The following is a 112555-nucleotide window of genomic DNA, read 5'->3' as shown; positions in this document are numbered from 1 at the left end:
TAGCCCGGGGCGCCGTCGAGTCGATGGCCGAGAACGCCTCCGACGCCGCAGTCGCATCGCTCTGGTGGGGCGCGGTCGCCGGGTTGCCTGGGCTGCTCGTCCACCGCGGGGCCAACACCCTTGACGCCATGATCGGCCACCATAACGACCGCTACGAGCACTTCGGCAAGGTGGCCGCTTACCTCGACGACGTTGTCAACTGGGTGCCAGCTCGGTTCACCGGAGCCTTGGCCGCTGGGTGTGCCTCAACGGTCGGAGGCGATCGGAAAACTACATGGCGAGTGGTGCGGGCCGAGCATGGCCACCATCCCAGTCCCAACGGTGGCTGGTGCGAGTCGGCCTGGGCAGCGGCCCTCGGTGTTCAACTCGGCGGACGTAACGTCTACTACGGCAACCGGGTGGAGTTCCGCCCCTTACTGGGGTCCGGGACCCGTCCCGATGCTGACAAGACGGCCGACGCGGCGCGCCTGGTCACCACGGTCACCACGGCAGCCACCTGGTGTGCTGTCGCAGGGCTGGCCAGTGTGGCCCATGTGCTGTTCTACGGCGGCCTGATTCCGCGCGGTCTTCTGCCGCACAGCACAAGGCGTTGATGACAAGGAGACTCACCATGACCGGAATCCTCGTTGCCGGAACATCGTCGGACGCGGGTAAATCCCTCGTCGTTACCGCCTTGTGCCGGGTCGCCCGACGTCGCGGCGTCGACGTGGTGCCTTTCAAAGCCCAGAACATGTCAAACAACTCGATGGTGTGCGCAGACGGTTCCGAAATCGGCCGAGCCCAGTACCTCCAGGCCACTGCAGCCGGGGTCACACCAACATCTGCCATGAATCCGGTGTTGCTTAAACCGGGCACTGATCGGCGCTCCTTCGTCGTGTTGCGGGGAAAGCCCGGTGGAGTGTTGGAGGCGGGGGAATACACCACCGGACGGCGATACCTGGCCGAGGCCGCATGGGCTGCCTATGACGAGCTTGCCGCGTCCCACGACATGGTGATCTGTGAGGGAGCTGGGTCTCCGGCCGAGATCAACCTGCGCCGAGGCGACTACACGAATATGGGGTTGGCTCGGGCCAAGAACCTGCCGGTCGTGCTTGTCGGTGACATTGACCGCGGCGGGGTTCTGGCAAGTCTCTTTGGCACCTGGGCACTTCTCGACGATGACGACCGGGCTCTGTTGGCCGGTTACATCGTCAACAAGTTCCGTGGTGACGATGCCATCCTCGCTCCCGGGCTTGAGGAGATCACCGATCGTACCGGGATGCCGAGTTTCGGGGTGTTGCCCTGGGTCCCGGGGGTGTGGCTCGATGGCGAGGACGCCTTGGAAGTGGGGCGGTGGCGTCACGAGGGAGACGCCGTCGGCCCGTCATCCTTACGGGTTGCGGTGGTGCGGTTCCCGCGCATCTCCAACGCCACCGACGTCGACGCCATGGCTGGCGAGACGGGGGTGGACGTCCAGGTGACGACAAACCCGGATACGTGTCAGGCCGCTGACGTTCTCGTTCTGCCGGGGTCGCGGTCCACAGTGTCCGACTTGGAATGGTTGCGACGCTCGGGCATCGCTGACGTCGTGGCTCGCCGTGCCGAGCAGGGGCGCACCGTGGTGGGCATTTGTGGCGGGTACCAGATGCTGTGCCGGACTATCCTCGACCCCGATGGTCAGGAGACGACTCCAGGAAGTGTCGTCGAAGGGCTTGGACTGCTGCCGGTCGAGGTGGACTTCGCCGCCACGAAGACCCTTGCCTTGTCGCACGGGACATGGCGGGGGATCGAGGTTGGTGGCTATGAAATCCATCACGGCGTCTGTCGTTCGCTTGAGGACGCTGAAGCCTTCCTCGACGGCGTACACGTCGGTCCGGTATGGGGGACGATGTGGCACGGGGCATTCGAGCACGACGAATTCCGTCGCACGTGGCTGGCTGACGCGGCCCGTCACGCTGGTTCATCCTGGCGTCCGCACTCTGACGAGCTGGGTTATCAGGCTCGACGCGAGGCGATGATCGAAACCCTTGCCGACGCGTTAGAGGCTCACGTCGATGTCGATCGGATACTGCACCTGGTGCGTTGATCTGGCGGTTGAGGATTTTCCTACTCGGCGATGAACTCGGCCACCTTGTTCTCAGATGACCTGGTTCAGGCTGTGAGTGTGCAAGAACACCACGGCGGCGACAGAGAACCCGTTATGCGGTGCGGTGATGTGTTCCTCGCTACCGCAGCATTAGGTGTGTGTGGTGTCTCGTCTCGGCTATGCTCGATATGCGATCGAGCGATGAGCAATCCGGTGAGATTCCGGAGCGGTCCCGCCACTGTGAGACACCCCATGCGGTGCAGCCAGACGCTCTGCCCGGTTCCTGCCGAACAAACCGTCAGGCGAGGGTACCTGAGGAGAACCACATGAACGATGCCACGTCACGCACGCTTTTCGGAGTGGGAGTCGGCCCGGGCGACCCGGAACTGGTCACCGTGAAAACCGTACGCATCTTGCGCGAGGCAGACGTGATCCTCGTTCCCTACACCGAGGCCACCACTGATGGTCCGGGGCGTGCCGAGAGCATCATCACAGCTGTCGCCCCCGAGATCGCCGGGCGTATCAGACGCATCCCCTTCTCAATGCGGGAGAGGTCCGGTGTCGGTGAAAAGCGCAAGGCCTCCTGGCAGGTCTCCTCCGACGCCGTGGTTACAGCTTTTGATGAGGGAGCCCGTACCGTCGCCCTTGCCACCGTCGGTGATCCGACTGTTTTCTCTACCTTCACCTATCTGCGTGCCAACGTTGAGGAGAGGCTGCCCGACGTCACCGTCGAGTTGAGCCCTGGCATTACCGCCATGCAGGCCCTGTCGGCTGCATCCGGGCGTCCACTCGTCGAGGGCAAGGAGATCCTGGCCCTCGTCCCGGCTACCGTCGGCATCAGCAAACTTGGGCAGGTCCTCGACCTCGTTGACTCGGTTGCGATCTACAAGGGCGGACGTAAACTCCCCGACGTCGTCGAGCAGTTGCGCAGCCGGGACCGTCAGGCTGTCATCGGCACCGACGTCACCTTGGAATCCGAGCAGATCATCACCCTTGACGAAGTGGCTGACGCGCAGACTCTGCCGTATTTCTCGACCGTCTTGACCACTCCGGAGCGCACCACCACAGGAGGGAAACTGTGAGCGAACCTCAGGCCGCACGGCCCACCCAGCATGTGTCTGAGAAGGCTCTGGAGGATTTAGACCACAACGTCATCGAGCCGCCGCCGGTGCCCCGTCGTGACATCCCCGAAGGAGCCGGCAAGGTCGTTTTCGTTGGAGCCGGACCGGGTGCCCCAGACTTGGTGAGTGTGCGCGGCGCTCGGGTCATTGAAACCGCCGACATCATCATCTGGGCCTCCAGCCTGGTACATCCCGACATGGTTGCCCGTCACAAGGAGGGCGCTGAGCTCATCGACTCCGCCTCTATCCCCTTGGAGGACCTTGAACCTCTCTACACCCGCGCCCGCGACGAGGGCCTGATGGTGGCCAGGGTCCACACCGGTGACCCGTCCATCTACGGGGCTACCGCAGAACAGCGTGACCTGTGTCGTCGTATTGGTATTGACTTCGAGACCATTCCTGGCATCTCTGCTTTCTCGGCTGCCGCTGCACGGATGGACGTCGAGATCACTGTCCCGGAAGTCTCTCAGTCACTCATCCTCACCCGGCTCGAGGGCGGGCGCACACCCATGCCCGACGGTGAGACCGTTGCCTCCTTCGCCCGTCATGGGGCGACTATGGCAATCTACCTGTCAGCGGCCCGTAACAAGGCGCTTCAGGAGGCCTTACTGGAGGGCGGATATCTGCCGGAGACCCCCTGCATCATCGGGTATGCGGTGACCTGGCCCGAGGAGATGATGTTCCGCTGCGACCTGGCTCACCTGTCGGAGACGATGCGTAACCACAAGCTGTGGAAGCATGCGGTCGTCCTCGTGGGCCCGGCGCTGGCAGAGGGGCCGATCTCCACCCGCAGCCACCTCTATCATCCCGGTTTTCGTCACGAGTATCGCGCAGCCGACGCTCAGGCCCACGCTGACCTCAAGGCTCACGGTACCTGCGGCGTCTACCACCGGAACTCCACGAACCCCGACACGAAGGGCAATTCATGATTCGCGTCCACGGATATCTCGGCACTATTAGCGACGCCCTGCGCGAGGAAGTTACCCAGGCTGATCTCGTCGTCGGTGGTCAGCGTCACCTTGATGCCCTCGCTGTCCCCGACGATAAGCGTCAGAAACTTGGACTTATCGGGCCTGCCATTGAGCGGATCCAGTCGCTGCCTGACGACGCCAACGTCGTTGTTATCGCCTCCGGTGACCCGCTGTTTTTCGGTGTGGTTCGCCGGATCCGACAGGCCGGTTTGCGTGTCGAGGTGGTGACGGCTCCGACCTCTTTGCAGGCAGCGTTCGCCGCGGTCGCCCTGCCGTGGGATGACGCCCAGTTTGTCTCCTCCCACTCCAAGGACATCGAAACGGCCGTTCGGCTTGCGAAGATCCATCCCAAGGTTGGCGTGCTGACGGCGCCCAATCGAGGTCTCGCTGAGCTGGTTGATGGGCTTGCAGGTCGCGGCAAGACCTTCGTGCTGGCCGAGAAGATCGGTGAAGAGGGTCAGCGAGTACGCGTTCTGGACGAGGACGCTGCCAAAGCCGTTATCGCCGATGAGGACATCCTTAGCCCCAACGTCGTGCTGGTGCTTGAGCACCATCCGGATTCTCCGGAGGCCCTCGGCGTCAACCCCGAGCTCGCTGGTGATGTCAACGTCAACGGTCCCGACGCCCCGCAGCCAGGTTCCGACACCAACCCCGACGGTTCCGATCGTGACCCGATCATCGGACAGATCATCAACTCCGACGCTGCCGTAGCCCACGCCGAGGCCATTGACCACGCTCTCAAGCGTGAGACGAAGAAGTATGTCGGGCCATCGCGCACCGGTCTGGCCGCAGCATGGGGGGAGTGCGATCTCATCATTTCCCACTTGGCCCTGGGCGCTACTACGCGGATCATTGCCCCACTACTGGAGTCCAAGAAGACCGACCCGGGAGTGGTCGTCGTTGACGAGGCTGGACGCTTTGCCATCCCGTTGGTGGGTGGTCACGTCGGTGGAGCCAACGAACTCTCCCGCACCGTTGCCGAGGCCCTCAGCGGTACCGCGGTTGTCTCCACCGCTACCGACTCCCTCGGTGTACCGGCCCTCGACCAGCTTGGCTGGGCCTACGAGGGCGATGTCGCGGGTGTAACCGGATCGATCATCGCCGGACATCCGGTGCTCGTCGTCCGCGAGCAGCCTTGGCCGTTGCCCCCGCTACCCAAGAACGTCACCGAGGACGCCGAGACCCCGGCTGCTCGGGTTATCGTTTCCGAGCGGGTTGCAGAGCGCGTCTTCGCCGATCATGGTGACGACCTGCCTACCGTTGTCTTGCATCCGAGCTGTCTAGTCGTCGGGATGGGATGCAACAAGGGCACCGAGGTCGAGTCACTGCGTCAACTCCTCGTTAAGACTTTGGAGGATAACGGCCTGGCTCTCGGTTCGGTGACCCGCTTGGTGTCCCACGAGGTTAAGGCCGGCGAGCTTGGTTTGGTGAAGCTGGCTAACCAACTCGGTGTGGAATATCGCACTGAGTCCGCCGAGGCTCTGGCCGCCCACGATGTCCCGACACCTTCCGACGTCGTCGCCCGGGAGGTCGGGACACCGAGCGTCAGTGAGGCCGCGGTGTTGTGTCAGGGGGCCGAGTTGCTGGTACATAAGACCAAAACCTCGGACGCTACCTGCGCCATCGGCCGCATCCCGGCACATGGCCATCTGTCGGTGGTTGGGCTCGGACCGGGCTCCCGTGATCTGCTGACTCCGCGCGCCGTCGAGGCCATCCGCAATGCTACGTTCGTCGCTGGTTACGCCCCTTATGTCCGCCAGATACGGGATCTGGTGCGCCCAGGGGCCACAATCCTGGCCACCAAGATGGGCACCGAAGAGGAGCGCACTCAGGCCGCTATCGAGGCCACCCGGGACGGCCGCAATGTGGCCTTCGTGTGTGGTGGCGACCCGGCCATCTACGCGATGGCCTCCCCTACTCTGGAGATGGGCACCGACGGTATCGACGTCGAGATCGTCCCTGGAGTCACCGCAGAGCTCGCCATCTCGGCGATCCTCGGTGCCCCGCTGGGCCATGACCACGCCACTATCTCCCTGTCGGACCTGCATACCGATTGGGACCTCATCCTTAAGCGCGTAAAGGCGGCTGCTGAGGGAGACCTCGTCACCACCTTCTATAATCCGCGTTCGCGCACTCGTACCCACCAGCTCCCTGATGCTCTGGCGATCATGGCCGAGCACCGTCCGCCCTCCACCCCGGTGGCCCTGGTCTCGCATGCTGAGCGCCGTCAACAGCAAGTGATCATGTCTACCCTCGAAGAGTTCAAGCCCGAGTGGTGTGGCATGACAACCTTGGTTGTCGTCGGCTCGACGACGACCAAGTACGTCAGCTCCGGTGATGGACGACGTCTCATGGTCACCCCGCGTGACTACCACTGGATGGACGGGCACGTGTGTAGTGAGGCTCGCAAAAACTACACCCACAAGGACCTGCCCAGGGCCGACGAAGAGACGTATCTCTCCAAGCCTCCGGTTCACTCCACTCGCATGTCTAAGCCCATAAACGACACAAAGGATTAGAAATGACCGATCCCCTCGCCAGCGGAACTCCGCTGGTCATCGCTGCCCACGGCACCCGCGACGAGGCAGGTGTGGCCGAGTGCCGTGCTTTGGCTGAGCGCGTTGCTCGCAAGCTGCCTGGTATCCCGGTGGAACTAGGGTTCGTCGAGCTCGCTGAACCCGGCATCCCCGAGGCCGTCCGTGCCGCCGTCGCCCAGGCCCCAGACAATCCCGAGGGAGCCGACGGCGACGAGGAGGCAGCCGCTGTCGTCGTGCCACTGATGTTCAACACCGGCGGTCACGTCCGCGAGGATATTCCGGAGGCAATTGACGAGGGCCGCGGGGACGCCCGGGTGATGTATTCCGCCCCGCTGTTGCCGGACGTTCGGATGCGCAAGGCCCTCAACCATCGTCTCACCGAGACCCTTGCCGCCGGTGAAGGACGCGAGGAGTGGAGGCCCCGGGACACGTCGGCAGTGCTCGTGGGGCGTGGCGCCCTAGTGCCTGACGCCAACGCCTCTCACTACACCCTGACGCGAATGTTCTGGGAGGAAAACGACCTGTCGCGGGTCGAGCCTGCTTTCATTCAGGTGACTCGTCCGTCAGTCCCGGAAGCTTTGTCTGCCTTAGCCGCGCAGGGGGCCGACCAGATCGTCGTACAGGGCAATTTCTTGTTCCCAGGCCTGCTACATGTGTGGATGACCGAACAGGTGGAGGCCTGGCAAGCTAGCCACCCCGGAGTCGAGATCCGTATTGCTCCGGTGATTGGTGACTTTGACGAGGTCGCAGATGTCGTCGTCGATCGTTACCGCGAGCCTCTCGACGAGGTCGGTCTGGGGGAAGGGGCCCCCGTTTATATGTCGGGCCTGAGGTTGCAGGGGCGCAAGGTGCTGGTCGTCGGTGCTGGGCACGTAGCGGAGCGTCGCGTGGTGCGGTTGTTGGAGGCGGGCGCCGACGTGCATGTCGTGGCCCCAAACTCTGGCATCCAGCTCACCCGCATGTTCCGTAAAGGATTGGTGAACCTAGAACGTCGGGCTTTCCAGACTAAGGATCTTGACGGAGTGTGGTTCGTCCAGGCACTCACGAACGATCCAGAAGTCAATGCTCTGGTGGCCGAAGAGGCCGACAGGCGAGGCATCTTCTGCGTGCGTGGCGATAACAGCCGCAAGGGCAGTGCTTTCACCCCGGCCACCCAGCAGGCTGGCGGCATGACAGTCAGCGTCGTCGGTGACCGCACCCCACGTCGTTCTGCCAGGCTGCGGGATGAGGTGCTGCGAGCCCTGCAAGGCTGATCAATAGGGTCATTCATGACACGGCGTGGGATCGCTCGACCATGACGGGCGCGTCTGGTGGTGCATATCATCGTCGGGTGATTTCCCACGACCTGCATGCCCTGGGCTTCGATGCTCCCGATCTTGACGCTCTTGTCAACTCTGCGGCTGAGGCTGGTGCCGTCGGTGTGGAAGATGTCGGCGGATTTGACTTGCTGGCCGCTTATACTGATCCGTCTGGAGCTCGGCTAGCTCTCATGAAGCAAAAGGGTCACGACGAGATGGAGACGATGGCCTCCCTTGTCGCCCCGACGACGCATCCGGCGGATCTCGTGCGATTCAGCCCAGCGGTGGCGTTAGTCGACATCTATTCCCATGCGGGTTTTGCCTCGATGCTCACCGGGGAGTCTGTCCTCACATTGCCGACGACGAATCGCAGGCACGTGGCGCGGTTCCTGGCCAACGTCGACGATCCGGTCGAGGTGCCGTTGTGTGCCGAGCCTGGCGACGACACCCCTCGTTTTGTTGAGCATCTCCGTGTGGGCACGGTCGCCAACCAGATGTTGCGGGTTTTTGAATCCGAGGAGGAGTACGGGCGTTCCCACGAGGGATCCTTGGGCAGCGAGCTACAGTTCGCCGCCGGAACCCTGATCAGTCCTTGGCTTATGGAGATTAACGCCGGGCGAGCTACCCGTGGTGAGGCCAGTGCTGTCGCTGAGATGACGATGGTGTGCAAGAAAGTTGAGAAACGCACGAACGTGCTTACCGGGGTGGACTGGTACCGGATCGTGGGTGACACTTCGATTCCCATGACTCTGGCCGTGTCTGCGAACCTTCCTCGTGTGCCGCATGTGGGGTCAGTCGTCACTGGGCAGGTCGTCCCGGTGGTGTCGACGGGAACCTGGGAGGGTGACGCCCTCTGGGGGTGAGCAATGAGAGGGCCTTGTGTTGCGACGCCCCACACCTCATCGTCATGACGGGCTGGTCATGTTTGCAGTGTGGAAACGTCACACTACAACTCACACTTCAAATTTTGCAGTGTCAGTTGCACTGTGAGTTGAAGTGTAGCTTTCTGGGTTGCGGCGTGGGGTTTTTCGATGTGGATCGTGGCGGACGGTTTCCTGTGGCAGGCAGCGGGACCCCTTCGCGGGCGTCCATGTTTCACGTCGAGTGTCGACAGTTGTAGCTGCCTGTTGCATTGACGCCGGAGGTGCGACTTTCGGGCCGGATCCGATCACAGTCGAGATTTAAGCAGCACTGGAGCACCTCGATGAGGGTCTTAGGATGGGGAACACAAGCGCGTTGACGTCACGGGGGGACGCCGGCTGAGGGGGAAAGACGGCGAATTGCTGCCCGAACGCGCTGTTTGCGAGGCTTTCGTCAACGAGCATGGCGGATCGTGGATTCTACTATCTGTGCGGTGACAACGCGTCCTGACGCTTTCGCGTCCAGCGGCATGCTCTCACGCAAAGTTTGCATCACGGTAGAGCTTGGCTCGGACGCGATCGGAAGTGGGCACCTCGCGGTTACTGTGTAGCTTTTCGCCCCACAAACTCGTGGTCCGAGCCGATTCTGTGGCCCGGTACGTTGACGGGGCTGTGCGGCATGGAATGAAGGTCCCTGATATCCTCCATGAGTCTGTATGGTGCGGCCCTGATGAGGTCGCAGGAACCCGGTGTGAATCCGGGACTGTTGCGCAGCGGTGACGGTGACGACGTCGGCGAAACCACTGGGAGTGATCCTGGGAAGGGCCGACCGAGGGTGATCCGAAATCCGAAGACCCCCATGCACGGCGCTGTGTCGTTCGGATCTCGCATCAAGGTCCTCGCACCAAGAAGGAACTGTCATGCCCTCATCGAGGCGATCGGTTGAGCGTGACCGCAGGTTACCGGTGGCGCCGTTGCTGCTGGTCCTCGTGGTGCTCATCGTCGTAAGTGCCGTCATCTCGTTGGCCATCGGATCCGAACCACTGCCGTTGCGTGGAGTCCTTGACACCGTGGGCGCTCGGGTGACCGGTCAACCGGGACCCGATCCGACAATCGACGTCATCGTCTGGGACCTGCGTGCCCCGAGGGCTCTGCTGGCGGTCATCGTTGGCGCCGGTCTTGCCCTGGCTGGAAGTGGCATGCAGACCTTGGTGCGGAACCCGCTGGCTGACCCCTACCTGCTAGGTGTATCGGCTGGCGCAAGTGTGGGAGCAACCGCAGTCATCGCTTTGGGGATGTTCACTTCGTGGGGAACTCACCGACTCACTCTTGGTGCCCTTGTAGGGGCTTTGGCGGCAGCTGCATTGGTCTATCTCATCTCCATGGCGCAAGGAGGCATGACGCCGCTTCGGTTGGTGCTGTCGGGCGTGGTGTTGTCCTCGGCGTTCTCGGCGTTGGCGAGTTTCCTCGTCTTCCGAAGTCCCGACCCGCGTGCAGCACAGTCGGTGCTGTTTTGGATGCTGGGGTCAGTTGCGGGTGCCACCTGGGACAGCCTGTGGGTGGCGGCCCTTGTCACTGTTGTTATCGCCGTGCTCATGATCGCGTTCTCCGGGTGGTTAGATGCTTTGGCGGCCGGCACCGACGTCGCCCGTTCCCTGGGCATACCTGACACGCGCGTCCGCAAGGCGCTGTTCGTCGGTAATTCAGTGCTCGTAGGAGTGCTCGTGGCCGTTTCCGGCGGCATCGGGTTCGTGGGGCTTGTCATCCCCCACATGGCTCGATTGCTCGTGGGAGCCAGTCATAGGTCGATGCTCCCAATCGCTGCCGCTGTGGGCAGCCTGTTCCTGTTGTGGGTGGACGTCGGTGCGCGAGTTATTGCGGCTCCGCAAGAAGTGCCCCTCGGCGTCGTAACCGGATTCATTGGTGCGCCCATCTTCCTGTACCTCATGGGTCGCAGCCAATACCGATTCTCGAGTGAATCATGACGTGTCTTGACGTTCGCAATGTGCAGTGCCGGATCGGTGATCGCGTCATCGTCGACGACGTGAGCTTCACGGCGGAAGCGGGACAACTCACTGCCATCGTTGGGGTCAATGGTGTGGGTAAGTCCACGCTGTTGCGATCCATCGCCGGCGTCAGAAAGGTCAATGCCGGGGATGTCCTGCTCGACGGGAAATCCGTGAACCAGTACACCCCCATGCAGCGGGCTCGGCTCATGGCGTTCGTTGGGCAGGAGGAGTCTCCCTCCCCGGATCTCCTGCTGGGAGAGATGGTGGCGCTGGGACGCACGCCGCACCGCAAGCCGTGGCAGGTGGGGCAGCGTTCCGAGCGCGCGATCATTCGTGACGCTTTGGCTTTGGTCGGGTTGGATCATTTGATCGATCGTCGGTGTGACCATTTGTCGGGCGGTGAACGGCAACGCGCCGTCATCGCGCGTGGGCTGGCCCAAGGGGCCGATCTCATCTTGTTGGATGAACCGACCAACCACCTCGACGTTCGGCACCAGTTGCAGTTGTTGGAGACGCTGCGTGCCAGTGGGCGGACGGTCGTGGCCACCATCCACGATCTAAGCATGGCCGCTTCGCACTTCGATCGCGTGGTCGTCCTGGCCGACGGTGGGGTTCTTGCCACGGGACCCGCCGAGGAGGCGCTCAGCCCGTCTAACGTGGCGACGGCTTTCCATGTCATTGCGCATCATGTCACCACTCCTGAAGGCAGCCGGGAACTCGTCTGTACCGCAGCGCTGCCCGAGCCCTCTAGAAAGGAAATCTGAAATGTCTATTCCTCGCTTGCCCATCGCCGTGGTCGCGTGCCTAGCCATGGCTCTTGCCGGATGCAGCAGTGGATCCACCTCCAAGGGTGACGACGCCAAGAGCTCATCCGAAGTTACCTTGACCAACTGTGGAAACAAGGTGACGTATCCCAAGGTCGCCCAGCGTCTCTATGTCAATGACGGCAACATCATCGCCATGGCTCTCAGCGCGGGGGCCGCTAAGCAGATCGCTGCTGTAAGTTCACTGGGTGACGACAAAACGATTCTTGCTGCCAAGTACGGTTCGCATGTCATTGACAACCTGCATGAGGCTGTCAAGGGGTATCCGACGCTGGAATCGATCATCGCCAACAAGCCCGATGTCGTCGTCGCGGGCTGGAATTATGGATTCTCCGAAGAGGGCAATCTGACTCCGGACAAGCTCCATGAGCGGGGCATTGACAGTTATCTGCTCAGCGAATCCTGTCGACAGAAGGGCAGTGAGAAGGCCCGTGGTGTCATGCAGCCGTGGGACGCCGTTCGCACAGATCTGAGTAACCTGGCTAAGCTCACCGGCAATGAACCGACCGGGAAAAAGGCGGTCAAGGACCTCGACGACCGGCTTGACGCTCTTAACAAGGCTCCGAAGGCTGCGAAAACCCCTGTGGTTTTGCTGTTCGACTCAGCCAAGGACACCGTCCTCACTAGCGGAAATAAGGGCGGACCGCAGGCCATCATCAATGCTGCGGGTGGACAGAATGCAGCCCACGATGTCAACGATACGTGGGTAAGGATCAGCTGGGAGAAAGTGGCGACACTTAAGCCCGACGCCATCGCCTTCGTTGATTACGATGCCCAGCCCTACTCCGAGAAGGTAAAGATCCTGCAATCCAACCCGGCGACCAAAAATCTTGCTGCAGTGCAGAAGAAGCGCTTCCTGAACCTTCCCTACGCCATGTGGACCTCTGGCCCTCTCAACATTGATGCTGCTGAGCACCTGCGGGTCAGCTTGGAGAAGTGGGGGTTGGAACCTAAGTCGTCAATCAAGCCGCAGCTCACCATCCCTGCATCCGTGCCGGGGCACGAGGGCTGAGGAATCGGGGCCGTCCTGCTGCTATAACCCCCGGGATGGCGCTTCGGTTGGTCCTGTGCGGCGATCGGTCTATGTGACCGAGTCCCGTCTCACCTTGACCACAGTGAGGAGATGGGAAGCGATTCGAGCCGATCGCCGGCTTTTTGTCCCGTGCCGGTCGTCAAGACGATACCGGCAAGGAATTCGTCACCAAGCCGATCTCGAAGAGCCTTGAAGTGCTGGAAGTGCCGGGCGGTGGCCGCAACAGCAGACTTCACTTCTACCGCGATAATGCCTGTCGGAGTCTCCACGATGATGTCTACTTCGGCACCTTGGCGATCCCGATAATGGAAAAGTTTAAAGGGTGTTGCCGACCATCCTTGTTGCCGCAGCAACTCACAAACCACGAACTGTTCGAGTAGAGGACCAAGGTGGTCGGCACCCTGCATCGAGCTCAGGTGGGCGGCGTCCATATTTGACAGTGCGGCGTTGAGCCCCGTGTCGGTGAGGAACACTTTGGGACGCTGGATCTGTCGTTTCGTGAGATTGAGGGACCACGCCGGCAAACGGTGGATAAGGAACAAGGATTCCAAGAGATCTGAATAGCGAACCACGGTCCCGCGTGTCACCTTGAGCTTCTGCGCAAGCCTGTCCTGGACCAGCTCGGCCCCGGGGGCAGCCGCCAGCAGTTGGAGTAACTGGCCAAGGATGGGGATTCGGGTCTGTGCCATGTCGGAGGCATCTCGCTGGACCAGTCTGTTGGCGTAGTCCTTGAGCCATGCGGTTCGTACGCGAGGTGACATGGACTGAACGAGTGGGTATCCCCCGACTGTGAGGCGCGTGATGACGTTTGAACGGTCGGCTTCTTGGGCCTTTCTTCGGTCCGGGCTGAGTAACCAACTGACCCAATCCTCCTTATGCCCTTCTAACTCTCCTTGGCTAAATGGATGTAGCCGGGCGGTCATGGCGCGTCCGGCCAAAGAATCCTGGGCGCCGGGAAGTCTCAGCAGGTTTGCTGAGCCAGTGAGTACGAAGCGACCGGGGCGACGGTCGTTATCCACGACGGCCTTGAGCGGAAGGATGAGCTCTGGGCAACGTTGGATCTCGTCAATCACGAGACGCCCCTCTTTGGCCGAGCTAAGGAAGCCCGCCGGATCGTCATGGGCGAACGTGCGGGTTAGGTCATCGTCCATGGTGGTGAATGTGGTGTTGGCGTTGTCGATCATGCCTGTCAATGTCGATTTGCCGACCTGTCGAGCGCCTTCGATGACCACGATTGGTGAGATGTCCAGTAACTCTTGCACCCAAGCTGTGATGTTGCGCTGTAACAGCTGCATGCTAAGACAGTAGCAGTTTGCTACCGCTGAATCAGCAAAACGCCGTGCCTAGAATGACGATTCGCTGTCCTGGAAAGAGCGGTTTGCTGCCGTCAGCGATGACTATTGGTCAACTCGTCGGTCGATGCGATGGCGTTAACGGCGGCCACTGCGATCGCTGATCCACCGCGGCGTCCCAGCAAGGTGAGGTACTCCAAGCCCAGTTTTGAGTCGACGAGGGCCTGCTTGGACTCTGCTGCACCGACGAACCCGACCGGGATACCAACGACGGCTGCTGGGCGAGCGCCGGTCTCTTCGCACACCTCAAGCACTCGAAACAGCGCGGTGGGGGCATTGCCGATAGCGACAATGGCTCCGTCGAGTTTGCCTTCCTCGGTCCACAAGTCCACCGCGGCGCAGGTCTTCGTCATATCTTTCGCCTGAGCGATATCGGCCAAGCGAGGGTCTTTGATGTAGCAGATCGTTTCGTTGTCGCGAGGCAGTCGGGATCGGATAATGCCGGTGGCCGTCATGGAGGAATCACACAGAATTGGTGCACCGTCACCTAAAGCCCTGCGAGCTGCCGTCACTACTGCCGGGGTAAAAGCGATGTCATCGGCGATGGCCGGATCGGCAGCGGCGTGGATCATGCGGACGACAACCCCCTCAACGTCGGTGGGGAAGCGATCCAGGTTCGCCTCAGAGCGAATGATACGGAAGGACTCGCGGTAAATGTCGGATCCGTTGTTGACGTATTCGTGGGCCACGATGCTGCTCCTGACGACGGCGAACACTTGTGGTGGTGATTGTTTGGAAGCGTAACACCGGACCATTGTGCTGTAACGGGTGCGCAACCAAGCTTAGGCAACCCTCGGATACAACTTTAGGAGCGGCTGTGTTTAACTGGTTAACGTACAACTCGAGAATGTCCTGATGACGTGGTTGAAGCCGGGAGGTGCCGGCACGGACGCGCCACTGTGAACGACCCTATGCGGTTCGAAAGTCAGATCTGCCATGCACGTCAGGCCTTTCCAGGACGGGACGCGAATCCCGAGAAAGGAGATGACACCCCATGCATATCGCTGAGGGGGTTCTCTCGCCGGCTCAATGTGCGGTTTGGTATGCCGCAGCTGCACCGTTCGTCGTTCATGGCGGATACCGGGTCGTTAAAGAGGTCAAGGAGCACCCTGAAAACAAGCTTCTGCTAGCTACCGCGGGCGCTTTCACCTTTGTGCTCTCGGCTATCAAACTGCCCAGCGTTACGGGATCGTCCTCGCACCCCACCGGAACAGGAGTTGGGGCGGCACTGTTCAAACCGCCTGTCATGGCCTTCCTGGGGATGATCGTGCTCATCTTCCAGGCCCTGCTCCTGGCCCACGGGGGAATTTCCACCCTGGGAGCCAATACTTTCTCGATGGCTATCGCGGGACCGTGGGCTGGGTACGCCTTTTACAAGCTCACCAAGAAACTTCGCGGGCCTGACGCGTTAGCGATCTTCCTGTGTATGGTCTTCTCCGACTTCATCACCTACGTCGTGACTAGCTTCCAGCTGGCTTTTGCCTTCCCGGATGCAACCGGTGGCTTCTGGGGAGCTGTCGGTAAGTTCCTCGGCATCTTCGCCATAACCCAAGTTCCGCTGGCTCTCATAGAGGGTCTCGTCGGCATCCTGTTGTTCCGTTTCCTTGCCAAGGTCGCCGCCCCGCAGCTCAAACAGCTCGGCGTCCTCGATGACAACCCGGAGGTGGCTCATGCCTGAGAATACTGTTGCTAAGGCCCATCGGGACAGCTCCCTGACTAGCAAGAGTAAGTGGGTAACCCCCGTCATCATCGTCCTCGTGGTTGGCCTTTTCATCATCAGCATGGTCCTGGGTGCCAAGAAGACTAGCGGCGGCGAGGAAGGCTTCGGGGGAACTGACGACGCTGCCGCCGAGGCCGCTGAGAAGGCCGGCGCCAAGAAGTGGATCAAACCGATCTTCGAGCCGAATTCCTCTGAAGTCGAGTCCGGTCTCTTCGCTCTCCAGGCAGCTTTGGGTGCTGGCATAGTTGGATATGCCTTGGGTCGCATGAGTGGCCGTACGAAGGGTCGTGAGGAGGCTGAGCGCGCCTCCGACCTCAACAGTGTCGACGACGTGCCGCAGGCCGCCGTCACCTCTTCGGAGGACACGTCGACTTCGAAGTCATGACAATTACCTCTCTCGACGACGCCGCCTGGGATTCCCCCTGGCGGCGTCGCCCGGTCGGGGAAAAAGTCGCCCTATCGACGGCCCTGCTCCTGACTGCCCTGTGCACTCCGTCAATGGAGGCCTCGCGGTGGGTGAGGTCGGTGGTAGGTTCTGGTATTTGGCCCGGGGCGCTGTTGGCTGGGATCGTCAGTGTGATCGTCGTCCTGGGGCCAGCCCGCATTGCTGGACGGGTACTGTGGCAGGCAGTTGTCGCCCCGCTCGTCTTTCTCGTCATCGGCGGCATCTCCGTTCTCGTCAGCCTTGGATCCACCCCGGTTGGAACGGTTTGGTGGCATGCCGGGGCGTTTAGCATCGGACCTGTTTCCAGCGCCCAGGCGATGTCCCTGATCGAACACGGCGTATGCGGCACCCTCGCCCTCATGGTGCTGGCGGTCACCACGCCGATGGTTGATCTCCTAACCTGGCTTCGGAAATTCCACATCCCTGATCCGTTGTTGGAAATCGCCTCTTTGACCTACCGACTCATCTTCGTGCTACTCGATACCGTTGTCACAGCCAGCGAGGCCCAGCACGCCCGCCTTGGCGATACCCCGGCCGGACGATTCGGCGGGTTCAATAGGCGCATGAACAACACGGCCGCTCTGCTGGGATCAGTCGGAATCCGGGCATGGGCGAGGGCTAACCGTCTCAACGATGGACTCGTTAATCGCGGCTTCGAGGCCGCGCTGGCCACCTTGCCCATCAAACGCACCGGTTCGGTGCGATACAAGATCATCGTCGTCATCGTCATCGCTGTCCTGTGGGTGATCAGTTGGACGACGACCGGAAGGATTTTCAGATGAGTGCCAAGGTCCTGCTGTCGACCGAGCACCTGTACGCCACCCACCCGGGCCGTCCTATGGTACTGACCGACGTTAATGTCTCCTTTCGCGCCGGGGTTCGCGTAGCGATCCTGGGAGCTAATGGATCCGGTAAGACGACCCTCATGCGCTGCCTGTCCGGTTCCCTCAAACCCGCCAAGGGTCACGTCAAGAGGGGCGACATCGTTGTCAGCTACGGGCGCGCTCAACTTCGTGAGCACCGTCGAGCCGTCCAGCTTGTGCTGCAAGACCCTGACGACCAGCTCTTTAGCGCCGATGTCAGCCAGGATGTCTCCTTCGGCCCCATGAATATGGGCCTCAAAGTTGACGAGGTGCGTGACCGGGTCTCCGAGTCCCTAGAACTGCTCGGGGCCAGTCATCTGGCTGAGCGTGCCACGTATCAACTGTCCTATGGTGAGCGCAAGAGGGTCGCGGTTGCCGGTGCCGTGGCCATGCGCCCGGATCTGCTGCTCCTTGATGAGCCCACCGCCGGACTTGACCCGGTTGGAGTCACCCAGATGTTGGAGGCCCTGGATCGGCTGCGCGATCATGGAACAACGGTGGCGATGACTACCCACGACGTCGACCTGGCTCTGGCGTGGGCGCAGGAGGCCCTTGTCGTTGTCGACGGTCAGGTGCACCAAGGACCGATCGGCGAGTTACTTGCCGATGCCGACACCGTGGGACGGGCACACCTGCACCTTCCGTGGCCCCTCGAGCTCGCCCGGCGCCTCGGTGTTCGGGACCTTCCCAGGACGATGGACGACGTCGTGGCGATGCTGTCCGACAATCCCTCGCCAGCTCCCTCGAATTGATGGTTAAAGTGCTGCGCAGCGATCTTGGCAGTCCGGGCGCAGCGGTGGTTCGATGGACCCCATGAACAGGTCATCGTCGAGTGCTGCGCTGCTTGTCGGCGCCGTCGCCGTGCCGATCGCCGTGTGTGCGGTGTTGAGCGCCCTCATTGACGTCTTCGTCCCTCCGGCAGCGGCCCTCGTGCTCGTCCTCGTCATTGTCATCGTTTGTCTGAGAGGGTCGTGGTTGGTCGACGCCCTCGTTATCGTCGTTAGTGCCATCGGCTTCGATTTCTTCCTCACCTACCCCTACCGGAGCATGAAGATCGCCTCGCGTCCCGACATCGAGGTGACGATTGTGCTCTTCGTCGTTGGTGCCGCGATCGCAGGCATTTCGCGGTGGGCACTGACGGCCTCAGATTTGGCTGAGCGACGACAGGGATATGTCACCTACGCTCTGGACGCGAGGTCGGGAGACATGAGTCGTGACGAGGTTGCTCAGCGTCTGGCCGGTCTGGTCGGGGCTGAGGCCGGAGCTTGGGTGGACGGAGCTCCACCTTCCGGGGAAGCTGTCATTCAGGACGCCACCGCCATGCGCACCGACGTCGGTCTGGAGGATCCCTCTCGGGTGGGATTCCCAACCGATCGCTTCATCTGTTTCCCCGCGGCCGGTGGTTACATCCGTATCTCGGCGGCATCGCGCCACGTGCGTCCCACCGCCGAGCAGATGCGGGCTGCCTGCTTACTCGCTTCCCAGATCAGCTGAGTCCGCAGTGGGGGTAGCCGGGCATGTCACTCAGTGCGTTGCCAGGTCCACGCCACGACGGTGCGGGCTGGCTTCCAGCCGTGTAACCGACCGATGACATCGGCGGTTTCGACTCCGAACCTGATGAGATCACCGCCTAGGTCACAGTGCAGGGTCTCCACTAGCATTTCGGCCTCCATAGTGACACCGTGAACGACGAGCCGACCGCCGATGGGAAGTCGTGGCCGGCACTGATTCACCAGGGCCTTGGTGGCTCCACCGCCGATGAACACTGCGTCGGGGTCAGGAAGCCCCTCGGGCAGTCCCTTTGCCAGATCGGCGTCGATCACGTCGAACTGGCCCGGAAGGGTGAGTTCGGACGCGTTAGTACGTGCGTTGGCGGCCCGCTCAGCCTTGCGTTCCAGCCCGATCGCCCGACAGGTTGGGTCAGTGCGGCACCATTCCACCGCGATTGACCCGGCTCCGGTACCGAGGTCCCATAACAGTTGACCAGGCATGGGCCGCAGGGCTGCCAGCGCAACGGCTCGTACCGCGTGCTTGGTGATGAGCCCGTCGTGGGCGAAGTGCTCCTCGGCCAGGCCGGGGGTACGTCCGAGGAGAGAGGTATCAGGATCGTGGGTCATGGGTGAAGCCTAGGCCAGTGCGCAAGCTGGCCCCGGATCCGGGCCAACGCGGGGTGGGGGAGCCGAAGCCCGTGTGACACAATCAAGGGGACTCGCGGGGAGGAATTCGGTGCGAATCCGGAGCGGTCCCGCCACTGTGAGCGTCCCAGCGCAAGCCAGGTCTATCCCGTAAGTCAAGTCGCGGAAACGCCGCGGTACCAAGGGCGCGGACCCGAAGGAGGTCATCCATGCCGCACGCGCGCACTAGTGCCGAACCCGACGACGGACTGTCCACGAGGCAGCGGCGATTACGCCCGGTGCTGGTGGTTAACACCGGTGAGGGTAAGGGGAAAACGACGGCGGCTATGGGAACCGCCCTGCGTGCCTGGCATCAGGGATGGCGAGTTGGGGTCTTTCAGTTCGTGAAATCCGGGCGCTGGCACGTCGGTGAGGAAGATGCTCTTCGGGCGCTCGGACAGCTGCATGAGGAGATCGGCGTCGGAGGGCCGGTCACCTGGGAGGTGATGGGTACCGGGTGGTCTTGGACACGATCCTTTGATGCTGCGGAGAACCCTGAGGCGGCCGCCCGGGAAGGATGGCGCCACGTGTCTGATCTGTTGGCGCACGAGGCCCTCGACTTCTACCTCCTTGACGAATTCACCTACCCAATGGACTGGGGATGGCTCGACGTCGATGAGGTCGTCGAGACTTTGGTCAATCGCCCGGGAACTCAGCACGTCGTCATTACCGGACGTCGAGCACCGGATGCGCTTGTCGAGGTGGCCGATATCGTCACCGAGATGACGAAGATCAAACACCCGTTTGACGTTGGCCAGCGCGGCCAGGCGGGAATCGAGTGGTGATGCGCCTTCCACGAATTCTTATTGCCGCCCCGGCATCGGGTGGTGGCAAAACAACTGTTGCTACCGGTCTCATGGCAGCTCTTCGCGCCAGTGGCCGGACGGTGGCGCCTTTCAAGGTCGGACCGGACTACATCGACCCCGGATACCACTCGATGGCGAGTGGACGTCCCGGTCGCAACCTCGACTCCGTGATGTGCGGTGACGAGCTCATGGCCCCTCTGCTAGCCCACGGTTTCGTCACCCCTGATCCGGCCGATATTGCGGTTATTGAGGGGGTTATGGGGCTGTTCGACGGCCAGCTTGGGACTGGCCGTGGCTCCAGCGCCGAGATCGCCACGACGACCCGAACTCCGGTTGTCGTGGTCGTTGACACCGCGCATGCTTCGCTCACCCATGCCGCCGTCGTGGCTGGTTTGGCGACGTTCGATCCTGACGTCACCGTTGCGGGGGCGATTCTTAACCGGGTGGCCTCACCCCGTCACGGTGCCGAAGTCGCTCGGGGCTTGGCCCAACTGGGTATCCCGGTGCTCGGTCAGATCCCGCGTACCGAGTCGATCTTTGTGCCGTCGCGCCACCTCGGTCTGGTGCCAGCGGGGGAATGGGAAGACTCCGCGACCAAGGTTGCCGGGCTGGGGGGCCTCATTGCCGAATACGTCGATCTTGACGCCGTTATGGATATGGCTGCTACTGCCCCCGACCTCGACGTCGAGCCGTGGGACCCCGCCGCTGCCCTGGAATCCGCCGGCTGGCAAGGTCATCCATTCGGTGAGTCGCCGCTTGTGGGTATGTTCGCCGGACGGGCCTTCACCTTCCGGTACCCCGAGACCACCGAGATGCTGATAGCGGCAGGGTTCCGGGTCGTCGACGTTGATCCCCTTACGGATCGGCGCCTTCCTGACGGCATCCAAGGACTGTATTTGGGAGGCGGCTTTCCTCAGATGCATGCCACCGATTTGGAAACCAACTCGGAGCTGGCGGACGACGTACGGTCCCACGCTGAGGCCGGGATGCCGATTGTCGCCGAGTGCGCCGGGTTGTTGTATCTGTGCCGTCACCTTGACGGGCACGAGATGGCTGGCGTGCTACCGATGGATGCGGCCATGGCAAAGCGGCTCACGATGGGGTACCGCGTCGCTACACGTGACTCCATCAGTGTCGTTGGTCACGAATTTCACCGCACCACGACGACTCCGCTGGCCGACCTCGACCCGGCGTGGCACATCACGATGCCCGACGGCACCGACCGCGCCGAGGGGGCTTTGGGAGATCCGGCGGGGCTGGGCCGGCCCACGATTCAGGCGTCCTACCTGCACCTGCACTGGGCCGGTCAGCCCACCCAAGCAGCGTGGTTTGCCAGCGAGGTGACGAAGTTCCACGAGGGCCGAGGTGATCAAGTCGTTGAGCCCGATCTCAACCATCACGGGGATCGTGACATCGCCGACGGTTTGGTCGACCTGGCCGTCAACGTGCGCGTGAATGAGCCGCCGCAGTGGCTTCGCGACGCCATCATCTCCACCGAGCATGACTGGGCCCGTTACCCCGATGCCACGCCGGGTCGCGAGGCCCTGGCGGCCATGCACGGGGTGCCTACCGACATGGTGCTGCCCACCGCAGGTGCTGCAGAGGCTTTCCCGCTGGTCGCCACCCTCGAACCTCGTCACGCAATCGTCGTCCACCCCCAGTTCACCGAGCCCGAAGCTGCTCTGAGAGCGGCCGGGATTAGCGTCGGTCGGCACATCCTTAACGTGTCCGATGGGTTCGCCCTCGACCCGGACCTCGTCCCCGACGATGCCGACCTCGTCGTCGTCGGGAACCCGACGAATCCCACTGGCAGACTGCACCCGGCTACTGACCTGCTGGCTCTGCGCCGCCCCGGAAGGGTCCTCGTTGTGGACGAGGCCTTCATGGACGCCACCGATGAGTCCCAGTCCCTTATTGGAAGCGATATGGACGACCTCCTCGTCCTGCGCTCCCTGACAAAAACCTACGGTCTGGCTGGAATCCGGGCCGGATATGTCGTCGGTGATTCACAGCTCGTCGCACAGTTGGCAGCTCACCAGACCCCATGGTCGGTGTCGACTCCAGCAATTGCAGCCATGATCGCGTGCACCTGCGAAGAGGCTAGACGTTTTCGGACCCAGTTACGCGATGACATCCCAGCCGCCCGCGCCGACCTCGTCGACAAGCTTAAAGGCCTCGGGCTGAGCGTTGTTGACTCCGAGGCTCCCTTTGTTTTGGTCAACACATCGTCTCTCAGCGGGGATTCGATACGCCAGCCCCTTGCCGAGCGTGGTTTCGCTGTGAGGCGGGGGGAGACGTTCCCCGGGCTCGGGCCTACCTGGATCAGACTCGCAGTCCGTGACTCGAATATTCATGCCGAGCTCGCTCGAGCTATCTCCGATCTGACAGCACACCGCAACTAAGGAATATCAATGATCTACTCCGCAGACCTCGTTCCCGGCACCGTCACTCTCGTCGGAGGTGGCCCTGGTGATCCCGGATTGCTGACCGTCGCGGGATTTGAGGCGGTTCGCCAGGCCGACGTCATACTTTACGACCGGCTCGCTCCAACCGCCATCATGGATGAGAATCCCCAGGCCGAGAGGATCCCGGTCGGTAAGGTGCCGCGCGGGCCTTACGTCCCCCAGGAGCGCACCAACGAACTGCTTATCGAGCACGCCAAAGCTGGGCGTAAGGTGGTGCGCCTCAAAGGCGGCGATTCCTTCGTTTTTGGTCGCGGTGGCGAGGAGTGGCAGGCCTGCGCTGCTGCTGGCGTTCCGGTGCGCATCATCCCCGGCGTCACTTCATGCGTAGCCGGTCCCGAGCTCATGGGGGTTCCGCTGACACATCGTCATATGGTGCAGGGATTTACCGTCGTTTCGGGTCACGTCGCCCCTGGCGATACTCGGTCCGAATTGGACTGGGCCCAGATCGCCAAGACAGGCACTACCCTGGTGATTCTCATGGGAGTGGCCCACATTGGCGACATCGCTACCCGCCTCATGGACGGCGGGTTGGCCGGCGACACACCGGTCGCCATTATTGCTGATGCCTCACTGCCCACCCAGCGTTCTCTGACGACGACCCTCGAGAAGGCAGCCGAAGACATGGCGGAAGCCGAGATCAACCCGCCGGCCATCACCGTCGTCGGCGATGTCGCCGGGCTTGACCTCGACGGGACCCAGGCCCACGTCCCGTCTGATCACTGAAATAGTGCTCCGTGAGGGATTACTGCTCAATCACGGTGGCGATGTGGTTTCCTGTCCACTGCACTGCGTCGTCAACGGTACTGAGCTCATCCCCCCAGCCGGGCGCCGGACCACGTGAGACCATGACGACCTGGACGTCGGTTTCGGCCGCCAACCTGAGTTTAGGGTCGAGACCGGTGCCTCCGGAATCCTTGGAGACGAGGGTAGCCACACCCTGCGAGAAAATCTCTCGCTCGCGGTCGAGGGTGAACGGACCACGCTCCCGCAGTACCTTCCAGCCTGCGGGAAGCTCCTCCTCGGGGGCATCGACGCAGCGCACGATCACCCGACGTGGGCCGAGTCTCAGGTAGTGGCTGACGGGTTGGCGTCCCACTGTCAGCAGGATGACGTCGGGTAAGTCAGCTAAGACTTGAGTAGCACCGTCGTGGTCGTCAACCCAGTGCCAGGTCGCTGCCTCAGGTTGGGTACGCCAGCTTGGTGGTGCCAGCCGTGTCAGCGGAAGGTTGAGGTCGCGGCATGCTTGAGCGGCGTGGCCGTGCATAGCTGCTGCGAAGGGGTGGGAGGCATCCACCATGACCTTGACTTCGTTGTCAGTCAGGAATTCTTTGAGACCGTCGATGCCGCCGAAACCACCCACCCGAGTCGGGCCAGGAACTGGCCGGGGGGACTTCGTGCGCCCCGCTAACGAGCTGCACAGGTCTACCCCCTCATCGATCAATCGGGTGGCTAACTGCCGGGCCTTCGTCGTACCGCCGAGAATGAGGACGTCCATGAGTCCATCAAACCAGCCTGTGGAACAATGAGCCTCAATCGCGGTGGAACACCGGTGTGAATCCGGGACGGTCCCGCCACTGTGACGCCTCTTGGGCGAAGTCAGACCAGAACCGCGCTCACTCACCCCGACCGGGGTGGGACCACTGCGGCGCACGCGCGCGGCGCCCAGGCCTGCGAGGACACAGGCCCGGGGGATGCGGCGGCGTCCCCGACGATGGAGCATGATGGCCCGCCTGCCCGAATCCCTATCCGCCGAAAGCTTGCTTGCACGCACGGTGCGAGGCATCCGAGGAGCTGATGCGAAAGCCTTGGAGGCGGCCCGAGCCCGTCAGCAGTTACTTACCAAACCCGAGGGGTCGCTAGGGCTGTTGGAGGATCTGTCGATTCGATTGGCCGGAATGTACGGGCAGGTGCCAGTGACGGTGCCGAGCCATCCGGTTGTCGGGCTGTTTGCCGGTGATCACGGGGTATGGGCGCAAGGTGTTTCCCCTGATCCTCAGGAGATCACCACCCAGCAGATGATCAATATGGCGGCTGGTGGGGCGGCGATCAGCGTGTTGTCGCGCCAGATGGGTGCACAGCTGTGGATCACTGACGTCGGAGCCCGCCACGAGGTCGACGCCCCGATTCGGCAGCGGTGTGTGCGTCGTGGCACTGACGACATCTCTCAAGGCCCGGCGATGAGCCTTGACGAGGCTGTCGAGGCCCTTGAGGTCGGTATTGAGACTGGGGTGGCGGCCGTCGAGCAGGGGGCTGACATCCTTATCACCGGAGAGATGGGAATCGCTAACACCACCCCGGCGTCGGCCCTCATCAGCGTCTTCACCGGGTTGCCGCCCGCTGAGGTGACCGGGAGGGGAGCTGGGTCGGATGATCGTCGTCACCAGCACAAGATCGGAGTCGTCGCTCGCGCCTTGCAGGTTAATCGACCCGAGGCCAAACATCCGATTGAGGCCTTGGCGAAGGTGGGAGGTTTTGAGCACGCCGCCATGGCCGGTTTTATTCTGGCTGCAGCGTCGTCACGGATCCCCGTGCTCATTGACGGTGTTATCGCTTGTTCTGCCGCCCTGACGGCCACCGCGATCTGTCCTGAAGCGCGAGATTTCATCATCACGAGTCACGCCGGTGCCGAGCCAGGAATCACGGCGTCGACCTCTGCCCTGGGCCTGCCCGCTCTGTTGGACCTTGGTATGAGGCTAGGAGAGGGGTCCGGGGCTATCCTGACCCTACCGATCGTGCAGGCAAGCGCTCACATCCTTAACGAGATGGCCACCTTTGAGGACGCTGAGGTCATCGACATCAAAGTGAGCGGGGAAACCGAGATTCCCGATACCGTCCAGACGAGTGTTCCTCCTTGTCGGATGCTTGTCATTGGGGGTGCCCGCTCGGGAAAATCGACCTTTGCCGAGTCGAGGCTGCCTCGCGATTCCCGTGTCACCTATGTTGCGACCTCCCAGCGCAACCCTGGCGACGCGGAGTGGGAGGAGCGAATCCGCCTGCACCAAGCTCGGCGCCCGGCCACGTGGCAGACTGTCGAGACCACCGACATCGCTTCAGTGCTGCTGGCCGACGACGACTCCCCGGTGCTGGTGGAGTGCCTTGGGGTGTGGATCACTCGGATTCTTGACGAGGTTGGCGCCTGGGCTGCCGCTCCTGGTGACGAAGCCTGGCAGAACGATCTAAGACGCCACGTTAATGACTTGGCCAGCGCCATCCGTGGTACCCGACGTGACGTCATTTTTGTCTCTAACGAGGTGGGGATGGGGGTCGTGCCCGACACCCCGGCTGGACGGCTCTTCCGCGACGAGTTGGGGCGACTCAACGCCGCCGTCGGGGAAGCATGCGACGAGGTGTGGATGTGTGTGGCCGGAATCCCCAAGAGGTGGGCATGACGGACGAGCAGCATCCGGATCTTGGGAGACTCGGGCCACTGCGTGGAGTTGCTGAGGCTTTGTCTCTCTTTACGATCTTGCCCGGGCCATATCTGAACGACATTGACCGTCCACTAGCCCGTCGTGCCATTACCGCCTTCCCGTGGCTGGGTCTGTGTCTGGGCGTGGTGGCGGGAGGGATCGTCGCCCTGGTCCTGGGACTGGGGGCCGGGCCGTGGCTTGCCGGAGTGCTAGCGCTGGGCTGGCTTGCCGGCGCAACGGGCGGCTTCCATCTCGACGGGGTCGCTGACACCGCAGATGGTTTGGGATCCCGGGCGGCGCCGGAGAAGGCTCTCATGATCATGAAGAAGTCCGATATCGGGCCGATGGGTGTCATGAGTATCGTGCTGCTGCTACTTGTTGACGCGGCCGCTGTGGTGAGTCTGGCTGGGACAGCTGGCTCGGGGGCATGGTGGCGCGTGGCGATTCTGGTGGGACTTGGCCCTGCGCTGGCTCGTGCGGCGATCCTTCTCGCGACGATGACCGAAGTGCCGTGTGCCCGTCCGGGCGGGTTCGGGTCTTTAGTTGCGGGAGTGACGACGCCGAGGTCTGCGGCGATCAACCTCACGGTGTTGGGATGCGTGTGTGCCTTAGCCGGATTGGTGGCTGGAGGCTGGATGTGGTGCTTGGTAACGGTCAGCTGTGCCGCGCTGACCTTGCTTATCGCGCGAGGATGGATTCATCACCTAGTGCGACGCCTATCCGGGATGACGGGTGACACATTTGGAAGCATTAATGAGGTGACGCAGATGACGTTTTGGGTCCTGACGGCGTTGACCGTGGCGGTGGTGTCATGATCGATGATCTTGGTGTGAAGGCTTCGGTAGCGAGACCTGTCCAGCGGGTGGTGAGCTTAGTGCCGTCGATTACCGAAGCTATCGCGATGACTTGTCCACATGTCTTGGTGGGTTGTACCGATTACTGCATCCGTCCGACCCATCTCGAAGAAATCGTCGGGCACGAAGTGGTTAGGGTGAGGGGCACCAAGAACCCGGATCGCAAGGCGATCATCGACCTTCGACCGGACCTCGTGGTGGCCAACCAGGAGGAGAACCGCGAGCACGACGTCACCTTGTTACGCGAGGCTGGGGTGGCAGTGTGGGTGACGCGCATCGACACCGTTGAGGAGGCCATCTCCAGCTTGACGAGGTTGTTCGAGGAAGGCTTTGGCGTCAGGTGCCCACAGTGGCTGGAGGAAGCCGGTCGGGAATGGCGCGAACCGTGCCGCGGTGAGGTACTTTCGGCTGTGACGGCGGTCTGGCGGGATCCCTGGATCTGCGTGGGGAAGGACACCTACATCTCTGATGTGCTCAGGCGGGTCGGGATAGAGTTGGTCGACCTGCCGGGGGAGTCCCGGTATCCCCACGTCGAGCTGACTGACATCGCTGCGGCCCATCCGGATCGCGTTATTCTTCCTGACGAGCCATACCACTTCGGTCCTGACGATGTATCCGCCTTTCCTGGCCTCGACGTGCGTCTTGTCGATGGCCAGAAGCTCGCGTGGTACGGGCCGTCCATGGTGGGTGCGCGTCGCTACCTCGCCTCGGCATTGAGGTGATTGACGCCGCATCGGCGATATGTGCCACAATGTTCCACGTCGCCGCGAGGTGACATGCCTCTGTAGCTCAGTTGGTAGAGCGCCGCTCTTGTAAAGCGATGGTCGCGGGTTCGATTCCTGTCAGAGGCTCCATACTCCTTAGCTAGAGTCGTGATGACGTTAGGTCATCATGGCGGTGCCGACGCCCGAGCATCAGCGCCGCCATGATGAGTCTCGGTGTGTTACTTCGCCCGGTCAAGGGTGGAAACGTTTCGTCCGTTACGTAGCGCGATTTCGGGGTGTCTGTCGTTGATCACCTTGAATGAATCCTTCGTCACCTCCAGGTAAAGCTCATGGACTTTCTCTCCTTTGAGGTATCCCTTCATGAAAGGCGAAAAATCCGGGTCTTTGAGATAGGAGTCAGGAACCTCGATGGCTGCGTCGTAGTACCGTGGGGTGCTCGTGAGCCCACGTTCCCGGTGGCTCAGCATTGACAAGGTCGTCTTGAGGCGGCCGTCAATCGAGTGGAGCTTTACCGGATATTTTTTCTCACCCACCGTGAGCTCGATCGTTCGGGTCGTCGATTGGTAGGCGAAGTCTTTGATGTTGATGTTCGCCTTGCCCTGCAGATTTCCCGAGTAGTTGAGCCCGCTGGCAGATCCGAGATCCACTTTCGACGTATCGCGCTGTGGGTTGTCAAGGGGCTTGCCCTTGAGATTCTGACCGGTGGGAACGAACTTCCAGGCTTTCGCGTCAATCATCTTGGACCAGTAACCGGTATGACCCTCACGACGTCCCTCGACACGAAGTTCCCGGTTCTGGGATCCGGGAGCGGTTGACACCACGGTAAGCCTGTCGGTGATCTCGCCGGGGATCTTCGGCTGATGCTTCCACCCGGCCGGTGGAAGTTTGATGGCAGCGTAGCGAGGATCGACCTTGCCCTGCAGCCACGTGGAAGGACTGGGAAGATTACTCTGGTCCTGCCAGGTGTAGCGGAACTGGGCGGGATCGGTCCCGGCGATGTCGTAGTCCCAGAGCCTCGTGAACATGTCGCCGTGATCATTCGTGATCAGCGCCACTGACCCCGACGCGGACATGGAATGCACACGGAACCTCGAGTTGTACGGGGTTGAAGCCTCGAAGGAGTAGTCGTTCGGCAGCCAGGGATCGTGCTGGTAAATGTGAGCTCCGTCTTTGGAGACCATCATGATTTCGGTGCACATCGCCAACGAGATTGGGTGATCATGACCGTCGACACCGCGATAGGTGCGGTCGGTCTGGTTGTCGATGAGGGACAGGGCCCACCAACCTTGGTCGTGGTTGTCGAGCTTGAGCCCACGGCCAAACCAGAATGGGCTGCCCCATGCTCGGAACCAGCCCCAGTCCTTAGGAGAGGAGAGCAAATTATTAAGGCTATACACCCAACCGTTGGAATCGACAGCGGCCAGCATGGCGTCATTGACGGAGATGGCTGAGATATGTCCGTCGAGGCAGGATGGCGTGTCGATGTGACGCCACTGATTCTCGGATTGGAAACGTCCGTACACTTTGCCGTCACGCAGGGCGAAATCCATGCGCTGGTTGAAACCCTCGGTGTTGTCACGCATCACAATCTTGCTGGGCAGATCGGAGCGGCTGGTGGAATCCATTCGTTGCCAACCGTCAGTTCCCCAGTTTGGTGGGATGACTCCGAGGGGGAGTTGTCCCGAGCTACCGGGGCGCCCGGAGAAGGGCACACACGTCATGGGACCAACGTGTTGGCTCTGTGCCCCCTGCGATGGTCCAGACGCGAGAGCGGACTGAGTAGGAATCATGGTGCTGAGGCCGGAGGTAGCCATGATTGCAGCCACCGCAAACGTGAGTAGTTTGTGTGATTTCATACGAACCGTGTCCTTGGTGAGTAGCTACGTTCTAACTTTGATCGTTTTGGTCATTCGCTGAATGGCAACGGCGTGCACTGGATGGTGTGTGCGTGAGTCGGGTTGAGTTCGTTATCGACCATGTGGGTGACGTTCGGGTCGTCAGTGATATTGCCGTGTTCGGGATAAGAATTACTGGATACTGACCCGCCTTGGGTCGGCAATGGATATTGATGTCGCCACGGCAGACGGGGCTGGCATGGCGGTGGCGATGAGCGGCACGAGGGTCGCAGCGAGCATTAGGGGTCGCTTTGTGATGAGCATTGCTGGTGTCTCCCTTGTCACCAAACAGACGAAGTGCGTGCAACCATTTTGTTGTAGGTTGTGTCAACGATTGGCTCTTAATAGGACATCATTCGACGTCAGTTAATCGTGGATATACGGTGAACCTATGGTGGATGCTGCGATTGACGACTCATGGTGCCTCAAAATGTCTGTTTTGATCACGGTACCATCCTTAGACAAGGGTTTTGGTTGCCGCTGGTTATTGGCCGAGACGCTACCACGCAAGTGGCTCATCTATAGGGTTCCACATGGGTTCACCGGTGACCCGCGGAGGATGGCCTTATCGCTTGAATGATTTCTGACGTTTCCTGCGACACCGACCGCGGAGGCTATTACAACCCCAACTCATCCCGGGACGGAGGTGTTGGTGCCCCCACAGGAGGGGCGATGCGGCGGTGGCTAATCGTGGATGCCGTTGCCGTTCGCGTGGCCTCGTCTGGGTCATCGCTCACCTCCTCTGCGGTGACAACGGCCGTCACACCGTCGGACGACGATCCTCGTGCCGGAGCCGGGTCCCAACCGCCAGCGCGGCGCTGTATCAGGATGGCGCTACCAAGGATGGTGGCACCGATGAGGGCGAGAATGATGGATCCTGAGACGGTGCCGGTTCGGGCCCCGTATCCGATGAGTATCCCGAACCACCCGAAATCGGCATCGCCAAAGGTTGTATTGGCTGAACTGAATGGCCCAAGAACTTTGAGGAGGAAAGCTGGCAGGAAGGTCACGAGTAGACCATTGACGAAAGCTCCCGCGACCGCGCCGCGTCGTCCGCCAGTTGCATTTCCGTAGACCCCGGCAGCCCCACCGGTAAAGAAGTGGGGTACAAGCCCGGGCAGGATCAGAGCGAGCCCCCATGCCGGCCCGAGCACGGTCGCGAGGATTGTTAGCCCGACCAGCCCTCCGATGAACGACGACATAAATCCGATGAGGACAGCATTCTGAGCGTAGGGAAAGACGATGGGACAGTCGAGTGCTGGGATGGCGCCGGGGACCACCTTGCTGGCGATTCCCTGGAAGGCAGGGATGAGCTCACCGAGGATGGTGCGGACGCCAAAGAGAATGACGGCCACCGCGATGCCGAACTCGAGCCCTTGAGTAACCGACGCCATGATGTAGTTTCCAGTGCCGGTTGCTGGCTTTGAGAACGTCTGGAATGCGGCCTTCTCGCCACGGCGAGCCAGGAAAACGATGGCAACGACGACGTACATAAGAACCATTGATAGTGCCGTGGCCACCATGGAGTCTCGGAGGAACCGCAGACCCTCGGGAACTTTTATGTTCTCGGTTGACTGGCTTTTCCCGTGCGGATCGACCAAGCGGCCGGTGGCGGCAGCGGCGATATAGGCCGAGGTGCCAAAGTGCCCGATGGCGATGTCCTCCCCGCCGGTGATCTTTCGTGTGAAGGGGTGAGCCAAGGCAGGAAGGCTCACCATAAGCACCCCCAGCAGCAATGAGCCAAGCCCGATGACGATGGAAGTGGGCATCGATGTCGATGCCATGACGATGGTGATGAGGGTCGCCATGAACAGCATGTGATGCCCGGTGAGGAACACGTAGTGAAGTGGGGTGATGCGGGCCAGTACCAACGAGATGAGAAACCCCGCGAGCATGATCCATGCGACCTGGGATCCAAATTGTTGTTGGGCGATGCCAGCGATCGCCTCATTGGTGGGTACGACGCCCTGAGCCCCCAGCGCTCCCTCGATCATCTTTCCCAGCGGCCCGAGAGAGTTGACAACTAGCCCTGCTCCGGCCCCAATGAGGAGGAAACCGAGGGTGGCTTTAATAGCAGCACCGGCGATCTGGCCGATGGATTTGCGCATAGCTGCCAGTCCGACGGCCGTAATGATGCCGATGAGGAAGGCGGGCACGCTGAGGATCTCGTTTACGAGGAATTGGACGATGGCCAGGGCGATGTTCATGAGGTTAGTCTCCGGGGATGATGTAGGCGTGGCGACTGATGGTCAGCGATTAGACGTCGTAAATGCGGCGTAACGCAGCATCGACCTGCGACACTGATGTGAAATCGTCGATGACTTCGACGGGAATGGATAGCTCACCGAGAGTTTGAGCAATGGCTCCCGACGTCAAAATGGCGTCTGCTTCGCTGCAGCGCCCTCTTGCAGAGATGGTGTCGGTTGCCTCAACTGACAGGTAAGGGGTCCACGCCCAAGCATCAAGGACTTGCTCAGTGGTGTTTTTGAGAAACAGACTGGTGCCTAGTCCGTTGCCGCAGACCGTGAGCAAGAGATTCTGGGATGTCGATGCCTCAGCTGAACGGTGTCCGGCCTCGTTGGAGAGGATCGACACGACCTCCTGGGGAGTCGTCGCAGTGTCGAGGGCGTTGCGTCTGTTTGGATCGGCCAGTGCGCTCGCCAACGCGGCCAGAACATTTTGGTGGGCAGAGGCGTCTGTGGCTGCGAGTCCTGCTACTAGCGTTACAGGATCGTTCGTCTCATGGCCGAATGCCACCGGTTCGTCAAGACGTATCCACGACATGCCTGTCCGCAGCACTGAGGAGTCCGGTCTGGCATGGGCCAGTGCAAATCCAGGGGCGACGACGATGTAAGGACCATTTTTCTCGAGATTATCGATCATGGCCTGCGTGTATCTGGGGGTAGCGATGTCGGTGGCCACCAGCAGATGCCCGACGGCCTGGAGAGCTTCTCGCCAATCTTTGACGTGTGCGTCCAGACGAATGGCGGCTGGAGGCAGGAGGTCTGTCAGGTCAATCACCGTGGGGCCTTTCCATCGCTGTGGGAGCCATAGCGTACGCCCTCGTGAGGGTAGAAGGCCACGGCTTTCAGGCCACTACCTGTTTCCAGTGGTCGCGGTGGTTCAGCATTGTGTGGGCGGCTTCTTGGGCGGCCTTGATGGAATGGTTGGCTCCCCATCCGCACTGTACTTCGTTAGCGGCGGGGCTGGTGTTGAGCTTGAGGATGTCGCGCAGGGTGGCCACGACGAGTCCCTAGTGCCCTGATACTTGAATACGTTTCAGATATCTGGCGATGGGTTCGAGGATGTCTTCGACGGTCTTAGCTCAGATAAAGGGCTTGGAGTTTTCGGTTCATGCTTTGGCCCAGTTTGCAGAAATCTCTTTCTAGGGATTGGACGGTGTGGTGATCGGGGCGTTGGAGGAGACCGCGGATGATGTCGGCGATGAGTCGCTCGATCTGGTTTATCTGCGATGAGTATGTCGGAGTGAAGTGAATATGGGATCAGGATGCTTGGCTAGTTGCGTCTTTACTGAAGAGTGTTTGTGGGTGGCGTAATTATCGCATGCTACGTACACGTCCACATGCTTGGAGGTGGTCTTGTCGATCTTCTGGAGGAATTTCTTAGGCTCTTCTGCTCGGTGGTGCCAGTGGATCGAGGGGATCACCGTTCCGTCGTAAACATTCAGTGCGGCGAACAAGCTCACTGCCTGGCGGTGTGGTCAATCGTTTCGACGAGCTGACGAAGAGCCTGGCTGGGCGCGGATCGGCTGGTGGTTGGCTAATGATCCGGGCTTGGTGTGAGTGTGACCCGGGTATCGGTGAGCGTGATCTCACCCTTGGCATGCAGCAGCGGAATCAGCGCTGACATGAATGGTGCCAGAATTATGTTTTCCGGTGCTCGCGTCAACTCCATACTCGATCATGTCTAGTCGGAGATTCTTACGCGAGGCAACGTGCCCTGCCCAGGCAGAGGGCTGAGACTGCGTCAACTCGGGGTATAAAACCTTTAGACAGGGGTAGAATAATGCTTGGCTTATCTTTAAGAAGCGCAGTATAGCCCGCAAAAGGAGCATCGATATGAGGATAAGGAAGTCCGTCTCGGCTGTGGTGGCGACGGTTATCGTTGCGGCCCTTTTCAGTGGCGCTGCTGGCTCGATGACTGTAGTTGCACATGCGGAGTCGATATCTAACACGGGCCAAACAGTTACTTCAGCGATGCAGGCCTTGTCGGATCGCAACGATCTGGCCCATGGCGGCGATGGTCGTATCGCTGTTGGTGATCGTGAAGTTGTGCGATGGCATGGTGGAATTCCAGTAGCGGAAGTGGCCAATTCTCACCAAGTATCCACGTATAGTTGGACATCATGGGGGGCGCAGAGTCGCCCTTTTTGTGCTGCGCCATTCCGTGCACAAACTACCAGCCAAAATCAGGCCTTGGGCCAACAAAATCGCAGATGTTCTTGAGCAAACAGAGATATGAGAAAAGGCTCCTATTATTTTCACCTTGGGTAAAGCCGGGATCCCGTACGACGTTGCCAAGGCGGCTGCAGATTGGATCATTTTCTTCCTAGGCTGAGGTTCGACGTGGTAGTATCTAAGAAATTCGATGATTTGCTGGGGATGTTAGGCGCAATTGTCTTTTTTCTCGTCATCGTTATTCTTGTTATGGCCCCCTTCATTATGATTCCAGCGTTGTTCGCCTTGGTGTTTCAGGAGTGCTATCTAGATTCGCCGTGGACATGGGAGACTGTTGTCCTGGGCGGATTAGTGCTGTTTGCACTGGGGATGGGTGTTTCCCTGCTCATGGGGGTGTTGGCGAGGGTCGTCGCCCCCTTGACTCATCCTGTGGTCAACAGGGTCTTTAAAGAGATTCTTGAGTTCCTTGTGCTTTGGTGGTTTTATTCCACTCTCATGCACCCGGCTAGCTATGCTTTTTGGGCGAGCATTGTGGTGATGATTATGACCACTGTTACCGAACCCATTCTCGATAGGGCCATCGAACGACAGAAGCACGCCCCCAACCAACCTTGACCCGGTAGGGCGCTGAGTGCTTTCTACGCGCCAAGAAACCCATGCTGGGTTTCTACTGTTGTGGCGAACACAACCCGATATCTTCGTAGTTGAGGGCGGTAGACGATGCAAGCGGTGTGTCTTGACGAGCTCGGTGTGGTAGCCGAATCCTCAGGCCATTACCTGTTCCCATTCGTCGCGGTGGTTCAGCATCGTGTGCGCGGCTTCTTGGGCGGCCTTGATGGAATGGTTGGCTCCCCATCCGCACTGCACTTCGTTAGCAGCGGGGGTGGCGTCGAGCTTGAGGATGTCGCGCAGGGTGGTCTCGACAAGTTCGCATGTGCCTGGGACATCCGGTTCTCCGATCATGATGAGGTAGAACCCGGTCTGGCATCCCATCGGCCCGAAGTCGATGACGGCGTCGGAATGGTTTCGCACGCACTCGGCGAAGGAGTGCTCCAGGGAGTGCACCGCAGGCATGTCCAGATGTTCCTTGTTGGGCTGGCAGAACCTCACGTCGTACTTGGTGAGGGTGTCGCCAGCGGGTAGGTGCTTGACGTCGGCCACACGCACGAATGGTGCTGCCACCTTGGTGTGGTCCAGGTTGAAACTTTCGACGTTCATTTTGTGTGCCATGAACCCATCCTCTCGCATCGACACGAATCCCACACGGGCAACCAGCCAGCTGTGGTTAAAGCCCGGCGGCAGCAATAAATCCGTCGCAGTCTCCGTCAATTTGTACCCGTTCACCAGCCGGAATCCAGACGGCCTGACCGCGTACGATCTCGTCAGTTCCATGAGAGCCTGAACAGACCGCATACCCATCCGTAATGAGGAGTATTCGAGCTAGCTCGCTTGCCGGCATCATGGCGGGGCAGGTGGTGTCGAGGTCGAGCTGCCAGAGTCGGAACTGGTCGTCAATGCCCGGGAATACGCGCATTCCCGGGTCTACCTCCTCCGCCGCAATGATCCGTGGCTCCTGTGTCTGGAACGAGACGATTTGGATGAGGGAATCGATGTCAATGTGCTTGTTGGTGAGTCCGCCCCGCACGACATTGTTGGAATCGGCCATGATCTCAATGCCCGTGCCCGATAGGTATGAGTGCATGAGTCCCGGGGGTACAGACAGCGCCTGGCCCGGTTTCAGGTGAACTCGATTGAGCATGAGCGCTGCCAGGATCGAGGGGTCCCCGGGAAAATACTCGTCGAGCTCGACGGCGGTGCGAGCGAACTCTCCCAGGGGTGTGTCCTCTCCTACGTGGTTGACGGCTCCTGAGACCACCTCGGTGACGATCTGACGCCGTACGTCGTCCCCCGCGAGGCAGTTGAGGAAGGTTTCGGCAAGGGCGGCCGAACCGGAACGTTCGGTCAGCGATCCCAACACCGGGTCAGTCGGGGTGAGGACCTCTAGCTCATCGAACAGCTGACGGGTCTCGTGCGGATCGCGGAATCCGCACAACCCCTCAAAATCGCTGAGGGCGACGAGAATCTCGGGCTTGGGCCAATCGTCGACGAAGGTGCGGTGGGGGTCGTCAACGCCAATGCCGTCCTGGTTCTCTCGAGCGAATCCAGCCCGTGCCATCGCGGCGTCAGGATGAGCTTGCAGACTTAACGGGTGGTAGGCCGAGAGGATTTTGAGGAGAAAGGGTAAGCGGGCACCGAAGACTTTTCGGCTGCGATCACCGAGTTCGTCAGGGTGAGCGTGGATGTAGTCGGTGAGCGGTATCCCATCGAGGGTCGACGGCGAGGTCTCATGGGCCCCGAGCCAGTATTCGGCCCACGGCTTTCCGTCAGCCTCTTTTCCGAGGATGTCTGGGATCGCATCGTAGGAGCCCCAGGAGTACGTCCGAACCGTTCCGGTCAGGCGTTTCATAATGTGCCTCTCGTCATGTGCATCGTTGCCGACGTCGTAGGTGTCATCTGAGCAGTTGTGCGCTACGGGAGCGGCGTTGCTGGCTGCGAACCCGCTGAAGTCGTCCCACCAGGGACGGCGCGTACTGGGCGGCCTTTTCGTCGTCGATGAGCTCGTTGAGTCGCAGGTGGTATCGGGGGGACGATAGGCCGAGGCTGTCGCGAATGGCGGTCTCCTTGTCAACGCTCAGACTCCCGGCTTGCCAGGACTCCTCAAGATCCAAAATCGCGCGATCCGAGGCGCACAACTCGGCGGACTCTGCGGATTCGGGGGTGATGGAATCTGACACAGTGCCAGTTTAGGGGCCATCCCGGCATAAACGGGTGGGTGACGTTGCGGGCCCCGTCGTCATCGTTGGTAGTACGACTGGACATGTTCCGCTCACGAACTCTTTGCACTCGCTGGGTGTGAGTGCTAAACATGTCATTGGCACTCGACAAGCGAGAGTGCTACCGCCCGGATTGGTGTTGCGAGCGCCGGTACGAGTGGTCCTCCCGGTGATGAGATCACCAGATCGTCCGTCGCGGGCATCACGGGGAATCACAATGCGGGGTCGCTCCCGCCGCATCAATCTGACGTCCACGGGCTACCAGGCCCACCGGAGCGGAGGAATCCCCTAAACATGGCAAAGCTCATCGAATTCAACATCGAGGCCCGCCGCGGGCTCGAGGCGGGCATGAATACCCTCGCCGACGCGGTCAAGGTCACCCTCGGCCCCAAGGGCCGCAACGTCGTTCTCGAAAAGTCGTGGGGCGCTCCCACCATTACCAACGACGGTGTCTCCATCGCCAAGGAGATCGAGCTCGACGATCCCTATGAGAAAATCGGCGCCGAGCTCGTCAAGGAGGTCGCCAAGAAGACTGACGACGTCGCTGGCGACGGCACCACTACCGCCACCGTTCTGGCGCAGGCCATGGTTCGTGAAGGCCTGCGCAATGTCACCGCTGGCGCTAACCCGATGGGCCTGAAGAAGGGCATCGAGGCCGCCGTCCAGGCTGTTAGCGCTCGTCTGTCCGACATGGCCATCGACATCGAGACCAAAGACCAGATCGCCTCTACCGCCTCCATCTCGGCCGCCGACCCCACCGTCGGCGAGATTATCGCCGAGGCCATGGACAAGGTTGGTAAGGAAGGCGTCATCACCGTCGAGGAGTCCAACACCTTCGGCCTGGAGCTTGAGCTCACCGAGGGCATGCGTTTCGACAAGGGCTACATCTCGCCCTACTTCGTGACTGACACCGAGCGCATGGAGGCTGTCCTCGAGGATCCCTATATCCTTATCGTCAACTCCAAGATTTCATCGCTGAAGGATCTCCTGCCGGTCCTTGAGAAGGTTATGCAGTCGGGCAAGCCGCTGTTTGTCATTGCCGAGGACGTCGAGGGTGAGGCCCTGGCTGGCCTCATCGTCAACAAGATCCGCGGAACCTTCAAGTCTGTCGCCGTCAAGGCTCCAGGCTTTGGCGATCGTCGCAAGGCTATGCTCAATGACATCGCCATCCTGACTGGTGGCCAGGTTATCTCCGAAGAAGTTGGCCTGTCCCTCGACGCGGTGACCCTGGACTTGCTGGGTCGCGCTCGTCAGGTTGTCGTCACCAAGGACGAGGCCACCATTGTCGACGGTGCCGGGGATTCCGAGCAGATCGCCGGCCGTGTTTCTCAGATCCGTAAGGAGATCGAGAACTCCGACTCCGACTACGACCGCGAGAAGCTGCAGGAGCGCCTCGCCAAGCTCGCTGGCGGCGTTGCCGTCATCAAGGTGGGCGCTGCTACCGAGGTTGAACTCAAGGAGCGCAAGCACCGCATTGAGGACGCCGTGCGTAACGCTAAAGCCGCCGTTGAGGAAGGCATCATCCCTGGTGGTGGTGTCGCCCTGCTGCAGGCCTCCAAGGCCGCTGAAATCGAGGGCCTGGAGGGCGACGAGCTCACCGGTGCACAGATCGTTCTGGCCGCGTGCACTGCCCCGCTCAAGCAAATCGCTATCAACGCTGGTCTTGAGGGCGGCGTCGTGGCTGAGAAGGTCGCTGGTCTGCCCGCAGGACAGGGCCTCAACGCGGCCAATGACGAGTATGTCGACATGGTAGAGGCCGGCATCATTGACCCGGCCAAGGTGACCCGTTCGGCTCTGCAGAACGCCGCGTCCATCGCGGCCCTGTTCCTCACCACTGAAGCCGTCATCGCTGACAAGCCCGAGCCTGTTAAGGCTCCCGCTGGCGGCGGTGATATGGACGGTATGGGTGGCATGGGCGGCATGATGTGATCGTGCATTGCCTTCGCTGATTTGAGGTGGGGCGGTCCTAGTGGCCGCCCCACCTCGCTGTCTTGTTACAAACGTGGTAGTTGTTCGTGCGGTGCGCATGCGTACATGAGAGAGTCAGCTCACTCCGGGAAGGATCAGATGGCTGGGGTGATGATGTCACGCACCAAGGTGTCGAGATCGGCATCGGCCTGGAGGAACTGGCGAAGAGTTCTGCGGGTGGCACCAAACGTGTCGAACTCCTTGATCGTCATTCCATCAGGATCGTAGGCGCGCATGAACTCCGGGATCTTCTTGAGAGCATCGAGATGCTCGGCAGCAACCGGTTCATCTATGCGTGGGACAACGTGGTAGTCAGAGTCGTTAATGCGCTTTTGCCACTTGAACGGCGGGGAGACCACGAGGTCGCCACCGATAAGTTCGGACCACTGCAAGACGTTGCGGAATGCGGCGCACAGCACCCGGGAGTGGAATCCGCGCTCGACGAAGATCTGGTTGGCGCGCTTGATCGCGGCAATGCCGGCCCACTCCAGGTGTCCGGGGTCGATAAAGAGGCGGTCGCGCTCGGCCACGATTTTGAGCCAGTCGTCAAGGCGACCGGCCATAATTGTCACTACAGGTCCCATTTCGTCAATGGGCTTGCCTTCGGCTACACGACGCTGCAGCCCTCGCTCGATGGCCTCAGCCGATTTCACTGCCTGAGGTACGGTGAAGGACACCGTCACGTTGACCGAAACGCCACGGTAGGTGGCCTCCTCGATCGCCTCTATGCCCACAGAGGTGCAGGGGATCTTGACGATGATGTTTGGCGCAAGATTACTGAACTCTTCGGCCTGGTCTGCCAGAGCCTTGGCGTCGCGATGCAGCCGCGGATCGGTCTGGATGGAGAGACGACCGTTTCGGCCCTTGTGCTCGACGAAGATCGGCTCGAGGAGCTTTGCGGCTTCGACTGACATGTCCTTGATGGCCTGCCATCCGATTTGGGACTCTCCCCACGTGGGATTGTTCTCGGCGATAGCGCGAATACGGTCTTCCCAGATGTCTGGATGCTTCTTGATGGTCGTGTAACCGATAACCGGGTTGCACGTGGCACCGACGCCGCCGAATGCAATGGACTGACGAAGTTCGTCTAGATCGGCCGAGTCATTCCACAGCGCCGTCGGGGTCGTGCGGGACGCGTCAAGGAGCGGACCTGGGGTGTAGTTGATCTTCATGGCAACTCCTGTGCGAGGTGTTCACCGGCTCGTCGTCGCCGCCGGTACAAGATCTAGCCAACACCGCAAAGTTTGTCCTGTCAAATAATCTCGCCGCGGCGTCAGGCGTACACCGTGTTCTCATAGGCATAAATGGAGGCGCGGTACACGTGCTGTCCAAACTCGATGACGCGGTTGGACTCGTCACATGCCGTGCGTTGCATCGTGAGTAGGGCGGCGCCGGGTGGTTCGTTGAGCAGACGTGCCTCGTCAGGGAGGGCGAGACGGGCGCTGAATCGCTGATGGCCTACCGCGACGACGACATCCCTGCTGCGCAGATAGTCGTAGAAACCAGTGGTTCTCAGCTCTTCTGCACTGGGCGCGAGGTCCACGGGTACCCAGTTCGTCATGATGGCCAGCGGTTCGTCCTGGGACATTCGTAGTCGGCGGAAATGGGCCACTTCGGAGTTGCTGGGCAGGCCAAGCGCTGCGGCTACTGCTGGCGGGGCGGTTTCCACTGTCCAGTCGAGCACGCTGGTGCGCGGCCTTTGGCCAGATGCCTGGAGGTCGTCATAAAGACTCGTGAGGTTCATGGAGCGGTGCACTCGGGTGGGGGTCACCTGGGTGCCGATGCCGCGTCGGCGGATGACGAGTCCACGTTGGGTCAGGGTTTCAAAAGCTCGCCGCGCGGTGGGACGCGATACATGCAGGCGTGCCGCCATGGACATTTCGTCTTCGATGCGCGTTCCGGGAGGAAGCTCGCCGGATTCGATGAGTTGCGCCAGGGGTTCGGCGATCTGGGTGTGGAGTGGTTCTGGGCGCGATCGGTCGATGGTGATGTCAGCGATGTAGGGCTCGTTCTCCACTGTCGTTCCTCATTTGTGGGTATGTACTGACGCACAGTCTATTGGTGGGCAGTGCAAGGGGCGGACCGATCGTACGGGCTGCGTCAGGATATAAGCGGGCGGCGATTTCTGTATTCGGAGTAGGGTGGCTGGCAACATTATCAATTGTATTGACATATGTCTCTTGGTTGGTAGTATCTGAGGCGTTAGACATCCTCGATGAAGTGGAGTCGTCATGGTATCCAGCCGCCGCCGTGACCTTGATGTGCTCACGATGGGACGAATCGGTGTAGACATCTATCCGCTGCAGTACGGGGTGGGGCTTGAGGATGTCACGTCGTTCGGAAAGTTCCTTGGCGGTAGTCCGACCAATGTGGCCGTCGCGGCTGCCAGGCTGCGTCATTCTGCCGCAGTCGTCACGGCAGTAGGCGATGATCCCTTCGGGCGGTTCTGTCGCCGCGAGATGGCCAGACTCGGTGTCTATGACAACTATGTGCTCGTCAATTCCGAATTGCCCACTCCGGTGACGTTTTGCGAGATCTTTCCTCCCGACGACTTCCCGCTCTACTTCTACCGGCGTCCTACCGCTCCAGATCTGAGGATCACTCCGGACGACGTGCCTGAGGATGCTGTGAGGAATGCGCAAATCCTGTGGCTTTCGGTGACTGGCTTGTGTCAACAGCCTTCCTACGACGCACATTGCCGAGCCCTTGAGGTGCGCGGTAAGGCAGAACACACCGTCCTCGACCTCGACTACCGTTCGATGTTCTGGCAGTCCGCGGCGAAGGCTCATGAAGCAGTCTCAGCGGTGTTGCCGCACGTGACGGTGGCGATCGGAAATCGCGAGGAGTGTGAGATGGCGGTCGGGGAGTCCGACCCCGACCGAGCTGCTCACGCACTGCTTGATGCAGGCGTTCAGCTTGCCGTCGTCAAGCAGGGGCCCAAAGGTACCTTGGCCATGACCCGTGAGGAGCGCGTGGAGGTCGCCCCCACCCCAATCGACGTTACCAATGGCCTCGGAGCCGGAGATTCCTTCGGCGGAAGCCTATGTCACGGGTTGCTAGAGGGATGGAGCCTCGCCGAGACGATTCAAGCAGCGTCGGCCGCAGGAGCCCTCGTCGCGACGCGGTTGGAGTGTTCCACCGCGATGCCCTCGGAACCGGAACTGTTCGCGATGATGGCGAAACATCCGGACATTGCCATCAAAGAGGAGCATCTGTCATGACGCGCACCCCGCTTATTGACAAGCTGTTAGATCGGCGACTTGCCGATCCGGTGCGTTTTGCCGATCGCGTCCGGCAGCGTCCCCGAGCGACGTGGAGCCCCACTGAACCGCTGATGGTCGTCGCGGCTGATCATCCTGCTCGCGGTGCACTCGCAGCGGGAGGTCGTGCCGATGCCATGGCTGACCGGGAACACCTCCTCGAGCGCTGCGTGACCGCATTAGGACGTCCCGGGGTCAATGGGTTTCTGGGAACTGCCGACATGGTTGCCGACCTGGCGAACCTCGACGCTCTAGATGGCAAGGTTGTATTCGGTTCGATGAACCGAGGAGGGTTCGCTGGAGCTTCCTTCGAGCTCGACGACCGAATGACGGGCTACGACGTGCAAGGAATCCTTGACGAGGATCTGACCGGTGGCAAGATGCTGCTGAGGTTCGATCTATCCGACCCAGGTACGGCTACCACGGCACAGGCCTGTGCTGAGGCTGTGACGACTCTGGCCAGGGCGAGGCGAATTGCCATGGTGGAACCGTTCATCTCCTACCGTGCTGACGATGGCAAGGTCGTCAACGATCTTTCCGCTGACGCGGTTGTGAAATCGGTGGTCATGGCTTCGGGTCTTGGCGCCGATACCTCGTGGACCTGGCTCAAATTGCCCGCGGTTGACGATATGGAGCGGGTGGTACGAGCCACCTCGCTGCCCATTCTCCTGCTTGGGGGAGAGGTGAGCACGGATCCTGAGGAGACCCGGCGTCGTTGGGCCACGGCACTGGCCGCACGCCATGTCCGTGGACTCGTCTTGGGACGATCGGTCCTCTATCCGCCGGACTCGGACGTGGCAACTGCCATTGACAACGCTGTTCAATTGTTGGGAGTACAAGCATGACGGAACTAGTTCTTCGATCTGGGAGCACTGCCTCGGGCTGTCGCGACGTTGTTGTTGACCCTAAGTGCGCTGGCTGGACGTACTCCGGTCTAACTATTGCGAGTTTGACGAAAGATGAGACCCTTGAGCTGACCACCGACGACCACGAGTACCTCGTTCTACCTCTGGAAGGGTCGTTCACAGTGCAGGGTGATGGGTTCCGAGCCGATCTCGCCGGGCGCAGCACTATCTGGGGTGAGGTCACCGACTATGCCTTCGTGCCCCGTCACAGGACAATCACCGTCACTGCTGTCAGTGGCGGACGGGTGGCGCTGCCCAACGCCCTCGCTAGTGAGGACCTTGAGCCCAGGTATTGCCCGCCCACGGAGGTGCGTGTCGAGCTGCGTGGGGCGGGTAATTGCTCGCGCCAGGTGGTGAACTACGCCGTTGCTAACCCGGTGCATACCTCCAGGTTGCTGGCCTGCGAAGTTCTCACCCCGGGGGGTAACTGGTCCTCTTACCCTCCTCACAAGCACGACGAGGAGTCGCAGGTCGAGCACGAACTCGAGGAGATCTACTATTTCGAGATTCGCGGTGACGAGCACGGCCCAGGGATGGCATTCCACGGGACCTATGGCACGCCGGACCGTCCCATCCACGTGGCAGAGATGATTTCGAACGGTGACGTAGCTCTGGTGCCGCATGGCTGGCATGGGCCGTGTGCAGCCGCCCCCGGCTACGACTTGTACTACCTCAATGTGATGGCGGGGCCAGGCGCCGCTGAGTGGAAATCAGTCGACGATCCGCATTACGGGTGGATTCGTCAAACTTGGCAGGACCAAGATATCGACCCGCGCCTGCCGCTAGCGGTGGACGACTCAAAGGAGTGATTATGACTGAGCAGACTGTGAGGCTCAGCGTCGGACAGGCCATCGTGCGCTATCTGACTCATCAGTACACCGAGCGGGACGGGGTTGAACGCCGCTTCATACGCGGAGTCTTTGGGATCTTCGGCCATGGAAATGCTACTGGTTTGGGCCAGGCGCTTTTGCAGAATGAGGCGGCCCCCGACGATGAGGAAGGCCGACTTGAGTACTGGATGGGCCGGAACGAGCAAGGTATGGTTCACGCCTGTTCCGCCTACGCCCGCGCTACGAACCGGTTGCAGGCGTTAGCTGCCACCGCGTCCATTGGGCCGGGTTCGCTCAACATGGTCACCGGTGCGGCTCTCGCCACCACCAATCGGGTACCGGTGTTGCTCTTCCCATCCGACATCTTCGCCAATCGGGCACCTGATCCTGTCCTTCAGCAGCTGGAGGACCCCACCAACCCCGATGTATCGTGCAACGACGCGTTCCGTCCGGTCTCGAAGTTCTGGGATCGAGTGAATCGTCCCGAACAGCTCATGGTTTCGCTGCCTCGTGCGATGCGGGTGCTTACTGATCCTGTGGACACGGGAGCTGCCGTCATCTGTCTACCGGAAGACGTACAGACCGAGGTGTACGACTGGCCGGTGTCTTTCTTCGCCAAGAAGGTGTGGTACATCGATCGCCGCCTCCCCGATAGGGCCGCTGTGGTGCGTGCAGCGCAAGCCATCCGTGCCGCACGCTGTCCACTCATCATTTCTGGTGGAGGCACGATCTATTCCGAGGCCAGCCAGGAGCTGCGGGACTTCGCATCTGCTACCGGCATCCCGGTCGCCGACACCCAGGCGGGGAAAGGTGCAATCAATTGGGATCATCCGTGCGCCGTTGGTGGCGTTGGTGCGACTGGTTCCGACTCAGCGAATGCGCTGGCGGCCCAGGCCGACCTCATCATCGGCATCGGCACGCGGTACTCCGATTTCACCACCGGTTCGCAGACGGCCTTTAAAAATCCGGACGTGACGTTCGTCAACGTCAATGTGGGGGCCTTTGATGCCGCCAAGCAGGGTGCGCAGATGTTGGTGGCCGATGCGCGTGAGGCTCTCACGGCCCTGTCGAAGGAGCTTGACGGCTACCGCGTTCCTCAAGAATGGAGCGACCTCGCTAGTGCGAAGGCCAAAGCGTGGGCAGAGGTAACCGATCGTTGCTACCACCTGGGGCACGGTCCGCTCCCGGCTCAGACCGAAGTGTTTGGAGCGCTCAACGAGCTCATGGGTGACGACGACGTGGTCATTAATGCTGCCGGTTCGATGCCTGGCGACTTGCAGTGTCTGTGGCGTGCCAGCACTCCCGTGCAGTACCACGTGGAGTATGCATTCTCGTGCATGGGCTACGAGATTCCGGCGTCATTGGGCGTGAAGATGGCGTTGCCGGATTCCGAGGTCGTTGCGATTGTCGGTGATGGCACCTACCAAATGCTGCCGATGGAGTTGGCAACGATCGTCCAGGAGGGTGCGAAGGTCATTCTCGTATTGCTTCAGAACTACGGATTTGCCTCCATCGGGGCGCTGTCGGAGTCTCACGGTTCTCAGCGGTTCGGGACGAAGTACCGCCAGCACGATGACGGTCAAGGTCATGTGGTCGGGGACGACGCCCTGCTACCCCTTGACATTGCCGCTAACGCGCGGTCGTGGGGTATTGATGTCCTCGAGGTTCGTACCATCAAGGAGTTCAGGGAGGCTTACCGCAAGGCCGAGGCGTCTGATCATGCCACGATGATCCATATTGAGACTGACCTGTACGGGCCCAACCCACCTGCATCGGGATGGTGGGATGTACCGGTCACGTCGCAATCGCGCCTGAAGTCGACGCAGAAAGCCTATGCCGAGTACACCGGACAGGTTGCCGCACAGCGCAGGTTTTTCTGACCGCATCCCCGATTCCCGGTTGGAAATTAGGCGACGTGTCGTAGTGACGGTACGAGGAGATCCAGTTTTGGCTGGATCCCCTCGTGAGTCCGGTTATCTTGTTGTTCCCGTGGGGCGTGATCGTCGTGATGCGGAGCTGAGTGCTCAGGCGTTGTCGAAGAAGTGCATCATGCTCAACGTGATCGTCAGGGCGACGGTCATGAGACCGGAGACGATCGTAAGGATCGGAGCTTGGTTGATGACGCCGGCAATAGCTAGGGCGAACAGAACCAGTGCTGCCGGGACGAAGCGAAGCAGTGTGACTGCCTGACTGTGCATAACCGACCCCATACCGGCAGGGGTACGCAGAATGATTCCAGAGTCAACGTAGCTCAAGGACATGTGTGATGTCTCAACTCCCTTTCGGATGCCGAAACATGACCGTACGGCCGTGCTCGGCACGGCCGTGTGCGCGCTCAAGATTCCTCGAACGGTTGGGAACTGCCCCAACGACAAACATGTTAGCACAATTGCCAGGGAATCTACACAACGGTTGCGGGGGTGGTGTTACTTCATTAGCGGCATGTTGGTGGGCACCGAGATGTTCTGGCGGCGTTGCGAGCGCTTGGATAGACGGGGTGGGTCTGCGGTCTGGAACCGGGATTTCTATTTGTTAGTACAAATTACGTCAAATAGGCTATTATGAGCTGCGTTGGCCACGGAGCTGGTCGCCCCCGACGTCCATCGACAACGAAGGAGTTCTCGAGCATGAAGACCATTAGACAATGGGTCGGTGGTGAGTACTACGAGGGATCTCCGCTGGGAGTGATTCCCGTTGAGAACCCCGCAACCGGTGAGGTAACTGCAGAGCTGTTGCAGGCGTCCAAGGAAGATTTGGACCACACCGTAGAGGTGGCCCGTGATGCGCAGAAAGAGTGGGCAAACTACTCGCTGTCAAAACGAGTGGCGATCATGTTCAAGATGCGCCAGCTCGTGCTAGACCACCAGGACGAGATGGCGCGGCTCATTGTCGAGGAGCACGGCAAGAACTACTCCGACGCGATTGGCGAAATCCAGCGTGGTCGGGAGACCTTTGACTTCGCGACAGCGATCAACGTTGCCCTTAAAGGCGAATACTCTCATGACGTGTCCACCGGAGTCGACATCCACACCACCCGTCAGCCGGTCGGTGTCGTCGCGGGTATCTGCCCGTTCAACTTCCCAGCCATGGTCCCGATGTGGATGCACCCGCTGGCCGTTGCTACTGGAAATGCCTTCATTCTTAAGCCAGCATCGCCTACGCCGTCCGCTTCGCTCCTCACCGCGGAGCTCTACAAAGAGGCCGGGCTTCCCGACGGCGTCTTTAACGTGCTTTCGGGGGACCGCCGCAGTGTTCAGGACATCCTGGTTCACCCGGGTATCGACGCTATTTCGTTTGTTGGTTCGACGCCAGTGGCTCACATTGTCCAAGACACCGGCGTAAGCCATGGCAAGCGCGTCCAGGCCCTCGGCGGTGCGAACAACCACGCCATTGTCATGCCCGACAGCGATCTGGACTTTGCTGCCCAGCACATCTCCGCATCCGCTTTCGGAGCTGCTGGTGAGCGTTGCATGGCCCTTCCTGTGGTCGTCGCCGTCGGGGGCTGCGGTCCGCAAGTAGCCGAGAAAGTTAAGAAGCATGCCGAGGCCATCAAGGTCGGAGAGGGCATGGGCGAGGGTGTCGAGATGGGACCCGTCATCTCCGCCAAGGCCAAAGATCGTATCGTCGGCCTCATCGATGATGCGGAGAAGCGTGGTTCGAAGGTCGTCCTTGACGGGCGCGGCCTTACAGTCCCGGGCTACGAGAACGGGCACTTTCTCGGCCCGACAGTCCTTGACGACGTGCCCCTGGATGCCCCGGTCTACACCGAGGAGGTTTTTGGTCCGGTACTCGCCATCGTGCATGCCGACACCTACGAGGAGGCGCTGAAGATCGTCAACGCTCAGCCATTTGGTAACGGTTCTGCCATATTTACCAACGATGGCGGTGTGGCCCGTCGCTTCACCCTTGATGTGGAGGCGGGCATGGTTGGTGTCAACGTGCCGATTCCGACCCCGGTCGCGTTCTATTCGTTCGGTGGCTGGAAGGAGTCGCTGCTGGGCGATACCCACATTCACGGTCCAGAAGGCGTTACCTTCTACACCCGTGCTAAGGCAATCACCGAGCGCTGGCCAACGGAGAAGACCTACGCCGCGACGATGTCGTTCCAGCGCGAGGAGTGACACGGCGTATGTAGATCGAGGCGGTCAGGACCTGTTCCTGGCCGCCTCGTTACCCTTGTGCCGATGTCACCATGCCGACGGGAAGGGGCACGTCGATGCGCAACCCAACTCAGACCGATGTTGCACGCATGGATGGGGTCTCTCGTGGTCTGGTATCCCTGGCCCTGGCGGGACGCCCCGGAGTCTCGTCAGCCACTCGTCGGCGCCTCCAAGACGCAGCCGATAGGCTTGGTTACAGCCGGGATCTGTCAGCCGCCAGCTTGGCGACAGGGAGCTCTCCGGTATTGGGAATAATCCTTCCCAACTTGCGTAATCCCTTTTTCGAGACGGTCGTCTCGTATCTTTCCGTCGCGGCGGAGCGTGTTGGGTGGTTACCGCTCGTGGGCACCGCCTCGGACGACACTCGCCATGAAGAGGCGGTGCTGCGCCGGTTTCGCGAGTTCCGAGCTGTTGGAGTCATTGTCGTTTCGCCAGTGGGGGACCTCGAGTCGCTTGCCGCACTCAGCGGCCCCACATCACCCCTGGTTCTGCTGGGAGCCGAGAACCAATCTGGCGTCGTCCCCTGTGTCCACGTCGACGAGGACACCGCGGCACAACTCATCGTTGAGCACCTGGGCTCACAGGGAGTGCGTCGCGTTGTCTCTCTGGCTGAGGAATGCGGATCGGGGATGGTGTGGGTGCTACGGCGACGCGCAGCCCTTATTGCAGCATGTCAGTCTGCTGGAATCGAGTGTGTACCCGCAATAGTGGAACGAGGTGAGGCGGTCGCTCCCATTCTGGCGCGCTTCATTGACGACGCGCAGACCGATGTCGGTGTCGTGGCGCACAATGATGTCGTCGCGCTCGATGCCCTGTCGGTACTGCGCTCCGTGGGGCTGGAGTCTCGGCGGTGGATTCCCGTTGTGGGTTTCGACGACACTCATCTGGCCTCGCGCCCGGAGTTTGATCTGACGTCGGTGAACCAGCAACCCGGCGCGTTAGTAGACGTCGCGCTCGACATGGTGGCAGGTGCGGTCCGAGGTCTCGATCACACCGTTGAGCCTCGCCTGGTCGTCAGATCCTCCTCGAAGCGCTGATGACCGGTGGGCCTGCAATGATGCAGCTCCGCATATTCCTTGACAGGACAAACTGCCCATGAGATCCTGGAACCAGGATTTAACGCGCGTTAAATCATGCTGTGAAACCTACTGACATCGTCGTCGAGGAGAGCACATGTCGGCATTATCACAACCAGCCACGTCGCAGCGGCATCCCTTGTCGGTGGCCGTCATCGGAGCCGGTATGGCTGGTCGAACGCACGCCAACGCCTGGCGCCAGGTCGGGACCGTGTTCGGATCCGAGGGGATACCCCCTATACGGCTCGCTGCCATCTGTGACTCTTACGAGCCCTTCGCCCGTAGTGCCCGCGACAGTTATGGCTACGAAAGAGCAGTAACTGACTGGCATGACATCGTGGACGCTGACGATATAGACGTCGTGTCGGTCGTCGTGTCGAACGCACTGCATCGTCAGGTCGCCGAGGACCTGGTCCGGGCTGGCAAACATGTCCTGTGTGAGAAGCCACTGTCTGACAGCTTGGAGAATGCCAGGGCGATGGCTGAGCTGGAAGCTCGTCACCGGCGTCGGCTTCAGTTACCGACGCCACCCCTCAGTCGCTGCAATAGCCGAACTGGTGCGACAAGGCCGTCTAGGTGATGTTACGACGTTTTCTGGGCGGTATTGGTGTGGGTACGGCGTCGATCCCACCGTGCCGATGGCATGGCGCTATCGAGGCCCTCAGGGCTCGGGCGCCCTGGGGGACCTTGGTTCGCACATCATCGATGTGGCCGAGTTCGTCTGTGGTCCGATACGAAGCGTCCGTGGTGGGGCTTTTGCCACGATTATCGATAAGCGTCCGCCCGCGCTGGAGGGAGTTGCAGGAGGACGTGGGATGACGGTGTCGGCGCAGGCCATCGAAACCGTGGAAAATGACGACATTGCAGTATTCAATATGACCTTCGAGTCCGGGGCCATTGGTACGATTGTCGTTTCCCGTGTTGCATTTGGCCTGCCCAATTCGATGGAGTTCGACGTCTTCGGTACCCAGGGGCGGGCCTCATTCGATCTGGCCCGCTCCGGTGAGATCATTGTGGACGACACATCAACCCCAGAAGGATTCAGCGGGCCTCGTCAAGTATTGTCCAATCCAACTTTCCCCTATTACAAGGGTGGATCATCCATGGATTTTGCTGGTGTTGGCAGCACTCAGATCGAACAATTTACCTATCAAGCGAGGGCTTTCCTCGACCAGGTCTTGGGGTTGGACGAAGAGTTTCCTCTGGTGCCGTCCTTCGCGCACGGGTACCGAACAATGTGTATCGCCGATGCCGTCGCTCGATCTGCGGCGGCCGGTGGGAAAACCATTGATCTCACCTGACACCACCGTGATCACATATCCGTTACAGAAACTAGGAGTCCGACATGTCCATGAATATCGGGGCCTACACCGCCTGTCTCCATAACTACGATCTCGCCGAGGCGCTTGACATCCTTAAAACCAACGGATTGACCGGCGTTGAGGTCAATGTCGGCGGATTCATTCCCTCGCCTCATTGTCCAGTCGATACGCTCATGACCTCCCAGACCGCCCGCGCGGACTACATGGGTATATTCGAGGATAAAGAAATGCGGCTGGCGGGCCTGAACACGTCTGGCAATCCGCTCAGTCCGTTGCCTGATGTCGGTCCGCGGCACGCATACGACTTGCGACGGGCGATCGAGTTGGCTGGAAAGCTGGGTATCACGGATCTCGTCTGTATGTCAGGCACGCCAGGATCAGATCGCCATGCTAAGTATCCATCGTGGGTAGTTAATCCGTGGAATGGTGTCGAACTTGAAGTGCTCGAGTATCAGAAAAGTGTTGTCGACCCGTTCTGGCGCGAGATGGACCTGCGCGCCCAAGATGCTGGGGTCAAACTCGCCTTAGAGCTCCATCCTCACAACCTTGTTTTCACGCCGGTGAACTTCCTGGAGTTTGCCGAGCGTATTGACGCGAGGAACATTGGCGTCAATATGGACCCATCACACCTGATGTGGCAGGGCATGGATATCATCGCCGCTATCGAGCTATTGGGCGACCATATCTTCCATGTCCATGCCAAGGACACCGTCATCTTGCCCGGGATAGCAACTAGGGGGGTGCTTGACTCGAGTTTTGGTCCGGTACCAGATGATCCGGACGTTCGCGTTCAGACAGGAATGGAGCACTACTGCTCCTCGTGGCCTTCTGATCCGGCATGGAGATTCGTGGCAATCGGCAATGGCCACGATGTCACGTGGTGGACCAATTTCCTTCGCGCTATCCGAGACGTAAACCCAGGGATGAACATCAATATCGAGCACGAGGACCAATCTCTGGCGCAGCTTGATGGTATCGCTGTTTCAGCTCGAAACCTCTTGGCCGCAGAACAGGCCGTATGAGAACGTCTGCGGTCGCGGTGTTCTGGTGAAACGGTAGACCGTTACCGCACCTTACCGACAGGATGATGATCATGGTGGATATTGCTCTAGACCCTAATATGTACTACTGCTCGATGTCGACGGCGGACACGTTACGCAAAGCGGCAGATCTGGGCTTCCGATACGTGGAGTTGTCTCCGAATGAGGAGTTTCACTTTTGGCATCGGTATCCCAAAGCTGATGACGCCTTTGTTACCGAGATGCGCAAGGCAGTCAGAGAAACGGGGGTTACCATACGGACACTGAATCCGGTGTTTAACTGGTCGAGCCCCGATGAGGCCGAGCGACGCAACCAGATGCGCAACTGGCGACGTCTGTTGGAGCTGGCCGACCAGTTAGATGTGCATGAGATCACCTCCGAGTTCTCGGGTGATCCCAATAGTCCCAGGGAATGCGAGGCCGCGTGGTATCGCTCCATCGAGGAGCTTGCCCCCAGTTTCGAGAGGTACGGAATCAGGCTCAACATGGAAGCGCACCCATATGACTTCATCGAACTCCATGACGACGCCTGTCGGACCGTTCGTGGGACTAATCTCGACTGGATAGGTTACGAGTACTGCTGCCCGCACACTTTCCATCTGTCGAACGGGGCCGGTGATGTCCGCCGTATGATTCACGGCTGCGCCGACCGGTTGCGGGAGGTTCACGTCGCAGATGCGTTTAACCATGCTGCACACGACGGGAATAGGTACATCATTAATCCACCAGGTGCCGATGTGCGAGTGCATCAACACAATGAAATCGGTCTCGGTGATGTGCCCTTTGACGACGTGTTCGAAGCCCTACGTGACGTCGGTTTTGATGGTGTTATGTCGGTGTGTGTCTTTGGTTGGCACGAGAGAGCCGATGAGATAAACAAGTCGATGCTTGCTCGTCTCAATCGCGAGTTCGTGGCTTGATCCATGCCAGATGCGACGTGGTGGTTTCCCTCGGACGGCCCCCGGGGACCGGTGATGCCGGCCGATGATTGACTATGACGGTTGGTGTCCTAGCTGGAAGGGTGCCCGGCTAAGAGGGTGGACAAGGGCACTCGGTGTGCTATCTTTTTGACAGGACAAATGCACAGGGTTGTGCGTAGGTTCGTCGGCTATGGGAGCTGGCGCGATTCATGGGGGTAGTGATGGAGAAGAGACGAACCATTGGTGTCGGCGTGGTTTCGCTGGGATGGATGGGGAGGCTGCACACTCGTGCGTACAAAGCACTTGCCGAAAAGTTTCCAGAGATTGACGTAAATATCCGACTGGTTTCGTGTTGCGATGTGGTAGCGGAAAACCGAAGGCAAGCAGTGGACCGGCTGGGATTCTGCACTGCGGTTGAGGACTACCACGATCTCATCGGCAATCCCGAAGTAGATGTCGTCTCCATCTGCGCGCCAAATTTCCTGCATCGCGATATCGCTCTTGCCGCTGCGGAGGTGGGAAAGCCGTTCTGGATTGAGAAGCCGATGGGGACTAACGCGAAGCAGTCCCGCCAAATCGCTGAAGCAGCAGAGGCCAAGGGGCTCGTTACCTCGGTGGGATTCAACTATCGGCACACTCCCTCTATCGAGTTCGCACGCCAGCTGATAGCTGATGGTCGCCTGGGGACGGTGACCAATGCCAGGGCATGGCTCATCGCGGACTACGCGTCTGATCCGCACGGGCCACTGACGTGGCGTTATGACAGGGAGCGGGCCGGTGCCGGCGTCATCCTCGATCTCATGGGTCACGGAGAGGATCTCGTCCAGTATCTACTCAAAGGGAGATTCACTGAGGTGTCCGCTGTGTCCGAGACGTTCATCCGTCAGCGTCCCAAGCCACTCAAGGAGGGCATCGGCCACACAGGTTGGGTCGTCTCGGACGAGCTCGGGCCGGTGGGCAACGAGGATTATTGCGCTGTCATCGCCCGTATGGAAAACGGAGTGATGTGCACCCTGGAGTCCAGTCGGGTCAGTGTTGGGCCGCGCGCGGAGTACATCGTCGAGATCTATGGAACCGACGGATCAATCCGGTGGAACTTCGAGGATCTCAACCATTTGCAGGTCTGTCTGGGGCGAAACAATCGTGCCCTGCAGGGATATGTCAACTGCATGGCCGGACCAGACTTCCCGGAGTTCATGCGTTTCCAACCGGGAGCCGGAACATCCATGGGCTTCGACGACATGAAGGTCGTTGAGGCTGCGAAATTCGTCCGAGGGGTCTTGGATGGGCAGCAATATGGCCCATCTGTCGCCGATGGTTGGGCCTCAGCGGAGGTCAATGACGCGATCGTTGCCTCCTGTGGGGACCATGCCTGGCATGACGTGAAGCCGGTTTCGGGGAGAACCACGTTCGATAAGTGACCGCGTCATCGCGTGTCTGTGACCAGGCCTGGCGGCACAACCAGGTCGCCGGTGGGAACTTCCGCCGGATGGACTGGGGCGGGAGCGGCCCCTGACTTGAAAGGGTGACATGAGTACACCTCCACGCATTAGAGAAGACATCAGCCGGATGGTTGATGAGACTCCGCCGTCCGGCAAACACCGGGGCATCGGGGCGCTTGCTGCCGTGGCGACCCTGGGATCCCTACTCTTTGGATATGACACAGGTGTCATATCGGGGGCGCTTCCCTACCTGTACATGCCCCACCTGGCTGGCGGTCTCGCCTTAACACCGATGCAGGAGGGCGCCATCGGCGGCACACTCCTCATCGGCGCTGCAATTGGCGCCGTGACCGGCGGCATCATGTCCGATCGGTGGGGGCGGCACCATAACATCACGATACTCGCGGTCATCTTCTTGCTGGGGGCCCTAGGCACGACGTTCTCGCCGAACGTGTTCGTGATGTACGTCTTCCGCTTCGTGCTGGGATTCGCTGTCGGCGCAGCGTCAGCCACTGTTCCGGTGTACCTTGCTGAAAACGCGCCAAAGCGCATCAGGGGGTCGATCGTGGCTATCGACCAACTCATGATCGTCACCGGTCAGCTGTTGGCGTTCTCCATGAACGCCATCATTAACGCCGCTCATGGCGGTCCGCAGTTGATCATCAAGGCCAACAACAATCCGGACAGCCTCGGGATCACCAAGGGCACCTATTCGTGGGACCAGATTCTGGCTCTCCAGGCTTCGAAGGGCGGGCCGCTGGAGGGGGACCAGTACCGCGCGTTCGTGGAGAATCTCGTCATCCAGTCTGGTAACGGTGCGGCCTGGCGGTGGATGCTGGTGCTGTGCTCAATCCCGGCCATCGCGCTGTGGATAGGTATTCGCCTCATGCCTGAGTCGGCTCGTTGGTACTTGGCCAAAGGTCGGGTGGCTGATGCTGTCGGAGCTCTCAAACGAGTGCGCGATCCCCAGAAGGATGGTCCTCTGGATGCTGAGGTCGAGGAGATGCATGTCACCCAGCAGCGCGAGTTGGAGAACAAGTATCAGGGCAACGCCTTTGCCCATGTGTGGCGAACGCCGTGGCTACGCAAACTCATGCTAGTAGGTATCTTCCTTGCAATCGTCAACCAGACGACAGGCGTTAATACCGTGATGTATTACGCGCCGAAAGTACTGGAGTATGCCGGTATGACGACCTCTGCCTCGATCACCGCGCAGGTGGCCAATGGTGTCATGTCCGTCATTGGTTCTGTTGGTGGTTTGTGGCTTATCCTCAAGTTCAGCCGGCGTAGTTTACTCATTTTCGACGTCTCCGCCGTGGGCATTACTTTGCTTGTCATTGCGGGAACCTTCCAGTTCACAATCGCCCCGCACATTGCTGACAAGACCACGCCGCCGACGTGGGCACCGTACCTCATCCTTGGTCTTATGGCGGTGTTTATGCTTATCGTGCAATCTACCAATGGCACGGTGGTGTGGACCATGCTCGGTGAGATGTTCCCGGCAAACGTCCGCGGCATCATGAATGGCACGGCCATCTTCTTCATGTGGGTTATTAACGCTGTCATCACCTTCACCTTCCCGTCCATGATGGCAAGTCTGGGAGGTGGGTTGACGTACACCATCTACGGCATGATGAATCTCGTCATCGCAGTAGTCCTCTTCAAGATCATGCCTGAGACCCGAAATAAGTCCTTGGAGCAGATCGAAACGTACATGGAAGAGCGCTACTCCTGAGCTCGTCTGGTGTGCTGAAGGGGTGTGTGGTTGTGGCCGTACACCCCTCACCGCCGTACTGCGGTGCTACGGAAGTTCGGTGAGCCGTTCTTCGAGATGAGTCGGCTGAACGGCACTGTTTATGACGGGTGTGCCCTATGAGGCACAGTACTGTGCCTCATCGGTGCGCTGCCATGACCGCATATCGAGCGGTCCGGCGGGGCGCAGATCTGAGATACGGCGAGTCTGAGGCAGTTGTTGCCACAGGGGCGGGCTCGAACATCCTGCACTTCGCCAGGGCTATGGGGTCAGACCCCATCATTGCCATCGACGTCAAAGACGGAAGATAGGGGCCTGGCGTCACTCATACCGTCAACTCCGTCATGCAAGACGCTAGGCAGAAAGTATTCGAGATTACGGATAGCCGTGGCGTCGAGATCGCCTTTGAGGCGTTGGGTATTCCCGTGACATGGATGTCCTTTGCGGACGGGGTGGGCACATGGTGCCAGTAAGGCCGGGAGCAGGAGTGTCAACCGCCAGTGTGGAGATTAACGGAACCGCATGGTGGCCCGTCCTCCGCGGAGGACGGCCACCATCGTGATCCAACTTGGCTCAGCGGCGTGCAGGGCTCATCGTCCCAGCGATGCCAGGGCCTCGTAAGATTTCTTGGCGTTGATAATCGGGCCGTCGTCGGCGGGTGGTTCCTCGTCGATCATGATGTCCTGCTCTAGGACGTAATAACCATCGAACCCGGCTTCATCAAGGAGCCTCACGATGGCTGCAAAGTCGATATCACCGTCGCCGATGGGTGCGAACATCCCGGCGCGAATGCCTTCGGACCAGGTGATCTCGCCAGGCAAAAGCTTGTCGGCCATCTCCTTATGGACATCTTTGGCGTGGACAATGTCGACGCGGTTGGCGTACTTACGCACCAGCTCAACGACATCGGTACCACCACAGGCCAGATGGCCAGTGTCCAGGCACAGCCCGATCGAGGAGTTCTCGAGCACGCGGATCACTTCGTCACGGTTCTGGACCATCGTTCCCCAATGGGGGTGTAGACAGGCGGTGACGTTGCGGCTGGCGCAGACTTCGCGGATCTGGTCCAGGTTGGTGAATAGCGTTTTCCAGCCGGCCTCGTCGAGGACAGGGCGGTCGTCGTATCCATCGCGTCCGGAATCCGTGGCGAGGATGAGATAGTCACCCCCGGCAGCTTCGAAGGCGTCAAGCTCCTTGTTCACCATGGGGATCGGATCGAAGTCCGGATCGTGCATGACGGACAGGAAGAACGCTCCCACGGGCTTGAGACCGTACTTTTTCACTTCTGTGGCGCGGGCTTCTGCCTCAATAGGTAACCAGCCCTGGGGGCCAAACTCGGTGGCGGTGAGGCCGATCTGCTTCATCTCGGTGAGGACTCGCTCCGGCGTCATCTGGTAGCCCCAGTTCGGGACCTCGCAGACGCCCCAGCTGATGGGCGCTCCGGCAATCTTCATCGATGTGCTCCTCGTGTCTTGGAGGCCTGAGCTCCTGTGCATCAGGCCGCTCTCGGTAGTATATGTCCTGTCAAATAGTGGGGCAATAGCTGTCGCTGGCGTGGGAATCGGTATTGATGACGGGCTTTGTGCTAACATTAGGGAGTCTTGCCGTTACTGGTGAGAATCCAGCTTTGTCGAACACAGGGGTTCACAGCATGATCAGGATCGCCATCATTGGAGCCGGACGCATCGGTCACGTCCATGCCCGAGCCATTCAAGGACGCAACGATGTCACGTTGGCGCTCGTTTGTGACCCATTCGAGCAGAACGCGCGTGCTCTCGCTGGTGAGTATGACGTGCGCTATTGCTTGGATCCGGACGAGGTTTTCGACGACTCCACAATCGACGCTGTTGTCATTGGGTCTCCAACCCAGTTCCATGTCGACCATATCCTCAAGGCCGTCAATGGTGGCAAACGAGTGATGTGTGAGAAGCCGATCGCACTGGACGTCGAGTCCGCCAAGAGGTGCATCAACGAACTGGGTGATCGCGCCGATCAGGTGATGATGGGGTTCAACCGCCGTTTCGACCCGACGTTCAGCGCGTTGAAGAGCCGCCTCGACGATGGGGAGATCGGTAGCCTGCAGCAGCTCACCGTGATCTCCCGAGACCCGGCAGCCCCGTCGGCGTCCTACATCGCGGGGTCCGGGGGCATCTTCAAAGATATGACGATCCATGATTTCGACATGGTGCGGCATTTCCTTGGTGACATTGCAGAGGTTAACGCCGTGGGCACCAATGTCTCCCCGGAGATCGCTGAGCAGGGCGACTTCGATCAAGTAATTGTCACCCTGAAATCACGTGACGGCAAGCTCGCCACCATCATCAACTCGCGGACCTGCGCCTTCGGATACGATCAGCGTTTAGAGGCATTTGGGGCCGACGGCATGCTTAGCGCCGACAACCTCACCGACGCCGCAGTGCGCATGGCCACTAGTACCCAAACCGACGCGAAGACCGCAATCATGGACTTTTTCCTTGAGCGTTACGAAGACGCCTACCGCATCGAGTTGGAAACCTTCCTTGACTCGATCGCCATCGGCGGTGCGGTTTCTCCGTCGGTGCGTGACGGCTATGAGGCCCTTGTCCTGGCCGATGCAGCTACGCGTAGCGCCCAGGAGCATCGCGTCGTCGCCCTGTGATGCCACTCGGTACGATCACGGGGTGAGCACCGATAACCAATGCTCGACGGGTTCGTTGTCCGGGGACGCTGAACCCGTCGAAGTGCCGCCACAACACGGCGTTACTGGCCTGCCCCCTGGCCCCTCTCGTACCTGCAAACGCCCTGTTGTCCAATTCCTCGCCGGAGCCGGAACATTTCATCCGCTGTTGTCATTGTTAGCAGCAATGGTCATCCTCGGCGTGGGACAGGCTGGTTTTGACTTGGTACTCACCGCTCTGGTTGGCGGTCATCCAGACGCTCAGACCTCGACGATCTTGTTACTGGCATCCTTCGCTGGTGTCTGGCTGGTGTTGTGGGCGTGGATGCGGTTCGTCGAGCAGCGGCCCATGAGCTGTCTTGGTTTTCGCGGGCCCGGCAGTGACGTCTGGATTGGGGTAGCCATCGCGATCGCAATCCTCGCTATCGACGTTGTGGTGATGACGGTCAGCGGCCAGGTGACGATGTCGTGGGCCAGGCCGAGCATCATGGCTGCGGTGTCCATTGTCGCTGCGATCTTGCTGTTTCTGGTGCAGGGATGCGCTGAGGAGGCCGTGCTGCGCGGCTATCTTATGCAGTCCGTGGCAGCGAAATGGGGGATTCCTGCCGGACTGGCTATTCAAGCCGTCGTTTTTGCTGCGCTTCATGGGGCTAACCCAGGCACAACATGGGTGGCATTAGTCAACGTCACAGGGTTCGGCCTCATGCAGGGTCTGCTGGTGGTGTGGCGAGGCAACCTGCTCGCGGCGATGGGTTTCCACACAGTCTGGAATTGGTTGCAGGGGATGGTGTTAGGATTCGATGTCTCGGGTCTGGAGCTTCACCACAGCGTCATGACGACTGCTAGGACAACTGGCTCACACTCCTGGCTAACTGGGGGAACCTTCGGGGCGGAGGGATCCGTCATTAACACGATTGTCTTGGCTATCCTTATTACTTGCCTTCTCGTGACGATGAGGCACGATTGGCGCGACAATGAAGCCTATGGCATTGCTTGAGGTCATCTGTCTGCACGAACACGACGCTAAGCGGGCAGCGGCGGGAGGCGCCGATCGCATCGAGTTGGTCGGCACGATGGATGACGGTGGCTTGGCGCCCAGCCCCGAATTATTGGCACGTACCCTCAGTGCTGTCCACATCCCGGTGCGTCCCATGCTGCGTCTGGACGGTGGGTTTCGGGCTGATCCGCGTCGTCGTGACGAGATACTGCGTTTGGCCAGTGCGTACCGCGATCTGGGAGCTGACGGTCCGGTGCTGGGGTTTCTTGACGAAGCCACCGGAGTCGACGTCGAGACTGTCATCGAGTTGACGGAGGGGTGTCAGCGTTGGACTTTCCACCGCGCTATTGATAACTGCCTGGAGCCGGACAAAGCATGGGCGCAATTGCTTGGCTTGCATGGGCTTGACCAGGTGCTGACAGCGGGATCGCCGCGAGGAGTTGAGCACGGCCTGGACGATCTCATTGCCCGAGCTTCAGCGGATCTTCGGGTAGCCGACCTCATTATGGCTGGTGGCGGGTTGCGCGCTGAACACGTCCCGTGGCTGTATCGGGCCGGCGTCCGGGCCTTCCACATCGGTAGCCCTGCACGGCCCCAAGGGTCATGGAAAGCGTGGGTGGATGCTGACTTGGTGAGGTCCTGGCGAGATCTCCTCGACCGCTTGGCCGGATGAGGTCAGGATCGCGTCAGAACGCTTGGATCCAGATATCCCGGGTGCCCGGTGCTCGAAAGGAAACGTGCCCGTGATCATCTTCGACGCCCTGAGGCTTCGGGGCGGTGGTCTGGGTCGGCGCCGTTGATGAGGAAGGAGTTGTGACGCTACGAGGCTGATGGCGGGCAATGATCCGCGCCATTCCCTCGATGGTTTCTACGAGATCGTCCATGGACGCTGTAGCGGAATGGGTCAGACCGACGACGGTATATCCCGCAGTCCCGGTGGAGGCCACTGAATTCACGTGCCAACCATCGTCGAGCGACAGCCAACCGTTCTTGACGAAAGGGGATTTCATGCCCGCCGTCATGCCCCAGTTTTGGTCGTCTTCGACGTTGGACATGAGTTCACGGGCGTACGCACGCATGGACTCGGGAATAATGGTGTTGGGGCAGAAAATGTGGTCAGTAAGTGCGACCTGATCGGCGGCAGTCGTCGATGTCAGACCCCAACGGCCCTCAGGATCGAAGGTAGTGTGGGTGGCTCCCATACGACGCATCGCCGTGCGGACCCCATCAGCTTTGCCAACCTTTTTCCACAGCGCAGTCGCAGCGTCGTTACTCGAATTCTCGATCATGGGAACTAGAAGGTTCTTCTCGCCCTCGGTGAGCTGACGCTTCTCGCCAACAGCCTGGATCATCACGGTTTCCATAATCGCCAGCTTGATGATGGAGGCGGTGATGTAGGTGGTCGCACCGTGATTGAAAACCTGGATTTCGCGCTGACCGTGCACCCGCATCGCCACGGACTGCTCCCCGTCACGGGTATTGAGGTATGTGCTCAGCTCATCCTGGTAGGGAAAGGGCACGTATGGGCCGGGAGCCGCAGGGCTCGTCACTGTGGTCGGGACAGGTTTGCGCGGCGCCTTCTTCTGTGGCCTGTTGGTGGCCCGCACTACTGGTACACCAATAGCAGCTCCGGTAGCGACGAGCAAGCCCCCTAACGCTGTACGTCTGGCGATTAGCGCCTTCCCAGACAAGCATGTCCTCCTGTTCGTGGACCCGGTGCGTTCACGTCCATTCTCACGCCGTTCGGTCCAATGCGTCCAGATCGTCTGCATCAATGATGCGGTACGAGTATCCCTGCTCGGCCAGGAATCGCTGACGATGGCTGGCAAAGTCTGTATCAACGGTATCGCGCGAGACGACCGCATAGAAACGGGCCACCAGGCCCTCTTTGGGACGCAGTAGACGGCCCAAACGCTGGGCCTCTTCTTGACGCGATCCAAATGCTCCCGAGACCTGGATGGCGACCTCCGCGCTTGGTAGGTCAATGGAGAAGTTGGCGACCTTAGAGACTACGAGCAGGTCGATCTGCCCCTCCCGGAAGTCCTGGTAGATCTCCTGACGGCGAGTCGGCGTCGTTGAACCGGTGATAATCGGGCACTTCAATTCCGCGGCCAGCTCCTCCAACTGGTCAACGTATTGGCCGATGACAAGGGTGGGCTGTCCACGATGACGCTCGACCAGGTCTCTCACGACCTTGTTTTTAATGGGGAGGGTTGCGGCCATCCGGTAGCGGACGTCAGGCTCGGCCATCGCGCAGGCCATCCGGTCAGACTCCGACAAGCTCACCCGCACCTCGACGCAATCAGCAGGTGCGATCCATCCTTGGGCTTCGATTTCCTTCCACGGAGCGTCGTAGCGTTTCGGGCCGATGAGGGTGAAGACATCGTCCTCGTGTCCGTCCTCACGCACTAGGGTGGCTGTCAGGCCGAGACGACGACGCGCTTGCAGGTCAGCCGTCATTCGGAAGACCGGGGCCGGCAGCAGGTGTACCTCGTCATATATCACTAGGCCCCAGTCGCGGGCTTCGAAGAGTTCTAGGTGTGGGTGCACTCCGTGACGTTTGGTGGTGATGACCTGATAGGTGGCGATTGTTACCGGGCGCACTTGTTTGCGCGACCCGGAGTATTCACCGATGTCGTCGGGGGCGAGGGAGGTGCGACGAACGAGTTCCTCTTTCCACTGCCGTGCTGAAACGGTGTTGGTAACGAGGATCAGAGTGGTGCAGCGGGCGAGGCTCATAGCGGTGGCCCCGACGACCGTTTTGCCAGCGCCGCAGGGCAGTACAACGACTCCAGATCCGCCGTCCCAGAAAGACTGCGCCGCTACTTTCTGGTAGGGGCGCAGGCTCCAACCATCCTCGTCAAGGTCGATGTCGTGGTGCTCGCCGTCGACGTAACCGGCGAGGTCTTCAGCCGGCCACCCCAGCTTGAGCAGCGCCTGTTTGAGGGTGCCGCGCTGCGAAGGATGGACCACAGCCGTCTCATCATCGATTTGATTACCGACAAGACCGCGCACTGACTTGGAACGCAACACCTCGGTGAGTATGGCTCGTTCAGTCGACACCAATACCAGCCCATGGGTGGGGTGCTTCTCAATGCGCAACCTGCCATACCTTGACATCGTCTCGGTGACATCGATGAGCAGGCCGGAGGCTACCGGGTAGCGCGAATACCTCATGAGGATGTCGACGACTTGCTCTGCGTCGTGGCCGGCAGCCATGGCATTCCACAGTCCCAGCGGGGTGAGCCGGTAGGTGTGGATGTGTTCAGGGGCGCGTTCTAGTTCCGCGAATGGGGCTATAGCGTGGCGACACTCGTCTGCCTGGGGGTGGTCTACCTCCAGCAGGAGAGTGTGGTCGGACTGGACAATGAGTGGGCCGGGTACAGAAGTCATCACTCCAAGTATCGCCCCACAGCGTGCGTTTGTTCCCGGCGAGGTTCGGGTTGAGTGCGTCGGTGTCGCAGCCCGCGGGCGGTTGTGGCAATGATGCGCGGCGAGGATCCTGTTGCCACCGCAGATGGCAGAGGGAACGCTTGCGAGCCGCATAGCCACAGCTAGGCGGGGGAACCAGCAGCTCCACGTCAGCCGCGTTCCGAGATGCGATGGTCTGGCTGCGCTGGGGCCATGATGACAGCGCAGAAAGCCCTCTCGCGCCGCAGGGAGATCGCCGCAGTGTGCGTGGACGGGTTGTGTGCTCAGTAGCCGGTCGGGTGATTGGTTGTTGAGCGCATACTGTCTGAGCTTGTGGGTATGGCCGTGGGCATGCGCACTATCATGAATACGTGGACGTCGACCCGCGAAAGGTGGATGCGGGAGCATGAGTGCTCATGCATACTGGGAATATATCCAATTTCAAGGACGTCCCGTAACCGTGTTCACCACGGTGACCGGCGCGGCCTCTTCGGGAAGCGTCGCCACTATCGTGAGGGTTGATCTGGCGTCTCATGACATTGGCTGGGTTCACCGACGCTGACAATTGGCGGTGGGTGGGGGACGGGGACGTTCCTGGCCCTGGCAACCCGCCTCAGATAGGCTGGCAGGACGTGATTCGCGAGACCGGCACGATGGTCACCCCGCCACCGCCCCGGATGACACAGCGCACCGCACCGGCGGTCGCGGCCATAATCCGCACTGTTTGACGCACTGACGTGCCGTCATCAACGACCCGTTCGATGTACATCCAGGTGCCATCTTGCTGAGCTTGGTGGAGCTGGGCGATCAGTTGCCGCCGATCGGAAAATCCGCGTCCCCTCTTGTCCAACAATGAAGCAGCCAGCTCCTCGGGGTCGGCCTGGGGGGCGGATGATGCCGGTACGTCCACCTTGGCTCGCGGGGGCGGGGGCGCAGAGAACACGTCACCGTGGGCGTCGCGAGCTACCGGGGACATTCCCAACTGACGCAGACCTGCCAGCACTTGGTCGGGTTCGGCTTGGGCAACCAACACTTGGGGTCCGACGCGGCGCAGTCCAACATCGGTGGTTAGTGAGCTACGCAGAATCGCCTCGACGGTGGCTGGATCGTCGACTTCTAGGAGCGCTCCAGCGGCCGCTACCGACACCCGACCGTGGTCACGCACGACGTCATTGAGGAGTACTAGGAGGCTTTGCGGAACATCCCCGAGGGAGTGTTCGGCCCACCATTGGCGCACTCGCTCACCGGTCCACCCGGCATCGAGGGCACGACGCAGGCTAGAGCGGTTGAATCGCCTGACACCGGCGATCCCGGTGGACTCACGGTCGGCAAGTAGGGCGAGGTCGGCAGCGGTGTCGGGGGTAAGTGGGCCGGGAGCGACCGCGGTGAGGTCAGATTGCAGAATCACCTCGTCGGTGCGTTCCGGCATGTCGGCACAGGTGCGTGCATCGACGAGGTCAGTGCGCGCGTCTAGTGCGACCATCCCGAGCACTCTGCACTCATCCAGGACAGCCTCCACCAAAGAGTCGTCGACGGTGGTGCCCGGCTGACGCCACCGGATCCGATTCGCGATGACTTTGGTCTCGATCGGAGTGCCCGGCTCGGCACTGTGTAGTTCCCGGTGTATCAGGCGACGCCATGCTTGAGCGGTTGCGGGTGCTGAGGCGTCGAGAGCGTTGCCGAGGTTACCGGGCAACTGCGGAATGTGTCGCCACGCTTCTCTCAGGCTCACCCATTGCCCCCACAGCGAGTCGGTACGCCATCGGTCGGCCAGGGGAGTAGGGAGCCAGCTGCGTCCTTCAGCCCCGATGAGACCGCCTGCGGCAGCCAGGGCGAGGTAAACCCATCCGTCGTCTCCGGGTGCCACCCGAGACAGCACGATGCGTGCATCCCGCTTGGCAATGCCACCGCTGGCCAGCAAAGCGCAGTTGTGACGCTCCATTGCCTCCAACAAAGCAGACATTGCGCTGACGGCTTCGAGGGCAGTTCCGAGTCCGGCCCGGTTCACCAAGTTGGTCTGATGTGGTTCGGACCATGGCGGTGGGGTAGGGCTGGGCTGTTCGGCGAAGAGGCGGTTCCCGCGCAGCATGAGAGACACCTCTCGGGGCAAGATGACGGTGTCGTCGCTAAGGGGACGCAATAGCCGATGGGCTAGAGCGGTCTCGACGGGGGTGGTGGCTGTGGCGGGAGTAACGGCGCGACGAGCATTGGGGACGTGCCCAGTGGGGGACCACACCAGACGTTCGAGTACGGATCGAGCTTTGGAGCCAGCCGCCGCCAACTTTTCGGCGACCTCGTTGGGATTCATGGGCAGGACGGACGCTGGTGCAAGTCCGGCGGGATATCCGGACAGATGAGCGGTGACGATCTGGATGACGTGCAGCTGTCCGGAATCTTCCAGGACTAGGGCCATATTAAGTAGGTCAGAGATGCCGTCGGCGACGTCGGCCTGGATGGCTTCAGGTTTAATCGGCCACCCCTGACACAACGCCTCAGCAAGCTCGGTGAAGCGGAGATCCCCTAGGGCAGCTAGTGCGGTCAGAAGACTCAACCGCCAACGATCGAGGCTGGAGATCGCCGCAATGATGGATGCGTGGGTGCTCGCGCGCGAAGACACCTCAGTCAAATCCCTCGGGGTGGGATTGGCTAAGTCGGGACGCAGGGTTAACAGCCGCGACAGACTCTGCGCATCGAGATTTCGGATAGTGGAGGCAAGGGTTGTTGGCTCCTCGGACGGGCTCATCGGGAGGACCCCGGGTCATCGGGAGTGAGCTGACGGTCAATGAGGATGAACCCCAAACCCAGCATGATGACGCAACCGAGACGAGACATCCATGCGAACTGTGCCAATACGGTGCGTACCGGCGACTCGATGGCCCCGCCAATAATGACGGCGACCGTCACCGCAGTAAGAGCCTTAGTGAGGCGTCCAGCAGCAAAAGGGTGACGCCATGCCAGCCACCATGTGATGAAGAGGGCTGGAATAGACAATGGAGACCACGCGCATCCCAGGACGAGAACGACGATCCACGGCCATCCTAACCCCTGGCACAGGTCGAGGAAGGACCGGCTGCCAGCTTTGGAAGGGGTACGCGGATCGAGACGCGAAGGCATGCGAACCGATTTGATGCGAGGTGGCGGTGTTGTCGATACCGGCGCTTCTGTCGGTGCCGACCACGTGGAATAACCGCTAGTGAGCCGGCTGGTGCGGATCGGTTCATGCGGATCGTGGTGCTCGATACGTGGCCCTGTGAGCCCAGCCTGGGTGGAGAACGGTTCCAGGGGCTGACGGCTACTGCGTCGACGGGGGATCAGCTCGGTGAGCGGGCGGTGATCGCCTCCTTGGTAGTGGTGTGGGGCGCTACAAGGCTTTCCAGCAGCAGGATTGACGGGTTGGGTCGGGGTTTCCAGCGGATCGGCCCGAGGTGCTTGGAAGGCGCGCGGAGCAGGCCGGGAGTCGACGACGTCGACGGGTGCGGTGATGCTGCGTGCCATATCTCCATGGTACGGGGTAAGACCGACGATCCGGCACGCTCACCTGTGCCGGATCAACGCTCATAGGCGATGAGTGTGATCGCTCAAGAACGCTTACATGGCCCTAGTCTCACTTCAGGCACGTCCCAGCTAGGACGTGGCGCACGCTGTGATCGCGTCAAGGAAGGTTCGACATGGAGGTCATCATCTGCTCGGATGAGCAGGCCGTCGGGCGGATCGCCGCCGACCGGATTGCAAAGGTTTTGGGCCGGGCCAAGGCTCCGGTGTTGGGAGTCGCGACTGGATCGACCCCGCTGACGACCTACTCTTCCCTGGCTGCTCTGGCAGCCGAGGGTAAGGCTGACTTTACTGATCTGCGCGCCTTTGCCCTTGACGAATACATTGGGCTTCCTGCAGACGATGAGCGCTCCTACGCAGCTACCATCCGCCACACCGTCACCGAACAGCTGGGACTCGATCCGGCCAACGTCCACACCCCCGACGGCATGGCCGATGACCTCAATGCTGCCTGCGCCGCATACGAGACAGCCATCCAGGAGGCTGATGGCGTCGATGTTCAGATCCTTGGCATTGGGGCAAATGGACATATTGGTTTCAATGAGCCCACCAGTTCGCTGTCTTCGCGCACTCGCGTCAAGACCCTTGCGGAGCGCACAAAGGCTGACAATGCCCGCTTCTTTGAGGAGGGGGAGAAGGTCCCGAGTCACTGCGTCACCCAGGGGCTCGGTACCATCATGGACGCTCGCAATGTTGTGCTGTTGGCCATCGGAGCCAACAAGGCTGACGCGCTGGCAGGGGCTGTCGAGGGGCCTGTTTCGGCGATGTGCCCGGCGTCGGTGCTGCAGTTCCACCCCCATGTTTTGGTGATTGCGGACGATGCTGCAGCCTCGAAGCTCACCATGGCTGAGTACTTCCGATGGACAGATTCCCAGCGAGGTGACCTCTCCGGAGCGATGTGAGATTTCGGTGATACTCCTGGCCTGGTAGGTGTCTTCGCGCCGGGCTATCGAAGTATCGGATAATGGTGAGTGGTGGACCGTCGTCAAGGCTTGTAGCCTGGTATGGCGGTCCATCGACCGTCATGACCAGAAGGAGTGAGCCAGAGATGCCAACCGGAAAGGTGCGTTTCTACGACGCCACCAAGGGGTTCGGTTTCCTGACGAAGGACGGCGGCGGCGACGTGTACGTCAACGCTTCTGCCCTGCCCGCAGGGGTGAATACCCTGAAGCCCGGTCAGAAGGTTGATTTCGGGATTGTTGAGGGACGTCGAGGAGAGCAGGCCTTGTCCCTGCAGATCATCGAGACCCCTGCCTCGTTGTCCAAGGCGAGTCGCAAGAAGCCGCAGGACATGGCGGTGATCTGTGAGGACCTCATTAAGATGCTCGACAAGATGGGCAATGGTTACCGGCACGGGCGTCACTCTGATTCGCGCACTGCCGGCGCCGTGGCCAAGATGCTTCGTGCAGTCGCTGACGAGTTGGAGCTGTGATGACACAGGTGACGTCGAAGCCGCGCACTGCGACCCGAACTATCAAAGCCGATGCGACCATTGCGAAGGCTGTTGATCAGGCCCGGGAAGCTGCCGAGTACCGAGCTGGTGATTTCGGTGTGGGCGAGCACGTCGGGACTATCGCTGAAGGTGAGCGAGTCCTGACCCATCTCTTCGAGTGCCCGCATCCCGGTTACCGAGGATGGCGTTGGGCCGTGACAATGTCGCGTGCTCTACGTGGCCGTAACGTCACTGTCAATGAGGTTGTCCTCGTCCCTGGCGAGGATTCCTTACTCGCCCCCCCATGGGTGCCGTGGCGTGATCGGGTGCGTGCTGGTGACATCGCCGCAGGCACTCTCATGCCGACTGCTGACAACGACCCGCGTTTGGAACCTGGTTACACCGGCGGTGAACTGGCCGCAGATGAGGACCCGGCTGAATGGGCTGCTACTCGCGCTGTTGCTTCTGAGTTGGGTTTGGGACGGGAGCGACTGCTGTCGCGGGAGGGCCGTGACTCCACCGCCGAGCGCTGGCTCGCTGGTGAGGGCGGCCCGGACAACGCGACGAGCCATCATGCGCCAGCCAGCTGCGTGACCTGCGGGTATTTCGTGCGCCTACAGCATTCTCTGGGACGGGTTTTTGGGGTGTGCTCGAACGAGTACTCTCCCTCCGACGGTTCGGTGGTCCACGTCGACCATGGTTGCGGAGGCCACTCCGACGTCGTTGAGAAGCGTCGGGGGATTGAGCTCCCAGAGCCCGTTTTCGACACCATCTCGGTTGACGAGTCGTTGTTCGACTGAGTCGTCTTCTTCGCAGAAGCCCGGGTCTGCGATGAACTCAATGACGGGAACGCTGCCAGCAATATGCGGTGCCGACAACACCTAGGCCGGTACCCGTCAGGCAGATCCACAGCCAGTCGCGGTAACCAGTCTCGGTGAGACGGTCGAGCATGATCCAGCAGATGAGGGATGCTACTGCGAAGGCGATAGTTCCCACGATGCCGACCGTCACCCCGTTTTCGTCAACGGGTGCGACGTTCGCCTGGGTAAGCAGGTGATGGTTGGACACCGCTCCATCGTAATGCCCTGCAACATTGTTGTGACACGTCATCCCTAGAATGCCTCCGTGCCTAGCAACACCGCATCAGCAAGATTTGATCAGTGGTTCCATCTGACAGAACGTGGTTCGACGACGTCGCGCGAAGTTCGCGGCGGCATCGTCACCTTCTTCACGATGGCATACATCCTGGCTCTCAATCCTCTCATCATCGGTACCGCAGCGGATAAGAATGGCAAACTCCTCAATGGAGCTCCGAAATTCCTCGACGCTGCTGGCACCAGCCTTAATACTGCTGGCATTGATGACAACAAAATCATGGTGATGGCAGTGACTGCCTTCGTGGCTGCCATCATGACGATTGCTATGGGTGTCTGGGGACGATTCCCGATGGGTATCGCAACAGGCCTGGGCATTAACTCCCTGCTTGCCTACGTCGTCGCCCCGACGATGACGTGGTCTCAGGCGATGGGTTTGGTTGTCTGGGAGGGCATCTTCATTCTGGTGTTCGTCCTTACTGGTGTCCGGGAAATGATTTTCCGGGCTGTCCCTAATTCCTTGCGGTCGGCGATCAGTGTTGGAATTGGCCTGTTCATCGCTTTTGTGGGATTTGTGGATTCTGGCGTGATTCGCCCCGGCTCGGGTACCCCTGTCACCCTCGGAGTTGGTGGCAGCTTGGAGGGGTGGCCAATCTTGCTGTGCCTGTTCGGTTTCCTGTTGCTGGTGGTGTTGCATCAGCGTCACATCAAAGGGTCTATGCTCATCGCGATCATTGGCACCTCACTGGTGGGTGTGGCCATCGAGGCCGTGGGGAACATCGGTGCGCAAAGTGACAAGAACCCCACTGGCTGGGCCCTCAACGTGCCCCGTCTGCCCGGCGCCTCGGATTTCCGCTGGCCCGATCTGGGCTTGCTCGGTCATGTTGACCTCTTTGGTGGGTTCCTTGCCAACGGGCACTTTCGTATTGGTGTCTTCTTGGGCACCCTGCTGGTGGTGTTCTCCCTGATGCTTGCCGACTTCTTCGACACCATGGGGACGGTTGTTGCGATCGGTGACCACGCCGGGCTTCTTGACGAGACCGGCAATCCTGAGCACCTCAAGGGAATCCTGGTCGTTGACGCCTTGGCCGCGGTGGCTGGCGGTCTTGGCTCGGCGTCGTCGGCAACGGGTTACGTCGAGTCGGCTGCTGGCGTGGGAGAGGGAGCCCGCACAGGTATCGCCTCCATCGTCACCGGTCTGGGATTCCTGCTGGCGATGTTCCTGTCGCCAATCGTTTCGATCATCCCGTCCGAAGCAGCCGCACCGGTGCTTGTTTTCGTCGGGTTCCTCATGATGGCTCAGGTCACGCGCATTGACTGGAAGCACGTTGAGGAAGGCCTACCGGCCTTCCTAGGCATGGTGCTTATGCCGTTCGCCTACTCGATCACTACAGGTATCGGAGCTGGACTCATCATGTTCTGCATCACGAAGGTCATCGCTGGTAAAGCTCGCAGCGTGCATCCTCTGCTGTGGGTCGTTGCCCTCCTCTTTGTGGTGTATTTCAGCCAGACCCTCCTCATGAAGCTGTTCGGCCAGCTCTGAGACCAGTGGGGTGGGCGTCTTCGACGGTGTCCGGCTGCCAGACCACTAAGAGGCCTGGCGCCGGGCGGCCCAGATCGACTGCGAGATGATTCCACCCCGGATATGAGCTGAGGAACTTCAGCACGGCGTTAACCTCACCTCGTCGTGCAATCGGCACTGTGCCGATGACCTCGGACAGCTCAACCCAGGTGGCCAGTATCTGCCTGGTGCCGGCATAGCCGATCTTCATGCCAGGTGCTGGTCGCAGTGGAATCTGTGGGTCCTCGTCCATAAGCCGTTTGAGCGAGTAGGTGCTAGGTAGTCCAGCGGCTGCCAGATCGCGATCGAGCTCCTCGAAACGTGCCACCGACATGGGGATCTCGGTCCACCCCCATGACAGGTGGGTGAGCCATTCATTGACAAGCCGCCAGCACCGTGCCGACCGATCGGATTCGATGTAGCGTCCGCAGACGAGGTCTTCGACGTCATGAGGGGTCGGCCATCCGGTTGGCAGCATCGAACATTCAACATTGGGCTTGTAGAGCGGGTGGAACGGGCTGCGCCACCTCGGTCGACGATGATGATGAACGGGCACGCTGAAACGAGCCTCAGCCCACCTACGCAGTTTCATGGCGAGACCCTCGTCGGCCCCGAATATGTCGCGAACTTCGTCGATCGCGATGGCGTTGAATCTCAACCCACCCATAGTGACAGGTTATAAGATAGCGGGGTTGACATAAGGTGTCGTCCATGAATCCACGCTCCAGGCAGCACATCATCAGCGGGGTTCTCATCGTCCTCTTACTCCTCGTCGTGCTGGGATCCCTGCTGTGATAGGTCGGTCCGGCATGGCAGGATGTAACATTGTGACCCAACGATCCCGCACCCGACGTCGCGCCTCCCGAGCCGCAAGCGCGTTGCTGGCGCTCGGATGCGCTTGGGGGTTGTCGGTTAGTCCTGCCGCAGCTGCCGACTTCACCGTCAGAACGGATAAAAAGCTCGGCAAACCTGTCGGTATGGCTGCTGACCTTCATCATGACTGGTACTGGATCACCGACGGTTCTTCGTCGACAGTCCACTCTCTGCTTGCTGTCGACAAGACGGGCAAAGAGGTTCACCGGGTGGTATGGGAGCCAGCCTTCCATGATGTCGAGGCGATGTCGTGGGCTCGTGGGGTACTGTACGTCGCTGACATCGGTGACAAGAAAGCTCAGCGTCGTGGGATTCGGGTGATGTCTCCCACCTCAACGGCAGCCAAGCAGTCCACCTATTACGAGTGGATGTTCACTTATCCGGACGGCGCTCACGACGCCAAAGCCTTGACCGTCAGCCCCAAGGGGAGTTTTTACATCATCACCGACGGTCCACATCCTGCGATTTATCGGGGCGGCCCCCAGGTGAGCCGCACCGAATCGAACCCACTAGAAAAGGTGGCAGATGCCCCTGCTGGGGTCAAAGACGCCACATTCCTGCCAGATGGGTCACGAATGGCCCTCCTCACTGATCATGAGGTGCGCATCGTTGACGCCTACTCCTGGAAGACAGTCGCCAATGCGGCCTTCTCCGGCGGTCAGGCCATCGCGACCGACACCACTCAAAAAACTCTGGAGATTGCGACCTCAGGTAACAAAGTGAGGGGGATCAAATTCCCGACAACCTTGACCTCGATTACGCCGACCCCGTCACACTCTCCGAAAGCCAAGGTGGTTACCCCGGCCAATGGCAAACCGACGTCCAAGGCGCGATCAGGAACTTTTATCGCGGTGATGGGGGCGGTCGTAGTGGCGCTGTGCGCTGGCGTCGTTACGTTCTTCTACGGCCGCTCCCGGGACACCACCTGGCGGCATCGTTAGTCGCGGTTCTCTAGTAGCCAGTCCAGGCATGCCGTCAGAGCCTCGACGTCGCTCGGCTCAATTGAGCTGAAGGTTGCGATTCGGATCTGATTGCGCCCTAGCTTGCGGTAAGGCTCGATGTCGAGGATGCCGTTGTCGCGGGCGCGGGCACACAGTCGTGCGGCGTCGACGGACTCGTCGATGTCGATCGTCACGACAACTGGGCTGCGCAGCGCCGGGTCAGCGACGAACGGGGTCGTTAGGGGGTTGTCCTCGGCCCAGCGGTAGAGGATTCCTGACGTTGACGCTGTGCGTGATGCAGCCCACGCCATACCGCCCTGATCGAGTAGCCAACGGCATTGCGCCTCGAGCATGACGAGGGTGGCCAGAGCCGGGGTATTCAGGGTCTGATCAGCTCGCGAGTTCGTCACGGCGAGACTCAGATCGAGCATCTGGGGTACCCAGCGGGCCGAGGAGGTCACTCTGTTCGAGCGTTCGATCGCTGCAGGTGACAGGATCGCAAGCCACAATCCACCATCTGAAGACAGATTTTTCTGCGGTGAAAAGTAGTAGGCGTCAATGGTTGACATATCCGCCGCGACGCCGCCGGCGGCCGAGGTGGCGTCAACGAGAACGAGGGAGTTGTCGTCAATGTCGTTAGGTCGTCGGACTGGGGCAACGACGCCGGTGGAGGTCTCGTTATGGGCCCATGCGTAGGTGTCAACGTCGCTGACGGCCTTCGGGAGGGCGAGCTTGCCGGGTTCGGCTTGAAATACTGCGGGGTCAGCAAGGAAGGGGGCACGCTGCAGAGCTGAGGAGAACTTTCGCGTGAATTCCCCGTAGACGCCGGTGGCGGCTCGTTTTTCCACGAGGGAGACGGTTGCCATATCCCAGAAAAGGGTGGCTCCACCGTTGCCGAGTGCCACCTCATAATCGGTCGGCAGGTTATACAGTTCAGTCAACTCTTCACGGATTGCCGCGACTACGTGACGGACCGGTGGCTGGCGATGGGAGGTACCCATCACGGATCCCGGTTCGGACAGACTGGCCACCACCTCCCGTCGGATCCGAGATGGGCCACACCCGAATCGGGGGTCGGAGGGCAAAAGGTCACGAGGAATCATTGGCTGAGCCATAATCCGATCCTTGCAGATCATGTCGTCTATAACGGCGGAGTTCATGCTGTGATCGTGTGGCAAGATGAGGGAAACCCGGTTAGGAGGCATCGATGATCACCCGCATTGCTTCTCACCACGTCGTCGATCGCGATGGTAGTGATTCACCAGCGACGATCACCGTCGAGGCTGGACGCATTAGTGACGTCAGCGAGGGTATTGATCCCAAGGCCGAACTCGTTGATGAGTGGATTTTGCCCGGATATGTCGACACTCACTGTCACGGTGGCGCCGGTGCTGACTTCACCGACCCTGACCGCGAGGCCGCTTTGCGCGCCGTCCATTACCACCGCAGCCAGGGGTCGACGACTCTTTTCGCATCGACGGTGACCGCAGCGATTGACGACGTCGTCGCGCAGATTGGGCGACTCCGCCAGCTTGTCGACCTTGACGAGATCGCCGGCATCCATTTAGAGGGGCCGTTCTTGGCTGAATCGCGGAAGGGGGCCCACGCCGTCGAGCTGCTGTGTGACCCAGATCCGGTGTCCGTGGGTCGTCTCATCGAAGCTGGCGGTTCGGCTCTCAAGATGGTGACTATTGCGCCAGAACGTGCGCACGGCTTGGAAGCGGTGACCACCTTCACCACAGCCGGAGTGCACGCTGCTATCGGCCATACTGAGTGTGACAACACCACGGCTAGTGCCGCAGTCGACGCGGGAGCAGACGTCATCACCCATCTGTTCAACGCGATGCCGTCGATCCATCATCGAAAGCCCGGTCCGGTGCCGCCAATGCTCACTGATTCGCGAGTGGTCTGCGAACTCATTTGCGACGGCGTCCACTTGGCCCCGGACGTCATTCGGATGGCGATGTCGAGCGCCGGCCCGAAGCGCATCGCCCTGGTGACCGATGCCATGAGCGCGACCGGTCAGCCTGACGGCGACTACATTCTGGGCAGCCTGCCAGTGAAAGTTGTGGATGGAAGAGCCCGTTTGTTGGCCGCTGACGGTTCGCTGGGAGCGATAGCAGGATCGACTCTGACGATGGGTCGAGCGGTCGAATTCGTCACGTCCGTTGTGGGTATCCCGCTGGGACAGGTCGCCGTCATGGCGGCCACAACACCGGCCAAGCTCCATGGTTTGAACGAGGTTGGCGTCATCGAAGAGGGCCACTGGGCTGACTTGTGTCTTACTGACGCGAAGGGTCATCTGGTGCGCGTCATTCACCGGGGTGAGGCCGTCTGACGGCCACAGCGGGTGATTGGGCACTAAACTTTTCATGGAGAGGGTCGCTCGGGCGTAAGCAATGGCGCCCGAAAGATTGTTGACAGTTAGCTTGTCCAGTGGGCAAGCGGCTAGCGTCGTCCCTCGGCTGTGAGGGCGGGGAAGAGGTGCACCGTGAGTAGTGAACTCGTTGACACGACGGAGATGTATCTGCGGACTTTCTACGAGCTACTCGAGGAGGGTGTCGAACTGCGTCGAGCCCGTATCGTTGAGCGGCTGCACCAGTCTGGCCCGACCGTCTCCCAGACCGTGGCTCGTATGGAGCGTGACGGCCTTGTGGTCGTCGAGTCTGATCGCTCGATCTCGCTGACCCAGGAAGGCCACGACGTGGCTCAGACTGTTATGCGCAAGCATCGCCTGGCCGAGTGCCTGCTTACCCAAATCATTGGTCTTCGTCCCGACTTGGTGCACGATGAAGCCTGCCGCTGGGAGCACGTCATTTCCGGCGAAGTTGAGAAGCGCCTCACGGGGCTCCTCGAGAACCCTGATGTTTCTCCATACGGGTGCCCACTGCCGCCTGAGCAGGCAGGGTGTCGTCCGGATGGTTCCGCCCGCTTTCGTGACGACTCCAAGCCCCTAGATGAGGTTATCGCCGAGACTGGCTGCCCGGTCAGCGTGACCGTCACCCGGTTGTCGGAGTTCTTCCAAGCTACCGAGGGTAATCTCGCGGACGTCTACGCTGCCGGCTTATTGCCGGGTAAGAGCGTCGAGGTCGATGATGACGCCGATGGTATTCGTTTGACGGGCCCCAGTGGTTCTATCGTCGTCGATCCGGAGATTCTCTCGGGTCTGTTCGTCGCTCAGAATTCGTGAGTTGCGCTGACTACGCCGTGATGGGTGTGCCTCAAGTCGTGTGTCCCAGCCAGTTGCCGGACCTGGACCAGATTGCCGCCCTCTGCGAGTCAGGCTGGTACGACACCGCCGATTCCATGTTGAGGATGGCGCACGCATCTGAGTCTGCCAATCCTCATGTGGTGCAGGCTGCTGGCGTGATGGCGGTGGCCCGCCGAGTCTTGGCTCTAGATGCCGAGGATTTTGAGGACATCGGTGAGGCCTTGCCCGCGGATCTGCGATCTCGCCTTGTCGACTCTGGTTTTCCACACCACCCGCGTGCCGCAAAGAGGGGAGCTCTTGGGGATCTCATCCCCTTGTATGAGCTCATGCTCGAGGTCCTCGACATCCGGATGCGTCGTGAGGAGCCCCAACAAGTCGTTGTGACCTGCCACATCCTGGGGGAGTACTTGGCGCAGTTGGCCTGGCAACCAGTCTTAGGCGATGGTGGGGATCCGCTCACCTTGCCTGGCAAGGTTGGCCAGAAATGGGGCGGTGATGGTCAAGGCTGTGCCCACACCTCCGCGATGAATGCCACCGCGCGACGCAGCATGCATGCTGCCCAGGGAGACGAGGAGGGGTATACCTCGTACCTCGACAAGTTCCACTCCCGGTTGGGGGAGGCCCTCGGAGTGTGCGCGATGAATCATGCCACTATTGATGCCGGTGAGCGTCCCGACGTTGGTATCACTTGCCCTGACCCATGTCGGTGGGTCTTAGCCGGAACCTGGGAGGAGCGCAGAGCCCTTGACGCGCGGGTGCGCCTGGCACGGATTTTTCAAGAGTCCGGTCTAGTGGCTCTGCGCCATCACGCTCCGGTAGGCCATTTTTTCGGGGTGCCATCGGGCAGCGAGATCGGAAATGCTTGGGTGATGACGTGGAATAAGCTCAACGAACAGTGGGCTGATGGTTCCAACCCGATGCTAGACCCGTCGGCCCCCGGGTATGACGTTGACGCCTCTGATGGGGCCCTGCCTGGCCTTGCCCGGATGGTGTCGGTCATCGCTGCGCGGCCGATTCGAGCTGGCCATTTGCTGCGGGATCTGGGAGTCACCGCGATTGCCGAATTGAAGGCGGTTTGACGTTGCCCGCGTGTTGGTGCATCGGGAATAGCCTGGCGCCTGATGCTGTTTGACGACATACGGGCCGAGGCGCCACGGCGTTGCGGTCGACCGAACCCAAGCAATTACCGGGAGGTACAACGTGGCTACCGTCGCATTGACTAAAGACAACTTCTCCTCGACCATCGATTCCAATGATGTCGTTCTCATTGACTTCTGGGCCTCCTGGTGTGGACCATGCCAGCGGTTTTCACCAATCTATGAGGACGCCAGTGGACGTCACTCTGACGTGACCTTCGCCAAGGTCGACACCGAGGACCAGCAGGAACTGTCTGCCGGTCTGGAGATCACCTCCATCCCGACGATCATGGCCTTCCGTGCCGGATACCTTGTTTTCCGCCAGTCAGGCCTGCTGCAAGGTCGCCAGCTTGATGAGCTTATTGAGAAGGTCAAGGAGATCGACGTCGAGGATCTCAAGAAGCAGGCCGCGGCCCAAAACCAGGGCTGACACCGGGCTTTCCATACCCAGCTGAAACGCGGAGCTCAGGGCCGGCGGCAGGTGGTAGCGTCCTGCTGTCGGCCTGTGCTTCGTCATATCTCATGAGACGACGATAGGGCGGGTCGTGGTGCCCGAGCGCTGTGGTGTGCAGGTCGACCAGGCCGTTCCTAGGAGTTGTCCGTGACATCGAGAATCGAGGTGGCCGAGCTCGTTGAGACAACGCAGCCGGCTGGCCCGAAGCGCCGTATGGGTGTAGTGGCCGCAGTCGCTACCCTGGGTTCACTTCTTTTCGGCTACGACACCGGAGTCATTTCTGGCGCCTTGCCGTTCATGTATCTGCCTCATGGCGCTGGCGGTCTGGCCCTGACGGTGGGACATGAAGGTGCCATCGGTGGCACCTTAACCCTTGGCGCTGCTTTCGGCGGCCTTATAGGCGGGATGATGAGCGACCGCTGGGGTCGGCGTCATAACCTCCTGATTTTGGCTGTCCTCTTTGTTGTGGGAGCTTTGGGAACTGCCGGTGCCCCCAGCGTGTGGGTGATGTACCCCTTCCGAGTGGTGCTCGGATCCGCCGTGGGAGCGGCCTCAGCAACAGTGCCAGTCTACTTGTCGGAGACCTCACCCAAACGGATGCGTGGGCGGATCGTGGCGCTTGACCAATTTATGATCGTCTTTGGTCAGCTGCTGGCTTTCTCCGTCAATGCCGCCATCTCAGCGGCTCATGGGGGACCCAGTTTGATGGTGACTGCGGATCCGACGGGACGACTGTCTCCGGGAACTTATTCCTGGGACACTTTGCAGGCCATGACGACCTCCCACGGGGGAGCGATGACCGACCAGGCTTTTCATGCCTTCCTTACTCAGCTGTCGGTATCAGCCGGGTCCGGTGGAGCATGGCGCTGGATGCTCGTGGTATGCACTCTGCCCGCCATCGCGCTGTGGATCGGTATGAGGAAGATGCCCGAGTCGGCTCGTTGGCATCTAAGCCATGGTCAGCTTCGGGAGACCGTCGCATGCCTCAAACAGGTGCGCGTCGAAGGGGTTGATGAACCCATCGTCGATGAGGTCACTGAGATGGTTGAACTCAACGGCGAGGGCGGCAGGCTCAGTCACCGTCAGCAGTGGGCGGTCGTCATGGAGTCTCGCTGGACGCGTCGCCTCCTGCTGGTCGGGATTTTCCTTGCTGTAGTTAACCAAACCACCGGCGTCAATACCGTCATGTATTACGCGCCCAAGGTGTTGGAGTTCGCAGGAATGAGCACCCAGGCGTCGATTATTTCTCAGGTGGCTAATGGAGTCATGTCTGTTATTGGTGCCGCTGCAGGCTTGTGGCTCATCGAACGGTTTGATCGTCGTCACCTGCTTATCTTCGATGTCACGGCGGTCGGTGTGTGTCTCCTTGGTATTGCGGCTACTTTCGGGCTGGCAATTGCTCCTCATGTGGGTCAAGGGGTACCGAAGTGGGCGCCTATTCTCGTGCTCGTCCTGATGAGTATCTTCATGCTTATCGTGCAGTCCACTAACGGCACAGTGGTGTGGACCATGCTTGGTGAGATGTTCCCGACCCGGATGCGCGGGGCGATGAACGGTGCTGCGGTGTTTTGTGGGTGGCTGGCTAATGCGACGATCACCTGGACCTTCCCGGCCATGCTGGCGGGGCTCGGCGGTGCGGGAACCTACCTGACCTATGGCCTGGTAAACCTCATGATCGCGTTGGTCCTCGTCAAGGTCATGCCGGAGACCAAGGGACGCTCACTGGAGGAGATCGAGGTCGAGATGAAGCAGCGCTACGCCTAAGGGGCGGTCCAATACAACTCGATCCGCCCCGGAAACCGCGATTGAGGAGGGTTGCCCCTGTCGGAAGCGGTTTGTACTGCGGCCCCGATAGGATTCGAACCTACGACACATGGTTTAGGAAACCACTGCTCTATCCCCTGAGCTACGGGGCCCTGCCCATAAAGGGCCTTACTAGAGTAGTCCGGCAGGGCCGCCTGGACCAACCTCAGACCCCATAGTGTCGTAAAACCAGGTTGTCGACGGTCCCGTCGTACCTGCCGCCAACTCAGCTGATTCGCCGCAATCTATCGAGCAAAGCATGGCGGGTTATCCGGAGTAGCCCGTCTTGACCCGCGTCGGGCTGGGCAGGTTATCTCGATCAGCCGACGAGCTCGTGGTCCTGGCAACCTGGCGCACCGACGACGTAGTGGCGTGCTCTGGCCTGTCAGTGGGCTCTTCTCGGTACATCTTCTCGGTACAATGACGGCGTTCGTTAACACGCAAGGGGGCCAGGATGAGTGAAGAAGGACTTGCGGCTGCACGCCAGAAGATGACCGAGGCAGGTGTCGATCCTGTCGCCATCGAGGTCTTCACTTCCTACTACCACCAGCTCGAGACCGGCGATACCGGACTCATCCGCGAGGACACCATCTCACCGCTCACGAATCCGCCAATGCTCGACGACGTTGAGGTCAGCGAGGAGCAGGCTGCTGAGGCCCTCGACAAGACCGTCATCATCAAGCTCAATGGCGGGCTCGGAACCTCGATGGGCCTCGACCGAGCTAAGTCGCTGCTCGAGGTTCGTGACGGCAAGTCCTTCCTCGACATCATCGCTACCCAGGTGCTCTCGGCTCGCAAGACTTTCGGCGCTCGATTGCCGCTGATGTTCATGAATTCCTTCAATACCCGCGAGGACACCCTCAAGGCCCTCGAGAAATATCCAGAGTTGGCTGTCGACGGCCTAGAGCTCGACTTCCTGCAGGATCAGGAGCCTAAGCTCGACGCTGAGACCCTCGCCCCGGTTGAGTGGCCGAAGGACTCCTCCCTCGAGTGGTGTCCTCCGGGTCACGGCGACCTCTACACCGCTCTGCTTGGATCCGGCGTCCTCGACCATCTGCTCGAGGCTGGATACCAATACGCCTCGGTATCCAACGGTGACAATCTTGGTGCCGTTCCGGACGGTCGTCTCGCCGGCTGGTTTGCGGCGTCGGGTGCTCCCTACGCTGCCGAGTTGTGCCGCCGCACTATTAACGACAAGAAGGGTGGCCACCTGGCCATTCGTAAGTCTGATGATCAGCTCATCCTGCGCGATACGGCACAGACAGCAGAAGAGGAAATGGATTACTTCACCGACGAGCATCGTCACCCCTTCTTCCACACCAACAATCTGTGGTTTGACCTTGAAGCCCTCAAGAAGGTGCTGGACGAGCGACACGGCGTGATGGGCCTGCAAATTATTCGCAACGAGAAGACGGTCGACCCGAAGGATTCCTCGTCGACTCCTGTCATCCAGATTGAGTCCGCTATGGGGGGCGCTATCGAGGTCTTTGAAGGCGCTACCTGTATCTGTGTTCATCGGTCCCGGTTCTTGCCGGTCAAAACGACCAACGAGCTGCTGCTGCTTCGGTCTGATGTTTATGACCTCGACGATTCGGACCACCTCGTCAAGACCACCGACATGACCTGCGCAGTCGATCTTGACAAGGATTTTTATAAAAAGATTGGTGATTTCGACGATCGCATCCCTGAACCGCCATCGCTGCGCCGCGCCACCTCGCTGAAGGTCAAAGGAGACTGGACCTTTGGTTCGGAGGTTGTCGTTGCGGGGGATGTTTCGCTGGATACTGAGAAGCCTCAGACGATTCCGGACGGGACCGTGCTCACTGGCGAAGTCCTTGGCGCGAAAAAGTGACACCGGATCGACAATGCTGGGAGGCGGTGGCCGCGGTCTTGACCGGACAGCGACTTACCGCTCCTGACAACCCAGGATGGCAGGCCGTCGACGTCGTGGAGTGGCTGGCCGAGGAAGGGTGGCCGGCGAACCGGCTGGCGAACAGGCGCGCCGAATTCCAGCAAGCCGGGCGATCTTGGCCCGGCCCGATTCCCGACGATTTGTCCCCAGGCCTGGAGTTCGCTCGCTACGGAGCGGTACTAGCCCAGGCGCGTCGGATCGCTGGGCTAGATGGCTTAACTGCTACGGTCCACCGGGGCGCGGTGGTCATTGGGCCAGACGAAGCTCGTCTGTTAGCCGAGCGTCCACCGCACAGCTTATTGCACTGAGTCTGGCAGCTCTGGCGTGTCCTCACTTGACCGGACGGGAACGCAGTTCGTCGCGAATCTCGATGAGTAGGTCGGCGGTGGTGGGGGCAGCCACTGGTTCGTCTTTAGTGCGCTTGAGCTTCTCCGTAGCCAGCTCGATGGGCTTAATGAGCCCGAAATAAATGACGAAGGACATGACGAAGAAGGAGATGACGTCGGTGATGAAGGCACCGACGTGGACCCCGCCTGGAACCCAGCCAGAGAAGTTCGGGGTGCCGCCCAGCTTGCCGATCAAGTCCATGATGATTGTCGTAAACGATTTGACGACGGTGGAAAATGCGCCGCCAAGGATGAATGCGACGGCTAGTTCAATGAGATTACCGCGCATCAGAAAATCTTTGAATCCCTTCATAGGGCTCCCTTCGGGTTGGTGTGCTGCCCGCAAACTAAAACCGTAACGGTACTGGGAAGGCGTCGCTAATACTCTTCGCTGTGTCTGGTGAGCTGCACATTCACTCCACCACCAATCCTAAAGGCTGTCCCTGGCCAGCTACCGCGATTGCTGCGGCATCGGCCGACCCGGTGGACACAACGACGAGCTCCGTTGACGGAGAGCCTTGGATGAGTCCGCCCCCGCTGGTAGGCAGGCTCCGAATGATGGCGCCGCGCGTCAGGACGTGCGGAGTTCCGTCCTCGCTAGGAGAGACAACGGATACCCGCTGGCCTACCTGCAACATTCCGACCATTGATGAGTCGGCCAAGTGAATGCCGACGAGTGCTTTTCCAGACCCTACGGCGGACCCGGAGAGGACCGCTGAGGACGTCAAAATCGTTCCCTCGGTGATCCGTATCGATGCTTGGCGGCCTTCCACTTGCGCAAGAGTGGCCGTTTCGTGGGGGAGAACACCAGGATCGATCCGGACGGTGTGAAGGTCAGAGCGTTGGATGACGCGACCGCCCTCAATGGCGTGCGCGGCGACGATGACCTCACGTCCAGATGACGAGGTTGCCATTCCTGGGGATGCTACTAGAAGCACTGCGAGGGCCGCGAGAAGCGCGGCTAACCCGCGTCGGTGACGGGCCACCATGACGTGCACACGTCGCCGCGCAGGTTTATGGGTACGGCTTAGGCGTCGGGGATCCTGGGAGTACTTCGCTGTCAGTCTCACACCCACAGTTATCGGCAGGGGAGAGCAGATTTTTCAGTTATCCACAGGGCAATTTTGACGTGTTTGAGCCAAGCTCATGTCAGGATGCGCTCTCGGAGGCTTTCGCCGTCGAGGAAGATGAGGACGAGGCCGGTTCAGACTTCGTCGAGGGCTCTGAGGCCGTTGGCGAAGAGCTATCCCCGGTGGCTGCCTTTGATGCGCCCTTGGTGTGATTGTCGGTGGAGTAGAACCCTGAACCTTTGAAAACCACCCCGACCGCGCTGAAGACCTTGCGCAGATCACCCTCGCAGGACGGGCAGATAGTCAACGACGGGTCGCTGAACCTTTGCACAACCTCGAGGTCACGGCCGCAGTCATTGCATTGGTATTGGTAGGTGGGCATGGTCTCCTCGTTCTGGCGGTATCGGGCGCCTGTCGAATGATAGGCGTGTTACGGGGTACCAGGAAATCTCGGACCACTTACTGGCCCAGCATGTGCAGTCCACTGGGGGTAAGAGCCGCCGTGACAGACTCGTCCCATGGGTCGTGGGGTACCTCGTCAAGGATCTCGTCGTCATTGACGACCGCCCACACTGGAACGTCATCGGCCCGGTGGGCAAGGACGCGGTCGTACCAGCCACCGCCCACTCCGACGCGGTATCCGGATCGATCGACGAAGAGTGCCGAGCACAGCACCACCTCGACCTGGTCGATCGCCGAGGCAGGGAGAATAGGGGCTATCGGCTCGGGGATCTGCCACAGACCAGTCCGTACGTTCTTGCTGTCGTACCACGCCCACGCCGGTTCATGGAGGGAGCGACCATGACCGTCAGTCAGAACGGGTGCCAGTACCTTCTTGCCCATCATGATGAGAGTGTCGGCGAGATCCACGGTGTCGGGTTCATCACCACGAGAGAGGTAAAGGGCGACCTTGTGAGCCCATAGCAACCGGCTCATAGCATGTTCGGTGCGCCGATCGTCGCGGCTCATCCGCGTTCGGTGATCCAATGCGGCACGATGAGCCAGGCAGCGACGTCGTAACTCCTCCTTGCCGCTTCGAGGATCCACTCCGGCGGGTCTCCTATCTGACGGAACATGGTCTGTCGTCACTGACTCATGCTACGCCCTAGCCGAGTCGCTGCCAGGCAGACGGCAGAACGCCCTCTAGGGTGATGCTATGGCGTTGTTCCACAGGAAGAAGCAGGTCGAGGCCCCCGAACCCGAAGCGGAGCCCCTCGGCCTGCCAGGAGCGCCGGAGACAGATATGTCAGGTCGTCGGTCTGTCGACGATCATCGTGACTACCTATGCAGCTTGGTGCAGGCCGTCCCACCAGTAGCCGTGGAGGTGCCGAGAGCTGTCGGTCTGGCTGTTTGTGAGGACGTTCATGCGCCCCATGACGTTCCAGTCGTGACGACGGCGGTCATTGATGGCTACGCCCTCGACTCGGCGTCGACTCGAATGGCCGGACGTCCCGATGCCGTTGAGATCCAGGTGGATCGACGCCCACCTAGCCCGGTAATCCCTGGTACTGCTGTGCGGGTCATGGCTGGATCGCTGCTTCCTGAGGGGACCGACTGCGTCTTACCACCGGATCTGCTCAATGTCGACGGCGACATTGTGTTGTTTTCTCCGGTGAAGAGATGGGCCGGTGCCCGACTCGCGGGCTCGGATTACGGCCGCGGCGAGGTTCTGGTACGTAACGGGACGATCCTGCACCCAGGTATCATCTCGGTGCTCGCTTCGGCCGGAATCGACGAGGTGTTCGTCCGTCCGCGCCCCAAGGTCGTCATTGTTGCGGTGCGCGCTGATGAGGACCAACGTGCGGAGATTGAGCGGAAGGCGCGGGCCAATGGTGCCGAGGACATTGCCTCTCTTGATGCCACTGCTGCTGCCATCGAGTCTGCTACCCGAGCACTCGATGTGAATGTCACTGTCGTCTCCACCAACACCTCCAGTGACAGTGAGTTGACGCGATTGCTGGCGAATGCTGGACGTGGGGCTGACCTCGTGATCGCCACGAGCGACCGGATAGTTGTGGGTCAGCAGGACCCCGTGCCATCGGTGTTGCCACCGATGGGAGGTACTGACTTCGCCAGGGTGGCGATGGAGCCGGGCGCAAATCAAGTGTTCGCCCTGATAGATCCCGGTTTGGTCCCTCTCATCGTCTTGCCGGTCGGGCCTGGGCCAGCTCTGGTCTCCTTCATGGCCTTTGTGCAGCCTCTGCTGCGCAAATTGTCCGGGCTTCCGCCGGTCGAGGAGCTCAAGGCTGAGACAGATCGACCGATTGCGCGGCATCCGGAATCCACCACGTTCGTTCCAGTACGTCTAGCACGGGTGGGTGGCCGCCCGGTGCTATCGCGAGCAGGAATGGGCGACGTCACCCACGTTGTCGATTTGTCGATGGCCGATGCCATCGCTGTTGTCGGGGCGGGGGATGAGCCAGTTCCTACCGGCATGCCGCTGACCTGTTGGCGATTGGGGTGATGTCGTGGCCTCGCCTCGTATGCCGTGGGGAGTGTCGATGCCGCGGCATCACCACTGGCCAGTGACTATGCAGGCTGGCGGGGTTGTGCTGCGCCCGATGCGGCGTGCTGACGAGGCGAGGTGGACGACGACACGGGAGCTCGATTGCGACTGGCTAGGCCCGTGGGAGGCCACCAAGCCTCCTGGCTCTCATGAGCGGGTTGGCGGCTACCGCATGATGATTACCCGAAATCGCCGGCGTGCCAAAGAAGGCACATTTTTGCCGTGGGCGATTGGGTGGGATGATGGTTGGCCCGATCGTCCTGCCCTGAACCGAGACACTACGCCCCTTATCGGGCAATTGACGGTGTCGTCGATTTCGTTGGGATCTGCGATGTCGTGCTCAATGGGCTATTGGGTGGCTTCCGCCTACGCCGGTAGGGGGGTTGCACCGACCGCGGTGGCGTTGGCGTGCGATTACGTCTTTCAGGTTATGGGATTGCACCGCGTCGAGATCTGCGTGCGGCCAGAGAACACGAAGAGTTTGCGCGTCGTTGAAAAACTTGGCCTGGCAGAGGAGGGGATGCGGCCGGCATACTTGCATATCGATGGTCAGTGGCGCGACCATCGTGTGTTCCGCTTATTAACTGACGATTATCCCGACGGAGTGCTGCGCAACTACCTGGTCAACCACCTTCTTCCCGGGTTTGCGCTGGAGGAGGACGAGGGCTGAACCACATCGTTGTGATTCGTTTCCCGACACTCCGGTTGTGGTCCCCGCGACACACCGAAGCATCCCCGTAGCGTGTCATTTGTGCAAGCCCTCCAAGCTGTCCTCATCGCTATCGTTCTCGTAGGATGGATCGCCTACCTTGTCCCTATGGTTGTCAATCGACGACGGTCTCAAGAGGTTACTGACGACAAGCACGAGGACTTTCCGGACACTATGAGCGTGGTGTCTCGGGGCTCTTGCACAGTCACTCCTAACGACACCGACGAGAATCCTCGGGTGGAGCTGTCCACCCCATACACAAGGTCTTATGCACGTTGGGATCTGAGGCGTTCATGGGCGGTAGCTGCCCGACGGCGGATGACGACAATGTTGGTGTTATTGGGGCTGACGGCGCTGGCGATGGTGCTTGCTATTACTGACGTGACGCCGTGGTGGCTGGTCGCCATCTTCGTACTGTTGTTGGTGGGCTTCTTTGCCCTTGCCCGCTGGTCTGTGGTGGCCATGGCCAAGCGTTTCGATCGCAGGTACGCGCTCATCGATAAGGGATGGGACGAGGACACGGTGGAATTGGAGGTGGGTACGGAACCCTTTCGCGCCGAGGACGAGCCCACCTCCTGGACGATCGACCTCGACCGCCCAGTGACAGCTCCGGAAGGTTCACTGTGGGACGACGTCGTCGTCACTGCTCCGACCTATGTTTCGACGCCGCTGGGTGCTCGGACGGTCCGCACTATTGACCTGTCCGCGCCCGGACCAGTTCCCGGTCAGGTCGACACTCCTGTCGTTGCCGAGAAGCCGGTCGAGCGGTCCGACGGTGAGCATGTTGCGGAGGCTCACGAAGGTCCCTCGGGGATCGTCGGAGTTGCGTCGGCCTGAACCGAGTTCTGGCGACATGGGATTGACACAATGACACTTGTGTTGCCCATGTCGTCCTGGGCAGAGCCCGTGCGGTGCCCAGGTGGTGGCCGGCGGGGTTATCGGCACTGTTGTGTGGAGGCTGATCGTCAGGGCTTCGAAGTTAACGTGGCCTACGCCGAATGATTCGTAGCATGGCGCGGGTTGCCCAGGTGTGGTAGCGTAGCCGCGTTGTTGGGGCATTGGCGCAGTTGGTAGCGCGTCTCGTTCGCAATGAGAAGGTCAGGGGTTCGAATCCCCTATGCTCCACTGTTCGGTGGTGAAACGCCGCTGACAAGCGTAAACAGTCGGGCGTGGTAGCCGGAAGTGGTAGAAATAGCCGCTACAAGGTCGGTAGGGGTATAGCTTTCCAGCGTGGTCGTCGCGTGGCGTGCGAAGTATAAGGGTTCTTGTTATCAGACGAGGACACCTAGCGGCGAGGCGAATGAGTATATGAGTCATCGTGGCGTATTTGTGGGCAACGGCGGTTGGTCAGAGGTGGTGTTACTCGGCAGCAGGCGCGAAGTCGTCACAGCGCTAATTTGACAAGGCTTTTGCTGTGGGGAGCTAGCACGCAGTAGTACTCGGGGGTGGACGCTGGGGATCACCAACTGCGCTACGTAGCGTGGCCCGGCTTAAGGCAGGCAGGCGTGTTGTGCGTCTAAGAACAGCCAGTCTCCGACCCCGTCAATACCTCGGTGTCGATCTGCTATTGATGAGCTACGTCACACTGTCTAAACATCGGTCGAACTCGTCAAGTGTAGCGATAGTGAGTAGGGCGACCCCTTTCATGAAGGAGGTTTGGGCTTGCTCACTGACACGTGACAGGAACGATGGTGCCCAGGCGAGCACGTGGGTGCGTAAGAAATTGGCGACTATCGCGAGCGTCTGGTGACTCTCGTCAGCGTGACCGTCTTCTCGGGCATCCAAAACGCGTAAACATCCCTGGGCCAAGAACTCCAATTCCAGACCGATGTGATCGTCAGGTTCGCGGTGGAGATGAGGTGCGGCAAGCCCGAGACGGGCGTAGGCGGCACGCACTTGCAGGGTGTGTTCGTCGAAGACCAGCCCCTCCCGGTTGCGATGCGCTGACTCGTAAGGTGGCACCAGGGCGACTGCGGAGTCACCGTAGAGGCGGTCGTGGTCGGCGACCACGACCTGTCGAGACTCTGCCTCTTCGCGTGAAAGCCGCCACATCTGCAGGCCTTCTTCCATCCGGCTGGGTGACCGGGGGCGGCTCAGTGGCCACTCGTCGATCATCTGCAGCAACTCATGGAGGTGATCAGCGTCAGGGACTTGATAGTGCAAAGAACCTAGGATGGTGAACACTGCCGCGAACTGGTCCAGCTCGTCGTCGAGAGAACCGGTGACGGGTTCTGTCACCTGCTCGGGGCTCATTGGTCGTCGCTCCTGGTCCACTCGCCGCTGCGTCCACCGGCTTTGTGAGTGATCACCGCGTGCTCGATGGCGAAGCCGCGATCGACTCCCTTGACCATGTCGGCGACGGTGAGGGCAGCCACCGTCACAGCGGTGAGCGCTTCCATCTCCACTCCGGTGAGATCGGTGGTACGGGTTGTGGCACGGATCCTCACCCGGTCAGGCTCCAGCCACAGGTCCACTTCTGCCCCGTGCACACCGATGCGGTGCGCCAGGGGGATGAGGTCTGGAGTGTGCTTGGTGGCCTGGATACCTGCGATGCGGGCCACGGCGAGGACGTCCCCTTTGGGGACCGATTCGTCGCGCAGGGCAGTCATGATCGGCTCGGAGCACACCACGCAGCATTCCGCCGTCGCCACGCGCACCGTGGGTGTCTTTGTCGTGACGTCGACCATGTGAGCCGATCCGTTACCACGCAGGTGGGTGAATGGGTTTGAGGTCATGTGTAACTCCTCCCGTCAGTAGGATGCTCAACTCGTCGCCGGAGTCCACGTGATCGATTCCGGGACCCGCCACCGCCAGGCCCTCTACCAGAGGCAGACTTGTCACTAAGTGGGATTTTGACCCCAGCGCGTGCACCGGCTCGACATTCTCGCCGTTCCAACACACTGGCATGAACTGAGTCTTGGCTGCTGGGGAGCGCCACGGAGCACCGGCTCGGGCACGTACCAGGCGACGTCCCAGCAGCGGGTCTATGGGTGCTGTCACTCCGGCGGGTGTCGCGTCAATGAGATCGGGTGACAGGCCGCGTAACCGTGCCAGCAGTGGGGCGACGTATACGTGGAAACTCACGTAGGCCCCGACCGGGTTGCCCGGTAGGGCGAGCACGGGCGTCTCGGCCACCATTCCAGCCCCTTGGGGGCCTCCGGGTTGCTGGGCCACATGGTGGAAGGTGAGTTCGGGCAGCCCCTGCCGCACGACCTCGTAGGCCCCCATGGAGATGCCTCCAGCTGTGACAATCAGGTCCACCCGCCAGGAGCGGACGAGTTCGCGCAGGCGTTCCGGGTCGTCGGGTACGCGGGTTTGCTCGACGACTCCTCCGTGTGTGCGCACCAGACCACCCAACATGATGCCGTTGGAATCGGGGATTTTGCCACGATGTAGCGGTTCACCAGCCCCGCCAAGCTCCGAACCTGTCGCAAGAACACCGACCCGAGGGGCCGGGTGAACTCGCAGACTGCCATGACCTACTGCGGCTGCAGCGGCCAGTGCCTCGGGGGTCAGTCTTCTCCCGGCAGGCAGCACCGTGGCGCCGGTGGCCAGAGCCTCACCACGGCGTCGCACATTGGCACCGGTTGAGGGGGTGCGAAAAATCGTCACCGTCGCGGGGGCGTCGACAGTTCCGGGAGCATGATCGGTGTCCTCCACCTTGATGACGGTGTCGGCGTTCTCGGGCATGCGGGCACCGGTCATGATGCGCTGGGCGGTTCCGGGGTCGAGAGGCCGGTGGGCGGGAGATCCGGCGGGTACGTCATTGGTGACCGGGAGCGTGACAGGGGTGTGCACAGTGGCCTCGGACACGTCGGCGTGACGCACCGCGAACCCGTCCATCGCAGAGTTGGTGAACGGCGGTACCGTCAGTCGGGCGGTAACTGGTTCGGCGCTGACTAGCCCCAGACACTCGGCCAGCGGTAGTTCGACTGTCTTGGGTGCGGTAGCCAGTGAGGAGACCAGTTGCAGGTGCCGTGCGATGCTCACTGGCTTTGGCGTCGTGGCGGGCACGCTGGAACGAGAGCTGCTCACGGCTCCTCCCCGGGCAGCCCGGCCCATTCGTGGGAGCCGTCAGTGAGCCATTGGCACTTCCACACCGGCAGGCTTTCCTTAACGGCGTCGACGAATTCACAGGCCGCCTCAAATGCTTGCCCGCGGTGGTCTGCCGACACGGCCACGACCATCGCTGTCCCGCCGACCTCCACGTGGCCGATTCGGTGCTCGGCAGCTACGCCGTGGACGCCATCGCGCGTGGCGCACTGTTCGACTAGGTCTGCCAAGATCTGCGTGGCATGGGGGTGGGCACTATAGTCGATGGCTGTAATGGACTGGCCGCCATCGTGGTTGCGAACCACTCCGGTGAAAGTCACGACAGCGCCACTGCGGTCGTCACTCACCAAGCTGACGACCTTGGCGACGTTCAGCGGCTCGCCACTGATCTTGGCGTGCATTCACCCTCCTGCAAATGGTGGAAGGACCTCAACCTGGGCTCTCGCGGGCACGATCTGTTCACCGCGGACAGCAGATCCGTCGACGAACAGGGTGCACACTCCCAGCAGTCGTCCCAAGCCCGGGTGCAGGTTACGAAGGTGGTCGAGTAACTGATTGACGGACAGGCCGGTTGGCGTCTCCACCGTCTCCTCACTGGTTCCGGCAGCCTCAGCTGTGCCGCCGTAGTAGTGCACTTGCATATTCACCCTCCAATGGCAGACATGCGACGCCGGGAGTTGGCAAAACTCCCGTTGTCAACCCCGTGGTGGGCGCTTTTGCACCACATTTCACCTTGCCATACGGCGATGATCTCGTCATCGCTGGCTCCTGAGCGTAGCAGGGAACGCAGATCGGCCTCTTGGTCAGCGAACAAGCAGTTGCGGATCTGGCCGTCGGCGGTGAGCCGGGTGCGCGAGCAGTTTGCGCAGAACGGTCGAGTCACTGAGGCGATGATCCCCAGCCATCCGGGGCGTGTGTGCCGCGAGCTCACCGACCAGCGTTGCGCGGGTGAGGAGCCGCGCGCAGCCTGGTCAGCGGTGATGCTGAAACCTGCATCTCGGACCACGGTGAGGATGTCGTCGGCACTGACGGTTGCCTCCCGTTTCCAGCCATTCGCCCCGATCGGCATGAACTCGATGAATCGTAGTTCTAGACCGCGGTCCAGGCAGAAAACGAGCAACTCGGGAATGTCACGGCGGTAGGAGTCGATCTGGGGGACGGCATTGATCTTGACTAATAGTCGTGCGGCGAGGGCTGCGTCGATCCCTGTCACGACGTCTGCGAGCCGGTCTCGTCGGGAGATGGTGGCAAACCGTTCGCGGTCCACGGTGTCCAGGGAGATGTTGACCCGATCTAGGCCGGCCTCGACGAGACCGTCGACACGCCGGTCCAGGCCGATCCCGTTGGTCGTTAGCGCGGTGATCGGTGGGGTACCGTTCGTGCGGCGCAGCGTCGACGTTGCGGCCACCAGGTTTTCCAGACTAGGGCGCAACAGGGGCTCCCCGCCGGTGAATCTCACCTTGGTGATGCCGAGTCGCTCGATCCCGATGCCAATGACACGGATGATCTCGTCGTCGGTGAGCAGGTCACGGTTGGCCAACCAGTCCATGCCTTCGGCGGGCATGCAATAGGTGCACCTCAGGTTGCAATGGTCGGTTACCGAGACCCGCAGGTCGGTAGCCAGCCGTCCGAAACGGTCCGGCAGACCATGGTGGGCGGCACTCTGGCCCGTCGCGGCGCTCATGACCTCACCGTCCTCCCGGTCTGCCTGTGGTGTGGTCATGTCATCGCTAACGTGGCCGAACTTCTGTCGACTCGAGGATATACGTCGGCACTGTACAGATGAAGTGAGCCAGAGCTCGTGAGCCCGACGCTAAGAGATTTTGCGGGTAAATGAGATAACCTATGTTCCAGATATTCGGATGAAGGCATCAAATTCTTCCGCGAATACGGAAATTATGGGCCACTTTTACGGAGTTTACCGATATGAGCATAATGAGTCCGCATCCTCCCTCCCATCGGGTTTCCGACGTGGCGGCCCTGCTAGGGGTCTCTGACGACACAGTGCGTCGCTGGATCGATCAGAGGCACGTTCGCGCCGCTAAAGACACCACAGGTCGACTTCGTGTGGACGGTGCCAGTCTTGCTGCGTTCCTCGTCACCCAGCAGCAGGAGCGTCAAGACCTCGCTGATGGCGCGCAGACCCAGTCGATGCGCAACCACATCCGGGGTATCGTTGCCAAGGTTATCAGCGACAAAGTGATGAGCCAGGTCGAACTGGTCACCGGCAACCTGAGCATTGTTTCACTGGTCTCCACCGAGGCCGTGCGTGAGCTCGGTCTGCAGGTCGGCTCGATCGCTGTAGCTCAGGTCAAGGCGACCAATGTGTCCCTTCAGCTACCCGTTACCAGGTGATCGAGATGTCAAGAGTCTCGCTGCGGACCTGCGCCATTGCAGCAGTAGCAGCGGTGTTGCTTGCGGCGTGCGGCAGTGGGCCGTCTTCTACCCAGCCCTCGGCAGCCCCGACGAGGTTGACCGTCTTTGCCGCTGCGTCCCTCACAAGGTCCTACGAGCAGATCGGCGAGCAATTTGAGCGCAAGTATCCCCGGGTCGACGTGCAGTTTTCCTTTGAAGGGTCCCAGAACCTGGTCGCCCAGATGGCCCAGGGGGCCCCGGCTGATGTCCTGGCCACCGCTGATCAAAGGAGCATGAACAAAGCGGTTGAGCAGAACTTAGTGAATGTCCCACGTCAGTTCGCCAGCAACGTGCTCACCCTTGTTACCCCTGCACATAATCCGGCGAGGGTGACCGGATTGAACTCTTCGCTGCGTGGCGCCAAGCTTGTCATATGCGCCCCAGAGGTGCCCTGCGGCAACGCGACGAGGAAACTCGCCAACAAGCTGGGCGTCACGTTGAAGCCGGTGAGCGAGGAACAGAAGGTCACTGATGTTCGGGGCAAAGTTGAGTCTGGGGAAGCCGATGTGGGGATCGTCTATCGCACGGACGCGCTCGCGGCTGGCAACAAAGTGGACGTGATACCGATCGGTCGAGCCAATGAGGTCGTCAATCATTACCCGATAGCGACCGCGGTCGGCGCCACCCACCAGGGCCTGGCTAAAAGGTTCGTCGAGTACGTGATGTCGGCTGATGCCCAGAAGATCCTCTCGGATGATGGGTTTTCCGGGCCGTGATAGGTGTGAAGCGACAGCCCGGTACCGGTTCCAATCGCCCTGCGAAGCGGACATGGGCGGTTACCGGGGAGACATCGCGGTGCGATGAACGAGTGTAGTGGTGCTGTGCATGGGACCATCAGTGTGAAAACCCGGCGCCGACTGTTCGATCCAGCCCCAATGCCGATGTGGATCGTTATCCTCGCCGTGGTGGGCATTTGCGTGCTCGTCCTGCCTTTGGTGGGGATGGGTAATGAAGTGCCTTGGGCTCGGATTCCGGCAATCATGGCCTCACCGGAGGCTCAGGATGCGCTGTGGTTGAGCGTGCGCACCTGTGTGATTGCCACGGTCATCGACGTGTTTCTGGGAGTACCTATTGCCCTGTTACTGGCCCGTGACTGGAACGGTGTAGCAGCGGTACGAGTACTTGTGCTGTTGCCGCTGTCGCTACCGCCGGTGGTCGCCGGTTTGGCCTTATTGGCGACATTTGGTAGACGCGGCATGATAGGGGCGTCGTTACACGCTGCAGGCATCTCCATCGCGTTCTCCACGGCGGCCGTCGTCATGGCACAGGTCTACGTCTCGTTACCCTTCCTTGTCACCGCACTTGAGTCGTCTATCCGAACCCGGTCGTGGAAGTTAGAGCAGACAGCCGCAGCCTTGGGAGCGGGGCCGTGGCGGGTACTCAGGACTATCACTATGCCCACTGTGGCCTCGGCTCTGGGACGTGGGACGGCGCTGGCTGCGGCTCGATGTTTGGGCGAGTTTGGGGCGACGATCACTTTCGCGGGATCGCTGCAGAGCGTCACCCGGACAATGCCGCTTCAAGTGTATTTGGCTCGTGAGACCGATTCGGATACTGCCATGGCGTTAGGGCTCGTCTTGGTGGTAGTCGGAGCGATAGTTGCGGGGCTCACCCAGTGGCAACCGAGTCAGCGATCGTGGCGACGAAACGAGCCACCGCTTGTGGAGGAAGGCCTGACGGGACAAGGAAATTATGAGCTGGCTGGCACTAGGGGGACTCCGTATGAGCAGCATGTCTGCGAGCAGAGTGATCCTGGGAAGGACCTGCCTGAACAATCGTCGATCACTACTAACTTGGGTACGAGTGCGGTGACTGTCTGGTCTCCCCAGGCTCATGACGATTCAGTGTCTCGAGTCAGGGGTGCGTCGGCCGGACATGAGCCGATCGGTTCAGCCGCAGCCGCGATCCACGTCGACGGGCAGGTGAGCGCTCGTTCATGGGACGTGAGGCTGGATGTCGAGCCCGGCGAGGTTGTCGCCGTCATGGGGCCTAACGGGGCGGGGAAGTCGACCCTTGCGAGTGTCGTGACTGGACTGCTTGCCTTGGATCGTGGTCGGGTGTGCATCGGCCGGCAGCTTGTTGACGCCGGGGATGGTCGCATCGTACTGCCTGGACGCCGCGGAGTTGGTTTGCTCACCCAGGACGCGCTCATCTTCGAGCACATGTCGGTGCTCGACAACGTCGCCTACGGTCCACGCTGTCATGGCTTAAGTCGAGCACAGGCGCAGAAGGTGGCCTATGCCCAACTCGCTGCGGTGGGATGCGCTCACCTTGCTGCACGTCGCGGTGGAGAACTCTCAGGTGGCCAGGCGGCGCTAGTAGGTCTGGCTCGGGCATTCGCCGTAGAACCGGCCGTTCTGGTACTCGACGAGCCCACTGCCGCACTTGACATTGACGCTCAGATACGAGTGCGCGACTTGCTGAAGTCTCAGTTGGATCGCACCAATATGACGGCTCTGATCATCACCCATGATGTCGCCGACACGATGACGGTGGCCGGACGATTGGTTGTTCTGGAGCACGGCCGGATCATCGAGGATGGCGTTGTGTCCCAGCTACTTGAGAACCCGAAAAAGGCTTTTACGGCTCAGCTTGCTGCGTTAGTGAAGTTCGGGGTCAGGACTAACTCACAGGGCGCGGAGTCTTCCTCGTGATGGAGCGTGACGTGCACGGAGTTACCCCCGGTGCGCTCGATCACCCGGTACAGCATGCCTTGCTGGATTGCCATGGCAACTGGATCGGTGTCATTGGGATGGACGAACGGACAAGCTCGAAGTATCAAAGCGGTTGGATTCGTCGGATGGGGCTCGGCGGAGAAACCGAAAGCCGTGAGGAACACGCGGATTTTCGTCATATGATCGGCCACGCTGAATTTGTCACTGGGGGAGTGCTCCGTGTGATCCGGGACGTTGGCCATCGCTAAAGCGTCGTCGCCCAGGTGCTCTCCCAGGCTTCTCGCGGCGGCGACGGGATCGTCGCTGGTGTCGCGAATCCACCGGATTGTCGACCGGCTCAGGTGGCGTAACAGATCGGCCGGTGAATTTGGTCCGGACAAGGTCCGGCTCGTGTATCCCCAGTATGGACGGCCCCGGCCTGCTGCTGGGAGTTTCTCGCGTTCCACCAACCCCAAGGACACCAGTACGTTGAGGGGCTCCCGAATCGTGTTGACGTGTAACTTGGATTCTCTGGCTAAGTCGGTAATCGTCACTGGTCCCGCGTGGAGCGATACTTTTTTGAGGACTGACTGCTGGGCAGGGGTGAGCGATGCAATGGTGGTGAGAATTTCGCCTATTCCTTGCCCGCTCATATCACCATCCGTAGTGTCGCGATGAAGATCCCAGATGGCCGTTCTTGGACCTGTATATGACGTATGGCCTTGTCGGGTAGCTTACTGGTGCAGAAACGACGTGCACCAGCCGAGTGAATGGCCATACGCTGAACAGGACCATCCCAGCCATAACATGTAGCTTATAATCTAATGGTACCGTGGCCATTAGTTCTGGTCGAGGCTGAAACAGCGCGATGGAGCGGAACCATGGACCGATAGTATCGCGGTAATTGTAGCCGCCGACAATCATCTGCTGGTGTACGGTGGCCCAGCACCCCAGCGTGACTGTCAGAGTGAGCAGCACATAGGTGACGATGTCCATGGTGGTTGTCGTGAGGCGCACCGACTTTGTCATGAACCTGCGGTACAACAGCCCGAGGAGTCCGACGAGGGCCGCCAGCCCGGCTGCACTCCCCAGAACGGTCGCCATGACGTGATACGTGTCCTCGGTGATTCCGATGGTGGAAGTCCATGACTGGGGGATGACAAGTCCCAAGACGTGTCCCAGAAAGACGAAGAGGATCCCGAAGTGGAACAGTGGTGACGACCAGCGCAGGATGGACGGCTCGTTCCACTGGCTTGATCGGCTCGTCCATCCGAACTGATCAGTGCGGTACCGCCAGATCATCCCTCCGATGAGGAGGATGATCGACAGATAAGGCAGTACCAGCCATACCAATAGATTTGTGTTCACAACTGCCTCCCGAGGGTTGATACGGGATCCGTGGCGGCGAGACCTACCATCTCAACGGGCGGCCCCTGGCTGATGAGTTTCTGATAGCGGGCGAGGGTCTTCTTATCTAGAGGTGACAGGATGAGACACAAACCCTCTAGAAGGTGTGCGTAGGGACTAGACGCCGTGACCAGTGCTGATCTAATAACTTCCAACGCCTCTCGATTGGCGCGCAACAACGTGTCGCCCTCGCTGGCGCGTGCCGAGAACTCCAATACGACGGGCAGATAATCGGGCAACTCGTTGGCATGGTCCAACTCGAACCCGGCACTGCGCATGACTTCCCGGAATCCCAGGATTGCAGCCCCCCGTTCTCTGGTGTCGCCGGCTGAGTAATAGCTGAGGTACAGCGCACAACGTCGATGCTGGTCGAAGGTCTCGACGTAGTGCTCCTGTAGGGCACGCAGCCCCCAGCTCTCTGCCACACCGCAGAAGGCGGTAATTTCATCGGCTACCACGGCGGGCATGAGGTCGCGATCGTGGCGCACCGCCGTAATGATTTGGGTGAGTTGCTCGTCCGGGTAATCCAGTAGCAGACTCGTCGCCATGTGAACCACGCGGCGCTGGGCAAGAGAGGCATCCACGTGGGTCGACACTGGTATGCGTGGTGCGCCTAAGAAGACACCCACCTCAGATCACCTCCAGCGGCAAGGTGGGTGTGCCCTCTGGGGCGCTGACCGGGGAGGAGATGCTGTGGAAGGCTTCGAGGCTTCCACTCACGGGGCAGCGACCCAGGTCGGCGATTCCGTCGGGTAGGCCGCTGCAGGTGGTGGGAATGACGTAGCGGTCGTCGTACTTGGCGATGGACAGCAGTCGGTACATACTCTGTATGTCCTCGCCGGTCATGTCCACTGCCTCGGGGATCGTTTCGTCTGCTTCATTCCCCAAAAAGATGTCTCGCATGTAGGAGCGCATTGCAGCCAGACGACGAAGTGAGAGCTCAACTGGAGCCGTGGCTCCAGCAGTGAATAGGCCGGCGAGATACTCAAGCGGAATGCGCATCTGGGAAATCGCGGCCAACAGCACTCTGTGATCTTCCCCGTCGTTGCCCGAAGCGCTGACAGCGTCGACGACTGGTGACAGAGGTGGTACATACCAGACCATCGGCAGTGTTCGGTACTCAGGGTGCAGGGGTAGGGCAATCTGATAGCGGCTGATGAGCTGCCATACCGGTGACGCCTGGGCTGCTTTGATCCAAGAGTGTGGGACGCCGTTGGCCTTGGCTTGTGTGATGATTTCGGGGTCGTTGGGGTTGAGGAGGATGTCTCTCTGGGCGGCGTACAGGGTACGTGGGTCGGGCTGAGATGCGGCCCAGGTGACGTGGTCGGCGTCGTAGAGGAGCACCCCCAGGTAGCGCAGTCGTCCAACGCAAGTTTCCGAGCACACTGTTGGCTGTCCGACTTCCAGCCGTGGATAGCACAGTGTGCATTTCTCGGCTTTGCCGCTGTGATGGTTGAAGAACACCTTCTTATACGGGCAGCCGGACACACACATGCGCCAGCCGCGACAATGGTCCTGGTCGACAAGGACGATTCCATCCTCGGCACGCTTGTAGATCGCCCCAGATGGGCAGGCAGAAACACATGTCGGGTTGAGGCAGTGTTCGCAGATGCGCGGCAGATAGAACATGAATGAATCCTCAATGGACTTGCGTACCGTGAGGTTCATTTGGTGTAGGACTGGGTCCTGATCGAGGGTTTCCATGGAGCCACCAAGATCGTCATCCCAGTTGGGGCCCCAGTCGATGGTGTCCTTGTGCTCACCCGTGAGGGCTGATTTTGCTCGGGCAGTGGGAATGTGCTGAGTCGATGGGGACGCCAGTAGTTGGTCGTATTCGTAAGTCCACGGCTCGTAGTAGTCCTTCTTGGCGGGCAGGTTCGGATTGGCGAAAATCTTGCCTAAGGTGGCCAAACGCCCTCCCTGATAGGGGACCAGTTTCCCGGAACGGGTGCGCTTCCAGCCTCCCCTCCAGCGTTCCTGATCTTCCCAGCCGCGCGGGTAGCCAACGCCGGGCCGAGTCTCGACGTTGTTAAACCACATGTATTCCGTGCCCTCACGGTTTGTCCAGGCCTGTTTGCATGTCACTGAGCAGGTGTGGCAGCCGATGCACTTGTCAAGGTTCATCACCATCGCGATCTGTGCCATGACTTTCATCAGAACGTCACCTCCTGGCCGCGACGCCTAATGAGCGTCACTTCGTCACGTTGGTTGCCGGTGGGGCCGTAGTAGTTGAAGGCGTAACTGAGCTGGGCGTATCCGCCGATGAAATGGCTGGGTTTCAGCAAGATACGAGTCAGGGAATTGTGGGTGCCGCCACGCTTTCCTGAACGTTCGGTCAGCGGGGTGTTCACAGTGCGTTCCTGGCCGTGGTACATGAACACCGTCCCTTCCGGGATCCGATGACTGACGATGGCCCGGGCGTCAACCGTGCCGTTGCGGTTGTACGCCTCCACCCAGTCGTTGTCGGACACCCCGATCTTCGCGGCGTCGGCGGGAGACATCCAGATCGTCTGGCCTCCTCGGGCCAGCGTGAGCATGTGCAAGTTGTCGTAGTACTGCGAGTGGATGCCCCACTTGTTGTGTGGGGTCATGTACCGCACCGATACGACTGCCGCGCCATCGGCATCAGTGCCTGTGTATCCGGCAGGTGGCTCATCGTAGATATGTGCGACGTCGAGTGGAGGGCGGAAGATTGGAAGGCTCTCACCCATGTCACGCATCCAGTCGTGATCCAAGTAATAGTGCATTCGTCCGGTGAGGGTATGCCACGGCTTGTGCCGCTCCATGTTAATGACGAAGGCTGAGTAGCGACGCCCCCCATGCTCCGAACCCGACCACTCGGGTGAGGTGATGACGGGTTGAGGCTGAATGACCGTGTCGGTGAATGTCACTCTGCGATCCTGTGACCCCACCGATAGGTCGGTCAGCTTCGTACCTGTGCGGGCTTCTAATTGTTCAAATCCGGCAGTGGCTAGGCGGCCGTTGGTGGTACCCGAGGTGGCCAAAATTGTGTCGCAAGCTTTGATCGCGGTGTCGAGGAGCGGGCGCCCTGCACCAGGGCCAGAAGTGGCGACGCCGTGGCGTTGTGCTAGGTCGGCGACTTCCGGATCAGGATGGAACGGCACCCCCTTAGTCACCATGCCGAGGCTTTCGGTGAGTGGACCGAGGGTGTCGAACTTCGCGCCGATTTGGGTGTAATCACGCTCCACGGTGACAAGCTTTGGCATCGTCACTCCGGGTATCCAGGCTTCTTGCTCACGGCTGACGGAACCGGCGGGCGTCGTCATTTCGTCGGGGGTGTCGTGCATCAACGGTGCGGCGACGATGTCGGTGCGGGTCCCCAGATGTTTTACGGCCATCTGGGAGACGGAATATGCCAAGGTCCGGAACACCTCAAAGTCGGTACGTGCCTCCCATGGTGGATCCACAGCCGGGTTGAAGGAATGAACGTAGGGATGCATGTCGGTGCTCGACAAGTCGTGTTTTTCATACCATGTCGCGGCTGGCAGGACGACGTCCGAATGCAGTGTGGTGGACGTGTTGCGGAAATCCGCGGTCCACATGAGGTCGAGTTTGCCGGGAGGGGTGTCGTCGCGCCAACGGATGTCGGTAGGACGCTTGCCCTCAGTTAGCTCGGTGGCGTTGACGTCATTCTCGCAGCCAAGCATGTGCTTCATGAAGAACTCGGTGCCTTTGGCACTGGAGCCCAGCAGGTTGGTGCGCCAGTTGGCCAGCAGTCGTGGATAGTTTTGGGTGGCGTCGGGGTCTTCGCAGGCGAAGCCCAAGGAACCGTCAGTCAGTTTCTGGGCGATGTACTCGGCTGGTTCCATCCCGGCAGCGGCGGCCTCGTCGGCAAGATCTAGCGGGTTGCGGGTGAAGGTCGGGTAGCTCGGCGTCCATCCGCGGCGGGCCGAGTACACCATGCAGTCTGCAGTGGTTCGGCCGGCGAACGAGCCGCTGCCCAGGGGGGAAGCTATGCTCTCGGCACGGGCACCGTCATAACGCCACTGGTCGGTGGTGAGGTAGTACCAGGCAGTAGCGATCATTTGACGTGCCGGACGTGCCCAGTCCAGCGCGAACGAGTAGTTGGCCCAGCCAGTGAACGGGCGCACCTTCTCCTGGCCGACATAGTGGGCCCATCCGCCACCGTTGACGCCCTGGGTAGCACACATGTTCGTCAATGCCAGGAATGTCCGGTAGATCTCGTCGGCATGGTAGAAGTGGTTGACCCCTGCTCCCATAACGATCATGGACCGTCCACCGGTCTCCAGCGAGTTCAGCGCGAACTCGCGACCGATGCGTTCGGCTGCAGCTGCTGGCACGCCGGTGAGCTCGGCCTGCCAGGCGGGAGTGCCCGGCACCGTGGGATCGTCGTAACCGCTAGGCCATTGGCCGGGCAGACCTTCACGGCTAACGGCGTATTGGGCAAGCAGGAGGTCGTAGACTGTGGTGACTAGCCGGTCACCGATGCGACGGGCTGGTACTCCGCGGTGCACGATGCCGGCACCTAGGCTCGTCTGGTCCGGGCTGGAGGGCAGGTCGAAGCGGGGCAGGGCGATCTCTACGGCTTCCCAGGAATTGACGTCCATCATGCTCATGACGGGGTTGACGCCATCGAGATCAAGATTCCAGTGTCCGACGCCCGACTCGGAGAATCGATCGGCCAAGGTTCCACCGGGATCCTTAAGCGACCCGTCAGCCTCCATCACCAGGGGACGGAACTCGGGGTGATCCGGGCGCGTCTGGAGATTGACCTTGTCGGCGGTGAGAAACTTTCCGGGTACATATGCCGCGCCGTCGGCCTGTGGGCCGTCGAAACGGTCTAGTTCGACGAGGAAGGGAGAGTCGGTGTAGCGACGCATGTAGTCAAGGAACATTGGTTCGCGACGTGTGACATGGAATTCCGAGAGGATGACATGACCCATGGCCATGGCAAGAGCTCCGTCGGTTCCCGAAGCGACGCGCAGCCATTCGTCGGCGAACTTCGTGTTGTCGGCATAATCCGGGCTCACGACGACGACCTTCTGGCCGTGGTAGCGCGCCTCGGTCATGAAGTGCGCGTCTGGGGTACGTGTCACGGGGACGTTGGATCCCCACATGATGAGGTATTGGGAGTTGAACCAGTCACCGGCCTCTGGCACGTCGGTTTGGTCGCCGAATACCTGAGGGCTGGCTGGGGGAAGATCGGCATACCAGTCGTAGAAGCTCAACATAGTGCCACCGAGTAGTTCAGTGAACCGGGAGCCGGCTCCGTAGGACACCATTGACATGGCCGGGATGACAGAGAACCCGGCGATGCGGTCGGGACCGTAGGCCTTGATGGTGTGCACGTAGGCTGCCGCGATGATCTGGGTGGCTTCCTCCCATGAGACACGCACCATGCCTCCGTGCCCGCGGGCGCACTTGTATGCCTGGGAGAGCTCTGGGTCGTTGGTGATGGATGCCCAAGCGTCCACTGGATCGCCGAATTCGGCGAGTTTGTCTCGCCACGCGTCAAGCAGGACTGAGCGCACATAGGGGTGACGTATTCGTGTGGGGGAGTACTCGTACCAGCTGAATGACGCGCCACGCGGGCATCCTCGCGGCTCGTAGTCGGGCATGTCCGGGCCGGTGGAGGGGTAGTCAGTCTGCTGGGACTCCCAGGTGATGATCCCTTCCTTGACGTAGATCTTCCATGAGCACGAGCCGGTGCAGTTCACTCCGTGGGTGGAGCGCACGACCTTGTCATGGGACCAACACTTGCGGTAGAAGACGTCGGCGTCGCGTCCGCCCTCCAGAAATAGCTGGCGTGTGTCGGGCGACGTCGTACCGCGGCGTAGCCACGTCCCCATTTTCAGCAGGGCTGAGCCGCTGGGGGACTCGGCGTCAGATGTTTCGTCGTACTCCGTCATCGGGTCTCCTTTGTAAAAACCGAACCAGGTGGAGTGTGTCGAAACTGGGGTCGCTGGTCAGCCAGGGCATGGAGCACCTGGGCGGGCATAACGGATCCAGCAGATGATCGAGCACACAATGCAGAAGACGGTGCAGATCCAGAACCAGGCAACGGCTGACATCGATGACAGGGCGACACCGACGACGAATGGGCCGAAACAGCCGATGGCGGCGGTGAACCCGATGGCTCCACCGGCTTGTCTGGCAGGCATGATCATGGGCATCTGCTTGAACGTCCCGGCGTTGCCGATACCGGAGAAGAAGAACATGGTGAGCATTCCCCACAGGAAGTAGCCGAACTGGCTTGGACTTGTGGGGTTGAGGAAGAAGGCGCAGAACCCGAACGTCAGTGCCATCCCGATTCCTGAGACAAGGGTCCAGATCGCCCCACCGAATCGGTCGCAGAGCGGCCCCCAGACGACACGCACCAACGAGCCGATCAGTGGGCCGAGGAAGGCGTAGGATGCGCCGGCGGGCAAGTTAGAAAATCCGTGGGCCAAGTTGCTCGAGTTGCCATACGTATTCTCGATGAGTAGCCCGAACTGGGCGCTGAAGCCGCTGAACAGGCCGAACGTCATGACGTACATGAGCGTCATGATCCAAGTGTCGGGGTTGGTGAAGATGTCGATCTGCCGACGGAAGTTCGCCTTTACCGGAACGTCTTTGAGCATGGTAAATGCCAAAATCGTGGCCAGGATGGTCCACGGGACGAAGACGATGGCGATATTGTGCACCCACAAGGGGCTCCCGGCGGTGTGCTGCGGGGCGATCCACGTGAGGCCGAGGAGCCCGAAGCCCATGAGCCATGGGCCGAGCAACTGAACGATGGACATCCCCAGGTTGCCGATGCCAGCCTGTACTCCCAAAGCGGTGCCCTGCTTGCTTTTAGGGAAGAAGTAGCCCGTTGATGGCATGTAACCGGAGAAAGAACCGCCCCCAACGCCGCATAGGAAGGCGAGGAGGAGAAGGGTGCCGTACCCGGTCGACGTGTTCTGGACGGCGAAAAACCAGCCCAGCATAGGGATGAGGTAGAGCAGGGAGCTGTATCCCACGAGCCTGCGAGTGCCGATCACCGGCGGTAGGAACATGTAGACCAGGCGGATGAATCCTCCCGACAGCCCTGGCATGGCGGTGAGCCAGTACAGCTGTGACTTCGTCAGGTGGAATCCGATGGCGTTGAGTTTGGGTGCGATCGCACTCACCAAGAACCATACGCAAAATGCGATGATCATGGAGAACGTCGAAATGGTCAAAGTTCGCCATGCGATACCGGAATCCCAGTTTTCCTCGGGATCCCAGTTCTCGATGAGATGGTGGGAAGGGCTTGTGCTCACAATGTCTCCGCGTGGGATCGTGCAATTAACACGGATATTATCAGAAAAAATCATCGGCGTGAAGGCCGCCCCGCCCTGTGCCCCAACGCCGGCGTGGCGACATCGCGTGGTTTGCTGTTTCTGGCGGGGCGTATCGTCGGCACGCTTCGAAGATGTGTTGGATGGTCATATTGGTCGGAAACTTTGGTGAAGTCTGTGGCGGGTGGCTTGTTACGGATCGGTATGCGGCATGATCATGACATGACCAATCGTCGTTTGGACGCTGTCATCCTCGCTGGTGGATGTGCTCATCGATTGGGTGGGGTGGCGAAGGCGAATCTGCGTGTGGGGACACGTCGTCTACTTGATGTCGTGTTGGACGCGGTGGATGGTGCCCGCGAAGGGCTGGAAGGTAGCAACGTGGTCGTTGCTCGCGAATCAGTGGAGGTGCCATGGTCAGTGATACGTACAATGGAGGACCCGCCTGGGTCTGGGCCGTTGGCTGGAATCAGAGCCGGGCTGCAGGCTTTGCCTCCCGCTCAACCGGATGATTTGGTGCTCGTTTGCGCGGTGGACTCTCCGGGGATTGGCAGGTCAATTCGTCAGTTGCGCGAAGCGCTAGAGGATGATCCGTTGAACCATTTCGCTGGGGCCGTCACATTTGGGGGAGTACCGAAGCCTCATCGTCAGCTCCTGCAAGGGTTGTATCGGCGAGTACCCTTAGAAGCCTCGATTGCCGCTGCTGACACGGTCGTGAACCGCTCGGTACACAGCGTGCTCGGTGGCTTATGCTTGCTCGACCTTCCAGTGGAGCCAGAGGCTTGTCGTGATCTTGACACTCCGGGCGATGTGGAGTGGTGGTTGCGTCACATCGGCGATTGATTCTCCGAAGCGTACGTGTTTTTCGGAAACCCTGCGCCCATGATGAGACATCCTCTCCACGCAGTTACCGTGGTCATTACTATGACAGCGAGACACTCCGTGTCGCAGGAGCACAGAGTTAGTCGAGGCGCTGCTTTAATAAAGCGCGTTGAGGAGCATGTGTGGTCCCGCATCGCTCGGTTTCCGTAAGTCTTGCGAGGGGGGGACTCCTGCCCCTCTAGAGGCGCACTCTTAGTGGCTTATGCCGAGCACGGGTCGGCGAGAGCGCTGATCGGATCTCGATAAGATCGATTGTGTGGATGAGATCAGGGCACGCGTCATCACTGTCTCAGATCGTTGTGCCGCTGGCGCGGCCCTGGACCGGTCTGGGCCCTTGGCTGCTTCATTGCTTGCTGAGCTGGGATGCAGCTGGCTCAAGGTCGATCCGGTGACTGTCGTACCTGACGGGATCGACTCGGTGGGCGGCGCTTTGAGGGATGCACTAGAGAATGGATGCCGGCTTGTCGTCACTACCGGTGGAACGGGGATCTCGCCGCGTGACCTTACCCCGGAAGCCACCCAGCCGTTGTTAGTGGCCCGTCTAGATGGGCTGGCCGAGCAGGTCCGAGCCCTCGGTGCGCATGGCTCCGCCCTGGCAGGACTATCGCGTGGTCTCGTAGGTGTGACCTCACGGGGTGACCAAGCGGCTCTCATCATCAATGCGCCCGGCTCCACTGGCGGAGTGCGCGACACCCTCACTGTGATCGGGCCGATGCTCGAACACATCTTCAGGCAGCTTGCCGGAGGAGGTCACTGACGTTCATGACTAGCGAGTTAGCACACACTGCATTTACTGAGTGCGGCGGACCGCACGTGCAGGCGTCCCTTCGGTTCGCTGGATCGTAGGGTGTTTTTAAACGTGGGTGTTGTGACGACCAACAGGTGGTCAGCAGCCTATGACAACCCTGAGAAGCGAGGAGGTAGCCATGTCGCATCATGACGACAACCCTGAGAAGATGGCCCGGATGCGTGATTGGTTGGAGATCGCCGCAAGAGAGGTGGACGTCGATCCATCCGTTCTGACCGATGTTGAGCAGCCTTTGCTTGACATGGTCTCAGTTATCTCGCACGGACCGTCCCGTCCGGGAGCCCCGCTGACGGCATTCCTGGTCGGTATTGCCACGGCACAGGGTGGCGATACCCTGCAGTTGGTAAAGAAATTGATGCAGGCCGCCGAGCAGCGGGGCCAAACACGGGACTAAACCTTCATGGGGAAGCGGAGCTGCTTGCAATCATTTGTAGCAGTGGCCTTAGTTGATTGGCGTTCATATGCCGATTCGCACCAGACTCCAGTAGTGCAGCGCTCGTCCGACGATCTCGCCCGCGAAAGTAATAATCAGCGTGGTGATAAGTAACCAGCCAAGGCTATGAGGGTGCTCGCGCGGTGTGTGTAAAGCTCCGCGGTAGACGAAACTTCCGAGCATGAGCGCGATGGCACCAAGCAGAATGAGTCGGGTAGCGTAGATACCTCCGGAGAACGTGTTACTGGCCTGGTGGGCGACAGGCCCGCCGGAGGCCAGCTGGGATGTGTAGAGCGGATAACCCACCATGAGGGCAACCGAGACCACGGCGGCGCCGATGGAGCACCATTTGGTTACCGTCAACGACAGGTCCCATTCCTGATCATCGGTTGGAGCGTTGATGGCACGGATCTCCTCGGTGACGTGCCGGGACCACCAGCCCGTGGTTTTCGGATGCTTTTCCCTGGCTGAGGGGACAGCTGTTTCGTGACGATGACGCACCATCGCGGTGATCATGAGTGCACAGGCCACTGAGAGAGTTCCCAAGATGATGGTCGTCGCTGCAAAGGAGAAAGGCACCCACCAGCTGTGCCAAGCCGGGACCGTCACCAAGGAGTAATAGATCATCGACTCGCACACCAACAGTCCGATGCCAACGATAGCGGTGACAACCGCGAGAACCCGCTGAATAGCGAAAGCAGGTCGCTTAAACCAACTCAGCATGGCAAAGACAAAGCCAAGTAGGGCGAAGCCGGAGCCAAACATGATTTCACGCGATAGCCAGGAAGTCTGCGGGTGACGCAAGACGTTGAGGGTATGAGCCGGGTAACCCATATGAAACATGGAGACGAAGAGGCCGAATACCATGGCCGGGCCGATGGCATAGAGCACTGGGCGACTGGTCCGCTCCACGACGCTGTTTTCGCGTCCCCTGATGGCTGCCCCCACGTGGGCGGTCCCAAGGACCAAAAAGGCACCAACGCACATCTGTGTGACGACGGTGAACAGGATCATCGGAACGTCGTGGGTGTTCATCAGATCTCCTTGGTATTAGCGATCTCGCCGGTGCCCTCGTCCCACCTCTGGGCGTCACGATGCGCAGTGATCACTAGGTGCGGTTTGGTTACCGAAGGATCAGGCAGTGGAGCGATGGCGTCCTCATTGCCGTATGTGCTGCGCAGCTCATCGATAGGTCCCCAATCCAGAGCTCGCGACGGGCAAGCGGCTACACAGGCTGGCTCTTTACCCTTACTGCGATAGTCGTAGCACAGATCGCATTTGCTCATTCGGCCAGTGTCCTTGCGGTACTGCGGTGCGCTATACGGGCACGCCCACTCACAGTATCGACATCCCACGCACTTGTCTTGGTCGACGTAGACGGTGCCGTCATCGCGGCGGGACATTGCCGTGGTAGGGCAGGCTTTCATGCAGATCGGGTCCTCGCAGTGGTTGCATGAGACTGACGTGTAGTAGGTGAAGACTGAGGGGTTGAAAGTGTCCCCCGAGATCTGCCAAGTTCCTCCGCTGTACTCGACGACTCGGCGCCACCGCACCCCCGTGGGCAGGTCGTGTTTGTCGATGCAGGCGATTTGGCAGGCTTTGCACCCGGTGCACAGTGTCTGGTCAAAGAAGAAGCCGTACTTGGCTCCTTTTGCCGTATAGTTCTTCTCTCCCATCCTCTGACTCCTTAGATTTTCCGGATGTTCATCAGGTCGGTGTAAACCCGATTTGAGATTTTGCCTATGGTTGCCGATGCTAGTTCGTCATATGCTGATGTATTCTTCTGCCTCAATGTTGGCGCGTTTATGCGCGGTTGACTGGTTTCCCGTGGGGGCGGGGTATTCATGCTTTCTCCACATTGGCGATCGTTGTGTGCACCGCATTACCCTTCGCTAGCGGCGAGGGGTGCAGCGAGGTGAGAGTATTCATGGCTCCATTGATGTCGACCGGTTGCTTGGGATTGGCCTTGCTTGGCGGGGCGACCTTTGTGTTGCTCAAGGGGCGGTACCAAGCGCCCTGCGGCACTGAGAGAACGCCGGGTGCAATACGATCGGTGACACGGGCCGGTAGCCGGATGGTACCGCGGTCGTTGTAAACAAAGACTTGATCGCCATTGGTGATACCTTTAGCTCGGGCATCTCGAGTGTTGATCCAGACAGTCTGGGGATGAGCGTCCAGTAGCCAGTCAACATTGCCATAGCTGGAGTGGGTTCGTCCTTTGAAATGGTGTCCTATCACCTGGAACGGATATTTCTTGGAGGCTTTGGCCTCCTCGGGGCCTTCCCAGGTGACGACGTATTCCGGCAGTGCAGTGAGTTTGTCACCAGCCAGCTTCTTGCGGAAGGTGCCGAACGTCCACGCTTCGGACATCGCAGCTAGCCGCTCAGAATAAATCTCGATCTTGCCTGAGGGGGTCTCTAGTGGATTGGCAACCGGGTCTTTACGGAATTCATCAAGTTCTACATAGGGGCCCATGTCTTTGCGGAAGATACCTATTTTCTTCCACTCGCGGTAGGTGGGCAGGCCGGGGTCTTTCTTTCGAGTCTCTTCGATCGTGCGTTCCAGCCATTGGCTACGGGTCAATCCGCCGGTAAATTCCTTCTCGGTGCCTAGGCGCTTGGCTAGTCCGGCGCAGATGTCGAAGATGTTGCGGCACTCGTACAAAGGCTTGATTGCCTGAGATGAAACGATTCCATAGGCCATCGGCCCCCCGTTCTCGCCTGGATGGATGTCTTCTTCCTCGGCGGTGGAGGTGCCAGGCAGGACGTAGTCGGCGTAGCGGGCCGAGGTCGTGTACTGGATGTCACAAACGACGATGAGCTCGCATTTGGAATCGTCACGCAGGATCTCCACTGAGCGGTTGTTGTTGCCGGTCTGTCCCACTAGCGAGTTGCCCGCGTACTGCCACACCATCTTGATGGGGGCGCTGAGCTTGACATTCGTCGGCTTGCCGTGCTCGTCGATGGGAACCTTGTTGGCACGTACTCCGGGGGCTGGCTTTTCACACACCCCAGAGTTGAAGGTGTCCATCTGCTCACCATGGTCGATGGCGTCCAGCCAAGAGAACACTGGGATGATCTTGTTGGATTTGGTATTGGTGATCTCAGTGTTGAAGGGCAAGGTGAACTGGAAGGCTTGGGCGCCTTCGCGAGCACCGGTTCCGCCGCCGGGGATGCCAATGTTGCCGGTGACGGCTGCGAGCAGGAAGATCGCCCGAGCACTATTTTCTCCGTTGGCATGACGCTGGGGCCCCCAGCCTTGGGTGATGGCGCAGGGATTGGCTGCTGCGATCTCACGTGCTAAGCGGCGGATCCGCTCTGCCGGGACTCCGGTGATGTGGGAGGCCCATTGGGCGTTCTTGATGGTATGGTCGGGTCCCTTCCCCTCCAGATAGGCTCGGTAAGATGAACCGGCTGATGTTCCTTCGGGTAGATGTTTGTCATCGAAACCGACGCAGTAGCGATCAAGGAAAGCTTGGTTGTGCAGGTCCTCGGTGATCATGGTATGGATGAGACCTGCGACCAAGGCGGCATCGGTGCCGGGCCGAATCGGAATCCATTCGTCAGCCATAGTAATGGCCGTTTCAGAGTAGCGCGGGTCGATGACTATCGTGCGTACACCCGAGGCCTTGCGTGTCTGCTGGGAAACGAACACTTGGCCGCCGCCTGACATGCGTGTTTCCGCAGGGTTGTTGCCAAACATGACCTGAAGTTTGGAGTTTTTCACGTCATCAAATGAGTTGCTTCCGACCCATGATCCGTAGAAATACGGGTAGGCCTGAGTTATCTCGGTGGTCGAGTAGTCACTGTAATGGTCGAGGTAACCTCCCCACGTGTTCATGAGCTGGGCGAAGGCGCTCTGATCCGGCGGCCATGACTTGGCCATCACTGAGCCTAAAGTGCCAGTGCCGTAGTTAATGTAAAAGGCTTCGTTGCCGTACCTGGCTTTGATCTTTTTCATTTTTTCGGCGATCTCGTCGAGGGCTTGATCCCAACTGATCGTTACCCATTGTTCATCTCCCCGCTTGGTGCCGGGCTTGCGTTTCATTGGCTTCTTTAATCGGTCGGGATTGTAAATGCGGTGGCGAATCGAACGTCCTCGCACGCAGGCACGTACTTGTTGGGAGCCCACTTTGTTGTTTGCGGTATCGTCGGGTAGCACGCGTACGATGGTGCCGTCCTTGACTTCCAGGCGCAGCGGACAGCGTGAGCCGCAATTGACGGTGCAAGCAGACCACACGAAGGTCGAAGCGTCGTTGGTTGGCTTGTTGGCTAGTGCATCTTTCGTCTCGTGTAATACTGGGGCGAGGGCGGCAGTCCCGCCGACCACGGCGGACCATTTCATGAATTCACGGCGACTTGCCTTGGTCTTTAGCCCAGGTATATTCGTCGAATAGGATTCCACGTTGAGACCTCCCGACATACGATACGTCATTCACAACTTACCGTATCGTGTGAAAAGTCGTAGCGATTTTCAGCCTATGCTTATTGCAGCTTACGGGACACTGTGCACTGGCGCTGAGACCCCTCACCGACCGGTAGTCCTAAACCCTGTAGAGGGTCCTCTCCCATGATGTGCATGCCAAGGTCGACGTGACGTGGGCGGTGTATTAATAGATCGTCGCTACTGACCGCTGCTCACGATGGCCAGCAGACAAACAGAATCCTGTACCAAGATCACCCTGCTCGCTAGCAGCATCCTGGCCATCTTGATGAAGCTGAAACGACCTCAATAGGCACGACAGCTACTTCCTAACGGCCCCACCGAGGTCACCAACAGACGCCTCAAACCTCTCCGAGGCGACGCCCTCGGATTCAAAAAATCAATCAGCTACATCACCCGAGAATTCCTCCACCTTCACTCAGCTTCGGGCAGCTGCGTCACTGAAGCACGGTCCGGGTCTGCGGCGAAGCTGAGGGTGCGGGCACCGACGCCGAGAGCGTCGACGACGACAAGTTTTCCCACGGCCGGCGTCCCGATCCCAGTAAGCACCTTCACGGCTTCGGTGGCCATCATCGATCCCACCTGACCGACGACCGGGCCGAATGTGCCTCCAACAACGGCCGACGGCACTGAATCAGCGGCGGGAACCTCGGGGAACAGATCGCGTAGCATGGGCCCGCGATCGGGCCAGAAAACTGATAGCTGACCTTGGTACTGCAGAATCGTTCCCCAAACCAGCGGGGTTCCGGTGATCTCGGCAGCGTCGGAGGCTAAGTAACGGGTGGTGAAGTTGTCCGTGCAGTCGAGGATGAGGTCATGATCCTTGACTAGGTCGAGCGCATTGTCAGTTCCCAGCCGGGCGACGACGGCCTCTGCCACCAGATGCGGATTGAGTCGCTGCACCGCATCTTTGGCGCTGAGGGCCTTGGGCCGTCCCACGTCGGCCTGACGGTGGATCACTTGCCGCTGCAAGTTGGACTCGTCAACGACGTCGTCATCAAGGATCGTGAGGTAGCCAACCCCGGCGGCGGACAGGTATAGCAGTACCGGGGAGCCGAGGCCCCCAGCCCCGACGACAAGCACCCGACTATCTCGTAGTCGGCGTTGAGCCTCCTGACCGAATCCGGGCAAGACGATGTGGCGGGCGTATCGGATCAGGTCACGGTTGATTAGCGACGTCGTGGAACCCATGTCTTCTACGGCATCGTGGCCGTTGGTAGCACGAGATACCGCGTCGTCCATCGGGTTTAGAGCGCTCACAGACTGTCGTTCTCCCTCGGACCACGGACTCGCCCAGTGATGATCCCGTCGAACGGCGAGCTGGCTCGCGCCAGACGTCGACGCGGGATGCGTCCCGATGTACGAGCCATCCGTCCAGCCACCACAGCCATCTTCATCGCCTGGGCCATGCCCACCGGATTGTGAGCGCGGGTCACGGCGGACGCCAGGAGTACCGCGTCGCACCCCAGTTCCATGGCCAAGGTGGCCTCCGAGGCCGTGCCGATCCCGGCGTCCAGGATGACGGGGACGTTCGCCCGGTCGACAATCAACTCGATATTGTGCGGGTTAAGGATTCCTAGCCCGGTACCGATCGGGGCTCCGGCCGGCATCACCGCAGCGCAACCGAGATCTTCCAGACGCTTAGCTATTGCTGGATCGTCATTGGTATAGGCCAACACGACGAAATCATTGGCCACGAGTTGTTCGGCGGCGTTCACGAGCTCAACGGGGTCGGGCAGCAGGGTGTCCTCATCAGCGATGACCTCGAGTTTGACGAGGTTGGTATCCAGGGCTTCCCTGGCCAGATTCGCGGTGAGAATAGCGTCTCGTGCCGTGTAGCAGCCGGCCGTGTTCGGTAGGGCGGTGATCCGGTGCCGTTGCAGGATCTCGAACACCGATTGACGAGGCCCGGCGGCGAATCGACGCATAGCCACGGTCGTAAGTTGAGTCCCCGAGGCAACCAGTGCTCGCTCGAGGGTGTCCATGCTCGTGCTACCACCGGTGCCCATGATGAGTCGTGATGTGAGCCTTAGACCACCTATGCGCAGCGGTTCGTCGGAAGACGTCGCCGCCTTTTCGTCACAGCTCACTATCGTCTCCTTCACGTTCGCCACGTCTGTTTCTTCCGTCATCATCCGCCTTGTACCGCCGTCACGACGTCGATGACTCCTCGCACCGGGGTTGCCGCCCACTGTGCGCGACGTATCACGGCCCCATTTATGGCCACCGCAATCCCCAGGGGCGAGCCATCGACGGTTCTCCCGTCGGCTCTCAACGTCTTGCCGATACGGGCACTAACGAGGTCGAGAATCGTCTCATTATCGCTGGGATCGTACGGCTCCCCGTTGACCGTCGTCGTGGGGTAGTGGCCAGTCGTCTCACCATTGTTCGCTGTCATCATGGCTTTTTACCGGTTGCCGAATCGGAATGGATTGACGGCCGCTAGCAATGCCGGATTGTTGTCCTTTTCGGTGCCGCAGACGATATCTGCGCCAATCCTCGAGCCGATCGCAGCCAGGAGAATGCCGTGCCGGAAGTACCCCATTGAGACAGTGAGCCCATCGCCTACCCGTCCAACCATGGGTACGTCGTCGGGGGAACCGGGACGGGCCTTGGCAGTCATCTCGTAGATTTCGCAGTCGAGGATTCCGGGTACCAAACGGTGGGCGTCGCGCAGCAACTGGTGAACACCCTCCGCACGCACTCCGACCATGTCGTCTTCTCGAGTTGTTGCGCCTAGGACGATGGTGCCGTCGGCGCGCGGGACGATGTAAACGGCATTTCCCTGAACGACGCCGCGGATGGTTCTTGTTACCAATGGCCGCAGGGCTTCGGGGACGCGGAGTCGCAACACCTCACCTCGTACCGGGCGCAGTAGATCAGTGAGGGCCTGCGGAATGCCGGTGATCGCACCGGTGTCCACCCCAGCGGCGAGTACGACGTGATCGGCACGGTAGCTTTTGCCGTTGGCACCACGCAGGCCGATCGCGCGATGATCCTCATTGAAGAGAACCTCACTGGCTCGGGTGGGTACGACTCGGTCGCCAAGGAATTCGAGAATAGCGCCGCACAGCCGTCGGGGATCAACTTGATGGTCGCCGGGGATGTCGACGACCCC

111 protein-coding genes, 3 tRNA genes, 1 pseudogene and 4 riboswitches (2 of these 119 running past the window's edge) are annotated in these 112555 nt (G+C 60.4%); of the genes and pseudogenes, 68 read left to right on the top strand and 47 right to left on the bottom strand.

Translation table 11 applies throughout. The features are described 5' to 3' along the window. The 11 genes from cbiB to ACOYO3_RS10125 form a co-directional block, all read left to right on the top strand. Window positions 1–593: the 3' portion of an adenosylcobinamide-phosphate synthase CbiB gene (gene cbiB, locus ACOYO3_RS10175; RefSeq protein WP_002518755.1), read on the top strand. It extends 322 nt beyond the left edge of the window; only the last 593 of its 915 coding nucleotides appear in the window; its start codon lies off the left edge, out of view; it ends in the stop codon at window positions 591–593. Further along, entirely contained in the window at window positions 593–2065 is a 1473-nt protein-coding gene (locus ACOYO3_RS10170) for a cobyric acid synthase (protein ID WP_427305877.1), read from the top strand. Before cbiB ends, ACOYO3_RS10170 begins: the two co-directional genes overlap by 1 nt. 144 nt (window positions 2066–2209) lie before the next feature. Continuing rightward, window positions 2210–2370: riboswitch (cobalamin riboswitch) on the top strand. Between the two features lie 21 nt (window positions 2371–2391). Next, a complete protein-coding gene (gene cobI / locus ACOYO3_RS10165) occupies window positions 2392–3147 on the top strand; it encodes a precorrin-2 C(20)-methyltransferase (protein ID WP_002524282.1) in 756 nt (251 codons plus the stop codon). Next, window positions 3144–4115 (top strand): precorrin-4 C(11)-methyltransferase, encoded by a 972-nt coding sequence (cobM, locus tag ACOYO3_RS10160; RefSeq protein WP_002515099.1) that lies wholly within the window; start codon window positions 3144–3146, stop codon window positions 4113–4115. Before cobI ends, cobM begins: the two co-directional genes overlap by 4 nt. Continuing rightward, entirely contained in the window at window positions 4112–6676 is a 2565-nt protein-coding gene (cobJ, locus tag ACOYO3_RS10155; RefSeq protein WP_427305875.1) for a precorrin-3B C(17)-methyltransferase, read from the top strand. Before cobM ends, cobJ begins: the two co-directional genes overlap by 4 nt. Before the next feature lie 2 nt (window positions 6677–6678). After that, window positions 6679–7947 (top strand): CbiX/SirB N-terminal domain-containing protein, encoded by a 1269-nt coding sequence (locus ACOYO3_RS10150; RefSeq protein WP_427305874.1) that lies wholly within the window; start codon window positions 6679–6681, stop codon window positions 7945–7947. Between the two features lie 41 nt (window positions 7948–7988). Further along, window positions 7989–8855 carry a VOC family protein gene (locus ACOYO3_RS10145; RefSeq protein WP_002524281.1) on the top strand — a complete coding sequence of 289 codons (867 nt, stop codon included), beginning with the start codon at window positions 7989–7991 and terminating at the stop codon, window positions 8853–8855. A gap of 470 nt (window positions 8856–9325) precedes the next feature. Continuing rightward, on the top strand, window positions 9326–9463 hold the full coding sequence (locus tag ACOYO3_RS10140; RefSeq protein ID WP_002520038.1) for a hypothetical protein: 138 nt from the start codon (window positions 9326–9328) through the stop codon (window positions 9461–9463). Between the two features lie 89 nt (window positions 9464–9552). Continuing rightward, a riboswitch (cobalamin riboswitch) is annotated at window positions 9553–9728 on the top strand. 89 nt (window positions 9729–9817) lie between these two features. Next, window positions 9818–10837 (top strand): FecCD family ABC transporter permease, encoded by a 1020-nt coding sequence (locus ACOYO3_RS10135; RefSeq protein ID WP_002515060.1) that lies wholly within the window; start codon window positions 9818–9820, stop codon window positions 10835–10837. Continuing rightward, window positions 10834–11625 (top strand): ABC transporter ATP-binding protein, encoded by a 792-nt coding sequence (locus ACOYO3_RS10130; protein ID WP_427305873.1) that lies wholly within the window; start codon window positions 10834–10836, stop codon window positions 11623–11625. Before ACOYO3_RS10135 ends, ACOYO3_RS10130 begins: the two co-directional genes overlap by 4 nt. Before the next feature lies 1 nt (window position 11626). Next, a complete protein-coding gene (locus ACOYO3_RS10125) occupies window positions 11627–12697 on the top strand; it encodes an ABC transporter substrate-binding protein (protein ID WP_002515093.1) in 1071 nt (356 codons plus the stop codon). A gap of 89 nt (window positions 12698–12786) precedes the next feature. Here ACOYO3_RS10125 and ACOYO3_RS10120 read toward each other — a convergent pair whose 3' ends face one another. Both ACOYO3_RS10120 and ACOYO3_RS10115 read right to left on the bottom strand, forming a co-directional pair. Next, window positions 12787–14013, bottom strand: coding sequence for an ATP-binding protein (locus ACOYO3_RS10120; protein ID WP_002524708.1), 1227 nt, complete (start codon window positions 14011–14013; stop codon window positions 12787–12789). Window positions 14014–14105: 92 nt separating this feature from the next. Next, window positions 14106–14786, bottom strand: a complete 681-nt coding sequence (locus ACOYO3_RS10115; RefSeq protein WP_002518758.1) for a precorrin-8X methylmutase — start codon at window positions 14784–14786, stop codon at window positions 14106–14108. Window positions 14787–15064: 278 nt separating this feature from the next. Here ACOYO3_RS10115 and ACOYO3_RS10110 point away from each other — a divergent pair, with 278 nt between their 5' ends. From ACOYO3_RS10110 to ACOYO3_RS10090, 5 genes are read left to right on the top strand one after another with little or no spacing between them, the layout of a single operon-like run. After that, complete coding sequence (locus ACOYO3_RS10110; RefSeq protein WP_002515090.1) at window positions 15065–15748, top strand: energy-coupling factor ABC transporter permease; 684 nt, start codon at window positions 15065–15067, stop codon at window positions 15746–15748. Then, window positions 15741–16175, top strand: coding sequence for an energy-coupling factor ABC transporter substrate-binding protein (locus ACOYO3_RS10105; protein WP_002515088.1), 435 nt, complete (start codon window positions 15741–15743; stop codon window positions 16173–16175). The genes ACOYO3_RS10110 and ACOYO3_RS10105 overlap by 8 nt, the downstream gene beginning before the upstream one ends. Next, on the top strand, window positions 16172–17017 hold the full coding sequence (cbiQ, locus tag ACOYO3_RS10100) for a cobalt ECF transporter T component CbiQ (RefSeq protein ID WP_002515095.1): 846 nt from the start codon (window positions 16172–16174) through the stop codon (window positions 17015–17017). Before ACOYO3_RS10105 ends, cbiQ begins: the two co-directional genes overlap by 4 nt. Continuing rightward, window positions 17014–17850: an energy-coupling factor ABC transporter ATP-binding protein gene (locus tag ACOYO3_RS10095; protein ID WP_002524709.1), complete on the top strand. Its 837-nt coding sequence runs from the start codon at window positions 17014–17016 to the stop codon at window positions 17848–17850. Before cbiQ ends, ACOYO3_RS10095 begins: the two co-directional genes overlap by 4 nt. A gap of 52 nt (window positions 17851–17902) precedes the next feature. Then, window positions 17903–18592, top strand: coding sequence for a DUF4118 domain-containing protein (locus tag ACOYO3_RS10090; protein WP_002524710.1), 690 nt, complete (start codon window positions 17903–17905; stop codon window positions 18590–18592). A gap of 26 nt (window positions 18593–18618) precedes the next feature. On the opposite strand, the gene cbiT is transcribed toward ACOYO3_RS10090, so the two are convergent. Continuing rightward, window positions 18619–19215 (bottom strand): precorrin-6Y C5,15-methyltransferase (decarboxylating) subunit CbiT, encoded by a 597-nt coding sequence (gene cbiT, locus ACOYO3_RS10085; RefSeq protein ID WP_002515098.1) that lies wholly within the window; start codon window positions 19213–19215, stop codon window positions 18619–18621. A gap of 89 nt (window positions 19216–19304) precedes the next feature. Next, window positions 19305–19390, top strand: a riboswitch (adenosylcobalamin (AdoCbl) riboswitch). A 52-nt stretch (window positions 19391–19442) separates the two neighbouring features. Between cbiT and cobO the strand changes: the two genes are divergently transcribed. Genes cobO through cobA form a run of 3 tightly spaced genes read left to right on the top strand, consistent with a single transcriptional unit; the run spans window position 19443 to window position 23266 of the window. Continuing rightward, on the top strand, window positions 19443–20057 hold the full coding sequence (gene cobO / locus ACOYO3_RS10080) for a cob(I)yrinic acid a,c-diamide adenosyltransferase (protein WP_002515069.1): 615 nt from the start codon (window positions 19443–19445) through the stop codon (window positions 20055–20057). After that, complete coding sequence (locus ACOYO3_RS10075) at window positions 20057–22480, top strand: cobyrinate a,c-diamide synthase (RefSeq protein WP_032500604.1); 2424 nt, start codon at window positions 20057–20059, stop codon at window positions 22478–22480. The genes cobO and ACOYO3_RS10075 overlap by 1 nt, the downstream gene beginning before the upstream one ends. 9 nt (window positions 22481–22489) lie before the next feature. Continuing rightward, a complete protein-coding gene (cobA, locus tag ACOYO3_RS10070; protein WP_002515085.1) occupies window positions 22490–23266 on the top strand; it encodes a uroporphyrinogen-III C-methyltransferase in 777 nt (258 codons plus the stop codon). A 19-nt stretch (window positions 23267–23285) separates the two neighbouring features. Here cobA and ACOYO3_RS10065 read toward each other — a convergent pair whose 3' ends face one another. Next, a complete protein-coding gene (locus ACOYO3_RS10065; RefSeq protein ID WP_427305872.1) occupies window positions 23286–24038 on the bottom strand; it encodes a cobalt-precorrin-6A reductase in 753 nt (250 codons plus the stop codon). Between the two features lie 26 nt (window positions 24039–24064). Beyond that, a riboswitch (adenosylcobalamin (AdoCbl) riboswitch) is annotated at window positions 24065–24180 on the top strand. A gap of 81 nt (window positions 24181–24261) precedes the next feature. On the opposite strand from ACOYO3_RS10065, the gene cobT reads away from it, so the two are divergent. The 4 genes from cobT (at window position 24262) to ACOYO3_RS10045 (ending at window position 27661) form a co-directional block, all read left to right on the top strand. Then, window positions 24262–25932 carry a nicotinate-nucleotide--dimethylbenzimidazole phosphoribosyltransferase gene (gene cobT / locus ACOYO3_RS10060; RefSeq protein WP_002524712.1) on the top strand — a complete coding sequence of 557 codons (1671 nt, stop codon included), beginning with the start codon at window positions 24262–24264 and terminating at the stop codon, window positions 25930–25932. Beyond that, window positions 25929–26768 (top strand): adenosylcobinamide-GDP ribazoletransferase, encoded by an 840-nt coding sequence (locus ACOYO3_RS10055; protein ID WP_002524713.1) that lies wholly within the window; start codon window positions 25929–25931, stop codon window positions 26766–26768. The genes cobT and ACOYO3_RS10055 overlap by 4 nt, the downstream gene beginning before the upstream one ends. Further along, the gene (locus tag ACOYO3_RS10050) at window positions 26765–27529 is read left to right on the top strand and encodes a helical backbone metal receptor (RefSeq protein ID WP_002516675.1); all 765 of its coding nucleotides are present in this window, start codon (window positions 26765–26767) and stop codon (window positions 27527–27529) included. The genes ACOYO3_RS10055 and ACOYO3_RS10050 overlap by 4 nt, the downstream gene beginning before the upstream one ends. 56 nt (window positions 27530–27585) lie before the next feature. Continuing rightward, a tRNA-Thr gene (locus ACOYO3_RS10045) sits at window positions 27586–27661 on the top strand. An 89-nt stretch (window positions 27662–27750) separates the two neighbouring features. Here ACOYO3_RS10045 and ACOYO3_RS10040 read toward each other — a convergent pair. Then, entirely contained in the window at window positions 27751–29157 is a 1407-nt protein-coding gene (locus ACOYO3_RS10040; protein ID WP_002516716.1) for a hypothetical protein, read from the bottom strand. Window positions 29158–29438: 281 nt separating this feature from the next. Further along, a complete protein-coding gene (locus ACOYO3_RS10035) occupies window positions 29439–29591 on the bottom strand; it encodes a hypothetical protein (RefSeq protein ID WP_002517338.1) in 153 nt (50 codons plus the stop codon). Window positions 29592–29818: 227 nt separating this feature from the next. On the opposite strand from ACOYO3_RS10035, the gene ACOYO3_RS10030 reads away from it, so the two are divergent. Further along, the gene (locus ACOYO3_RS10030; protein ID WP_002518762.1) at window positions 29819–30007 is read left to right on the top strand and encodes a hypothetical protein; all 189 of its coding nucleotides are present in this window, start codon (window positions 29819–29821) and stop codon (window positions 30005–30007) included. Between the two features lie 37 nt (window positions 30008–30044). Here the strand turns inward: ACOYO3_RS10030 and ACOYO3_RS10025 are convergent, their stop codons facing one another. From ACOYO3_RS10025 to ACOYO3_RS10015, 3 genes and pseudogenes are all read right to left on the bottom strand, one after another. After that, complete coding sequence (locus tag ACOYO3_RS10025; RefSeq protein ID WP_002524714.1) at window positions 30045–31634, bottom strand: PTS ascorbate transporter subunit IIC; 1590 nt, start codon at window positions 31632–31634, stop codon at window positions 30045–30047. 49 nt (window positions 31635–31683) lie between these two features. Further along, a complete protein-coding gene (locus tag ACOYO3_RS10020; RefSeq protein WP_002516685.1) occupies window positions 31684–32448 on the bottom strand; it encodes a PTS sugar transporter subunit IIA in 765 nt (254 codons plus the stop codon). Window positions 32449–32515: 67 nt separating this feature from the next. After that, window positions 32516–32677, bottom strand: a pseudogene (locus ACOYO3_RS10015) (S-ribosylhomocysteine lyase); the annotation flags it as partial. A 467-nt stretch (window positions 32678–33144) separates the two neighbouring features. Here ACOYO3_RS10015 and ACOYO3_RS10010 point away from each other — a divergent pair. The 3 genes from ACOYO3_RS10010 (at window position 33145) to ACOYO3_RS10000 (ending at window position 34460) form a co-directional block, all read left to right on the top strand. After that, window positions 33145–33294: a hypothetical protein gene (locus ACOYO3_RS10010; protein ID WP_002530596.1), complete on the top strand. Its 150-nt coding sequence runs from the start codon at window positions 33145–33147 to the stop codon at window positions 33292–33294. Window positions 33295–33506: 212 nt separating this feature from the next. Then, entirely contained in the window at window positions 33507–33893 is a 387-nt protein-coding gene (locus ACOYO3_RS10005; protein WP_002524715.1) for a hypothetical protein, read from the top strand. An 87-nt stretch (window positions 33894–33980) separates the two neighbouring features. Continuing rightward, window positions 33981–34460, top strand: a complete 480-nt coding sequence (locus tag ACOYO3_RS10000) for a hypothetical protein (RefSeq protein WP_002524716.1) — start codon at window positions 33981–33983, stop codon at window positions 34458–34460. Window positions 34461–34610: 150 nt separating this feature from the next. Here the strand turns inward: ACOYO3_RS10000 and ACOYO3_RS09995 are convergent, their stop codons facing one another. The 3 genes from ACOYO3_RS09995 to ACOYO3_RS09985 are packed head-to-tail and all read right to left on the bottom strand — an operon-like array spanning window position 34611 to window position 36640. Beyond that, window positions 34611–35093, bottom strand: a complete 483-nt coding sequence (locus tag ACOYO3_RS09995) for an S-ribosylhomocysteine lyase (RefSeq protein ID WP_002518770.1) — start codon at window positions 35091–35093, stop codon at window positions 34611–34613. Window positions 35094–35130: 37 nt separating this feature from the next. After that, window positions 35131–36312, bottom strand: coding sequence for a mannose-6-phosphate isomerase, class I (manA, locus tag ACOYO3_RS09990; protein WP_002520050.1), 1182 nt, complete (start codon window positions 36310–36312; stop codon window positions 35131–35133). A gap of 43 nt (window positions 36313–36355) precedes the next feature. Next, on the bottom strand, window positions 36356–36640 hold the full coding sequence (locus ACOYO3_RS09985) for a DUF3263 domain-containing protein (protein WP_002516713.1): 285 nt from the start codon (window positions 36638–36640) through the stop codon (window positions 36356–36358). Window positions 36641–36973: 333 nt separating this feature from the next. Here ACOYO3_RS09985 and groL point away from each other — a divergent pair, with 333 nt between their 5' ends. After that, window positions 36974–38608: a chaperonin GroEL gene (groL, locus tag ACOYO3_RS09980; RefSeq protein WP_002516697.1), complete on the top strand. Its 1635-nt coding sequence runs from the start codon at window positions 36974–36976 to the stop codon at window positions 38606–38608. Between the two features lie 134 nt (window positions 38609–38742). Here groL and ACOYO3_RS09975 read toward each other — a convergent pair whose 3' ends face one another. Both ACOYO3_RS09975 and ACOYO3_RS09970 read right to left on the bottom strand, forming a co-directional pair. Further along, a complete protein-coding gene (locus ACOYO3_RS09975; protein ID WP_002520051.1) occupies window positions 38743–39819 on the bottom strand; it encodes a transaldolase family protein in 1077 nt (358 codons plus the stop codon). A gap of 101 nt (window positions 39820–39920) precedes the next feature. Beyond that, complete coding sequence (locus tag ACOYO3_RS09970) at window positions 39921–40664, bottom strand: GntR family transcriptional regulator (RefSeq protein ID WP_002516652.1); 744 nt, start codon at window positions 40662–40664, stop codon at window positions 39921–39923. Between the two features lie 214 nt (window positions 40665–40878). Between ACOYO3_RS09970 and iolC the strand changes: the two genes are divergently transcribed. The 4 genes from iolC to iolD are packed head-to-tail and all read left to right on the top strand — an operon-like array spanning window position 40879 to window position 45522. Then, window positions 40879–41868 carry a 5-dehydro-2-deoxygluconokinase gene (gene iolC / locus ACOYO3_RS09965; RefSeq protein ID WP_002524718.1) on the top strand — a complete coding sequence of 330 codons (990 nt, stop codon included), beginning with the start codon at window positions 40879–40881 and terminating at the stop codon, window positions 41866–41868. Next, window positions 41865–42752 (top strand): Cgl0159 family (beta/alpha)8-fold protein, encoded by an 888-nt coding sequence (locus ACOYO3_RS09960; RefSeq protein WP_002523104.1) that lies wholly within the window; start codon window positions 41865–41867, stop codon window positions 42750–42752. Before iolC ends, ACOYO3_RS09960 begins: the two co-directional genes overlap by 4 nt. After that, entirely contained in the window at window positions 42749–43621 is an 873-nt protein-coding gene (gene iolB, locus ACOYO3_RS09955; RefSeq protein ID WP_002529380.1) for a 5-deoxy-glucuronate isomerase, read from the top strand. The genes ACOYO3_RS09960 and iolB overlap by 4 nt, the downstream gene beginning before the upstream one ends. A 2-nt stretch (window positions 43622–43623) precedes the next feature. After that, entirely contained in the window at window positions 43624–45522 is a 1899-nt protein-coding gene (gene iolD, locus ACOYO3_RS09950) for a 3D-(3,5/4)-trihydroxycyclohexane-1,2-dione acylhydrolase (decyclizing) (protein WP_002525502.1), read from the top strand. A 144-nt stretch (window positions 45523–45666) separates the two neighbouring features. Here the strand turns inward: iolD and ACOYO3_RS09945 are convergent, their stop codons facing one another. Continuing rightward, complete coding sequence (locus ACOYO3_RS09945) at window positions 45667–45903, bottom strand: hypothetical protein (RefSeq protein WP_002524721.1); 237 nt, start codon at window positions 45901–45903, stop codon at window positions 45667–45669. Window positions 45904–46269: 366 nt separating this feature from the next. Between ACOYO3_RS09945 and ACOYO3_RS09940 the strand changes: the two genes are divergently transcribed. The 10 genes from ACOYO3_RS09940 (at window position 46270) to ACOYO3_RS09895 (ending at window position 55828) form a co-directional block, all read left to right on the top strand. Then, the gene (locus ACOYO3_RS09940; RefSeq protein ID WP_002520055.1) at window positions 46270–47763 is read left to right on the top strand and encodes a CoA-acylating methylmalonate-semialdehyde dehydrogenase; all 1494 of its coding nucleotides are present in this window, start codon (window positions 46270–46272) and stop codon (window positions 47761–47763) included. Window positions 47764–47858: 95 nt separating this feature from the next. Further along, window positions 47859–48839 (top strand): LacI family DNA-binding transcriptional regulator, encoded by a 981-nt coding sequence (locus tag ACOYO3_RS09935; protein WP_255993244.1) that lies wholly within the window; start codon window positions 47859–47861, stop codon window positions 48837–48839. Between the two features lie 136 nt (window positions 48840–48975). After that, window positions 48976–49458 carry a Gfo/Idh/MocA family protein gene (locus tag ACOYO3_RS09930; protein ID WP_002524723.1) on the top strand — a complete coding sequence of 161 codons (483 nt, stop codon included), beginning with the start codon at window positions 48976–48978 and terminating at the stop codon, window positions 49456–49458. Beyond that, window positions 49346–50179 carry a Gfo/Idh/MocA family protein gene (locus tag ACOYO3_RS09925; RefSeq protein ID WP_420484894.1) on the top strand — a complete coding sequence of 278 codons (834 nt, stop codon included), beginning with the start codon at window positions 49346–49348 and terminating at the stop codon, window positions 50177–50179. The genes ACOYO3_RS09930 and ACOYO3_RS09925 overlap by 113 nt, the downstream gene beginning before the upstream one ends. 44 nt (window positions 50180–50223) lie before the next feature. Continuing rightward, on the top strand, window positions 50224–51222 hold the full coding sequence (locus ACOYO3_RS09920) for a sugar phosphate isomerase/epimerase family protein (protein ID WP_427305869.1): 999 nt from the start codon (window positions 50224–50226) through the stop codon (window positions 51220–51222). A gap of 62 nt (window positions 51223–51284) precedes the next feature. After that, on the top strand, window positions 51285–52160 hold the full coding sequence (locus ACOYO3_RS09915; protein WP_002524726.1) for a sugar phosphate isomerase/epimerase family protein: 876 nt from the start codon (window positions 51285–51287) through the stop codon (window positions 52158–52160). Between the two features lie 209 nt (window positions 52161–52369). Beyond that, window positions 52370–53581 carry a Gfo/Idh/MocA family protein gene (locus tag ACOYO3_RS09910; RefSeq protein ID WP_002516633.1) on the top strand — a complete coding sequence of 404 codons (1212 nt, stop codon included), beginning with the start codon at window positions 52370–52372 and terminating at the stop codon, window positions 53579–53581. A gap of 148 nt (window positions 53582–53729) precedes the next feature. Continuing rightward, entirely contained in the window at window positions 53730–55337 is a 1608-nt protein-coding gene (locus ACOYO3_RS09905; protein WP_002524727.1) for an MFS transporter, read from the top strand. Between the two features lie 173 nt (window positions 55338–55510). Continuing rightward, entirely contained in the window at window positions 55511–55666 is a 156-nt protein-coding gene (locus ACOYO3_RS09900) for a hypothetical protein (protein ID WP_002518775.1), read from the top strand. A 33-nt stretch (window positions 55667–55699) separates the two neighbouring features. Further along, window positions 55700–55828: a hypothetical protein gene (locus ACOYO3_RS09895; protein ID WP_002516645.1), complete on the top strand. Its 129-nt coding sequence runs from the start codon at window positions 55700–55702 to the stop codon at window positions 55826–55828. A 117-nt stretch (window positions 55829–55945) separates the two neighbouring features. Here ACOYO3_RS09895 and ACOYO3_RS09890 read toward each other — a convergent pair whose 3' ends face one another. Continuing rightward, on the bottom strand, window positions 55946–56851 hold the full coding sequence (locus ACOYO3_RS09890; RefSeq protein ID WP_002518776.1) for a TIM barrel protein: 906 nt from the start codon (window positions 56849–56851) through the stop codon (window positions 55946–55948). A 155-nt stretch (window positions 56852–57006) separates the two neighbouring features. On the opposite strand from ACOYO3_RS09890, the gene iolG reads away from it, so the two are divergent. The 3 genes from iolG (at window position 57007) to ACOYO3_RS09875 (ending at window position 59681) form a co-directional block, all read left to right on the top strand. Continuing rightward, window positions 57007–57993 (top strand): inositol 2-dehydrogenase, encoded by a 987-nt coding sequence (gene iolG, locus ACOYO3_RS09885; protein WP_002516663.1) that lies wholly within the window; start codon window positions 57007–57009, stop codon window positions 57991–57993. 205 nt (window positions 57994–58198) lie between these two features. Next, entirely contained in the window at window positions 58199–59008 is an 810-nt protein-coding gene (locus tag ACOYO3_RS09880; RefSeq protein WP_002524729.1) for a CPBP family intramembrane glutamic endopeptidase, read from the top strand. Then, entirely contained in the window at window positions 58995–59681 is a 687-nt protein-coding gene (locus ACOYO3_RS09875) for a copper homeostasis protein CutC (protein WP_002516642.1), read from the top strand. Before ACOYO3_RS09880 ends, ACOYO3_RS09875 begins: the two co-directional genes overlap by 14 nt. A 13-nt stretch (window positions 59682–59694) precedes the next feature. On the opposite strand, the gene ACOYO3_RS09870 is transcribed toward ACOYO3_RS09875, so the two are convergent. Continuing rightward, window positions 59695–60528 carry a serine hydrolase gene (locus ACOYO3_RS09870; RefSeq protein WP_002524731.1) on the bottom strand — a complete coding sequence of 278 codons (834 nt, stop codon included), beginning with the start codon at window positions 60526–60528 and terminating at the stop codon, window positions 59695–59697. A 214-nt stretch (window positions 60529–60742) separates the two neighbouring features. After that, window positions 60743–62401 carry a DNA repair helicase XPB gene (locus ACOYO3_RS09865; RefSeq protein WP_002520062.1) on the bottom strand — a complete coding sequence of 553 codons (1659 nt, stop codon included), beginning with the start codon at window positions 62399–62401 and terminating at the stop codon, window positions 60743–60745. A gap of 424 nt (window positions 62402–62825) precedes the next feature. Here ACOYO3_RS09865 and ACOYO3_RS09860 point away from each other — a divergent pair, with 424 nt between their 5' ends. Next, a complete protein-coding gene (locus ACOYO3_RS09860; protein WP_002516720.1) occupies window positions 62826–62981 on the top strand; it encodes a hypothetical protein in 156 nt (51 codons plus the stop codon). 51 nt (window positions 62982–63032) lie between these two features. Here the strand turns inward: ACOYO3_RS09860 and ACOYO3_RS09855 are convergent, their stop codons facing one another. Both ACOYO3_RS09855 and ACOYO3_RS09850 read right to left on the bottom strand, forming a co-directional pair. Continuing rightward, a complete protein-coding gene (locus ACOYO3_RS09855) occupies window positions 63033–65162 on the bottom strand; it encodes a helicase-associated domain-containing protein (RefSeq protein WP_427305868.1) in 2130 nt (709 codons plus the stop codon). Next, a complete protein-coding gene (locus ACOYO3_RS09850; RefSeq protein ID WP_002516679.1) occupies window positions 65159–65914 on the bottom strand; it encodes a hypothetical protein in 756 nt (251 codons plus the stop codon). The genes ACOYO3_RS09855 and ACOYO3_RS09850 overlap by 4 nt, the downstream gene beginning before the upstream one ends. Window positions 65915–66087: 173 nt before the next feature. On the opposite strand from ACOYO3_RS09850, the gene nagB reads away from it, so the two are divergent. The 3 genes from nagB (at window position 66088) to ACOYO3_RS09835 (ending at window position 68203) form a co-directional block, all read left to right on the top strand. Beyond that, window positions 66088–66873 carry a glucosamine-6-phosphate deaminase gene (gene nagB / locus ACOYO3_RS09845; RefSeq protein WP_002524734.1) on the top strand — a complete coding sequence of 262 codons (786 nt, stop codon included), beginning with the start codon at window positions 66088–66090 and terminating at the stop codon, window positions 66871–66873. A 146-nt stretch (window positions 66874–67019) separates the two neighbouring features. Next, window positions 67020–67403, top strand: a complete 384-nt coding sequence (locus ACOYO3_RS09840; RefSeq protein WP_002516674.1) for a cold-shock protein — start codon at window positions 67020–67022, stop codon at window positions 67401–67403. Next, window positions 67403–68203: a DUF3027 domain-containing protein gene (locus ACOYO3_RS09835; RefSeq protein ID WP_002517388.1), complete on the top strand. Its 801-nt coding sequence runs from the start codon at window positions 67403–67405 to the stop codon at window positions 68201–68203. The genes ACOYO3_RS09840 and ACOYO3_RS09835 overlap by 1 nt, the downstream gene beginning before the upstream one ends. A 37-nt stretch (window positions 68204–68240) precedes the next feature. Here ACOYO3_RS09835 and ACOYO3_RS09830 read toward each other — a convergent pair whose 3' ends face one another. Continuing rightward, window positions 68241–68513 (bottom strand): DUF2530 domain-containing protein, encoded by a 273-nt coding sequence (locus ACOYO3_RS09830; RefSeq protein WP_002516640.1) that lies wholly within the window; start codon window positions 68511–68513, stop codon window positions 68241–68243. A gap of 15 nt (window positions 68514–68528) precedes the next feature. Between ACOYO3_RS09830 and ACOYO3_RS09825 the strand changes: the two genes are divergently transcribed. After that, window positions 68529–70040: an NCS2 family permease gene (locus tag ACOYO3_RS09825; protein WP_002516671.1), complete on the top strand. Its 1512-nt coding sequence runs from the start codon at window positions 68529–68531 to the stop codon at window positions 70038–70040. On the opposite strand, the gene ACOYO3_RS09820 is transcribed toward ACOYO3_RS09825, so the two are convergent. Then, entirely contained in the window at window positions 70015–70725 is a 711-nt protein-coding gene (locus tag ACOYO3_RS09820) for a hypothetical protein (protein ID WP_002516678.1), read from the bottom strand. The genes ACOYO3_RS09825 and ACOYO3_RS09820 overlap by 26 nt on opposite strands. A gap of 310 nt (window positions 70726–71035) precedes the next feature. Between ACOYO3_RS09820 and ACOYO3_RS09815 the strand changes: the two genes are divergently transcribed. After that, the gene (locus ACOYO3_RS09815; RefSeq protein ID WP_002518784.1) at window positions 71036–71872 is read left to right on the top strand and encodes a hypothetical protein; all 837 of its coding nucleotides are present in this window, start codon (window positions 71036–71038) and stop codon (window positions 71870–71872) included. Here the strand turns inward: ACOYO3_RS09815 and serC are convergent. After that, a complete protein-coding gene (gene serC, locus ACOYO3_RS09810; protein ID WP_002518785.1) occupies window positions 71869–73032 on the bottom strand; it encodes a phosphoserine transaminase in 1164 nt (387 codons plus the stop codon). The genes ACOYO3_RS09815 and serC overlap by 4 nt on opposite strands. Before the next feature lie 47 nt (window positions 73033–73079). On the opposite strand from serC, the gene ACOYO3_RS09805 reads away from it, so the two are divergent. The 5 genes from ACOYO3_RS09805 to ACOYO3_RS09785 all read left to right on the top strand — a co-directional run bounded on the left by ACOYO3_RS09805 (window position 73080) and on the right by ACOYO3_RS09785 (window position 78437). Further along, on the top strand, window positions 73080–74210 hold the full coding sequence (locus ACOYO3_RS09805; RefSeq protein WP_002516723.1) for an N-acetylglucosamine-6-phosphate deacetylase: 1131 nt from the start codon (window positions 73080–73082) through the stop codon (window positions 74208–74210). 129 nt (window positions 74211–74339) lie between these two features. Then, the gene (locus ACOYO3_RS09800; RefSeq protein WP_002518786.1) at window positions 74340–75062 is read left to right on the top strand and encodes a metal-dependent transcriptional regulator; all 723 of its coding nucleotides are present in this window, start codon (window positions 74340–74342) and stop codon (window positions 75060–75062) included. Between the two features lie 20 nt (window positions 75063–75082). After that, window positions 75083–76162 (top strand): hypothetical protein, encoded by a 1080-nt coding sequence (locus ACOYO3_RS09795; RefSeq protein ID WP_427305931.1) that lies wholly within the window; start codon window positions 75083–75085, stop codon window positions 76160–76162. A gap of 49 nt (window positions 76163–76211) precedes the next feature. Beyond that, window positions 76212–76649, top strand: coding sequence for a thioredoxin (gene trxA / locus ACOYO3_RS09790; protein WP_002518788.1), 438 nt, complete (start codon window positions 76212–76214; stop codon window positions 76647–76649). A gap of 171 nt (window positions 76650–76820) precedes the next feature. After that, the gene (locus ACOYO3_RS09785) at window positions 76821–78437 is read left to right on the top strand and encodes an MFS transporter (RefSeq protein WP_002525499.1); all 1617 of its coding nucleotides are present in this window, start codon (window positions 76821–76823) and stop codon (window positions 78435–78437) included. A gap of 79 nt (window positions 78438–78516) precedes the next feature. On the opposite strand, the gene ACOYO3_RS09780 is transcribed toward ACOYO3_RS09785, so the two are convergent. After that, window positions 78517–78589: transfer RNA gene (locus ACOYO3_RS09780), tRNA-Arg, on the bottom strand. 341 nt (window positions 78590–78930) lie between these two features. Between ACOYO3_RS09780 and ACOYO3_RS09775 the strand changes: the two genes are divergently transcribed. Continuing rightward, entirely contained in the window at window positions 78931–80328 is a 1398-nt protein-coding gene (locus ACOYO3_RS09775; RefSeq protein WP_002516708.1) for a UTP--glucose-1-phosphate uridylyltransferase, read from the top strand. Continuing rightward, complete coding sequence (locus ACOYO3_RS09770; protein WP_002518790.1) at window positions 80325–80696, top strand: hypothetical protein; 372 nt, start codon at window positions 80325–80327, stop codon at window positions 80694–80696. Before ACOYO3_RS09775 ends, ACOYO3_RS09770 begins: the two co-directional genes overlap by 4 nt. A gap of 22 nt (window positions 80697–80718) precedes the next feature. Here ACOYO3_RS09770 and mscL read toward each other — a convergent pair whose 3' ends face one another. The 4 genes from mscL to ACOYO3_RS09750 form a co-directional block, all read right to left on the bottom strand. After that, window positions 80719–81087, bottom strand: coding sequence for a large conductance mechanosensitive channel protein MscL (gene mscL / locus ACOYO3_RS09765; protein ID WP_002516650.1), 369 nt, complete (start codon window positions 81085–81087; stop codon window positions 80719–80721). Window positions 81088–81187: 100 nt separating this feature from the next. After that, complete coding sequence (locus ACOYO3_RS09760; protein ID WP_002520070.1) at window positions 81188–81688, bottom strand: SAF domain-containing protein; 501 nt, start codon at window positions 81686–81688, stop codon at window positions 81188–81190. A 235-nt stretch (window positions 81689–81923) separates the two neighbouring features. Then, window positions 81924–82226 (bottom strand): FmdB family zinc ribbon protein, encoded by a 303-nt coding sequence (locus tag ACOYO3_RS09755; protein ID WP_002522255.1) that lies wholly within the window; start codon window positions 82224–82226, stop codon window positions 81924–81926. Window positions 82227–82303: 77 nt separating this feature from the next. Beyond that, window positions 82304–82891 (bottom strand): 5-formyltetrahydrofolate cyclo-ligase, encoded by a 588-nt coding sequence (locus ACOYO3_RS09750; RefSeq protein ID WP_002517401.1) that lies wholly within the window; start codon window positions 82889–82891, stop codon window positions 82304–82306. Window positions 82892–83000: 109 nt separating this feature from the next. Here ACOYO3_RS09750 and ACOYO3_RS09745 point away from each other — a divergent pair, with 109 nt between their 5' ends. The 4 genes from ACOYO3_RS09745 to ACOYO3_RS09730 all read left to right on the top strand — a co-directional run bounded on the left by ACOYO3_RS09745 (window position 83001) and on the right by ACOYO3_RS09730 (window position 86184). Further along, window positions 83001–84308, top strand: coding sequence for a gephyrin-like molybdotransferase Glp (locus ACOYO3_RS09745; RefSeq protein ID WP_002516639.1), 1308 nt, complete (start codon window positions 83001–83003; stop codon window positions 84306–84308). Window positions 84309–84375: 67 nt separating this feature from the next. Then, window positions 84376–85020: a GNAT family N-acetyltransferase gene (locus ACOYO3_RS09740; RefSeq protein ID WP_002524738.1), complete on the top strand. Its 645-nt coding sequence runs from the start codon at window positions 84376–84378 to the stop codon at window positions 85018–85020. 81 nt (window positions 85021–85101) lie between these two features. Further along, entirely contained in the window at window positions 85102–85896 is a 795-nt protein-coding gene (locus tag ACOYO3_RS09735) for a hypothetical protein (RefSeq protein ID WP_002516709.1), read from the top strand. A gap of 215 nt (window positions 85897–86111) precedes the next feature. Beyond that, window positions 86112–86184 (top strand) — tRNA-Ala (locus ACOYO3_RS09730). 450 nt (window positions 86185–86634) lie between these two features. On the opposite strand, the gene ACOYO3_RS09725 is transcribed toward ACOYO3_RS09730, so the two are convergent. The 6 genes from ACOYO3_RS09725 to moaA are packed head-to-tail and all read right to left on the bottom strand — an operon-like array spanning window position 86635 to window position 90835. Further along, window positions 86635–87312 (bottom strand): TorD/DmsD family molecular chaperone, encoded by a 678-nt coding sequence (locus tag ACOYO3_RS09725; protein WP_002517478.1) that lies wholly within the window; start codon window positions 87310–87312, stop codon window positions 86635–86637. Further along, window positions 87309–87746, bottom strand: coding sequence for a cyclic pyranopterin monophosphate synthase MoaC (gene moaC / locus ACOYO3_RS09720; protein WP_002518796.1), 438 nt, complete (start codon window positions 87744–87746; stop codon window positions 87309–87311). The genes ACOYO3_RS09725 and moaC overlap by 4 nt, the downstream gene beginning before the upstream one ends. A 13-nt stretch (window positions 87747–87759) precedes the next feature. Beyond that, complete coding sequence (locus ACOYO3_RS09715; RefSeq protein ID WP_002518797.1) at window positions 87760–89121, bottom strand: molybdopterin molybdotransferase MoeA; 1362 nt, start codon at window positions 89119–89121, stop codon at window positions 87760–87762. After that, the gene (locus ACOYO3_RS09710) at window positions 89091–89513 is read right to left on the bottom strand and encodes a molybdenum cofactor biosynthesis protein MoaE (RefSeq protein WP_002524739.1); all 423 of its coding nucleotides are present in this window, start codon (window positions 89511–89513) and stop codon (window positions 89091–89093) included. Before ACOYO3_RS09710 ends, ACOYO3_RS09715 begins: the two co-directional genes overlap by 31 nt. Further along, complete coding sequence (locus tag ACOYO3_RS09705; RefSeq protein ID WP_002516690.1) at window positions 89514–89753, bottom strand: MoaD/ThiS family protein; 240 nt, start codon at window positions 89751–89753, stop codon at window positions 89514–89516. Between the two features lie 2 nt (window positions 89754–89755). Next, window positions 89756–90835 carry a GTP 3',8-cyclase MoaA gene (gene moaA / locus ACOYO3_RS09700; RefSeq protein ID WP_002516682.1) on the bottom strand — a complete coding sequence of 360 codons (1080 nt, stop codon included), beginning with the start codon at window positions 90833–90835 and terminating at the stop codon, window positions 89756–89758. 203 nt (window positions 90836–91038) lie between these two features. On the opposite strand from moaA, the gene ACOYO3_RS09695 reads away from it, so the two are divergent. The 3 genes from ACOYO3_RS09695 (at window position 91039) to ACOYO3_RS09685 (ending at window position 94181) form a co-directional block, all read left to right on the top strand. Beyond that, entirely contained in the window at window positions 91039–91467 is a 429-nt protein-coding gene (locus ACOYO3_RS09695) for a TOBE domain-containing protein (protein ID WP_002518798.1), read from the top strand. Next, on the top strand, window positions 91464–92243 hold the full coding sequence (gene modA / locus ACOYO3_RS09690; RefSeq protein WP_002516669.1) for a molybdate ABC transporter substrate-binding protein: 780 nt from the start codon (window positions 91464–91466) through the stop codon (window positions 92241–92243). The genes ACOYO3_RS09695 and modA overlap by 4 nt, the downstream gene beginning before the upstream one ends. 159 nt (window positions 92244–92402) lie before the next feature. Beyond that, complete coding sequence (locus ACOYO3_RS09685) at window positions 92403–94181, top strand: ABC transporter permease (protein ID WP_002516717.1); 1779 nt, start codon at window positions 92403–92405, stop codon at window positions 94179–94181. On the opposite strand, the gene ACOYO3_RS09680 is transcribed toward ACOYO3_RS09685, so the two are convergent. The 6 genes from ACOYO3_RS09680 to ACOYO3_RS09655 all read right to left on the bottom strand — a co-directional run bounded on the left by ACOYO3_RS09680 (window position 94115) and on the right by ACOYO3_RS09655 (window position 102907). After that, complete coding sequence (locus tag ACOYO3_RS09680) at window positions 94115–94735, bottom strand: helix-turn-helix transcriptional regulator (protein ID WP_002524741.1); 621 nt, start codon at window positions 94733–94735, stop codon at window positions 94115–94117. The genes ACOYO3_RS09685 and ACOYO3_RS09680 overlap by 67 nt on opposite strands. A 100-nt stretch (window positions 94736–94835) precedes the next feature. After that, window positions 94836–95549 carry a respiratory nitrate reductase subunit gamma gene (narI, locus tag ACOYO3_RS09675; RefSeq protein ID WP_002516742.1) on the bottom strand — a complete coding sequence of 238 codons (714 nt, stop codon included), beginning with the start codon at window positions 95547–95549 and terminating at the stop codon, window positions 94836–94838. Continuing rightward, window positions 95546–96136 carry a nitrate reductase molybdenum cofactor assembly chaperone gene (narJ, locus tag ACOYO3_RS09670; RefSeq protein ID WP_002518800.1) on the bottom strand — a complete coding sequence of 197 codons (591 nt, stop codon included), beginning with the start codon at window positions 96134–96136 and terminating at the stop codon, window positions 95546–95548. The genes narI and narJ overlap by 4 nt, the downstream gene beginning before the upstream one ends. Window positions 96137–96218: 82 nt before the next feature. Beyond that, a complete protein-coding gene (gene narH / locus ACOYO3_RS09665) occupies window positions 96219–97742 on the bottom strand; it encodes a nitrate reductase subunit beta (RefSeq protein WP_002516689.1) in 1524 nt (507 codons plus the stop codon). Continuing rightward, window positions 97742–101479 (bottom strand): nitrate reductase subunit alpha, encoded by a 3738-nt coding sequence (locus ACOYO3_RS09660; protein ID WP_002517328.1) that lies wholly within the window; start codon window positions 101477–101479, stop codon window positions 97742–97744. Before ACOYO3_RS09660 ends, narH begins: the two co-directional genes overlap by 1 nt. A 57-nt stretch (window positions 101480–101536) precedes the next feature. Beyond that, a complete protein-coding gene (locus tag ACOYO3_RS09655; protein WP_002524743.1) occupies window positions 101537–102907 on the bottom strand; it encodes a nitrate/nitrite transporter in 1371 nt (456 codons plus the stop codon). Between the two features lie 168 nt (window positions 102908–103075). Here ACOYO3_RS09655 and ACOYO3_RS09650 point away from each other — a divergent pair, with 168 nt between their 5' ends. The 3 genes from ACOYO3_RS09650 (at window position 103076) to ACOYO3_RS09640 (ending at window position 104955) form a co-directional block, all read left to right on the top strand. After that, window positions 103076–103714 (top strand): molybdenum cofactor guanylyltransferase, encoded by a 639-nt coding sequence (locus ACOYO3_RS09650; RefSeq protein ID WP_002518802.1) that lies wholly within the window; start codon window positions 103076–103078, stop codon window positions 103712–103714. A gap of 295 nt (window positions 103715–104009) precedes the next feature. After that, window positions 104010–104510, top strand: coding sequence for a MogA/MoaB family molybdenum cofactor biosynthesis protein (locus tag ACOYO3_RS09645; RefSeq protein ID WP_002524745.1), 501 nt, complete (start codon window positions 104010–104012; stop codon window positions 104508–104510). 139 nt (window positions 104511–104649) lie between these two features. Further along, window positions 104650–104955: a DUF6457 domain-containing protein gene (locus tag ACOYO3_RS09640; protein ID WP_002518803.1), complete on the top strand. Its 306-nt coding sequence runs from the start codon at window positions 104650–104652 to the stop codon at window positions 104953–104955. A 63-nt stretch (window positions 104956–105018) separates the two neighbouring features. On the opposite strand, the gene ACOYO3_RS09635 is transcribed toward ACOYO3_RS09640, so the two are convergent. The 7 genes from ACOYO3_RS09635 to thiO form a co-directional block, all read right to left on the bottom strand. Further along, window positions 105019–106029, bottom strand: a complete 1011-nt coding sequence (locus ACOYO3_RS09635) for a dimethyl sulfoxide reductase anchor subunit family protein (RefSeq protein ID WP_002524746.1) — start codon at window positions 106027–106029, stop codon at window positions 105019–105021. Continuing rightward, the gene (locus tag ACOYO3_RS09630) at window positions 106029–106670 is read right to left on the bottom strand and encodes a DMSO/selenate family reductase complex B subunit (protein WP_002524747.1); all 642 of its coding nucleotides are present in this window, start codon (window positions 106668–106670) and stop codon (window positions 106029–106031) included. The genes ACOYO3_RS09635 and ACOYO3_RS09630 overlap by 1 nt, the downstream gene beginning before the upstream one ends. Window positions 106671–106836: 166 nt before the next feature. After that, window positions 106837–109416 (bottom strand): DMSO/selenate family reductase complex A subunit, encoded by a 2580-nt coding sequence (locus ACOYO3_RS09625; protein ID WP_014172451.1) that lies wholly within the window; start codon window positions 109414–109416, stop codon window positions 106837–106839. A gap of 435 nt (window positions 109417–109851) precedes the next feature. Then, window positions 109852–110679 (bottom strand): HesA/MoeB/ThiF family protein, encoded by an 828-nt coding sequence (locus ACOYO3_RS09620; RefSeq protein WP_002516699.1) that lies wholly within the window; start codon window positions 110677–110679, stop codon window positions 109852–109854. 14 nt (window positions 110680–110693) lie between these two features. Then, on the bottom strand, window positions 110694–111572 hold the full coding sequence (locus tag ACOYO3_RS09615) for a thiazole synthase (RefSeq protein ID WP_002518806.1): 879 nt from the start codon (window positions 111570–111572) through the stop codon (window positions 110694–110696). Then, window positions 111569–111838, bottom strand: coding sequence for a sulfur carrier protein ThiS (thiS, locus tag ACOYO3_RS09610; RefSeq protein WP_002524750.1), 270 nt, complete (start codon window positions 111836–111838; stop codon window positions 111569–111571). The genes ACOYO3_RS09615 and thiS overlap by 4 nt, the downstream gene beginning before the upstream one ends. A gap of 6 nt (window positions 111839–111844) precedes the next feature. Beyond that, a protein-coding gene (gene thiO, locus ACOYO3_RS09605; RefSeq protein ID WP_002518807.1) for a glycine oxidase ThiO crosses the window boundary here: on the bottom strand, window positions 111845–112555 show its 3' portion. The gene runs 570 nt beyond the window's last position; only the last 711 of its 1281 coding nucleotides appear in the window; its start codon lies off the right edge, out of view; the stop codon is at window positions 111845–111847.

Origin of the sequence: Cutibacterium sp. KBN10P07758, assembly GCF_050286205.1 — a bacterium.
Classification (GTDB): domain Bacteria; phylum Actinomycetota; class Actinomycetes; order Propionibacteriales; family Propionibacteriaceae; genus Cutibacterium; species Cutibacterium acnes.
Note: the sequence above shows the minus strand (reverse complement) of the source record. Positions and strands in the feature narration are given on the sequence as shown.

Bases quoted from the DNA above. Each gene is read 5' to 3' on its own strand.
- ACOYO3_RS10170 (WP_427305877.1), top strand. From the start codon at position 593: ATGACAAGGAGACTCACCATGACCGGAATCCTCGTTGCCGGAACATCG.
- cobI (WP_002524282.1), top strand. From the start codon at position 2,392: ATGAACGATGCCACGTCACGCACGCTTTTCGGAGTGGGAGTCGGCCCG.
- cobJ (WP_427305875.1), top strand. From the start codon at position 4,112: ATGATTCGCGTCCACGGATATCTCGGCACTATTAGCGACGCCCTGCGC.
- ACOYO3_RS10150 (WP_427305874.1), top strand. From the start codon at position 6,679: ATGACCGATCCCCTCGCCAGCGGAACTCCGCTGGTCATCGCTGCCCAC.
- ACOYO3_RS10145 (WP_002524281.1), top strand. From the start codon at position 7,989: ATGACGGGCGCGTCTGGTGGTGCATATCATCGTCGGGTGATTTCCCAC.
- ACOYO3_RS10130 (WP_427305873.1), top strand. From the start codon at position 10,834: ATGACGTGTCTTGACGTTCGCAATGTGCAGTGCCGGATCGGTGATCGC.
- ACOYO3_RS10125 (WP_002515093.1), top strand. From the start codon at position 11,627: ATGTCTATTCCTCGCTTGCCCATCGCCGTGGTCGCGTGCCTAGCCATG.
- ACOYO3_RS10120 (WP_002524708.1), bottom strand. From the start codon at position 14,013: ATGCAGCTGTTACAGCGCAACATCACAGCTTGGGTGCAAGAGTTACTG.
- ACOYO3_RS10110 (WP_002515090.1), top strand. From the start codon at position 15,065: ATGCATATCGCTGAGGGGGTTCTCTCGCCGGCTCAATGTGCGGTTTGG.
- ACOYO3_RS10105 (WP_002515088.1), top strand. From the start codon at position 15,741: ATGCCTGAGAATACTGTTGCTAAGGCCCATCGGGACAGCTCCCTGACT.
- cbiQ (WP_002515095.1), top strand. From the start codon at position 16,172: ATGACAATTACCTCTCTCGACGACGCCGCCTGGGATTCCCCCTGGCGG.
- ACOYO3_RS10095 (WP_002524709.1), top strand. From the start codon at position 17,014: ATGAGTGCCAAGGTCCTGCTGTCGACCGAGCACCTGTACGCCACCCAC.
- ACOYO3_RS10090 (WP_002524710.1), top strand. From the start codon at position 17,903: ATGGACCCCATGAACAGGTCATCGTCGAGTGCTGCGCTGCTTGTCGGC.
- cbiT (WP_002515098.1), bottom strand. From the start codon at position 19,215: ATGACCCACGATCCTGATACCTCTCTCCTCGGACGTACCCCCGGCCTG.
- cobO (WP_002515069.1), top strand. From the start codon at position 19,443: ATGCCGCACGCGCGCACTAGTGCCGAACCCGACGACGGACTGTCCACG.
- ACOYO3_RS10075 (WP_032500604.1), top strand. From the start codon at position 20,057: ATGCGCCTTCCACGAATTCTTATTGCCGCCCCGGCATCGGGTGGTGGC.
- cobA (WP_002515085.1), top strand. From the start codon at position 22,490: ATGATCTACTCCGCAGACCTCGTTCCCGGCACCGTCACTCTCGTCGGA.
- ACOYO3_RS10065 (WP_427305872.1), bottom strand. From the start codon at position 24,038: ATGGACGTCCTCATTCTCGGCGGTACGACGAAGGCCCGGCAGTTAGCC.
- cobT (WP_002524712.1), top strand. From the start codon at position 24,262: ATGATGGCCCGCCTGCCCGAATCCCTATCCGCCGAAAGCTTGCTTGCA.
- ACOYO3_RS10055 (WP_002524713.1), top strand. From the start codon at position 25,929: ATGACGGACGAGCAGCATCCGGATCTTGGGAGACTCGGGCCACTGCGT.
- ACOYO3_RS10050 (WP_002516675.1), top strand. From the start codon at position 26,765: ATGATCGATGATCTTGGTGTGAAGGCTTCGGTAGCGAGACCTGTCCAG.
- ACOYO3_RS10040 (WP_002516716.1), bottom strand. From the start codon at position 29,157: ATGGATTCCACCAGCCGCTCCGATCTGCCCAGCAAGATTGTGATGCGT.
- ACOYO3_RS10030 (WP_002518762.1), top strand. From the start codon at position 29,819: ATGGTGGATGCTGCGATTGACGACTCATGGTGCCTCAAAATGTCTGTT.
- ACOYO3_RS10025 (WP_002524714.1), bottom strand. From the start codon at position 31,634: ATGAACATCGCCCTGGCCATCGTCCAATTCCTCGTAAACGAGATCCTC.
- ACOYO3_RS10005 (WP_002524715.1), top strand. From the start codon at position 33,507: ATGAGGATAAGGAAGTCCGTCTCGGCTGTGGTGGCGACGGTTATCGTT.
- ACOYO3_RS09995 (WP_002518770.1), bottom strand. From the start codon at position 35,093: ATGCGAGAGGATGGGTTCATGGCACACAAAATGAACGTCGAAAGTTTC.
- manA (WP_002520050.1), bottom strand. From the start codon at position 36,312: ATGAAACGCCTGACCGGAACGGTTCGGACGTACTCCTGGGGCTCCTAC.
- groL (WP_002516697.1), top strand. From the start codon at position 36,974: ATGGCAAAGCTCATCGAATTCAACATCGAGGCCCGCCGCGGGCTCGAG.
- ACOYO3_RS09975 (WP_002520051.1), bottom strand. From the start codon at position 39,819: ATGAAGATCAACTACACCCCAGGTCCGCTCCTTGACGCGTCCCGCACG.
- iolC (WP_002524718.1), top strand. From the start codon at position 40,879: ATGGTATCCAGCCGCCGCCGTGACCTTGATGTGCTCACGATGGGACGA.
- ACOYO3_RS09960 (WP_002523104.1), top strand. From the start codon at position 41,865: ATGACGCGCACCCCGCTTATTGACAAGCTGTTAGATCGGCGACTTGCC.
- iolB (WP_002529380.1), top strand. From the start codon at position 42,749: ATGACGGAACTAGTTCTTCGATCTGGGAGCACTGCCTCGGGCTGTCGC.
- iolD (WP_002525502.1), top strand. From the start codon at position 43,624: ATGACTGAGCAGACTGTGAGGCTCAGCGTCGGACAGGCCATCGTGCGC.
- ACOYO3_RS09945 (WP_002524721.1), bottom strand. From the start codon at position 45,903: ATGTCCTTGAGCTACGTTGACTCTGGAATCATTCTGCGTACCCCTGCC.
- ACOYO3_RS09940 (WP_002520055.1), top strand. From the start codon at position 46,270: ATGAAGACCATTAGACAATGGGTCGGTGGTGAGTACTACGAGGGATCT.
- ACOYO3_RS09935 (WP_255993244.1), top strand. From the start codon at position 47,859: ATGCGCAACCCAACTCAGACCGATGTTGCACGCATGGATGGGGTCTCT.
- ACOYO3_RS09930 (WP_002524723.1), top strand. From the start codon at position 48,976: ATGTCGGCATTATCACAACCAGCCACGTCGCAGCGGCATCCCTTGTCG.
- ACOYO3_RS09925 (WP_420484894.1), top strand. From the start codon at position 49,346: ATGCCAGGGCGATGGCTGAGCTGGAAGCTCGTCACCGGCGTCGGCTTC.
- ACOYO3_RS09920 (WP_427305869.1), top strand. From the start codon at position 50,224: ATGTCCATGAATATCGGGGCCTACACCGCCTGTCTCCATAACTACGAT.
- ACOYO3_RS09915 (WP_002524726.1), top strand. From the start codon at position 51,285: ATGATGATCATGGTGGATATTGCTCTAGACCCTAATATGTACTACTGC.
- ACOYO3_RS09910 (WP_002516633.1), top strand. From the start codon at position 52,370: ATGGGGGTAGTGATGGAGAAGAGACGAACCATTGGTGTCGGCGTGGTT.
- ACOYO3_RS09905 (WP_002524727.1), top strand. From the start codon at position 53,730: ATGGTTGATGAGACTCCGCCGTCCGGCAAACACCGGGGCATCGGGGCG.
- ACOYO3_RS09900 (WP_002518775.1), top strand. From the start codon at position 55,511: ATGACCGCATATCGAGCGGTCCGGCGGGGCGCAGATCTGAGATACGGC.
- ACOYO3_RS09895 (WP_002516645.1), top strand. From the start codon at position 55,700: ATGCAAGACGCTAGGCAGAAAGTATTCGAGATTACGGATAGCCGTGGC.
- ACOYO3_RS09890 (WP_002518776.1), bottom strand. From the start codon at position 56,851: ATGCACAGGAGCTCAGGCCTCCAAGACACGAGGAGCACATCGATGAAG.
- iolG (WP_002516663.1), top strand. From the start codon at position 57,007: ATGATCAGGATCGCCATCATTGGAGCCGGACGCATCGGTCACGTCCAT.
- ACOYO3_RS09880 (WP_002524729.1), top strand. From the start codon at position 58,199: ATGGTCATCCTCGGCGTGGGACAGGCTGGTTTTGACTTGGTACTCACC.
- ACOYO3_RS09875 (WP_002516642.1), top strand. From the start codon at position 58,995: ATGGCATTGCTTGAGGTCATCTGTCTGCACGAACACGACGCTAAGCGG.
- ACOYO3_RS09865 (WP_002520062.1), bottom strand. From the start codon at position 62,401: ATGACTTCTGTACCCGGCCCACTCATTGTCCAGTCCGACCACACTCTC.
- ACOYO3_RS09860 (WP_002516720.1), top strand. From the start codon at position 62,826: ATGAGTGCTCATGCATACTGGGAATATATCCAATTTCAAGGACGTCCC.
- ACOYO3_RS09855 (WP_427305868.1), bottom strand. From the start codon at position 65,162: ATGAGCCCGTCCGAGGAGCCAACAACCCTTGCCTCCACTATCCGAAAT.
- ACOYO3_RS09850 (WP_002516679.1), bottom strand. From the start codon at position 65,914: ATGGCACGCAGCATCACCGCACCCGTCGACGTCGTCGACTCCCGGCCT.
- nagB (WP_002524734.1), top strand. From the start codon at position 66,088: ATGGAGGTCATCATCTGCTCGGATGAGCAGGCCGTCGGGCGGATCGCC.
- ACOYO3_RS09840 (WP_002516674.1), top strand. From the start codon at position 67,020: ATGCCAACCGGAAAGGTGCGTTTCTACGACGCCACCAAGGGGTTCGGT.
- ACOYO3_RS09835 (WP_002517388.1), top strand. From the start codon at position 67,403: ATGACACAGGTGACGTCGAAGCCGCGCACTGCGACCCGAACTATCAAA.
- ACOYO3_RS09830 (WP_002516640.1), bottom strand. From the start codon at position 68,513: ATGACGTGTCACAACAATGTTGCAGGGCATTACGATGGAGCGGTGTCC.
- ACOYO3_RS09820 (WP_002516678.1), bottom strand. From the start codon at position 70,725: ATGGGTGGGTTGAGATTCAACGCCATCGCGATCGACGAAGTTCGCGAC.
- ACOYO3_RS09815 (WP_002518784.1), top strand. From the start codon at position 71,036: ATGGCTGCTGACCTTCATCATGACTGGTACTGGATCACCGACGGTTCT.
- serC (WP_002518785.1), bottom strand. From the start codon at position 73,032: ATGAACTCCGCCGTTATAGACGACATGATCTGCAAGGATCGGATTATG.
- ACOYO3_RS09805 (WP_002516723.1), top strand. From the start codon at position 73,080: ATGATCACCCGCATTGCTTCTCACCACGTCGTCGATCGCGATGGTAGT.
- ACOYO3_RS09795 (WP_427305931.1), top strand. From the start codon at position 75,083: ATGGGTGTGCCTCAAGTCGTGTGTCCCAGCCAGTTGCCGGACCTGGAC.
- ACOYO3_RS09775 (WP_002516708.1), top strand. From the start codon at position 78,931: ATGAGTGAAGAAGGACTTGCGGCTGCACGCCAGAAGATGACCGAGGCA.
- mscL (WP_002516650.1), bottom strand. From the start codon at position 81,087: ATGAAGGGATTCAAAGATTTTCTGATGCGCGGTAATCTCATTGAACTA.
- ACOYO3_RS09760 (WP_002520070.1), bottom strand. From the start codon at position 81,688: ATGGCAACCTCGTCATCTGGACGTGAGGTCATCGTCGCCGCGCACGCC.
- ACOYO3_RS09755 (WP_002522255.1), bottom strand. From the start codon at position 82,226: ATGCCCACCTACCAATACCAATGCAATGACTGCGGCCGTGACCTCGAG.
- ACOYO3_RS09745 (WP_002516639.1), top strand. From the start codon at position 83,001: ATGGCGTTGTTCCACAGGAAGAAGCAGGTCGAGGCCCCCGAACCCGAA.
- ACOYO3_RS09740 (WP_002524738.1), top strand. From the start codon at position 84,376: ATGCAGGCTGGCGGGGTTGTGCTGCGCCCGATGCGGCGTGCTGACGAG.
- ACOYO3_RS09725 (WP_002517478.1), bottom strand. From the start codon at position 87,312: ATGAGCCCCGAGCAGGTGACAGAACCCGTCACCGGTTCTCTCGACGAC.
- moaC (WP_002518796.1), bottom strand. From the start codon at position 87,746: ATGGTCGACGTCACGACAAAGACACCCACGGTGCGCGTGGCGACGGCG.
- ACOYO3_RS09715 (WP_002518797.1), bottom strand. From the start codon at position 89,121: ATGGGCCGGGCTGCCCGGGGAGGAGCCGTGAGCAGCTCTCGTTCCAGC.
- ACOYO3_RS09710 (WP_002524739.1), bottom strand. From the start codon at position 89,513: ATGCACGCCAAGATCAGTGGCGAGCCGCTGAACGTCGCCAAGGTCGTC.
- ACOYO3_RS09705 (WP_002516690.1), bottom strand. From the start codon at position 89,753: ATGCAAGTGCACTACTACGGCGGCACAGCTGAGGCTGCCGGAACCAGT.
- moaA (WP_002516682.1), bottom strand. From the start codon at position 90,835: ATGACCACACCACAGGCAGACCGGGAGGACGGTGAGGTCATGAGCGCC.
- ACOYO3_RS09695 (WP_002518798.1), top strand. From the start codon at position 91,039: ATGAGCATAATGAGTCCGCATCCTCCCTCCCATCGGGTTTCCGACGTG.
- ACOYO3_RS09685 (WP_002516717.1), top strand. From the start codon at position 92,403: ATGCCGATGTGGATCGTTATCCTCGCCGTGGTGGGCATTTGCGTGCTC.
- narJ (WP_002518800.1), bottom strand. From the start codon at position 96,136: ATGGCGACGAGTCTGCTACTGGATTACCCGGACGAGCAACTCACCCAA.
- narH (WP_002516689.1), bottom strand. From the start codon at position 97,742: ATGAAAGTCATGGCACAGATCGCGATGGTGATGAACCTTGACAAGTGC.
- ACOYO3_RS09660 (WP_002517328.1), bottom strand. From the start codon at position 101,479: ATGACGGAGTACGACGAAACATCTGACGCCGAGTCCCCCAGCGGCTCA.
- ACOYO3_RS09655 (WP_002524743.1), bottom strand. From the start codon at position 102,907: ATGATTTTTTCTGATAATATCCGTGTTAATTGCACGATCCCACGCGGA.
- ACOYO3_RS09650 (WP_002518802.1), top strand. From the start codon at position 103,076: ATGCGGCATGATCATGACATGACCAATCGTCGTTTGGACGCTGTCATC.
- ACOYO3_RS09640 (WP_002518803.1), top strand. From the start codon at position 104,650: ATGACAACCCTGAGAAGCGAGGAGGTAGCCATGTCGCATCATGACGAC.
- ACOYO3_RS09635 (WP_002524746.1), bottom strand. From the start codon at position 106,029: ATGAACACCCACGACGTTCCGATGATCCTGTTCACCGTCGTCACACAG.
- ACOYO3_RS09630 (WP_002524747.1), bottom strand. From the start codon at position 106,670: ATGGGAGAGAAGAACTATACGGCAAAAGGAGCCAAGTACGGCTTCTTC.
- ACOYO3_RS09625 (WP_014172451.1), bottom strand. From the start codon at position 109,416: ATGTCGGGAGGTCTCAACGTGGAATCCTATTCGACGAATATACCTGGG.
- ACOYO3_RS09620 (WP_002516699.1), bottom strand. From the start codon at position 110,679: ATGGACGACGCGGTATCTCGTGCTACCAACGGCCACGATGCCGTAGAA.
- ACOYO3_RS09615 (WP_002518806.1), bottom strand. From the start codon at position 111,572: ATGATGACGGAAGAAACAGACGTGGCGAACGTGAAGGAGACGATAGTG.
- thiS (WP_002524750.1), bottom strand. From the start codon at position 111,838: ATGATGACAGCGAACAATGGTGAGACGACTGGCCACTACCCCACGACG.